This window comes from Bradyrhizobium sp. CSA207 (genome assembly GCF_029051685.1).
In the GTDB taxonomy this organism is placed as follows: domain Bacteria; phylum Pseudomonadota; class Alphaproteobacteria; order Rhizobiales; family Xanthobacteraceae; genus Bradyrhizobium.
Genome location: NZ_JAACFT010000001.1, coordinates 114,132 through 229,474 on the forward strand (window position 1 = coordinate 114,132; position 115,343 = coordinate 229,474).

General features: G+C 63.9%; 104 protein-coding genes and 1 pseudogene (2 of these 105 cut by a window edge). 66 read left to right on the forward strand and 39 right to left on the reverse strand.

The window, feature by feature from the left end; genetic code table 11:
• The 4 genes from GWG65_RS00515 to GWG65_RS00530 all read left to right on the forward strand — a co-directional run.
• Positions 1-425: the end of an FAD-dependent oxidoreductase gene (locus tag GWG65_RS00515; protein WP_275193329.1), read on the forward strand. The gene continues 793 nt to the left of window position 1, outside the view; 425 of the gene's 1,218 nt are visible here — the last part of the coding sequence; its start codon lies off the left edge, out of view; it ends in the stop codon at positions 423-425.
• Between the two features lie 13 nt (positions 426-438).
• A complete protein-coding gene (locus GWG65_RS00520; protein WP_275193330.1) occupies positions 439-3,144 on the forward strand; it encodes a nitrate reductase in 2,706 nt (901 codons plus the stop codon).
• Between the two features lie 263 nt (positions 3,145-3,407).
• On the forward strand, positions 3,408-4,247 hold the full coding sequence (locus GWG65_RS00525; protein ID WP_275193331.1) for an aldo/keto reductase: 840 nt from the start codon (positions 3,408-3,410) through the stop codon (positions 4,245-4,247).
• A 188-nt stretch (positions 4,248-4,435) separates the two neighbouring features.
• Positions 4,436-5,377 carry a DMT family transporter gene (locus tag GWG65_RS00530; protein ID WP_275193332.1) on the forward strand — a complete coding sequence of 314 codons (942 nt, stop codon included), beginning with the start codon at positions 4,436-4,438 and terminating at the stop codon, positions 5,375-5,377.
• Between the two features lie 185 nt (positions 5,378-5,562).
• On the opposite strand, the gene GWG65_RS00535 is transcribed toward GWG65_RS00530, so the two are convergent.
• The gene (locus tag GWG65_RS00535; RefSeq protein WP_275193333.1) at positions 5,563-6,024 is read right to left on the reverse strand and encodes an Lrp/AsnC family transcriptional regulator; all 462 of its coding nucleotides are present in this window, start codon (positions 6,022-6,024) and stop codon (positions 5,563-5,565) included.
• A gap of 133 nt (positions 6,025-6,157) precedes the next feature.
• On the opposite strand from GWG65_RS00535, the gene GWG65_RS00540 reads away from it, so the two are divergent.
• Together GWG65_RS00540 and GWG65_RS00545 are read left to right on the forward strand one after the other, a co-directional pair.
• Positions 6,158-8,521 carry a transketolase gene (locus tag GWG65_RS00540; protein ID WP_275193334.1) on the forward strand — a complete coding sequence of 788 codons (2,364 nt, stop codon included), beginning with the start codon at positions 6,158-6,160 and terminating at the stop codon, positions 8,519-8,521.
• Positions 8,522-8,809: 288 nt separating this feature from the next.
• The gene (locus GWG65_RS00545; protein WP_275193335.1) at positions 8,810-10,240 is read left to right on the forward strand and encodes an aldehyde dehydrogenase family protein; all 1,431 of its coding nucleotides are present in this window, start codon (positions 8,810-8,812) and stop codon (positions 10,238-10,240) included.
• A gap of 157 nt (positions 10,241-10,397) precedes the next feature.
• On the opposite strand, the gene GWG65_RS00550 is transcribed toward GWG65_RS00545, so the two are convergent.
• On the reverse strand, positions 10,398-11,378 hold the full coding sequence (locus GWG65_RS00550; RefSeq protein ID WP_275193336.1) for an SMP-30/gluconolactonase/LRE family protein: 981 nt from the start codon (positions 11,376-11,378) through the stop codon (positions 10,398-10,400).
• A 91-nt stretch (positions 11,379-11,469) separates the two neighbouring features.
• Between GWG65_RS00550 and GWG65_RS00555 the strand changes: the two genes are divergently transcribed.
• Complete coding sequence (locus tag GWG65_RS00555; protein ID WP_275193337.1) at positions 11,470-12,294, forward strand: NAD(P)-dependent oxidoreductase; 825 nt, start codon at positions 11,470-11,472, stop codon at positions 12,292-12,294.
• A gap of 292 nt (positions 12,295-12,586) precedes the next feature.
• Here GWG65_RS00555 and GWG65_RS00560 read toward each other — a convergent pair whose 3' ends face one another.
• Complete coding sequence (locus GWG65_RS00560; RefSeq protein ID WP_275193338.1) at positions 12,587-13,858, reverse strand: MFS transporter; 1,272 nt, start codon at positions 13,856-13,858, stop codon at positions 12,587-12,589.
• 175 nt (positions 13,859-14,033) lie between these two features.
• A complete protein-coding gene (locus GWG65_RS00565) occupies positions 14,034-14,720 on the reverse strand; it encodes a GntR family transcriptional regulator (protein WP_275193339.1) in 687 nt (228 codons plus the stop codon).
• 175 nt (positions 14,721-14,895) lie between these two features.
• On the opposite strand from GWG65_RS00565, the gene GWG65_RS00570 reads away from it, so the two are divergent.
• The 4 genes from GWG65_RS00570 to GWG65_RS00585 all read left to right on the forward strand — a co-directional run bounded on the left by GWG65_RS00570 (position 14,896) and on the right by GWG65_RS00585 (position 19,818).
• On the forward strand, positions 14,896-16,626 hold the full coding sequence (locus tag GWG65_RS00570; protein WP_275193340.1) for an IlvD/Edd family dehydratase: 1,731 nt from the start codon (positions 14,896-14,898) through the stop codon (positions 16,624-16,626).
• A gap of 60 nt (positions 16,627-16,686) precedes the next feature.
• Complete coding sequence (locus tag GWG65_RS00575) at positions 16,687-17,682, forward strand: TRAP transporter substrate-binding protein (protein ID WP_275193341.1); 996 nt, start codon at positions 16,687-16,689, stop codon at positions 17,680-17,682.
• 220 nt (positions 17,683-17,902) lie between these two features.
• Positions 17,903-18,481 (forward strand): TRAP transporter small permease, encoded by a 579-nt coding sequence (locus GWG65_RS00580; RefSeq protein ID WP_275193342.1) that lies wholly within the window; start codon positions 17,903-17,905, stop codon positions 18,479-18,481.
• Entirely contained in the window at positions 18,478-19,818 is a 1,341-nt protein-coding gene (locus tag GWG65_RS00585) for a TRAP transporter large permease (RefSeq protein ID WP_275193343.1), read from the forward strand. Before GWG65_RS00580 ends, GWG65_RS00585 begins: the two co-directional genes overlap by 4 nt.
• A gap of 8 nt (positions 19,819-19,826) precedes the next feature.
• Here the strand turns inward: GWG65_RS00585 and GWG65_RS00590 are convergent, their stop codons facing one another.
• Positions 19,827-20,621, reverse strand: coding sequence for an enoyl-CoA hydratase/isomerase family protein (locus GWG65_RS00590; RefSeq protein WP_275193344.1), 795 nt, complete (start codon positions 20,619-20,621; stop codon positions 19,827-19,829).
• Positions 20,622-20,985: 364 nt separating this feature from the next.
• On the opposite strand from GWG65_RS00590, the gene GWG65_RS00595 reads away from it, so the two are divergent.
• Positions 20,986-22,206 (forward strand): FAD-dependent oxidoreductase, encoded by a 1,221-nt coding sequence (locus GWG65_RS00595; RefSeq protein ID WP_275193345.1) that lies wholly within the window; start codon positions 20,986-20,988, stop codon positions 22,204-22,206.
• On the opposite strand, the gene rbsK is transcribed toward GWG65_RS00595, so the two are convergent.
• Both rbsK and GWG65_RS00605 read right to left on the reverse strand, forming a co-directional pair.
• Positions 22,207-23,124: a ribokinase gene (rbsK, locus tag GWG65_RS00600; RefSeq protein WP_275193346.1), complete on the reverse strand. Its 918-nt coding sequence runs from the start codon at positions 23,122-23,124 to the stop codon at positions 22,207-22,209.
• A gap of 106 nt (positions 23,125-23,230) precedes the next feature.
• Positions 23,231-24,124 (reverse strand): sugar kinase, encoded by an 894-nt coding sequence (locus tag GWG65_RS00605; RefSeq protein WP_275193347.1) that lies wholly within the window; start codon positions 24,122-24,124, stop codon positions 23,231-23,233.
• A 209-nt stretch (positions 24,125-24,333) separates the two neighbouring features.
• On the opposite strand from GWG65_RS00605, the gene GWG65_RS00610 reads away from it, so the two are divergent.
• The 10 genes from GWG65_RS00610 (at position 24,334) to GWG65_RS00655 (ending at position 35,858) form a co-directional block, all read left to right on the forward strand.
• Positions 24,334-25,182: a VOC family protein gene (locus tag GWG65_RS00610; protein ID WP_275193348.1), complete on the forward strand. Its 849-nt coding sequence runs from the start codon at positions 24,334-24,336 to the stop codon at positions 25,180-25,182.
• 201 nt (positions 25,183-25,383) lie between these two features.
• Complete coding sequence (locus GWG65_RS00615) at positions 25,384-26,043, forward strand: TetR/AcrR family transcriptional regulator (protein WP_275193349.1); 660 nt, start codon at positions 25,384-25,386, stop codon at positions 26,041-26,043.
• Positions 26,044-26,471: 428 nt separating this feature from the next.
• Positions 26,472-27,281 (forward strand): ABC transporter permease, encoded by an 810-nt coding sequence (locus tag GWG65_RS00620; protein WP_275193350.1) that lies wholly within the window; start codon positions 26,472-26,474, stop codon positions 27,279-27,281.
• 56 nt (positions 27,282-27,337) lie between these two features.
• The gene (locus tag GWG65_RS00625) at positions 27,338-28,330 is read left to right on the forward strand and encodes an ABC transporter substrate-binding protein (RefSeq protein ID WP_275193351.1); all 993 of its coding nucleotides are present in this window, start codon (positions 27,338-27,340) and stop codon (positions 28,328-28,330) included.
• On the forward strand, positions 28,327-29,175 hold the full coding sequence (locus tag GWG65_RS00630; RefSeq protein ID WP_275193352.1) for an ABC transporter ATP-binding protein: 849 nt from the start codon (positions 28,327-28,329) through the stop codon (positions 29,173-29,175). Before GWG65_RS00625 ends, GWG65_RS00630 begins: the two co-directional genes overlap by 4 nt.
• A 216-nt stretch (positions 29,176-29,391) precedes the next feature.
• Positions 29,392-30,780 (forward strand): hypothetical protein, encoded by a 1,389-nt coding sequence (locus GWG65_RS00635; RefSeq protein ID WP_275193559.1) that lies wholly within the window; start codon positions 29,392-29,394, stop codon positions 30,778-30,780.
• A 5-nt stretch (positions 30,781-30,785) separates the two neighbouring features.
• A complete protein-coding gene (locus tag GWG65_RS00640) occupies positions 30,786-31,937 on the forward strand; it encodes a Gfo/Idh/MocA family oxidoreductase (RefSeq protein WP_275193353.1) in 1,152 nt (383 codons plus the stop codon).
• Between the two features lie 136 nt (positions 31,938-32,073).
• Entirely contained in the window at positions 32,074-33,264 is a 1,191-nt protein-coding gene (locus GWG65_RS00645) for a dihydrodipicolinate synthase family protein (protein ID WP_275193354.1), read from the forward strand.
• Entirely contained in the window at positions 33,264-34,127 is an 864-nt protein-coding gene (locus tag GWG65_RS00650; RefSeq protein ID WP_275193355.1) for a sugar phosphate isomerase/epimerase family protein, read from the forward strand. The genes GWG65_RS00645 and GWG65_RS00650 overlap by 1 nt, the downstream gene beginning before the upstream one ends.
• A 795-nt stretch (positions 34,128-34,922) precedes the next feature.
• Positions 34,923-35,858 carry a dienelactone hydrolase family protein gene (locus GWG65_RS00655; RefSeq protein WP_275193356.1) on the forward strand — a complete coding sequence of 312 codons (936 nt, stop codon included), beginning with the start codon at positions 34,923-34,925 and terminating at the stop codon, positions 35,856-35,858.
• Positions 35,859-36,161: 303 nt separating this feature from the next.
• Here GWG65_RS00655 and GWG65_RS00660 read toward each other — a convergent pair whose 3' ends face one another.
• Positions 36,162-36,650, reverse strand: coding sequence for a hypothetical protein (locus GWG65_RS00660; protein ID WP_275193357.1), 489 nt, complete (start codon positions 36,648-36,650; stop codon positions 36,162-36,164).
• Positions 36,651-36,834: 184 nt separating this feature from the next.
• Between GWG65_RS00660 and GWG65_RS00665 the strand changes: the two genes are divergently transcribed.
• Genes GWG65_RS00665 through GWG65_RS00675 form a run of 3 tightly spaced genes read left to right on the forward strand, consistent with a single transcriptional unit; the run spans position 36,835 to position 40,148 of the window.
• A complete protein-coding gene (locus tag GWG65_RS00665; protein ID WP_275193358.1) occupies positions 36,835-38,214 on the forward strand; it encodes an efflux RND transporter periplasmic adaptor subunit in 1,380 nt (459 codons plus the stop codon).
• Entirely contained in the window at positions 38,215-38,916 is a 702-nt protein-coding gene (locus tag GWG65_RS00670; RefSeq protein WP_275193359.1) for an ABC transporter ATP-binding protein, read from the forward strand.
• The gene (locus GWG65_RS00675; RefSeq protein WP_275193360.1) at positions 38,913-40,148 is read left to right on the forward strand and encodes an ABC transporter permease; all 1,236 of its coding nucleotides are present in this window, start codon (positions 38,913-38,915) and stop codon (positions 40,146-40,148) included. Before GWG65_RS00670 ends, GWG65_RS00675 begins: the two co-directional genes overlap by 4 nt.
• A gap of 14 nt (positions 40,149-40,162) precedes the next feature.
• Here GWG65_RS00675 and GWG65_RS00680 read toward each other — a convergent pair whose 3' ends face one another.
• Complete coding sequence (locus GWG65_RS00680; RefSeq protein WP_275193361.1) at positions 40,163-40,963, reverse strand: response regulator transcription factor; 801 nt, start codon at positions 40,961-40,963, stop codon at positions 40,163-40,165.
• Between the two features lie 2,033 nt (positions 40,964-42,996).
• Here GWG65_RS00680 and GWG65_RS00685 point away from each other — a divergent pair.
• Positions 42,997-43,230 carry a hypothetical protein gene (locus tag GWG65_RS00685; protein WP_275193560.1) on the forward strand — a complete coding sequence of 78 codons (234 nt, stop codon included), beginning with the start codon at positions 42,997-42,999 and terminating at the stop codon, positions 43,228-43,230.
• Between the two features lie 162 nt (positions 43,231-43,392).
• Here the strand turns inward: GWG65_RS00685 and GWG65_RS00690 are convergent, their stop codons facing one another.
• Complete coding sequence (locus GWG65_RS00690; protein WP_275193362.1) at positions 43,393-43,632, reverse strand: Spy/CpxP family protein refolding chaperone; 240 nt, start codon at positions 43,630-43,632, stop codon at positions 43,393-43,395.
• A 159-nt stretch (positions 43,633-43,791) separates the two neighbouring features.
• Here GWG65_RS00690 and GWG65_RS00695 point away from each other — a divergent pair, with 159 nt between their 5' ends.
• Positions 43,792-44,928 carry a YncE family protein gene (locus tag GWG65_RS00695; RefSeq protein WP_275193363.1) on the forward strand — a complete coding sequence of 379 codons (1,137 nt, stop codon included), beginning with the start codon at positions 43,792-43,794 and terminating at the stop codon, positions 44,926-44,928.
• A 241-nt stretch (positions 44,929-45,169) separates the two neighbouring features.
• On the opposite strand, the gene GWG65_RS00700 is transcribed toward GWG65_RS00695, so the two are convergent.
• Entirely contained in the window at positions 45,170-45,607 is a 438-nt protein-coding gene (locus tag GWG65_RS00700; RefSeq protein ID WP_275193364.1) for a helix-turn-helix domain-containing protein, read from the reverse strand.
• A gap of 49 nt (positions 45,608-45,656) precedes the next feature.
• On the opposite strand from GWG65_RS00700, the gene GWG65_RS00705 reads away from it, so the two are divergent.
• The 4 genes and pseudogenes from GWG65_RS00705 to GWG65_RS00720 form a co-directional block, all read left to right on the forward strand.
• Positions 45,657-46,049 (forward strand): mercuric transporter MerT family protein, encoded by a 393-nt coding sequence (locus GWG65_RS00705; RefSeq protein WP_275193365.1) that lies wholly within the window; start codon positions 45,657-45,659, stop codon positions 46,047-46,049.
• 13 nt (positions 46,050-46,062) lie between these two features.
• Positions 46,063-46,347 carry a cation transporter gene (locus GWG65_RS00710; RefSeq protein WP_275193366.1) on the forward strand — a complete coding sequence of 95 codons (285 nt, stop codon included), beginning with the start codon at positions 46,063-46,065 and terminating at the stop codon, positions 46,345-46,347.
• Between the two features lie 4 nt (positions 46,348-46,351).
• Complete coding sequence (locus GWG65_RS00715) at positions 46,352-46,561, forward strand: GDCCVxC domain-containing (seleno)protein (RefSeq protein WP_275193367.1); 210 nt, start codon at positions 46,352-46,354, stop codon at positions 46,559-46,561.
• Positions 46,562-46,797: 236 nt separating this feature from the next.
• Positions 46,798-46,899: pseudogene (locus GWG65_RS00720) on the forward strand (sugar phosphate isomerase/epimerase); the annotation flags it as partial.
• Positions 46,900-46,918: 19 nt separating this feature from the next.
• Here the strand turns inward: GWG65_RS00720 and GWG65_RS00725 are convergent.
• Positions 46,919-48,532 carry a Spy/CpxP family protein refolding chaperone gene (locus GWG65_RS00725; protein ID WP_275193368.1) on the reverse strand — a complete coding sequence of 538 codons (1,614 nt, stop codon included), beginning with the start codon at positions 48,530-48,532 and terminating at the stop codon, positions 46,919-46,921.
• Here GWG65_RS00725 and GWG65_RS00730 point away from each other — a divergent pair.
• Positions 48,526-48,846, forward strand: coding sequence for a hypothetical protein (locus GWG65_RS00730; protein WP_275193369.1), 321 nt, complete (start codon positions 48,526-48,528; stop codon positions 48,844-48,846). The two genes, GWG65_RS00725 and GWG65_RS00730, sit on opposite strands and share 7 nt — an antisense overlap.
• Before the next feature lie 170 nt (positions 48,847-49,016).
• Here the strand turns inward: GWG65_RS00730 and rocD are convergent, their stop codons facing one another.
• Entirely contained in the window at positions 49,017-50,231 is a 1,215-nt protein-coding gene (rocD, locus tag GWG65_RS00735; protein WP_275193370.1) for an ornithine--oxo-acid transaminase, read from the reverse strand.
• Between the two features lie 163 nt (positions 50,232-50,394).
• On the reverse strand, positions 50,395-51,627 hold the full coding sequence (locus GWG65_RS00740; protein ID WP_275193371.1) for a cytochrome P450: 1,233 nt from the start codon (positions 51,625-51,627) through the stop codon (positions 50,395-50,397).
• A 104-nt stretch (positions 51,628-51,731) separates the two neighbouring features.
• Between GWG65_RS00740 and GWG65_RS00745 the strand changes: the two genes are divergently transcribed.
• The 9 genes from GWG65_RS00745 (at position 51,732) to GWG65_RS00785 (ending at position 63,125) form a co-directional block, all read left to right on the forward strand.
• On the forward strand, positions 51,732-52,274 hold the full coding sequence (locus GWG65_RS00745) for a phosphonopyruvate decarboxylase (protein WP_148737380.1): 543 nt from the start codon (positions 51,732-51,734) through the stop codon (positions 52,272-52,274).
• On the forward strand, positions 52,271-52,861 hold the full coding sequence (locus GWG65_RS00750; RefSeq protein WP_275193372.1) for a thiamine pyrophosphate-dependent enzyme: 591 nt from the start codon (positions 52,271-52,273) through the stop codon (positions 52,859-52,861). The genes GWG65_RS00745 and GWG65_RS00750 overlap by 4 nt, the downstream gene beginning before the upstream one ends.
• An 89-nt stretch (positions 52,862-52,950) precedes the next feature.
• The gene (locus GWG65_RS00755) at positions 52,951-53,652 is read left to right on the forward strand and encodes a TetR/AcrR family transcriptional regulator (RefSeq protein ID WP_275193373.1); all 702 of its coding nucleotides are present in this window, start codon (positions 52,951-52,953) and stop codon (positions 53,650-53,652) included.
• Between the two features lies 1 nt (position 53,653).
• Positions 53,654-54,844 carry an efflux RND transporter periplasmic adaptor subunit gene (locus GWG65_RS00760; protein ID WP_275193374.1) on the forward strand — a complete coding sequence of 397 codons (1,191 nt, stop codon included), beginning with the start codon at positions 53,654-53,656 and terminating at the stop codon, positions 54,842-54,844.
• 68 nt (positions 54,845-54,912) lie between these two features.
• Entirely contained in the window at positions 54,913-58,008 is a 3,096-nt protein-coding gene (locus GWG65_RS00765; protein ID WP_275193375.1) for a multidrug efflux RND transporter permease subunit, read from the forward strand.
• Positions 58,009-58,156: 148 nt separating this feature from the next.
• Positions 58,157-60,736: an ATP-binding protein gene (locus tag GWG65_RS00770; protein ID WP_275193376.1), complete on the forward strand. Its 2,580-nt coding sequence runs from the start codon at positions 58,157-58,159 to the stop codon at positions 60,734-60,736.
• On the forward strand, positions 60,733-61,122 hold the full coding sequence (locus GWG65_RS00775; protein ID WP_247984945.1) for a response regulator: 390 nt from the start codon (positions 60,733-60,735) through the stop codon (positions 61,120-61,122). Before GWG65_RS00770 ends, GWG65_RS00775 begins: the two co-directional genes overlap by 4 nt.
• Positions 61,119-62,369: an adenylate/guanylate cyclase domain-containing protein gene (locus GWG65_RS00780; RefSeq protein ID WP_275193377.1), complete on the forward strand. Its 1,251-nt coding sequence runs from the start codon at positions 61,119-61,121 to the stop codon at positions 62,367-62,369. Before GWG65_RS00775 ends, GWG65_RS00780 begins: the two co-directional genes overlap by 4 nt.
• 9 nt (positions 62,370-62,378) lie before the next feature.
• Positions 62,379-63,125 (forward strand): hypothetical protein, encoded by a 747-nt coding sequence (locus GWG65_RS00785; protein ID WP_275193378.1) that lies wholly within the window; start codon positions 62,379-62,381, stop codon positions 63,123-63,125.
• A gap of 131 nt (positions 63,126-63,256) precedes the next feature.
• Here the strand turns inward: GWG65_RS00785 and GWG65_RS00790 are convergent, their stop codons facing one another.
• From GWG65_RS00790 to GWG65_RS00845, 12 genes are all read right to left on the reverse strand, one after another.
• Positions 63,257-64,144, reverse strand: a complete 888-nt coding sequence (locus GWG65_RS00790; protein ID WP_275193379.1) for an ABC transporter permease — start codon at positions 64,142-64,144, stop codon at positions 63,257-63,259.
• A gap of 4 nt (positions 64,145-64,148) precedes the next feature.
• Positions 64,149-65,090 (reverse strand): ABC transporter permease, encoded by a 942-nt coding sequence (locus GWG65_RS00795; RefSeq protein WP_275193380.1) that lies wholly within the window; start codon positions 65,088-65,090, stop codon positions 64,149-64,151.
• A 31-nt stretch (positions 65,091-65,121) separates the two neighbouring features.
• Positions 65,122-66,633, reverse strand: coding sequence for an ABC transporter substrate-binding protein (locus tag GWG65_RS00800; protein ID WP_275193381.1), 1,512 nt, complete (start codon positions 66,631-66,633; stop codon positions 65,122-65,124).
• A gap of 23 nt (positions 66,634-66,656) precedes the next feature.
• Entirely contained in the window at positions 66,657-67,757 is a 1,101-nt protein-coding gene (locus GWG65_RS00805) for a dipeptide ABC transporter ATP-binding protein (RefSeq protein ID WP_275193382.1), read from the reverse strand.
• Positions 67,757-68,746 (reverse strand): ABC transporter ATP-binding protein, encoded by a 990-nt coding sequence (locus GWG65_RS00810; protein ID WP_275193383.1) that lies wholly within the window; start codon positions 68,744-68,746, stop codon positions 67,757-67,759. Before GWG65_RS00810 ends, GWG65_RS00805 begins: the two co-directional genes overlap by 1 nt.
• Complete coding sequence (locus GWG65_RS00815) at positions 68,743-69,453, reverse strand: DUF1028 domain-containing protein (protein WP_275193384.1); 711 nt, start codon at positions 69,451-69,453, stop codon at positions 68,743-68,745. Before GWG65_RS00815 ends, GWG65_RS00810 begins: the two co-directional genes overlap by 4 nt.
• A gap of 13 nt (positions 69,454-69,466) precedes the next feature.
• Positions 69,467-71,272: a gamma-glutamyltransferase family protein gene (locus tag GWG65_RS00820; RefSeq protein WP_275193385.1), complete on the reverse strand. Its 1,806-nt coding sequence runs from the start codon at positions 71,270-71,272 to the stop codon at positions 69,467-69,469.
• Between the two features lie 87 nt (positions 71,273-71,359).
• Entirely contained in the window at positions 71,360-72,349 is a 990-nt protein-coding gene (locus tag GWG65_RS00825; protein ID WP_275193386.1) for an oligopeptide/dipeptide ABC transporter ATP-binding protein, read from the reverse strand.
• Positions 72,346-73,332: an ABC transporter ATP-binding protein gene (locus tag GWG65_RS00830; protein WP_275193387.1), complete on the reverse strand. Its 987-nt coding sequence runs from the start codon at positions 73,330-73,332 to the stop codon at positions 72,346-72,348. The genes GWG65_RS00825 and GWG65_RS00830 overlap by 4 nt, the downstream gene beginning before the upstream one ends.
• A 13-nt stretch (positions 73,333-73,345) precedes the next feature.
• Entirely contained in the window at positions 73,346-74,311 is a 966-nt protein-coding gene (locus tag GWG65_RS00835; RefSeq protein ID WP_275193388.1) for an ABC transporter permease, read from the reverse strand.
• 2 nt (positions 74,312-74,313) lie between these two features.
• Positions 74,314-75,294, reverse strand: a complete 981-nt coding sequence (locus tag GWG65_RS00840) for an ABC transporter permease (protein ID WP_275193389.1) — start codon at positions 75,292-75,294, stop codon at positions 74,314-74,316.
• Positions 75,295-75,395: 101 nt separating this feature from the next.
• A complete protein-coding gene (locus GWG65_RS00845; protein WP_275193390.1) occupies positions 75,396-76,997 on the reverse strand; it encodes an ABC transporter substrate-binding protein in 1,602 nt (533 codons plus the stop codon).
• Between the two features lie 388 nt (positions 76,998-77,385).
• Here GWG65_RS00845 and GWG65_RS00850 point away from each other — a divergent pair, with 388 nt between their 5' ends.
• The 6 genes from GWG65_RS00850 to GWG65_RS00875 all read left to right on the forward strand — a co-directional run bounded on the left by GWG65_RS00850 (position 77,386) and on the right by GWG65_RS00875 (position 85,118).
• The gene (locus GWG65_RS00850) at positions 77,386-77,643 is read left to right on the forward strand and encodes a DUF6489 family protein (protein WP_275193391.1); all 258 of its coding nucleotides are present in this window, start codon (positions 77,386-77,388) and stop codon (positions 77,641-77,643) included.
• A complete protein-coding gene (locus GWG65_RS00855) occupies positions 77,643-78,443 on the forward strand; it encodes an alpha/beta hydrolase (protein WP_275193392.1) in 801 nt (266 codons plus the stop codon). Before GWG65_RS00850 ends, GWG65_RS00855 begins: the two co-directional genes overlap by 1 nt.
• Positions 78,444-78,490: 47 nt before the next feature.
• Complete coding sequence (locus GWG65_RS00860) at positions 78,491-80,041, forward strand: wax ester/triacylglycerol synthase family O-acyltransferase (protein ID WP_275193393.1); 1,551 nt, start codon at positions 78,491-78,493, stop codon at positions 80,039-80,041.
• A 10-nt stretch (positions 80,042-80,051) separates the two neighbouring features.
• A complete protein-coding gene (locus GWG65_RS00865) occupies positions 80,052-81,047 on the forward strand; it encodes an alpha/beta hydrolase (protein ID WP_275193394.1) in 996 nt (331 codons plus the stop codon).
• Positions 81,048-81,176: 129 nt separating this feature from the next.
• Positions 81,177-84,413: a cytochrome P450 gene (locus GWG65_RS00870; protein ID WP_275193395.1), complete on the forward strand. Its 3,237-nt coding sequence runs from the start codon at positions 81,177-81,179 to the stop codon at positions 84,411-84,413.
• 30 nt (positions 84,414-84,443) lie between these two features.
• Positions 84,444-85,118 (forward strand): spermidine synthase, encoded by a 675-nt coding sequence (locus tag GWG65_RS00875; RefSeq protein WP_275193396.1) that lies wholly within the window; start codon positions 84,444-84,446, stop codon positions 85,116-85,118.
• Positions 85,119-85,147: 29 nt separating this feature from the next.
• On the opposite strand, the gene GWG65_RS00880 is transcribed toward GWG65_RS00875, so the two are convergent.
• Both GWG65_RS00880 and GWG65_RS00885 read right to left on the reverse strand, forming a co-directional pair.
• Positions 85,148-85,609: a nuclear transport factor 2 family protein gene (locus GWG65_RS00880; protein WP_275193397.1), complete on the reverse strand. Its 462-nt coding sequence runs from the start codon at positions 85,607-85,609 to the stop codon at positions 85,148-85,150.
• A gap of 129 nt (positions 85,610-85,738) precedes the next feature.
• Positions 85,739-86,659, reverse strand: a complete 921-nt coding sequence (locus tag GWG65_RS00885; RefSeq protein WP_275193398.1) for an alpha/beta hydrolase — start codon at positions 86,657-86,659, stop codon at positions 85,739-85,741.
• Between the two features lie 175 nt (positions 86,660-86,834).
• On the opposite strand from GWG65_RS00885, the gene GWG65_RS00890 reads away from it, so the two are divergent.
• From GWG65_RS00890 to GWG65_RS00965, 16 genes are all read left to right on the forward strand, one after another.
• On the forward strand, positions 86,835-87,218 hold the full coding sequence (locus GWG65_RS00890; RefSeq protein WP_275193399.1) for a hypothetical protein: 384 nt from the start codon (positions 86,835-86,837) through the stop codon (positions 87,216-87,218).
• The gene (locus GWG65_RS00895) at positions 87,215-88,297 is read left to right on the forward strand and encodes an alpha/beta fold hydrolase (protein WP_275193400.1); all 1,083 of its coding nucleotides are present in this window, start codon (positions 87,215-87,217) and stop codon (positions 88,295-88,297) included. The genes GWG65_RS00890 and GWG65_RS00895 overlap by 4 nt, the downstream gene beginning before the upstream one ends.
• On the forward strand, positions 88,294-88,887 hold the full coding sequence (locus GWG65_RS00900; RefSeq protein WP_275193401.1) for a GNAT family N-acetyltransferase: 594 nt from the start codon (positions 88,294-88,296) through the stop codon (positions 88,885-88,887). The genes GWG65_RS00895 and GWG65_RS00900 overlap by 4 nt, the downstream gene beginning before the upstream one ends.
• 199 nt (positions 88,888-89,086) lie before the next feature.
• Complete coding sequence (locus GWG65_RS00905) at positions 89,087-89,542, forward strand: phasin (protein ID WP_275193402.1); 456 nt, start codon at positions 89,087-89,089, stop codon at positions 89,540-89,542.
• A gap of 192 nt (positions 89,543-89,734) precedes the next feature.
• On the forward strand, positions 89,735-91,021 hold the full coding sequence (locus tag GWG65_RS00910) for a DUF445 domain-containing protein (protein ID WP_275193403.1): 1,287 nt from the start codon (positions 89,735-89,737) through the stop codon (positions 91,019-91,021).
• Between the two features lie 187 nt (positions 91,022-91,208).
• On the forward strand, positions 91,209-91,979 hold the full coding sequence (locus tag GWG65_RS00915) for an alpha/beta hydrolase (RefSeq protein WP_275193404.1): 771 nt from the start codon (positions 91,209-91,211) through the stop codon (positions 91,977-91,979).
• Positions 91,980-92,180: 201 nt separating this feature from the next.
• Complete coding sequence (gene paaX / locus GWG65_RS00920) at positions 92,181-93,047, forward strand: phenylacetic acid degradation operon negative regulatory protein PaaX (RefSeq protein WP_275193405.1); 867 nt, start codon at positions 92,181-92,183, stop codon at positions 93,045-93,047.
• A gap of 75 nt (positions 93,048-93,122) precedes the next feature.
• Positions 93,123-94,115, forward strand: a complete 993-nt coding sequence (paaA, locus tag GWG65_RS00925) for a 1,2-phenylacetyl-CoA epoxidase subunit PaaA (protein WP_275193406.1) — start codon at positions 93,123-93,125, stop codon at positions 94,113-94,115.
• 10 nt (positions 94,116-94,125) lie between these two features.
• Positions 94,126-94,413 carry a 1,2-phenylacetyl-CoA epoxidase subunit PaaB gene (paaB, locus tag GWG65_RS00930; RefSeq protein WP_148737304.1) on the forward strand — a complete coding sequence of 96 codons (288 nt, stop codon included), beginning with the start codon at positions 94,126-94,128 and terminating at the stop codon, positions 94,411-94,413.
• Positions 94,413-95,189 (forward strand): 1,2-phenylacetyl-CoA epoxidase subunit PaaC, encoded by a 777-nt coding sequence (gene paaC, locus GWG65_RS00935; protein WP_275193407.1) that lies wholly within the window; start codon positions 94,413-94,415, stop codon positions 95,187-95,189. Before paaB ends, paaC begins: the two co-directional genes overlap by 1 nt.
• Entirely contained in the window at positions 95,183-95,686 is a 504-nt protein-coding gene (gene paaD / locus GWG65_RS00940; RefSeq protein ID WP_275193408.1) for a 1,2-phenylacetyl-CoA epoxidase subunit PaaD, read from the forward strand. Before paaC ends, paaD begins: the two co-directional genes overlap by 7 nt.
• A gap of 138 nt (positions 95,687-95,824) precedes the next feature.
• A complete protein-coding gene (paaE, locus tag GWG65_RS00945; protein WP_275193409.1) occupies positions 95,825-96,907 on the forward strand; it encodes a 1,2-phenylacetyl-CoA epoxidase subunit PaaE in 1,083 nt (360 codons plus the stop codon).
• A gap of 55 nt (positions 96,908-96,962) precedes the next feature.
• Positions 96,963-97,409, forward strand: a complete 447-nt coding sequence (gene paaI / locus GWG65_RS00950) for a hydroxyphenylacetyl-CoA thioesterase PaaI (RefSeq protein WP_275193410.1) — start codon at positions 96,963-96,965, stop codon at positions 97,407-97,409.
• Between the two features lie 40 nt (positions 97,410-97,449).
• A complete protein-coding gene (gene paaK, locus GWG65_RS00955; protein WP_275193411.1) occupies positions 97,450-98,781 on the forward strand; it encodes a phenylacetate--CoA ligase PaaK in 1,332 nt (443 codons plus the stop codon).
• A gap of 50 nt (positions 98,782-98,831) precedes the next feature.
• The gene (locus GWG65_RS00960) at positions 98,832-99,836 is read left to right on the forward strand and encodes a zinc-binding alcohol dehydrogenase family protein (RefSeq protein ID WP_275193412.1); all 1,005 of its coding nucleotides are present in this window, start codon (positions 98,832-98,834) and stop codon (positions 99,834-99,836) included.
• 101 nt (positions 99,837-99,937) lie between these two features.
• The gene (locus GWG65_RS00965) at positions 99,938-101,017 is read left to right on the forward strand and encodes a YeeE/YedE family protein (RefSeq protein ID WP_275193413.1); all 1,080 of its coding nucleotides are present in this window, start codon (positions 99,938-99,940) and stop codon (positions 101,015-101,017) included.
• A gap of 19 nt (positions 101,018-101,036) precedes the next feature.
• Here GWG65_RS00965 and GWG65_RS00970 read toward each other — a convergent pair whose 3' ends face one another.
• From GWG65_RS00970 to GWG65_RS00990, 5 genes are read right to left on the reverse strand one after another with little or no spacing between them, the layout of a single operon-like run.
• A complete protein-coding gene (locus GWG65_RS00970; RefSeq protein ID WP_275193414.1) occupies positions 101,037-102,260 on the reverse strand; it encodes a bifunctional alpha/beta hydrolase/OsmC family protein in 1,224 nt (407 codons plus the stop codon).
• Between the two features lie 24 nt (positions 102,261-102,284).
• Positions 102,285-102,950 (reverse strand): sulfite oxidase-like oxidoreductase, encoded by a 666-nt coding sequence (locus GWG65_RS00975; RefSeq protein WP_275193415.1) that lies wholly within the window; start codon positions 102,948-102,950, stop codon positions 102,285-102,287.
• A gap of 3 nt (positions 102,951-102,953) precedes the next feature.
• Positions 102,954-104,276 carry an MFS transporter gene (locus GWG65_RS00980; RefSeq protein ID WP_275193416.1) on the reverse strand — a complete coding sequence of 441 codons (1,323 nt, stop codon included), beginning with the start codon at positions 104,274-104,276 and terminating at the stop codon, positions 102,954-102,956.
• A 33-nt stretch (positions 104,277-104,309) separates the two neighbouring features.
• Positions 104,310-105,530 (reverse strand): cytochrome P450, encoded by a 1,221-nt coding sequence (locus GWG65_RS00985; protein WP_275193417.1) that lies wholly within the window; start codon positions 105,528-105,530, stop codon positions 104,310-104,312.
• A 58-nt stretch (positions 105,531-105,588) separates the two neighbouring features.
• Positions 105,589-105,798 carry a ferredoxin gene (locus tag GWG65_RS00990; protein WP_275193418.1) on the reverse strand — a complete coding sequence of 70 codons (210 nt, stop codon included), beginning with the start codon at positions 105,796-105,798 and terminating at the stop codon, positions 105,589-105,591.
• A 155-nt stretch (positions 105,799-105,953) separates the two neighbouring features.
• Here GWG65_RS00990 and GWG65_RS00995 point away from each other — a divergent pair, with 155 nt between their 5' ends.
• Positions 105,954-106,601, forward strand: coding sequence for a TetR/AcrR family transcriptional regulator (locus tag GWG65_RS00995; RefSeq protein ID WP_275193419.1), 648 nt, complete (start codon positions 105,954-105,956; stop codon positions 106,599-106,601).
• On the opposite strand, the gene GWG65_RS01000 is transcribed toward GWG65_RS00995, so the two are convergent.
• The 4 genes from GWG65_RS01000 to GWG65_RS01015 form a co-directional block, all read right to left on the reverse strand.
• Positions 106,598-107,248: an aspartate/glutamate racemase family protein gene (locus tag GWG65_RS01000; protein ID WP_275193420.1), complete on the reverse strand. Its 651-nt coding sequence runs from the start codon at positions 107,246-107,248 to the stop codon at positions 106,598-106,600. The genes GWG65_RS00995 and GWG65_RS01000 overlap by 4 nt on opposite strands.
• Before the next feature lie 140 nt (positions 107,249-107,388).
• On the reverse strand, positions 107,389-108,402 hold the full coding sequence (locus GWG65_RS01005; protein ID WP_275193421.1) for an amino acid ABC transporter substrate-binding protein: 1,014 nt from the start codon (positions 108,400-108,402) through the stop codon (positions 107,389-107,391).
• 12 nt (positions 108,403-108,414) lie between these two features.
• Positions 108,415-109,764 (reverse strand): aspartate aminotransferase family protein, encoded by a 1,350-nt coding sequence (locus GWG65_RS01010; protein WP_275193422.1) that lies wholly within the window; start codon positions 109,762-109,764, stop codon positions 108,415-108,417.
• 3 nt (positions 109,765-109,767) lie between these two features.
• Complete coding sequence (locus tag GWG65_RS01015) at positions 109,768-110,640, reverse strand: MurR/RpiR family transcriptional regulator (RefSeq protein WP_275193423.1); 873 nt, start codon at positions 110,638-110,640, stop codon at positions 109,768-109,770.
• Between the two features lie 87 nt (positions 110,641-110,727).
• On the opposite strand from GWG65_RS01015, the gene GWG65_RS01020 reads away from it, so the two are divergent.
• Both GWG65_RS01020 and GWG65_RS01025 read left to right on the forward strand, forming a co-directional pair.
• Positions 110,728-111,915, forward strand: coding sequence for an ABC transporter permease subunit (locus GWG65_RS01020; protein ID WP_275193424.1), 1,188 nt, complete (start codon positions 110,728-110,730; stop codon positions 111,913-111,915).
• A gap of 2 nt (positions 111,916-111,917) precedes the next feature.
• Positions 111,918-113,024: an amino acid ABC transporter permease gene (locus tag GWG65_RS01025; protein WP_275193425.1), complete on the forward strand. Its 1,107-nt coding sequence runs from the start codon at positions 111,918-111,920 to the stop codon at positions 113,022-113,024.
• A 187-nt stretch (positions 113,025-113,211) separates the two neighbouring features.
• Here the strand turns inward: GWG65_RS01025 and GWG65_RS01030 are convergent, their stop codons facing one another.
• Positions 113,212-114,630 carry an amidase family protein gene (locus tag GWG65_RS01030; RefSeq protein ID WP_275193426.1) on the reverse strand — a complete coding sequence of 473 codons (1,419 nt, stop codon included), beginning with the start codon at positions 114,628-114,630 and terminating at the stop codon, positions 113,212-113,214.
• 120 nt (positions 114,631-114,750) lie between these two features.
• Positions 114,751-115,343, reverse strand: partial view of an SDR family oxidoreductase gene (locus GWG65_RS01035; RefSeq protein WP_275193427.1) — the 3' portion only. It continues 184 nt past the right edge of the window; only the last 593 of its 777 coding nucleotides appear in the window; its start codon lies off the right edge, out of view — the gene reads right to left on this strand; the stop codon is at positions 114,751-114,753.

Below are 115,343 nucleotides of genomic sequence, written 5' to 3' on the forward strand. Positions count from 1 at the left end.
AGACGGCCTCGCCCGACATCTACGCGCTCGGCGAATGTGCCGAGCATCGCGGCATCTGCTATGGCCTGGTCGAGCCGGCTTATGAGCAGGCGCGGGTGCTGGCGCGGCATCTCGCCGGCCGGCCTGCTTCCTACCAGGGCAGCGTGGTTTCGACCAATCTGAAGGTCTCGGGCGTCAGCGTGTTTTCCGCCGGCGACTTCATGAGCGGGGAGGGCAGCGAGAGCCTCGTGCTCACCGACCGCAGGCGCGGCACCTACAAGAAGCTCGTCATCGCCGACGGGCGTCTCACCGGCGCCGTGCTGATCGGCGATACCGTCGATGCGCTCTGGTATCTCGAGCTGATCCGCAATCGCGAAAAGGTTGTGGCAATCCGCACCGACATGATGTTCGGCCGCGCGCTGGCGCGTCCTTCCAAGGCAGCTTGACGGGCGGTTTGAGATGACGGTGATTGATCCCACGCTGCGCACGACCAAGACGACCTGCCCTTATTGCGGTGTCGGCTGCGGCGTGCTGGCGACGCCCGACGGCAACGGCGGCGCCGCGATCGCGGGCGATCCCGATCATCCCGCCAATTTCGGCCGGCTCTGCTCGAAAGGCTCGGCGCTCGGCGAGACCGTGGGACTGGAGAGCCGGCTGCTCTATCCGATGATCCGCTGCAAGGGCGTGCTCGAACGCGTCGCCTGGAGCGATGCGCTCGACCATGTCGCCCATCGCATGCGGCACATCGTTGCGCGCGACGGCGCGGACGCGGTCGCGTTTTATCTCAGCGGTCAGCTTCTCACCGAGGACTATTACGTCGCCAACAAGCTGATGAAAGGCTTCGTCGGCACGGCCAATGTCGACACCAATTCGCGGCTCTGCATGTCGTCCTCGGTCGCCGGCCATCGCCGCGCCTTCGGGGCCGACACCGTGCCCGGCTGCTATGAGGATCTCGACGAGGCCGATCTACTGGTCTTCGTCGGCTCGAACGCCGCCTGGTGCCATCCGGTGCTGTTCCAGCGCATGCTGAAGAACCGGCAGGAGCGCGGCGCGCGCATGATCGTGATCGATCCGCGCCGCACCGACACGGCCGGCGACGTCGATCTGTTCCTGGGCCTCAAGCCCGGCACCGATACCGCGCTGTTCTCCGGTCTCTTTGTCCATCTCGCCGACAATGGCGCGCTGGACAAGGACTATATCGCAGAGAACACCTCGGGCTTTGATGACGCGCTGGCCCGTTCGCGTAGCATTGCTGGTAGCGTGACTGCGACCGCGCTTGCCACCGGCCTCACCGAGCAGGATGTTGCAAGTTTCTTCAAGATGTTTCGCGACACGCCGCGCGTCGTCACACTGTATTCGCAAGGCGTCAACCAGTCGGCGCAGGGCACCGACAAGGTCAACGCGATCCTGAACTGCCATCTCGCCACCGGGCGCATCGGCAAGCCGGGCGCTTCGCCGTTCTCGCTCACCGGCCAGCCCAATGCGATGGGCGGCCGCGAGGTCGGCGGCCTTGCCAACCAGCTCGCCGCGCACATGAACTTCACGCCGCCAGACATTGATCGCGTGCGGCGGTTCTGGAAGGCGCCGCGCATCGCCACCCATGAGGGGCTGAAGGCGGTGCAACTGTTCGAAGCCATCGACCGCGGCGAGGTCAAGGCGCTGTGGGTGATGGGCACCAATCCGGCGGTGTCGCTGCCCGATGCGGACTTCGTGCGCGAGGCGCTGAAAAAGCTCGAACTGTTCGTGGTCTCGGAGAACGTGCTCGCCAACGACACCGTCGACGCCGGCCCGCACGTGCTGTTGCCGGCGCTGGCCTGGGGCGAGAAGTCGGGCACCGTGACCAATTCCGAGCGCCGCATCTCGCGCCAGCGCTCGTTCCTGCCGGCTCCGGGCGAGGCGCGGCCGGACTGGTGGATCCTCAGCGAAACCGCCAAGCGTCTCGGCTTCGGCGGCAGCTTTGACTACAAATCCGCCGCGGATATCTTCCGCGAGCATGCGGCGCTCTCGGCCTTCGAGAACGATGGCAGTCGCGATTTCGACATCGGCGCGCTCAGCGCACTGTCCGACGACGCCTTCGACGCGTTGAAGCCTGTGCAGTGGCCCGCGCGCGAAGGCGGGACGCCCGGCGAGCGCCTCTTCGCGAGCGGCGGCTTCTTTACCAATGACGGCAAGGGCCGCTTCATCGCGCCGGACGTGCCGGCGCTGCGCGGCGAGACCGGCGCCTCGCGCCCGCTGCGGCTCAACACCGGGCGCATCCGCGATCAGTGGCACACCATGACGCGCACGGGCCTGAGCCAGCGGCTGGGCGCGCATCTGCCCGAGCCGTTCGTCGAGATTCATCCCGACGATGCCAACAAGTTCGGCGTCGTCCATGATGGTTTTGCCCGCATCACCACCGACTACGGCCAGTGCATCCTGAAGGTCGTCGTCAGCGAGCGGCAGCAGCGCGGCACGCTGTTCGCGCCGATCCACTGGAGTGCAATGAACGCTTCGCACGGCCGCGTCGGCGCGCTGGTGCAGTCGTTCACCGATCCGTTCTCGGGGCAACCGGAGTCCAAAGCGACTCCGGCTGCGATCGCGCCGTATGAATACGTCTTCCGCGGCTTTGCGCTGTCGCGAAAGCAGCTCGAACTGCCGCCGAACCTGTTGTGGACGCGCGTCAGCGTCGCCGGCGGCTTCGGCTATCTCTTCGCGGACAATGCCGATCTCGCGCGTTGGCCGGCCTGGCTCGCCGGCGTCGCCGGTGAGGATGTCGCCGACTACCGCGATTTCGGTGGCGGCGTCTATCGCGCCGCCTCGTTCGCGGGCGATCGCATCGAGACCTGCCTGTTTGTCGGCCCCGCCCACGACGCCGGCGATTGGGAGGTGGTGAAGAGCCTGTTCGTGGCCGATCACGTCACCGACGAGCAGCGCCGCATGCTGTTGTCCGGCAAGTCCGGCGAGGGCGCCGCGTCGACCGGCCCCATCGTCTGCGCATGCTTCGGCGTCGGCCGCGGCACCATCTGCGACACCATCGCCGCCGGCGCGCGCACGGCCGCCGAGATCGGCGCCAAACTCAAGGCCGGCACCAATTGCGGCTCCTGCATACCCGAGCTGAAGCGCCTGATCGCGACGACCGAAGTGGCGCCGGCAAAGCAGGCCAAGCTCGCGGGCGCGGCGGGGTAGGCCCGGCTCTCTCCATCGTCATTGCGAGCGTAGCGAAGCAATCCAGAATCCCTCCGCGGTGACAGTCTGGATTGCTTCGCTGCGCTCGCAATGACGCGTGGATGTAGTTGCGCACGAATTTTTGCGATGACACCCGCCGCAATCGACGGCCGCGCCGCTGTGCCCTATGGTGCCTGCCGTCCAACAGCTTGCTGTCGTCGGTGAACTGAACTCTTGAGCTCCGTCGTAGTTGCTCCGACGAGAAGTCGGCATCAGAGAAGAACATGCAAAAAAATCCCTTCGGCAAGACCGGCGCCAACGTCTCCATCATCGGGCAGGGCACCTGGTACCTTGACCATGGCGACCGTAAGCGCGCGATTGCGGCGCTTCAGCGTGGACTCGATCTCGGCATGAGTCATATCGACACCGCCGAGATGTACGGCGACGCCGAGCTCGTCATTGCGGAAGCGATTGCGGGCCGCCGTGATGAAGTGTTTCTGGTCTCGAAGGTGCTGCCGAGCAACGCCTCGCGCCGCGGCACCATTGCGGCCTGTGAGCGCTCGCTGAAGCGGCTGAAGACGGACCGGCTCGACTGCTATCTCTTGCACTGGCGCGGTTCCTATCCGCTCGAGGACACCGTCGCCGCGTTCGAGGAACTGGTGAAGGCCGGTAAGATCAAATCCTGGGGCGTTTCCAATTTCGATGCCGACGACCTCGACGAGATTCTCGATGTCGCAGGCGAGGGCGGGATCGCCTGCAATCAGGTGCTCTATCATTTGAAAGAACGCGCGATCGAGCATGCGGTGATCCCCTGGTGCGAGCGGTACGGCACGACGGTAGTGGCCTATTCGCCGTTCGGTCATGACGATTTTCCAACGAGCAGCAGCAAGGGCGGCGCGGTGCTTGCGCGCATCGCGGAAGCGCGTGGTGCGACGCCGCGCCAAGTCGCACTGAGCTTCCTCACCCGTGCAACTACGGTGTTTGCGATTCCCAAGGCGTCATCCGCGGAACACGCGGGCGAAAACGCGGGGGCCGGCGATCTCGCGCTGACGAAGGACGAGATTGCAGCGCTGGATGCGGCGTTTCCGCGCGGTCCCAAGCCGCGCGGCCTGCCCATGCTGTAGTGCACAAACGCCCATTATTAACGGGGTATTGACGCGCGCGGCGATCGGCGCATATCGGCATCCTGTTTTCGGAAGTTGTGAAGGCGGCGCATTTGTCGTTTTTTACGACCGCTCCCGATTCGCATTTTTCCAGAGTTCCAGCCGTGACTCCGCCGCCCGCCGCAGCCGCAAGGCTCGACAGTATTTCCATGCCCATGCCCGAAAAGAAGAAGGTCGGCCGCCGCGCACCCGCGCGCGTCGATCATCCCTTCAAGGGCATTGCGCTGGTGCTGTTGTCGACAGTGTTCCTCGGCTGCTCCGACGTCACCGCGAAATATCTGTCGACGAGCCTGCCGTCGATCGAGATCACCTGGATCCGCTTCGTCACGTTCGCGCTGATGTTCACGCCGGTGATGTTTCCGCGCTCGCCGCTCTATGCGATGCATACCGAGCGGCTCGGTTTGCAACTGATGCGCGGCGCCGCGCTGCTCGGCTCCTCGCTGTTCTTCATCACCGGCCTCGGCTTCCTGCCGATCGCGGAAGCCTCCGCCACCGGCTTCGTCTCGCCGCTGTTCGTCACGGCGCTGTCGATCGTCTTTCTCAGCGAGAAGGTCGGCATGCGCCGCTGGATCGCAACGGCGATCGGTTTGATGGGCGTGATGATTATCCTGCGGCCGGGCTCGAGCGCGTTTCACGTTGCCGCGGTGTTCCCGATCATCTCGGCATTCTGCTGGGCCGCCGCGCTGATCCTGACGCGGATGATCAGCGGGCGCGAAGCCGTCGTCACCACGATGGCCTATTCCGCGCTGACCGGTGTTGCGATCCTCACCGCGATGGTGCCGTTCGTCTGGGTGACGCCGAGCTGGACCGCGATCGGGCTTGGCATCGTCATCGGCGTCGCGTCCACGGTGGGCCAGTGGATCGTCGTGCTGGCCTATCGCTATGGCGATGCCTCGGTGCTGGCGCCGTTCTCCTACACGCAGCTGCTCTGGGTCAGCATTTTGGGCTTCTTCATCTTCGGCGAATTGCCCGACGTCTGGACCATCACTGGTGCTGCCTTCATCGTCGCAAGCGGTCTCTACATCGCCCATCGCGAACGCATCCGCCGTGCCCAGCTCCTGATCCTGGAAGAGCGTTCGCCGAACGCCTGACGCCAATCACGAGGCGCACACCAAGATCATCGTGCAGCCGTGGCGATAAAGCACCCGTCATTGCGAGCGTAGCGAAGCAATCCAGGCTGCCGACGCGGAGGGACTCTGGATTGCTTCGCGGAGCCTGTCATCGGGCCGCGCTTTGCGCGGACCCGTTGGCTCGCAATGACGGGGAGTCGGAGGCCCTACACCGGCAGCGCGATCGAATACTTCACCTGGCTCAGCGCAAAGCTCGACTCGATCGAGGCGATGCCGTCGAGCCGGGTCAGCTTGGTCTTGAGGAAGGTCTCGTAGGAGGCGAGGTCGGCGGCGACGACGCGGAGCAGATAGTCGCGGTTGCCGGTCATCAGGTAGCATTCCAGCACCTCGTCCCATTTCGAGATGGCGCGCGCAAAGCGGTTGAGGTCCTCCTCCTTCTGCCGCGCCAGCTTGATCGAGATGAACACGCTGACGTGCAGCCCCAGCGCCTTCTGGTCAACGGTCGCGATGTAGCGGCTGATCACGCCGCGCTCCTCCAGCAGCTTGACGCGGCGATGGCAGGGTGAGACCGAGAGTCCGACCCTGTCGGCGAGTTCCTGCATGGTCAGCCGGCTGTCGTTCTGGAGCAAAGCGAGGATCTTGCGGTCGATGGCGTCGAGCTCGGGCATTGGGATGAAACCTGTGTTCCATGGGCGTCTTCCGGTAAAATATCCCAATACCGGCGGGTATGGCGCGAAAAATTGAGAAATCCGGCGCAGCCGGCAGGCGTATGATCGGGGCCTTATTTGCCGGAGCATCGCCATGCCCGTTGATTCCGCTCGTCTCGAAATCCTGTCCGCCCTTAGCCGCAAGGCGCTGTGGCTGTCGTCCTGGACCATTCATCACGCCAACCATATCCGCACCAACGCGGATGGGTTGAAGGTCGGCGGCCACCAGGCCTCGTCCGCGTCGCTCGCCACCATCATGTCGGCGCTGTATTTTCATGTGTTGCGGCCCGAGGATCGCATCGCGGTGAAGCCGCATGCGAGCCCGGTGTTCCACGCCATCCAGTATCTGTTCGGCCGACAGAGCCGCGAGAAGCTCGAGAACTTTCGCGGCTTCAAGGGCGCGCAGTCCTATCCTTCGCGGACCAAGGATGTCGACGACGTCGATTTCTCGACCGGCTCCGTCGGTCTCGGCGTCGCCCAGACGCTGTTCGCCTCGCTGGTGCAGGACTACGTCAAAGCGCATGGCTGGATGAAGGATCGCCGCGAGGGGCGGATGATTGCGCTGGTCGGCGATGCCGAGATGGACGAGGGCAACATTTTCGAGGCGCTCGCCGAAGGCTGGAAGCACGGCCTGCGCAACACATGGTGGGTCGTCGACTATAACCGCCAGTCGCTCGATGCCGTCGTGCGCGAAGGGCTCTGGGAAAAGTTCGAGACCATGTTCCGCAATTTCGGCTGGGACGTCGTCATCGTGAAGTACGGCCGCCTGATGCGCGAGGCCTTTGCCGAGCCCGGCGGCGAGGCGCTGAAGCGCTGGATCGACAATTGCCCGAACGCGCTCTATGCGGCGCTGTGCTTCCAGGGCGGTGCGGCCTTTCGCAAGCACCTGCACGACGAGATCGGCGACCAGGGTCCGATCACAAAACTGATCGAGCGCCGCAGCGACGACGAACTGCTGGCGCTGATGTCGAATCTCGGCGGCCACGATATGGCGAGCATGCTCGAGGCGTTCGAACAGATCGACCACGATCGCCCGGTCTGCTTCATCGCCTACACCATCAAGGGCGTCGGCCTGCCGTTCCAGGGCCACAAGGACAACCATGCCGGCCTGATGACGGTCGCGCAGATGGAGAAATATCGCGAGAGTCAAAATATCCGTCCGGGCCACGAATGGGACAAATACGAGGGTCTCGCGCAGGACCCCGCCGAGCTCGACGCCTTCCTCGCGCAGGTGCCGTTCAACCAGGATGGCCGCCGGCTCACCGCGCCGGTGGTCGAAGTGCCGTCGCAGCTCGCCTTCAAGCCGTCGCCGCAGATGTCGACCCAGCAGGGCTTTGGCCTCGTGCTCAACGAGATCGCACGCAGCGACAGCGAGCTGGCCAGGCGTATCGTCACGACATCGCCGGACGTTACCGTCTCGACCAATCTCGGCCCGTGGGTGAACCGGCGCGGCCTGTTCGCAAATGCCGAGAAGGCGGACTTATTCCGCAGCGAGAAAATTCCCTCCACGTTCAACTGGGATGCCTCGCCCAAGGGCCAGCATCTCGAGCTCGGCATCGCCGAGATGAACCTGTTCATCATGCTCTCCGCGCTCGGCCTGTCGCACCAGATCAACGGCGAGCGGCTGCTGCCGGTCGGCACGCTCTACGATCCCTTCATCGAGCGCGGTCTCGATGCGCTGAACTATGCCTGCTACCAGGACGCGCGCTTCATGGTGGCGGCGACGCCGTCCGGCATTACGCTCGCGCCCGAAGGCGGCGCGCATCAGTCGATCGCGACCCCGCTGATCGGCATGGCGCAGGATGGGCTCGCCTCGTTCGAGCCCGCCTTCGTCGATGAGCTCGCCGTGATCATGGGCTGGGGGTTCAATCACATGCAGCGCGATCCGGGCGAGGGCGGCTCCGTCTATTTGCGGCTCTCGACGCGCAGCATCGAGCAGGCGCAGCGGATCATGACGGCCGAGCTGGAGCAGGGCATCACCGACGGCGCCTATTGGCTGCGCAAGCCGGGGCCGAATGCCGAGCTCGTGATCGCCTATACCGGGGCGGTTGCGCCCGAAGCGATCGAGGCGACCGGATTCATCGGCGAGAGCCGCCGCGACATCGGCCTGCTCGCGATCACGTCGGCCGATCGCCTGCATTCGGGGTGGACCGCCGCGCGAAAATTGCGGCGCGATCGCCGCGGCGTGCAGCATCTCAGCCACATCGAGAAGCTGCTGGCGCCGTTGCCGCGCGACTGCGGCATCGTCTCCGTGATCGACGGCCATCCGGCGGCGCTCGGCTGGCTCGGCAGCGTCCGCGGCCATCGCGTCGAGGCGCTCGGCGTCGAGCAGTTCGGCCAGACCGGCAGCATCGCCGACCTCTACCGCCATCACGGCATCGACGCCAACGCCATCATCGATGCGGCCGAAAGCCTCACCACCGGCGCTCCCGTGCTTCATCGCAAGATGGCGGTGTGATCGCTCGCATGGGCCCCGGCTCAGCAGCGCACCGCTGAAGTAGCGCTGCGCTGCGTCCGGGGCACGAGTGGTTCGGCTCGGTAAAATCTCGTGTCCCGGACGCAGCGCGGCATGAAATGACGCGACGCTGAGCCGGGACCCAGGCGCTTGCCTCGGCCCAACGCACGTCCCATATTCCGCCCGTCCGCAGCAACGGTGGCCCTGCATATGGCGGGTTCAATTGCCGGCGCTTTCGTGCAAGGATGCCTGCCGAAACGCCCCCTCCAAGCCCCCAAGAAGAGGTTAACGATGGTCAATCGCATGCAATTCTACATCGACGGCGCCTGGGTCGATCCCGCCGTCAAGAAATCCACCGCCGTGGTCAATCCGGCGACGGAAGAGGCGATGTACGAGGTTGCGCTGGGCTCCAAGGCCGACGTCGACAAGGCCGTCGCCGCCGCCAAGCGCGCCTTTGCAACGTTCTCCCAGACCAGCCGCGAGGAGCGCGTCGCGCTGCTCTCGAAAGTCATCGAGGTCTACAAGGGCCGCCTCAAGGAGATCGGCGCCGCCGTCTCCGACGAAATGGGCGCGCCGCTGCCGATGGCGGAGAAGCTCCAGGCCGGCGCCGGCCTCGGTCATCTCATGACCACGCTCGACGTGCTCAAGAACTATCATTTCGAGGAACCGGTCGGCACCGCGATGGTGCTGCGCGAGCCGATCGGCGTGGTCGGCATGATCACGCCCTGGAACTGGCCGCTCAACCAGATCGCCTGCAAGGTCGCGCCCGCGCTCGCCGCCGGTTGCACCATGATCCTGAAGCCGTCCGAGTTCACGCCGACCTCGGCGCTGATCTTCGCGGAAATCCTCCACGAAGCCGGCGTGCCGAAGGGCGTGTTCAACCTCGTCAACGGTCTCGGCCCCGAGGTCGGTGCCGCCATGAGCGAGCACCCCGACATCGACATGATCTCGTTCACCGGCTCGACCCGCGCCGGTATCGACGTGGCCAAGCGCGCGGCTCCCACCGTGAAGCGCGTCAGCCAGGAGCTCGGCGGCAAGTCGCCGAACGTCATCCTCGAAGGCGCCGACCTGCAGAAGGCGGTGACCGGCGGTGTGATGCACATGTTCAACAACTCCGGCCAGTCCTGCAACGCGCCCTCGCGCATGATCGTGCCGCTGTCGAAGATGAAGGAAGTCGCCGCGATCGCGAAGGCCGTCGCCGACAAGACCAAGGCCGGCGATCCCCGCGCCGAAGGCACCACCATCGGCCCCGTGGTCAATCGCGGCCAGTGGGACAAGATCCAGGGGCTGATCAAGAAGGGCATCGACGAGGGCGCAACGCTCGTCGCCGGCGGCCCGGGCCTGCCCGAGGGCGTCAACAAGGGCTTCTATGTCCGCCCGACCATCTTCGCCGACGTCACCCCTGACATGACGATCGCTCGCGAGGAGATCTTCGGACCGGTGCTGACCATCATCGGCGCCAAGGACGAAGCCGATGCCGTGCAGATCGCCAACGACACGCCGTACGGCCTTGCCGGCTATGTCTCGGCCGACACCGTCGAGAGCGCCAAGCGCGTCGCGCGCCGGATCCGCGCCGGCAACGTCAACCTCCAGGGCGTGCCCAACGACCGCTCCGCGCCGTTCGGCGGCTACAAGCAGTCTGGCAACGGCCGCGAGTGGGGCAAGTACGGCCTCGAGGACTTCCTCGAAGTGAAGGCCGTCGCCGGCTTCAACGCGGCGTAATCTCTAGCGCCTGATGAACATAACGCCGGAGCGGGAAACCGCTCCGGCGTTTTTCGTTTCGTCATTGCGAGGAGCTCTTGCGACGAAGCAATCCAGGCTGTCCCCGCGGAAAGATTCTGGATTGCGTCGCTTCGCTCGCAATGACGGAGGAGAGAACCTATCCCCCCACCGCGCCCTGCGTGTTGACATACAGTGCGTAGATCGACTGGCTCGCCGCCATGAACAGGCGGTTGCGCTTGACGCCGCCGAAGCAGAGGTTGGCGCAGCGCTCGGGCAGCGCGATGCGGCCGATCATGACGCCGTCGGGCGCGAACACCACGACGCCGTCGAGCTCGGGATCGCCCATGCCCCAGCCGCACCAGAGATTGCCGTCGATGTCGCAGCGCATGCCGTCCGGCGTGCCTGGACCGGCATCGATGAAGACGCGCTTGTTGGAAATCGTGGTGCCGTCCGCCGAGACGTCATAGGCGAGGATTTTTCGGTTAGGCACGCCGCGCGATTCCACCACGTACAGGATCTTCTCATCAGGTGAGAAACAAAGGCCGTTCGGGCCCAACACGCCTTCGGCGACGATGGTCGCCTTGCCGGTCGCAGGATCGAACCGGTAGACGTTCGGCTCGATCTCGGATTCGGCCTTGTAGCCCTCGTAATTGCCGAGCAGGCCGAAGGTCGGATCGGTGAACCAGATCGAGCCGTCGGACTTCACGACGACGTCGTTCGGCGAGTTCAGTCGCTTGCCGCCAAAGGAATCCATCAGCATCGTGATCGAGCCGTCATACTCGGTGCGGGTGACGCGACGGCCGCCATGCTCGCAGGTGACGAGCCGGCCCTGGCGGTCGCGCGTGTTGCCGTTGGCGAAATTCGAGGGCTTGCGGAACACCGAGACGGCGCCGGTTTCCTCCTCCCATTTGATGATGCGCTGGTTCGGGATGTCGCTGCAGAGCAGATAGCGCCCGTCGCCGAACCACACCGGCCCTTCGGCCCAGCGCAGGCCAGTCGTCAGCCGCTCCACGGCCGAGAGCTTGAGCCAGTATTTTTCGAAGCGTGGGTCGAGTGCACTTATCGCCGGATCGGGGTAATAGGTCGCCGGCCGCCAGCCTTGCGGCCTTTCCTGGAATTGGGACGATGCATCGTTCATGTGCAGGTCTCGTTATTGTGTTCCCTCTGTCCAAGTCTGCTATCATCAGTTATCTACGGCCGCAAATCTGTGGCCAAATACGAGGGAAGACATGCCGCGCATCTTGTTGACGGGAGCTTCGGGTGGAATCGGAACGCGCTTGCGAAAACTACTGCCACCGATCTATCCGGACCTGTTGCTCAGCGACATCCGCCCGCCCGCCGATCTCGGCCCCGGCGAAAAGTTCAAGGCGGCGGACCTGTCCGACATGGCACAGGTCGAGGCGATCTGCGAGGGCGTCGACGGCATCATCCATCTCGGCGGCTATTCGGTCGAAGGCCCCTGGAACGACATCCTCCAGGCCAACATCATCGGCGGCTACAATCTGTTCGAGGCGGCGTACAGGAAGGGCGTCAAGCGCGTGGTGTTCGCCTCGTCGAATCACGCTGTGGGCTTCTATCCGCGCCACCACAGGATCGGCACCGATGTCACGGCGAGGCCCGACGGTCGCTACGGCGTCAGCAAGGTGTTCGGCGAAGCGGTCGGCGCCCTCTACGCCGACAAGCACGGGCTGAAGGTCACTTGTCTCAGGATCGGCAATTTCGGCGACGTGCCGCTCGATCACCGCCGGATCTCGATCTGGCTGAAGCCGGAGGATCTGGTGCAGCTCTGCCAGATCGGGCTCGAGCATCCCGACATCCATTTCGAGATCTTCTACGGCGTATCGTTGAACGAGCGCGCCTGGTGGGACAACCACCGCGCCTACGAGTTCGGCTATCGCCCGACCGGCCGCTCCGAGGATCATGTGCAGCACGCCATGGCCGAGCAGGCCAAGCTGAAGCCCGATCCGATCGGCGACCACTATCAGGGCGGCGCGTTCTGCAGCAACGAGTTCGACGGCGATGCGAGCCGCATCATCGACTGGAATAAGCGGTAGATCGAGCGACGTCGCAATGGCGCAGCGCTCCCTCTCCCCGCAAGCGGCAGGGCTATCGCATACGGCCTTTTGGGCGGCCTGAGCGCGCGCCTCGTCCTTCGAGACGACCGCTCCGCGGTCTCCTCAGGATGAGGCTGAGCGGCATCGGAGCCCGTCGAAACCGCTGCCGCGCATTCCATCCTCATCCTGAGGGCCCGCCCCAAGGCGGGCGTCTCGAAGGATCGGCCACAACAAGATCAGCCCATATGCGATAGCCCTGCCGCAAGCGGGGAGAGGCGAAAGGAAGGTCGCCTCAAACGACGCGCTTGCCGGCCTGGGCCGCGATGGGCCTCTGCACCAGGTACATCAGGATCAGCGATACCACCGCCGTCGTCACGACGACGTATCCGAGCCGGTCGAAATGCCGGAGCGTGCCGTCGGCATCCTGTGCGATCAGCGCGGCGGCGAGTACGGAGCCGAGGCCGCCGGAGAGTTGTTGCAAGGAAGCGCCGACCGCGCTGAAGGAGCCGCGTTGTGCCGGCTCGGGGATTGCGGAGATCAACGCTTGCGATGGGATCATGCGGGAGAAGATGCCGACGAACATCAGGACGTTGACCAGGATCGCGACCGTCAGGTTCACCTCGCCGAGATGCGTGTAGATCAGCACCATGACGATGGACATGGCGCTTCCGAAGACAAAGGTGGGATATTTGCCGAAAGCATCGCTCGCGCGTCCCACCAGCGGCCCGATGAAAATGCTGAACAGGCCGGAGACGAGATAGATCGTCGGCAGGTGAACGATATCGATGCCGAGATTGTGCACGGTGTAGGCGCTGCCGAACGGCATCAGCATGTAGCCGCCGGTGGCCAGCAGCGTCGTCACCGAAAATGCCATCCAATAGCGCGGCTGCGCCACCGTCGCGATCAGATGCTGGAACGGGTTCTTGTCCTGCTTCAGCACGAGATGGCCGTTCACCGGCTTCATCAGGAACAGCACGGCGGCCATCCCGATCACCGACAGGCCGACCAATGCGCCGAACGCGACGTGCCAGCTCCAGTGGTTGGAGAGAAAAAGACCGGCCGGAATGCCAAGCACCTGGCTCGCAGCGAAGGCGGTTTGCACAAAACCCATGACGCGGCCGCGCAATTGCAGCGCAAACAAATCGGTCACGATGGCGAGCACGACCGAGCCGATCACACCGCCGAACAGACCGGTGACGATCCGCCCGAGCAGCAGCACATGGTAGTTGGGAGCGATCGCGCAAAGCGCCGTTCCAAGGGTAAAGCCGACATAGAAAAACAGAAGCAGCCATTTGCGATCGAACCGATCGGCAAACCCGGCTGCCATGATACCGGAAATTCCCGCGCTGAAGGCGTAGGCTGAGACCGCGACGCCGAACTGCGCGGCCGAGATATCGAGCGCCGGCATGATGATGGCGCCGAGCGGCGACATGATCATGAAGTCGATGATGATCGTGAACTGCACCAGCGCCAGCAGTGCAACGAGGATCGACTGGTAGCGCGAAAAGCCGCGGGACAGTTCTTTCCGCTGGTCGATCGGCTCAGTCAGGGTCTGTTCGGTCATGTCATTTCATTCGGGAGGGGGGAAGGGTGAGGACGTGCGATCTGCTGCCCGACGCGGCTCTATCTATTCCGGCTCTGCGTTATTTCGATGGCTTGACAAAAGGTCTTGATGCCTGTCTTGACGCGGTGCGGCGATTCAGGCTGGAGGATATCTCACATTCACGAGTGCGCGCCCCCTACCGCCCAGCTCCCTCGTCCCCAATCCGCGCCAGATAATCCTTCTTGCTGAACTGCATGTGATCGACGCAGAGCTGGGCGAGCGCCCAGCTGTCGCGGCCCTTCAACAGCTCGATCATCAGCTCGTGCTGGCGCCGCGACTGCGCCAGCCCGTCGCGGTCGGCGAGATTTTTTGCGCGCATCGGCAGCGTCAGGTTCATGTAGTCTTGCAGCGAGCGCACCAGATAGGGATTGCCGCAAGCCCCGAACAGCGCGAGGTGGAAGGCGTCGTTGGTCTCGTGAATGCCGCGCAGGTCCTGCGCGTCGGCTTTCGCGCAATACTGTCGTTGCAACGCGATCAATTCGTCGATCAGGCCTTGCGGCGCAGGCAGGGGGATCATCAGCGCGGCCTGCCGGGTCAGCATCTCCCGGACCTCATAGATCTGCCGGACTTCCTCGGCCGAATAGAACCGCACGGTGGCGCCGACATTCTTCTCGCGGCGGACGATGCCGCGCCGCTCCGCGTCCACCAGCGCCTGGCGCACGAAGTGGCGCGAGGTGCCGTAGGCCGACACCAACGCGTCCTCGGTCAGGCGCGCGCCCGGCGCGAGGCGGCCGAAGATGATGTCCTCTTCCAGCCGCGCGACGACGTCGTCCGGATCGTCGCGCCGGACCGTCATGTTATCTGCGGTGTGCGTGTCGGACATTCCTTCTGCCTCCCGGCGTCTGGCCGGTTCTCTCTGTGGAGCAGGGAAGCATTGGATTGTCAATAATCGGAATGGTTTGCGGTGCCATCGTCCGGAAAGACCGGAAAAGTCGCTTGAGTTATTGACAATCAATGGGCAGGCTGTACGACAATGGCAAGGCGGAATGGAGTGGCTGATGAGCAGTGGCTTGCGCAAGGGTCTGACGAGCTATGGCGATGCCGGCTTTTCGCTGTTCCTGCGCAAGGCGTTCATCAAGGCCATGGGCTATTCCGACGACGCGCTGGAGCGCCCGATCGTCGGCATCACCAACACCTATAGCGATTACAATCCCTGCCACGGCAACGTGCCTAAGATCATCGAGGCCGCCAAGCGCGGCGTGATGCTGTCGGGCGCCATGCCGTTCGTGTTCCCGACCATCTCGATCGCCGAGAGCTTTGCGCATCCCACCTCGATGTATCTGCGCAATCTGATGGCAATGGACACCGAGGAGATGATCCGGGCCCAGCCGATGGATTCGGTGATCGTGATTGGCGGCTGCGACAAGACGCTTCCCGCGCAGGTGATGGCCGCGATCAGCGCCGATCTGCCGACCGTGGTCATCCCGGTCGGCCCGATGGTGGTCGGCCACCACAAGGGCGAGGTGCTGGGCGCCTGCACCGACTGCCGCCGTCTCTGGGGCAAGTATCGCGCCGGCGAAATGGATGATGCCGAGATCGAGGCGGTGAACGGCCGTCTCGCGCCATCGGTCGGCACCTGCATGGTGATGGGCACGGCCTCGACCATGGCCTGCATGGTTGAGGCGATGGGCCTGTCGCTGCCGATGAGCGCGACAATTCCGGCGCCACATGCCGAGCGTTTTCGTCTTGCCGAGGCCAGCGGCAAGGTTGCCGCCGAGATGGCCAAGACCAAGGGGCCCAAGCCGAGCGAGTTGCTGACGCCGGCCTCGTTCAAAAATGCGCAGGTGGTGTTGCAAGCCATCGGCGGCTCGACCAACGGCTTGATCCATCTGACGGCGATGGCGCATCGCTCGCCGCACCGGCTCGATCTCGCCGCCTTCGACCAGCTCGGCCGCGAGGTGCCGGTGCTGGTCGATCTCAAGCCGTCGGGCGAGCACTATATGGAGCATTTCCATCACGCCGGCGGCGTGCCGAAATTGCTGGCGCAGCTCGGCGACCTCGTCGATCTCGATGCGAAGACGATCGCGGGCCAGACGCTGCGCGAAATCGTCGCCAATGCGGAAGACGTGCCCGGCCAGGACGCGATCCGTCCGCGCGACAATCCGATCAAGAAGGAGGGCGGACTTGCCGTCCTGCACGGCAACCTCGCGCCGCGCGGCGCGGTGATCAAGCAGTCGGCCGCAAGCCCCAAGCTGTTGCAGCACACCGGGCGTGCGGTGGTGTTCGAATCCGTCGAGGACATGACCTTGCGGGTCGACGATCCCGATCTCGACGTAACCGCCGACGACGTGCTGGTGCTGCGCAATGCGGGGCCGAAGGGCGCGCCCGGCATGCCCGAGGCGGGCTATCTGCCGATCCCGAAGAAGCTGGCGCGCGGCGGAACCAAGGACATGGTGCGCATTTCGGACGCGCGCATGAGCGGCACGGCGTTCGGCACTATCGTGCTGCACATCACGCCGGAATCCGCTGTCGGTGGGCCGCTGGCACTGGTGAAGAACGGCGATATGATCCGGCTGGATGTTGCAAAACGCAGCATCGAGCTGCTGGTCGATGCGGCGGAGCTGGAGCGTCGGCGTGCGACGTTGAAGCCGGCCGCTGCGCCGGACGAGGCGCGGCGCGGTTACGCTTGGTTGTTCAACGAGACCATCATGCAGGCCGACGAGGGCTGCGACTTCGATTTCATGCAGAGGACTGGAAAGCAGACTGAGCAAAAGACCGAAAAAGGGTGACCGATCACCCGGACGAACGCTCAGCCGCTCAAGCGGCGGGCGATACAACAGGGGGAAACGATGATTGCACGATCCATGTGTGGGTTGGTGGCCATGGCCGCCATGCTGTTCGTCACTGGAGCCGGAGCGCAGGAGGTGAAGCATTATCGCTTCGCCTATGACCAGCCGCGCAACACCGGCTATTCGATCGCGGGTGACCTCTTTGCCGACAAGCTCAAGGAATTGAGCAAGGGCACCATGATCATCGACCAGTATCCCGGCGCCCAGCTCGGGCAGGAGCCGCAGGTGCTCCAGCTCGTGAAGGCGGGCGACGTCGAATTCGCGATCATCTCGTCCGCCAACACCGCGACGATCTCGCCGCAGGCCGGCGTGATGTCGCTGCACTTCCTTTTCCGCGACGAGAACCATGTGGTCAAGGGGCTGGCCGATCCAAAAGTGTTCGAAGCGCTCAAGATCATGATCGACGAGACCACGCAGGGCCTGCACGTGATCGCCACGGGCTCACAGGGCGTGCGTCACATGTACTCCAAGAAAGAAATCCATAATGTCGGCGACATCAAGAACCTGAAGATCCGCGTGCAGGCGACCGCAACCGAGGACACCATGTTCCCGGCCTATGGCGCCCAGACCGTGCACATGCCGTTCGGCAGCGTCTACACAAGCTTGCAAACCGGCGTGGTCGACGTCGCCGAGAACAGCATCAACGTCTATCTCGTTAACAAGCACTACGAGGTGGCCCCGGTCCTGAACATCACCGAGCACGAGGCCAACAATGCGCTGGTCTTCGTCTCCGACAAGCTTTGGCAGAGCCTGTCGGCCGAGCAGAAGGGCTGGGTGCAGGCAGCGGCCAATGAGATCAGCACGAAGGAGCCGCAGAAGGCGTTCGACCTCGAGCGCACCGCGGCCGACAAGCTGAAGAAGATGGGCGTCAAGATCGTCGACAACGTCGACAAGAAGAGCTTTACGGCGGTCGCCGATCCCTATCTCGACAAGCTCGCCAAGGAGCTCGGCCCGCATGCCGAGAAGATCAAGAACCTGATCCGGTCGATCAATTAGCCTGCGTTTGCGGTGATCCTTCGAGACGCCCGCCTACGGCGGGCCCTCAGGATGAGGTCGCGTTTTGCGGCGAGAGTTTTAGACCCTCATGGTGAGGAGCCCGCCAAAGCGGGCGTCTCGAACCATGAAGGCCCGTCTGTGGCCTCTCCTTCGAGACGCGGCGAAGACGCCGCTCCTCAGGATGAGGAGTGAGCGCTACCCCTTGGGTTCAGGAACCTCAATGCCCATCGCCGACAAACTCCTCGTTCAGCGCCAGCGTCACCTCAAATGGCGCGCGCTCGACTGGCTCGAGCTCGCGCTGATGATCCTCTGCGGCGTGCTGTGCTTCGGCTTCTCGCTGTCGGTGACCGCCGATATCGTCACGCGCACCATCGGTCATCCCTGGCTGTGGCTCCAGGAGGTCACCTCGACATTGTTCATCTATGCCATCTTCGTCGGCACGGCGGCGGCGACCCGGCGCAACGATCACCTCTATCTCACGGCGATCTCCGAGGCCATGCACGGCACGCCGCGGATCATCGTCGAAGTGATCATCCGCCTCGTCGTGCTCGGCGTCGCCTTCTGCCTGATCTTCTATGGCTATCAGAACTATCTCCGTGGCTTCGGCAGTTTTCGCCTGCCGTCGGGCACGCCGATCGCCTCGCTCTATGCGATCATCCCTTTGTCGGGTGTGCTGATTGGCCTGTTCACGATCGAGCAGCTCGTCAATGGCCTGCGCAACGGCTTTGATCATCCCGAGCCGCCGGACGAGGATACCACGCCTGTCATCACCGACGCACAGATGAGGGCGCAGCTGTGAGCGCGCCCATCGTCCTGGCGTTGATGTCGATCTGCTTCCTGTCGTTCGGGTATCTCGGCGTCCCCGTGCCATTCTCATTGATGGCGGGTGTGTTCATCGGCGCGATCCTGTCGGACGTCTCGCTCGCCGCCATCATCCAGAAGATCTTCGACGGCGTCGATTCCGAGGCGCTGCTGGCGATCCCGTTCTTCCTCCTGGTCGGCGAGCTCATGAGCTCGGCCAACGTGGTGGTGCGGATCGCGAACCTGTCGGTGTCGCTGGTCGGGCATGTCAGGGGCGGACTGTCGCAGGTGGTGGTCGTCTTCAGCATGTTCTTCTCGGAGATGTCCGGCTCGACCACCGCGGACGTCGCGGTCATGAGCCGCGCGCTTGGCGGCCCGATGAAGCGGGAGGGCTACGAGCCTGCCTTCATCGCCGCCATCATCGCATCCGCCTCGACCATTGCGGCGCTGGTGCCGCCGAGCATCACCGCCGTGGTCTATGGCGCGGTCGGCAACGTCTCGATCGCCGGCCTGTTCATGGCGGGCGTGGTGCCGGGGCTGATGATCGGCTTCGGGTTGATGATCTACTGCTATTTCTTCGGCCCCTCCGGCCTGCGCAAGCCGCGCGCGCCGCTGCGGCAGATCGTATTCGCTGGCGGCGATGCCGCCTTGCCGCTGATGATTCCGGTCATCCTGCTCGGCGGCATTCTCACCGGCTGGTTCACGCCAACGGAAGCCGGCGTCGTTGCCGTGGTCTGGATCATCCTCGTCGTGATCCCCGCGCTCAACCGCGGGCATATCAGCAAAATCCCCTACGATTTCTGCCTCGCGGGGCTGATCTTCTCGCTGCCGCTGATCACGATCGGCGCCGCCAACGCCTTCGGCTGGATGCTCGCGTACTTGCGCGGCGCCAGCTACATTGCCGAAATGATCACCTCGATCGCCGGCAACGATCCGCACCTGATCATGTTGCTGATGGTGCTGCTGTTCACCGTGGTCGGCGACTTCATTGAGCCGGTCCCGACCATCATCATCTTCATGCCGCTGGTCAACACGCTGACGGAAGCCGGCGACATCAACGGCGTGCATATGGGCGTGGTGCTGATCGCCACGCTCGCCTTCGGCCTGATCACGCCGCCTTACGGATTGGTGCTACTGATGGCGTCAAAATTCGTCGGCGTCAGTTTTGCCAAGGCGCTGCGTGCGGCGTTGCCGATCTATCTGGTGTTCTTCGCCACCATCGCGTTTGCGATCTACTTCCCGAGCGTGGTGTTGTGGCTGCCGCAGCAGGTGCTGCCGGAATCCGTCGGCTGCTTCAAATCGCCGGCGGGAACCGGTTACATCTGCCCGAAATGAGAGCCTGGCTACTTCCCCTTGCTGGTGAATTTCTTCACGGCGGCGCGAAACTCCTCCGTGTTCATCGCCATGATGATCTTGTGCTCCTCGGCGTCGAGCTGCTGCTTCACTGAGGTTGTGACAGCCTGGTAGACCAGCGACCTGGTGCCGGCGATCGCGGTCGGCGGATTCTGCGCCAGCCGCTCGGCGAGCTGCCGCGTCGCCGCTTTCAGCTCCGTCGCGGGAACGATCTTCGCAACGAGGCCCCATTCATAGGCCTGCTGCGCGGTAAAATTGTCTTCCGACAGGAAGATCTGCAGCGCACGGCGGGACCCGACCGTGCCGACGATGCCGACCGTAGAGCCGCCGTCCGGCGACACGCCGATCTTGGCATAGGCCGGCGTGAATTTGGCGTCATCGGCGGCAATGCAGAGGTCCGTGACGAAGGCGAGCCCCATGCCGGCGCCGGCGGCCGAGCCGTGCACGCTGGACAGCGAAATCTTCGGCATGCGCCGGATGGTTTCGATGAAGGCATGATAGTGCTTGAGCAGTTCGCCGACGACCGGCGTCACCGTATTGGCCTCGGCGGCAGCGCCGATCGTTTGCAGATCGCCGCCGGCCGAGAAGGCGCGGCCTTCGCCTTCGATCACGACGACCCTGATCTCGTCGGCGCCCTCGATATAGGCTGCGAGCTGTTCGAGCTTCTGCGCGATCGCAAGGTTGATCGAGTTGAACGCGGCGGGGCGGTTGAGCGTGATGGTCGCGATCGGGCCGTCGATCCGCAGCAGAGCCGGATCATCGGGTCGGGAGACGGGAGCGGTCATTGGCAAATCCCCGGCAGGAGGTCATTGCTGCAACTAAATCGCAGAAGGCGGGGGGTGACAATCCCCGCTTGGGGCAGGGCAATCGCATGTAGCGCTTGGGATGCCATGAAAGTGCTCGGCCTGCATGGAAGGATCGGCCACAAGGAAACCGCAGACCGACTTCTTCTTCATATGCGATGGTCCTGCCGCTCGGGGCGGCCTGCGATGGTCTTGCGTTGGGCGGAACGATAGGCTCAAATGGTGTTGCCATCGTTTAGGGACGGACACGAGCGCCGGCTCCTCAATCGACGCGGCTAGCAAGCCAAATCAGCAAGAGAGGAGTCGACGTGGGGTACACCTGTGTCCAGAAATTCGGGCTGTTCCAATGACGGATGGACCCGTGATCATCGTCGGCGCCGGCCATGGCGGCTACCAGGCTGCGGCATCGCTGCGGCAGGCGGGTTTTTCCGAGCGCATCTGCCTGATCAATGACGAGGCGCATCTGCCCTATCAGCGGCCGCCTCTGTCCAAGGCCTATATCAAGGGCTCGGCCGGGCCGGAGAGCCTGATGTTCCGGCCGGAGAAATTCTACCAGGACCAGAAGATCGAGCTGATCGCGGGCCGCGCCGCGTCGATCGACCGCGCGGGGCGCACGGTGCACCTCGCCTCGGGCGAGACGCTTGCCTACGGCCACCTGATCCTGGCCACCGGCGCGCGCAACCGTCTGCTCGACCTGCCCAACGCCAATCTGTCCGACGTGAAATACCTGCGCATCCTCGACGAGAGCGAGGCGCTCCGAGCAATCATCCCATCGAAGATCCGGGTGGTGGTGATCGGCGCCGGCTTCATCGGCCTCGAATTTGCGGCCACCGCGCGGATCAAGGGCCTCGAGGTCGACGTGCTCGAGCTCGCTCCGCGCGTGATGGCGCGCGCGGTGACGGCAGAGGTATCGGAGTATTTTCAGGCGCGGCATCGCGAGGCCGGCATCCGCATTCACCTCGGCGTACAGGCAACTTCCATTGAGGCCGAGGGCGGAAAGGTCACCGGAGTCAGCCTCAGCGACGGCCGCCACTTGCCGGCCGACCTCGTCGTGGTCGGCGTCGGCGTGCTGCCGAACATCGAGCTCGCGGCGGAGGCGGGGCTGCCGGTCGCCGCCGGCATCATCGTCGACGAGTATCTTGCAACGGCCGATCCAAACATCTCAGCGATCGGCGACTGCGCGCTGTTCGCAAGCCCGCGCTTCGGCGGATCGCTGCGGCTGGAGTCGGTACAGAACGCGACTGACCATGCGCGTTGTCTGGCGGCACGGCTGACCGGCGACCGCAAGCCTTACGACAGCCATCCCTGGTTCTGGAGTGACCAGGGCGACGACAAGCTCCAGATCGCGGGGCTCACCACCGGCTACGACCGCGTCGCGCTGCGCGGCGATCCCGCAAAGAAGGCGTTCTCGGCGTTCTGCTACAAGGGCGACAGGCTGCTCGGCATCGAGTCGGTCAACCGCGCCGGCGATCACATGTTCGGCCGCAGATTGCAGAGCATGGACCGCTCGATTACGCCAGAGCAGGCCGCCGACGAAAGCTTCGACCTGAAGAGCGCGCTGGCGTGATCAGCTTTCATTGATCACGGCGGCGACTTCGTCCGCCGTCGGCATCGACGGTCCCGCGCCCATCCGCTGCACGCTGATCGCGGCGGCGGCGTTGGCGAAGACGAGGGCGTCGCGCAAGGGGACTTCGTCGGCCAGTTGCGCTGCGAGCGCGCCGACGAAGCAGTCGCCGGCGCCCGTGGTGTCGACGGCCTTCACCACGCGGCCGGGCACGGCAATCTCCTCGCGGCCCGCGAGCGCGAGCACGCCGCGCTTGCCGAGCGTGACGCAGATGGTCTGGTCCTCCCGCGCCTGAAGCCGACGTGCCGCGTCGACGATCCGCGCCGCATCGTCGTCCTCGGACAGCTCGGTGCCGGCGAGGAAGCCGAGCTCGGTCTCGTTCAGCACGAGCACGTCGACGAGCGCCAGCAGCTCGCTGGACATGCTCTGCGCTGGCGCCGGGTTGAGCAGCGTCGTCGCCTCCGCCCTGCGAGCCCGCTGAAAGAACGCGGCAATCGTCGGGAGCGGGATCTCGAACTGGCTGACGGCGACGTCGCCCTTCACCAGCGGTACGACGCAGACGTCATCGGCGCTGAGAAGCGCATTGGCGCCGGGAATGACGACGATGGTATTGTCGGCTGCCGCCACCGTGATGATGGCGGTGCCGGTATGCGCTTCGGCTGTCTTCTGGACATAGCCGAGATCGATGCCTTGATCGCGGAGGAAAACCTTCAGCTCGGCGCCGAAGGAATCCTTGCCCAGCCGGCCGATCAGCGTAGTCCCGGCTCCGAGCCGCGATGCCGCGACGGCCTGGTTCGCGCCTTTGCCGCCCGGAAAATACAGCACCTGTTTGCCGGCAACGGTCTCACCGATCCTTGGGTGGCGATCGGCCGTCGCCACCACATCCATGTTGATGCTGCCGGCAACGAAGACGCGTCCCATGCGGCACTCCCTAGAGCATGATCCGGACCCGGAGGGCCGCGTTAGCGCAAAGTGTGCTGCGGTTTTCCGAAAAGATCATGCTCAAACAAAAACTCAAACAAAAAGTCTAGACCCTGACTTCGAACTCGTGCCTGACTTTGGCGATATCGACGAGAGTGGGCAGGCCGGCCTCGTTGCCAAGGCGCTGGATCTTGTAAGTCGAAGCGGCGCGGGCGAAGTCGAAATGCTCGCGCCAACTTTTGCCGGGATGGGCCAGGTACGAATAGACATAGGCGCCGTGGAAGACGTCGCCGGCGCCGTTGGTGTCGATCACGCGCTCGCGCGGGATCGGCATTGCTGGCATGATGTCGACCGCGCCGGTCTCGTTGTACCAGAGCAGGCCCTTCTCACCCATGGTGATGCCGCCGATCTTGCAGCCGCGGCTCTTGAGATAGTCGAGCATCTTCTCCGGCGTCAGATCCATCTGCTCGCACAGCCGCTCGGCAACGATTGCGACGTCGATGTATTCGAGAAGTTCGTGCGTGTTGGTGCGCAGGCCGCCGCCGTCGAGCGAGGTCAGGATGCCGGCCTCGCGACAGACCTTTGCGTAATGGATCGCGGCATCGGGCTGGTGGCCGTCGACATGTAGCGCGCGGCAGCCGCCGAGATTGAGCATCGGGAACGGATGGATGTGCTCGTCATCGCGGCAGCGGACGATGGCGCGCTTGCCGTCCTTGGGCATGATGAAGGACAGCGACGACTGGTTCACCTTCCGCCCATGCAGCGAGATCGCGTATTTCGCGCACATGTCCTGGAACATGCGCCCCAACCAGTCATTGGCGACGGTAGCGATCAGGTCGGGCACGATGCCGAGCTTGGCGCAGCAGAACGCCGCCGTGACCGCGTTGCCGCCGAAGGAGACCGCGTAGTCCGAGGCCACGTGCTTCTCGTCGCCGGTCGGCATGTGGTCGGTGATGAAGACGACGTCGATATAGGTCTGTCCGATAAAGAGAGCCTGCATTGCTTGTCCGTGATGCGCTTTGTGGTCCCGGCCGGCGGGCTTTACTCTAGCACCGGTTCCGCTGATGGGACGCTGAAATTATTCGCAAAACCGCCCGTAGCGCTTGAGGTCAGCCTGGGGCCGGAATACGACCATCATCGGGCAATGCCAAGCCCGGACAAGTGCCGTCATTCGGACCGATGTTCCCGGTCGACAAATAAGGGGGGAAGATGATCACTGGCCTCGATCACGTCGTTGTTCTGGTCAGGGATATCGGTGCCGCCAAGGCGGCCTATCAGACGCTGCTGGGACGTGCGCCGGCCTGGCAGAATTCCGGCGAGGGCGCCGACCGCGTGCTGTTCACACTCGCCAACATGACGGTCGAGCTGATGGCGCCGAGCGGCTTCAGCGTGGCGGCGGACCGGATGCGCGCGCTGCTGGACGACCGCGAAGGCGTGCTCGCCAGCCTGTGCTTTCGTGTCGCAGACATGGGCAGGATGCACCGGCGGCTGGACCGGGTGGCATTGAGTCCGGATCCCGTCGCCGAGGTCGAAAGCAGCGACGCCGAAACCGACGCCGTCCTGCACTGGAAGCGCACGCGTGCCGCGACCGAGCTTACGCGGGGCGTGCGCATGTTCTTCCTCGAGCTGGCCGAGGAGCGCCCGCGCTCGGCTGCGACCGACATCGCGCCGATCGATGCGCTCGACCATGTCGTGATCACGACGGAGGACTCGGAGCGTGCCGCCGCACTTTACGGCGCGCGGCTCGGGCTCGACCTGGCGCTCGATCGCTCGCATCAAGATTGGGGCCAGCTGATGTTCTTCCGCTGCGGCGACCTCATCGTCGAGGTCGTGCGCCGCCCGGTCGCGGGCGGCGATTCCCTGCATGACCGTCTGTGGGGGCTGAGCTGGCGGGTGGCCGACATCGAGGCCACACGCGCCCGCCTGATCGCCGCCGGCCTCGACGTGACCGAAGTGCGCAACGGCCGCAAGCCCGGCACGCGGATCATGACGGTCCGGACCGGCACCTGCGACATCCAGACCGTCCTGCTGGAGCGTTCGCCAAAACCGGTGGATTAGCCGCCGTTCTCTCCACTCGTCATTGCGAGCGAAGCGAAGCAATCCAGACTGTTTCCGCGGTGGGATTCTGGATTGCTTCGTCGCAAGGGCTCCTCGCAATGACGGCGCCCGCGTGTTACATGCGTGTTAACAGCACCTCAGCGAGCAACCGGTTTGGCGAAGGCAAAGCGAAATCTGAGATGGCAGCGCGACCCTGAGGGCATGCGGCTGCGCATCCTCGAAGCCGCCAAGCAGGAGTTCTCGGCCCACGGCCTTGCCGGCGCGCGCGTCGACCGCATCGCGGCCCAGGCCGGCGCCAACAAGCGCATGCTCTACTATCACGTCGGCAACAAGGACGATCTCTACCTCGCGGTGCTCGAAGGCGCCTATGACAAGATCCGCAGCGAGGAGCGGGGGCTCGATCTCGAACATCTCGACCCGCCCGAGGCGATCCGGCGCCTGATCGAATTCACCTGGAACTATTTCCTGCGCAATCCCGAATTCCTGTCGCTGCTCCAGACCGAGAACCTCGCGCGCGCAAAGCATCTGAAGCGCTCGGCCAAGGTCAAGTCGATGCACTCGCCCTTCGTCGAGATGATCCGCACCGTGGTGCGCCGCGGCGTCGAGAGCGGCGACTTCCCGGTCGCGGTCGATCCCGTCCAGCTCTACATCTCGATCGCGGCGCTCTGCTTCTTCTATCTGTCGAACTCGGCGACGCTGAGCGTGATCTTCGGCCGCGACCTGCTTGCCAAGGACGCCAAGGCCGAGCGGCTGGCGCACATGGTCGGCCTCGTGCTCGCCGCGCTGACGGGGCAGTCGGCCGCACTGTTCGATGTGGTGAGGCCGCCGAAGAAGGGCGCGGCGGTGGCGCAGACGGTGTAGCGGCGGCTTCGGCGCTCGATGGGTACTCTCCCGTTTCCCCAATCTCCGTCGTCATCGCCCGCCTTGTGCGCACTTGCGCACTGGGGCGGGCGATCCAGTATTCCAGAGGCGGTGAAGGGATACGGAGAGGCCGCGGCGTACTGGATTCCCCGCCTTCGCGTGGAATGACACCGAGGGTGGGGCGGTCCCGTGCCCCGGACGCAGCGCAGCGCTTGTTCAGCGGTGCGCTGCCGAGCCGGGGCCCATGCAACTGTGGAACACGCGGCCCCTGGGTCCCGGCTCTGCGCAGCAGCGCAAGAGCGCTGCAGCGCGTCCGGGACACGAGAGAAGTGAGACCCCCGCGCAAAACGTCACAGGGAAAGCTCTGGACAGTATTTATCCAACGGGTTAATTTCTCCCCGAACGAACAAGAATACCGGGAGTGAGACGTGGCTGAGTTGAAGCCGCAGAGTGCGGTGTCCAAGATGCTGAATGCGGCCTGGATTCGGCCGTTTCTGTTCCTGGTGTTCATCGTCGTGGCCTGGGATCTCGCGATCCGGCTGTTCAAGATCCCCGCCTACCAGATCCCGTCGCCGGGCGATGTCATTGCGGTGCTGCGCACCGATTGGCCGGAACTGTTGCGCCAGTCCTGGCCGACAACGTATGCGACGGTCTGCGGCTTCCTGCTGTCAGCGCTGTTCGGCATTCCCGTCGCGATGCTGATCGCAGGATCGAAAACGGTCGAAAGCTACGTTTATCCGCTGCTGGTGTTCTCGCAATCGGTGCCGAAGATCGCGATCGCGCCGCTGTTCGTGGTCTGGTTCGGCTTTGGCATCATTCCAAAAGTGATCTCGGCCTTCCTGCTCGGCTTCTTTCCGGTGGTGGTGTCCGCGGTGCAGGGCTTTAAATCGGTCGACCCTGACATGGTCGATCTTGCCCGCGCCATGCAGGGCAGCCGGTTCCAGGTGTTCTGCGCGGTGAACCTGCCGCATGCGCTGCCGGCGATTTTCTCCGGTCTGAAAGTGTCGGTGACGCTCGCCGTGGTCGGCGCCGTCGTCGGCGAGTTCGTCGGCTCCAATTCCGGCATCGGCTATGTGATGCAGCGCTCGATCGGAACCTTCGACCTGCCGACCATGTTCGCAGCCCTCGTGATCCTCGCACTGCTCGGCGTCGTGCTGTTCTGGATCGTCGACAGGATCGAGAAACTGATCATTCCCTGGCACGTCAGCCAGCGCGAGGACGTGATTTTCGCTTCTTAAAACAGGGCAAACAACGGCCACCAACGGCCGGGCAACAACGACAAGGGAGAGTGACGATGAAGCGGTGGATAGGAGCTGCATCAGTGGCGCTGATGGTGTTCGCGGCCATGCCGGCGCAAGCGGCCGACAAGGTCGCGCTGATGCTGAACTGGTACGTCTATGGCGAGCACGCGCCGTTCTATTACGGCAAGGCCAAGGGTATCTATGCGGCCGCGGGCATCGACCTCGAGATCCAGGAAGGCCGCGGCTCGGCTGCGACCACGCAGGCCGTCGCCGCCAAGACCGCCGACTTCGGCTATGTCGACGTTCCCACCATGATGCGCGCCGCGATCAAGGGCGCGCCGGTGATCGCGACCGGCGTGCTGCTCCAGACCAGCCCGATGTCTGCCATGGGTTTCGCCGATAAGAACATCAGGAAGCCCGAGGACATCAAGGGCAAGACGGTGGCGATCACGCCGGCGGACTCCATGACCCAGATCTGGCCGCTGTTCCTGAAGAAGACCGGCCTGAAGGAGAGCGACTTCCAGACCGTTGCCGGCGACGGTCAGACCAAGCTCAACGCCGTCATCAACGGCCAGGCCGATCTGTTGCTCGGCTACGTCATGGACCAGTCGATGAAGATCAAGGACGCCACCGGCAAGGACGTCTATCCGATCAAGTTCGCCGACTACGGCATCAACATGGTCTCGTCCGGCATCATCGCCAACTCCGACTATGTCAAGGCCAATGCCGACCTCGTCCGCCGCTTCATGGCGGCGACGACCAAGGCGGTCGAAGCCGCGGAGAAGGAGCCCAAGGCAGCGGCGCAGTCGATCCTCGATGCCAACCCCAAGGGCGGCAAGATCGAGACGCTGACGCAAGGATTTGAGCTGACCATTCCGCTCTACCGGACGTCCGAGACCAAGAGCAAGCGGCCGTTCCAGGTCACCGACCAGAACATGACCGACAGCGTCAACCTGATGGTCGAATATGGCGGGCTCGATGCCAAGGCCAAGGGGAACCCGAAGGCCTTCTATACCAACGACTATCTGCCGAAGGGCGATTCGTGAAACCAGCGATCGTATCGAGTGACGCCGTGCAACCGGCCGCGCATCTGAGACTGGTGAGCGACCGGGCCGCGAGCGGCGCGTCGGGCATCACACTTTCCGGCGTGTCCAAGACCTATCGGACGCGCGATGGCGACGTGCCGTCGCTGCGGCCGCTCGACTTCCACATCAATGACGGCGAGTTCTTCGTCGTGGTCGGCCCAAGCGGCTGTGGCAAGTCCACGCTGCTCAAGCTGATCTCGGGATTGCTGCCGCCGACATCAGGCGAGATCCTGGTCGAGGGCGAGAAGGTGACGAAGCCGCACGGCAATGTCGGCATCGTCTTCCAGAATGCGCTGCTGCTGCCGTGGCGCAACATTCTCTCCAATGTGATGCTGCCGATCGACATGAAGCGGCTGCCGCGGCAAACATATCTCGATCGCGCCAAGGCGCTGTTGAAGCTGGTCGGGCTGGAAGGCTTCGAGAAGAAACTGCCCTGGCAGCTTTCCGGCGGCATGCAGCAGCGCGCCTCGATCTGCCGCGCGCTGGTGCACGATCCCAGGATCATGCTGATGGACGAGCCGTTCGGCGCGCTCGATGCGCTCACGCGCGAGCGCATGAACGTAGAACTGATGCGTATCCAGCGCGAGACCAGGAAGACGGTGCTCCTGATCACGCATTCGATTCCCGAGGCCGTGTTCCTCGCCGATCGCGTGCTGGTCATGACCGAGCGGCCCGGTGCGGTCGCCGCAATCTACGACGTGCCGCTGCCGCGCCCGCGTTCGCTGGACGTGATGGCCGACCCTGTCTTCACCGAGCTCGTGCAGCGCATCCGCAAGCATTTCTTCTCGCAGGGTTCGCTGGACTAGGTTTGATGAGATTCCCAGTGACCACAACCGCACGAACGGTGCGCTCCCTCCCCCGCCCGCGGGGGAGGGCTGGGGAGAGGGTATCTCCGCTGGCAAGACTCCCCAAGAGGATAGAACCCTCACCCGGCGCTACGCGCCGACCTCTCCCGCAAGCGGGAGAGGTGCACCGTGCCCGCGGCCTTATCGGCTTCCAACAACCTCATCCTCGGTAATACCATGCCTGTGCGCCTGAAGCTGCGAGATATCGCCTTCTTCGAACGTCCCGTGCATTTCGCGCGGCCGTTCCGCTTTGGCGCGATCACGATCAACGGGACGCCGCAGCTGTTCGTGCGCGTGGAGATCGAGGTCGAGGGCAGGGGAAGCGCGGTCGGCGCCAGCGCCGAGCTGCTGGTGCCGAAATGGTTCGACAAGCGGCCGGAGCTGTCACCGGCGCAGACGGTCGACGGGCTGCGAAGATCGCTTCAGATCGCACGCGAGCTTTATCTGGCGCGGACTGGATTTCTGACGGCGTTCGATCTGCATGCTTCCTGCATCGGTGCTCAGGTAGCGACTTGTGCGAAAAGGAATATTCCGGCGCTTGCTGCGGCTTATGGCCCTGCGGAAATCGACAAAGCGATCCTCGATGGGCTGCTTCGCGCCGTCAAGACCAACTTTTTTGACGGCATGACCGGCAACATTGCCGGCATTGATGCGCGGCTTTCGCCTGACCTGAAGGAAACAGACTTCTCGACGTTTCTCTCCGGCCGAAAGCCGCTGCCGCGCGTTGCAATCAGGCATACCGTCGGTCTCGACGACGCAGTTGAAGGCGAGGGCGGCGTCGCCGATGTCCGCGACAACGCCGATGCGCGCTATTTCAAGCTGAAGCTCTCCGGCGATCCTGCGGCCGATGCGGCGCGGCTAGCGCGTATCGGCAAGGAACTCGATACGCTCGGGTATGAGTACAAAGTGACCCTCGATGCGAACGAGCAATATGCCGATCTCGCGGCGTTGCGTACGCTGGTCGATCGGCTTGATTGTGAGGCCACGCTGCGGTCGATCTCGTCACGTCTGCTTTATATCGAGCAACCGATGCCGCGCGACGTCACGCGGCAGTCGCCGCTCGGCTCGCTCGCGGGGCGCGGCTTCATCATCGATGAGGCCGATGATTCCTACGACGCGTTCCCATCCGCGCGTGCGCTCGGCTATCACGGCATCTCCTCGAAGTCCTGCAAGGGGCTCTACAAGTCCATCGTCAACGCGACCCGCGCGGCGAAATGGAGCGCGGACGGCGAAAAATTCTTTGTGACCGGCGAAGATCTGACCTGCCAGCCCGGTCTCGCCCTGCAACAGGATCTGGCACTCGGCGCGCTGCTCTGCCTCGAACACGCCGAGCGCAACGGCCATCACTACGTCGACGGCTTCGGCGATGCGCCCGCCACGGAAGCCCAAGCCTTCGCGGCCGCGCATCCCGATCTCTATGCCGACACCGGCCAAGGCATCCGGCTCAACATTCACCACGGCGATCTCCTGACGGGATCGCTTCACGCAACGGGCTTTGCGACGTCGGTCCATCCGGACTGGTCGGCGCTGGCCCCGCTCGAACAGCCAAAGTCACCTTGGGAGTAATTGGCATGACCACCCAACGCCTCGGCCTCATCATGAACGGCATCACCGGCCGCATGGGGCTCAACCAGCATCTGATCCGCTCCATCGTCGCGATCCGCGACCAGGGCGGCGTCCGGCTCAAGAACGGCGATCGCGTGATGCCCGATCCGATCCTGGTCGGCCGCAGTGCCGACAAGGTCGAGCGGCTCGCCAAGCAGTTCAACATCACCCGCTGGACCACCGATCTTGATGCGGCGCTCGCCGACAAGAACGACACCATGTTCTTCGACGCCGCGACCACGCAGGCGCGGCCCGGCCTGCTGACGCAGGCCATCAATGCCGGCAAGCACGTCTATTGCGAGAAGCCGATTGCGACGAATTTTGAGGAAGCCCTGGAGGTCGTCAAGCTCGCCAACGCCAAGGGCGTCAAGCACGGCACGGTGCAGGACAAGCTGTTCCTGCCGGGCCTGAAGAAGATCGCCTTCCTGCGCGACTCCGGCTTCTTCGGCCGCATCCTCTCGGTGCGCGGCGAGTTCGGCTATTGGGTGTTCGAGGGCGGCTGGCAGGAGGCGCAGCGGCCGTCCTGGAATTATCGCAGCGAAGACGGCGGCGGCATCATTCTGGATATGGTCTGCCATTGGCGCTACGTGCTCGACAATCTCTTCGGCGAGGTCGAGAGCGTGATGTGCATCGGCAACACCGACATTCCCGAGCGCTATGACGAGCAGGGCCGGAAGTACAAGGCGACCGCCGACGATTCCGCCTATGCCACGTTCCAGCTCAAGGGCGGAATCATCGCCCATATCAACATGTCCTGGGTCACGCGGGTCTATCGCGACGACCTCGTCACCTTCCAGGTCGACGGCACGCTCGGCTCTGCGGTCGCGGGCCTCTCCGACTGCGTGATCCAGGCGCGGCAGGCGACGCCCCGGCCGGTGTGGAATCCGGACGAGAAACGGCTGCACGATTTCTACGGCGACTGGCAGAAGCTGCCCGACAACGTCACCTACGACAACGGCTTCAAGGAGCAGTGGGAGATGTTCATCCGTCACGTCTATGAGGACGCGCCCTACAAGTTCACGCTGCTCGAAGGTGCCAAGGGCGTGCAGCTCGCCGAATCCGCACTGAAGAGCTGGAAGGAGCGGCGCTGGATCGACGTCGCGCCGATCAAGATCTGAGATCTATTGGATAAGTCTCGATGTTTGTTGAGTCGTCATTGCGAGCGAAGCGAAGCAATCCAGAATGCCTCCACGAAGAAAGTCTGGATTGCTTCGTCGCTTCACTCCTCGCAATGACGGGGAGAGGCCCGAAATCATGAACAAGCCCGTCCTGCCGATGTCGTCCCTGTCGTTGAAGCTGCCAAAGGCCGACCGCTCGATCGAGGTCTACCGGCTCGCGGCGTCACGAACCTTTCCCGCCAAGCTCGAGGGCACGCTGAACCGCATCGCGTTCTCGGCCGTGCATACGGTCGTCGATCCCTTCGCCGACAACGATCCCTGGCTGTCGGTCGCCGTCGACTGGGACAAGACCATCGCCTTCCGGGAGCACGTCTGGGACCTCGGCCTTGGCGTTGCCGAGGCCATGGATACCGCGCAGCGCGGCATGGGGCTGGACTGGCCGACGTCGCTGGAGCTGATCACCCGTTCAGTCGCTGCCGCTAGGCGGCGCAACGCGCTGGTATTCTCCGGCGCCGGCACCGATCACCTTGTGGTGGAGGATGCCAAGAGCCTCGACGACGTGATCCGCGCCTATGAGGAGCAGATCTCGGCGGTCGAGAAAGTCGGCGGCCGCATCATCCTGATGGCGTCGCGCGCGCTGGCGAAGCTCGGCCGCAACGCCGACGATTATGCGAAGATCTATGACCGCGTGCTGTCGCAAGTCCGCGAGCCCGTGATCATCCACTGGCTCGGCGACATGTTCGATCCGGCGCTGACAGGATATTGGGGCACGAAAGATCTCGACAAGGCGATGGACACCGCGGTTGCCATCATCAACGGCAACGCCGCCAAGATCGACGGCGTAAAAGTCTCGCTGCTCGACAAGCAGCGCGAGATCGACATGCGCCGTCGCCTGGACAAGCGCATCAAGATGTACACCGGCGACGACTTCAACTATGCGGAGCTGATCGCTGGCGATAGCCAAGGCTTCTCGCACGCGCTGCTCGGCATCTTCGATGCGATCGCGCCGGCGGCGTCCTATGCGCTGTCGCGGCTTGCGGCCGGCGATGAAGCCGGCTTCCACGACGTGCTGGGGCCGACCGTGCCGCTGTCGCGGCACATCTTCAAGGCGCCGACGCGCTTTTACAAGACCGGCGTGGTGTTCATGGCCTACCTCAACGGCCACCAGGATCATTTCACCATGGCCGGCGGCCAGGAGAGCACGCGCTCGATGCTGCATCTGGCCGAGCTGTTCCGTCTGGCCGACAAGGCCGGCCTGCTCGCCAATCCGGAGCTGGCGACGCGGCGGATGAAGACGGTGCTGGCTTCGCACGGGATCGAACCCTGATGCGCGATTTTTCGTCCGACCATCGCTGGCTGTCGCTGAACACGGCGACGGTCCGCAAGCAGGGTGACCTCGTCGAGATCATCGACGCCTGCGCGCGTCAGGGCATCCGCGCCATCGATCCCTGGCGCGACCAGGTCGCGGCAGTCGGCTTAGAACGCGCCGTGCGTGCGGTGCGCGAGGCCGGCCTCGAGCTTTCGGGCTATTGCCGCGGCGGCATGTTCACGTCCGACGCCGCGCGCCGAGGCGAGGTGCGCGACGACAATCGCCGCTGCGTCGATGAAGCCAAGGCGCTCGGCGCGCCCTGCATCGTGCTGGTCGTCGGCGGCTTGCCGCAATATTCGCGGCCGGGCAGCGAGACATCGAAGGACATCGCCGGCGCGCGAACCCAGGTCGAAGAGGCGCTGGCCGACATGCTCGATTACGCCAGACAGGCAAAGCTGCCACTCGCGATCGAGCCGCTGCATCCGGCTTACGCCGCGGACCGGGCCTGCGTGAACACGACGAAGCAGGCGCTCGACATCTGCGACCGTCTCGATCCTGATCGCACCGGCATGCTCGGCGTCGCCCTCGACGTCTATCACATCTGGTGGGACCCGGAGCTGATGGGCCAGATCACGCGCGCCGGCAAGGATCGGCTGCTCGCCTTCCATGTCTGTGACTGGCTGGTCCCGACCAGGGACATCCTCAACGACCGCGGCATGATGGGCGACGGCGTCATCGACATCAAATCCGTGCGCGCCGCGGTCGAGGCGCAGGGCTTTGCCGGCTATTCGGAGATCGAGATCTTCTCCAACGATTGGTGGGGCAAGCCGATGGACGAGGTGCTGCGGATCTGCATCGCGCGGCACAAAACGGTGGTGTAGAACGTGGTGAAATCAGCTTCGATCGGCTGTCCGGGCTCGCCGCAGGGCAATCGCATAGGACCCTTTGGGCGGCCTCAGCACGCGCCTCGTCCTTCGAGACGACCGCTCCGCGGTCTCCTCAGGATGAGGCTAAGCGGCAGCGCCGCCCGTCGAAACTGTTGCCGCGCACTTCATCCTCATCCTGAGGAGCCCGCCAAAGCGGGCGTTTAGGAACCTGCGCGGCGGGGCTACTGTCCGTATCCGTCCGAGGCGGGCGACCAAAATCTGAGCCGTCCGCCATTTGAATGAGGTTCGCGCAGGAACCTTGCCCCAGCCTGGGATGTTGGAAAGCGATACAATAACTCAGGAGGAAACTCTCATGAGAACGCTTTTACTGACGGGTGTGCTGGCGGTTGCTGGCTTCGCTATCGCCACGCCGATCTCCAGTGTACCCGCGTCGGCTCAAGTTGCCGTTGATACTCCGCTCGGCGGCGTAAGAGTAGGCCCGGAGCCTCGTTACTACCGAGACTATGATCGACCCGCTTATCGCGCCTACGGATATGATCGCGGATATCGCGGATGCCGCACCGTCACGATCGAGCGTGACGACGGTTCGGTCCGCAGGGTCCGCCGTTGCGACTAGCGGTACCGGACTAGAAGATCGAGCCTCACAAGAGCGTCGAGCCGGTTCTCGCGATCAAGGAACTGGGACTCACCACTAGGGCCGCGTCAGTTGGCGGCCTCATTGTGGCTTGTTGACCGAAGGGCGGCATCAGTATCATCGCTCGCACAACGAGGACCAACCGCGATGTCGGCATGCTCGGCCTCAAGCTGGACGCACGAGCACTTGAAAGATTGGGCGAAGCCTGCGCGTGCACCGGCACCGCTTTCAAAGCCTGGCGCGGGAATCGCTGGTATGCCAATTTAGGGTTGTGCCAAACCCGCGGGAGGTCAAGCATGCGAACGAACATAGTGGGAGCACTTTGCGCCATCGCAATGGTTGCGAGCGCACACGCAGCGGTCAGGGAAGAGCCGGTCACCTACACGGATGGCGAGACCACGATGAAAGGCTTCGTTGTCTACGACGACGCGACCCAGGCCAAGCGGCCCGGCATCGTGATGGTGCACGAATGGTGGGGCATCACCAAGCATATCCACAACGCGGCGCGGAAGTTCGCGGAGCAGGGCTACACAGCCTTCATTGCGGATATGTATGGCGACGGCAAGACCGCCGACAATCCAAAGGACGCTGGCGCGCTCTCGGGGTCGGTGATGAAGGACCCGAAGGTGATGGAGCAGCGCTTCAACGCCGCGCGGCAGCAGCTCGCCAAGCAGGCCTCGGTGAATCCCCAACGGATCGGCGCCGTTGGTTACTGCTTCGGCGGCGCGGTGGTGCTGAACATGGCGCGCGCCGGCGCTGATCTCGCCGCCGCTGCGGGCTTTCACGCATTGCTCGGTCTCAACACTCCCGCACCGGCGCCGGGAACCGTCAAAGCGAAAATCCTCATTCTGAACGGCGCGGACGACCCGTTCGTGAAGCGCGAGCAGTACGATGCGCTCAAGAAGGACTTTGACGCCGCGAAGGCGGATTACCGGATCATCGAGTACCCCGGCGCCGTGCACGCGTTCACGAACCCCGAAGCCACCGAACTCGGCAAGAAGTTCAACTTACCGCTCAGATACGACGCCAAGGCGGATCAGGAAGCGAAGGCCGAAGCAGCCAAGCTCTTCGCCGCAAACCTTCAAAAATAAGCAGAGGGGCCACCCGTAAGGCGGCCCCTTCCATCTGTGGCCGGTTTAGCCGCAGCGGGCTTAGGCGACGGGGAGAATTCGTTAAGGGCGCGTCGAGCGACGACTTGCAGCGGTGCTGGCGCCTGATGTCGCCGGGCACTCGCAGCTGTTGGGGCGGACGAGATCGGCACTCTGGATCCGTATCGTTTGATTACTATCGAATGATTACTATCGAATAACCGACTTAGTTCTATCCAAAGGTGACTTGCTCGCGACGCGTGATCCCGCGAGAATATTGACGGTGACGTGCAATCCAACTCTCGCTCAAAGGAGCAATCCAATGGCACTGAGAAATCTGACGGTTGCAACAACCTTGGCCGCGCTGACCGCTGTCGGCTTGTTCTCATTCTCGCCGGCCGCCTTCGCAGACAAAGTGAAGGACTGCGGGACCACGACAACCGCCGTGACGAACCCGCCTAGTGAAAATGCGGGTTTCACGCAGACGACAACGACCACCCAGACCTCCGCCTGCGGTAGCAGCAGCGACACAGGCCAGCAGATCACGACCACCCCAACCACGAATAAGGGCGGTGGAACTCCCAAGGGCCATTGATGGTCTCCACCGAGGATTGAATAGGAGCGCAACATGCTCAAAACACTTGGATTGGCATTGACGTTGACCGCTGTTGTGTTGTCGTCGGCGGCCCACGCAGACAAAGTAAAGGACTGCGGGACGACGACTACCACGACCTCTGTGACGGACCCGCCCAATGAAAATGCGGGTTTTACGTCGACAACATCGACATCGACCACCCAGACCTCCGCTTGCAATAGCAGCAGCGACACAGGTCAGCAGACCACGACCACGACCACCCCAACCACCAACAAGGGCGGTGGAACTCCGCAGGGCCATTAGAGCGAGCTACGCGCGCTCTAATAGACCAAGTGGCCGGGCGGCTCCTTGGGAGCCGCCCCTCCTCTCGCAAGATGGTCTCTGATGAAGCTGCTGCTCGGATCTCTGCTCGCTGTCGGATTGGGGATGGCGGCATACAATCGGGCGCTTCTCCCCGAGAGCGCGTGGGATTTCACTTGGACTCAAGCGGCACAGTACGTCCCCGAATTATGGATGAATGCCCCTCCTGAAGCTCCTAAATACCTCCTTGCGCCGGTGCGCCGGGGAGACATCACCACGACCGTGACGGCGAGTGGCGCGTTGTCGGCAATCACGACCGTCCTCGTCAGTTCACAAGTGTCCGGGCAAATGCTCCGGATCCTCGCGGACTACAACGCTGAGGTGCGTCGGGGCGACGTGATCGCTCAGATCGATCCTCTCAGCTTCCAGATCGCTTTGGAGCAAGCCCAAAGCGAATTGAGAGTCGCCGAAGCGGCCGTGGTGATTCAGGAGCGTGTTCAGGAAAAGGCGGCCGCCGATCTCGCCAGTGCCGCCGCCGCAACGGAAAGGGCTCACTTCGCAACCGAGCGCGAGCGCATCGTCCTCACTGAAGCCCAGCGCGACCTGGAGCGCAAGCGTACCTTGGCCAAGGGGGACAACGTCTCGCAGGTTGACTTATCCAGAACTCAGGCTGCCTCCGACATGGCGGTTCAAAACTACAAATCAGCTGAGGCCGACGAGCGCACCAAGATCGCACTCGCGCAAGCGGCCGAGTCGGCGCGCCGCTCGGCCGAGGCGCAGATCACTCATGCCAACGCGGTCGTGCAGCAAAGGCGGGCGGCCTTAAAGGCTGCGCAGACCGAGCTGGAGCGTACCAAGATCCGCTCGCCCGTCGATGGAGTAGTGATCGGGCGCACCATCGAGGAAGGCCAGCAGGTCACTGTCACCCTGCAGACCCAAACGCTGTTCACGGTCGCTCAGGACCTCCGCGAGATGCAGATTAAGATTTCAGTCGATGAGGCCGACATCGGCAGGGTTCGAGAGGGGCAGCCGGTCATCTACACGGTGGACAGCTTCCCCGGCCGCGAGTTCCGGGCCGAGGTGAAGCAGATCCGTAAGGACTCCCAGGAGAAGCAGAATGTGATCACCTACGTAGTGGTCGCCAACGCGCCGAACCCGGACAAGATGCTGATGCCCGGAATGACGGCTAACGCCCGCATTGTCATCGACGTCCACACGAACGTGCATAAGGTGCCCGTCGCCGCATTGCGCTTTGCCCCATCCGGAGAGCGCGGACCAGAAGCTTCACACCTCTGGACCTTGGATGAGGATCAACGGCCGAGGCCGCTTCCCGTTCGAGTGGGGCTGTCGGACGGCAGCATGGTCGAGGTCTCCATCGCCGAGCCAGTCGAGCAGGTCATCGTCGGGGTCGATCAGAGAGAGCCGTCGCCCACCATCGCGCGGCGGATCATCGGGAGCATGTAGATGCCGCTGGTGACCGTCTCAGATCTGACAAAAACCTACGTTGTGGGCGAGACGGCGGTGCCTGCGCTCCGGGGTGTGTCGCTCGCCATCGATAGCGGTGAATTTGTAGCTATCATGGGCTCCTCGGGCTCCGGCAAGTCCACATTGATGAACCTCCTCGGCTGCCTCGATACCCCCAGCAGCGGCACTTATCACCTCGCCGGACGGGATGTGCTGCGCCTGTCGAGCAACAAGCTGGCGGAGCTCCGCAATACGAGCATCGGATTCGTGTTCCAGCAGTTCAATTTGCTGGCGCGAGCAACGGCGCTGGAAAACGTCGAGCTTCCGATGATTTATGCCGGTCTTTGGCGACGCGAACGCAAACGCCGGGCGCGCAAGGCCATGGCGGAGGTGGGCCTCTCCGAACGCGAGCACCATCGGCCGTCGCAGTTGTCGGGCGGGCAGCAGCAACGGGTCGCGATAGCCCGCGCGCTGGTGAACCAGCCGCTTCTTCTGCTCGCCGACGAACCCACTGGTGCGCTCGACTCTGTCACTTCCGAGGAGATCATGGCCGGCCTGGTCCGCCTCAACGAGGGCGGGCTCACGGTGATCGTCGTGACTCACGACGCCGAGGTCGCCCGCTATGCACGGCGGATCATCCACTTCAAGGATGGCAGAGTAATATCCGATGACCTCAACCAAGGTATGCAGGCTGCGGCGTGAAACTCGTCAACAGCACCCTCGCGGCGTTGCGCGCCGTTCGCGTCAACAAGCTGCGCAGCGGCCTGACCATGCTCGGCATCGTTCTTGGAGTATCATCGGTGACCGTGATGATGGCGGTCGGGGGCGGGGCGAGCCAGCGCATCCAGACCGAAATGCGCAATCTCGGGGCCAACACGATCGTGTTGAACTCGGGGGCGCTGAAGAGCAGCGGCGTGTCCAAGGGACAGGGGTCGCGACCGAGCGTGACGCTCGCCGACGCGCAGGCCATCGCGAACGAAGTCGCTGCTGTGGTCGCCGCCTCGCCACAGCACAACTTCGCGGGGATGCAACTCATCTATGGCAATGCGAACTGGTCCACCCTGGTCGCCGGTACGACGCCCGAGTATCTCACTATCCGCAACTGGGCCGTAAACCGGGGCCGCGCTATCGACCGTGAGGACGTGCTTCAGGGCAGCAAGGTGGTCTTGCTCGGGCGGACCGTGGCCGAAAAACTGTTTGGCAATCAGAGCCCGGTGGGGCAGGAAATCCGTATCAATCGCATTCCGATGACGGTGATCGGCGAACTGGCCGCCAAGGGGCAAAGCTTGGCTGGGCTCGATACCGACGATACCGCCGTCATCCCGATCTCGACCGCGTTCAATCGGGTCATCGGGCGAAATCCGGCCAATCCTCGGGCGATCTCCGGCGTGATTATCAAAGTTCGCGACGGCGCCAACATGGCTTCGGCCTTCGCCGAGATTCGTCAGGTCGTGCGCGAGCGCCACGGTCTCCTGCCGGCTCAGGAGGACGATTTTCACCTGATCAACCTCACAGAGGTGATGCGGGCGAAGGAGGACTCGGCACGGGCGCTCGGGATTCTGCTTGCCGCTATCGCGTCCGTGTCGCTTCTGGTTGGTGGGATCGGCATCATGAACATAATGCTCGTCTCGGTCACCGAGCGGATCCGCGAAATCGGGCTGCGGCTTGCGGTTGGAGCCCGGAGAAGCGACATCTTGGGCCAATTCTTGGTCGAGGCGACGATACTTTCCCTGATCGGTGGCATCGCTGGGGTCACCCTGGGCTTGGGCGGCGCCGTGGCCGTCGAGCACTACGCGAATCTGCGCGTGGTGCTCAACGGACAGCTGAGCCTTATCGCCATGACCCTCGCGGCTGGAGTGGGCATTTTCTTCGGCTTCTACCCGGCCTGGAAGGCGTCACTGCTGCAACCCGTCGAAGCCCTGCGCTCGGACTGAAGTGCATCTGCGGGCTAGTTCTTTCGCTGGAGCCTTGCTGCAGCCGCAGGATCCGAAATGGTCGGCTCCCCTTCGCGGCGCGCTTCATTGCCCGATTCCGGCATCCCTGCGCGTGCACCAGCCATGGACATCGCCAACTGCGTTCTGCCGCCGACGCGAAGTTTCCCGTAAATGTGATGCAAATGCATCTTCACGGTGCCTTCTGACAAACGGAGCTTGCTAGCGATCTCCTTGTTGCGCAAGCCTCGCAAGATGAGGTGCACGATATCGGCTTCGCGCAACGTCAGGTTGCTTGTTTTTAGTGAGGACCGTTCAGCTGTTGCTAGGTGGTGCAACAGGTCAGGGTCGAGCCATTTTCGGCCGCGGGACACGCTCTGGACACAATCGATCAAAATGCTGGCGCGGGCCCCGCTCAATAGAATTCCGTCCACGTCAAGCTCCAGCAGATCCGCGGCCATTATCGTGCCGCGCTCCTCGAGCAGAAAAATGATTGAACGGGAAGTGCTGTGGGCTCGGAGTTCCGAAACCATTTTCGCGGCCTCGTGCTGGACGACGCTTTCTGCGAGCAGAACAATATCCGGATGATAGGTGTTCAAGGAGCGCAGGAGCTCATCTTCGCAAAGGCAGCGCGCCACTACCTTATGGCCGCTCGGCTGCAAAAGGGCCTCGATTCCGGCTCCTGCGATATCATCGTGAGTGGCGATCACCAGCGTGGCCAATTCGCCGGTCGGGAGCACTTGGGAGCCACAGTCGCTATCTCCCTCAAACGACACAACGGGCTTGATGAAATGAGAGCGGTCAAATTTCGCACGCATGACGTATTCCTACTAACACCGAAATTTGTTGTAATTCGAACAGCTGCCCGACCCCCGGGGCTCGTTGCATTTTCTGCGTAGACGATGATCAAAACGAGGTAGATTGCGTTGGCGTTAATTCGTTGAAAACTACCGATGTCGGTCTCATCAAGAAACGGAGTACCCGCGTTGTCGCGCCACAGTGGCTCCGGTGCTTTTCCTGAAACCATTGAGGCAAGAGCGGCGCTGCTCTGACCGCGAGGTCCAGGACAGCAGCAACTTGTCCATTTAAAGTATCGAATGCTGGCCGGTTGCCTCAAAGGCACCGGTCGGCTGCGAGACATTATCGGGTGCGGTCACGGCGTTACTCCTTTTGCTAACGCAAGGAGGATTGCGGAAACGCGTTTAGGCTTGGGAATGCATTATTTTTAGACTCTACCGACGACATTCGCAATTGCCCTGGCAGCGTTATGGCAGCTCTGCTTGGCATTTCCGGCCAGATCGAAAATTTACATCGGCAATTTACGCATGATCCTGTCTGCGCTTGCGAGGCAGCCACGCGAGTAGACGCTGGACCAATGGCTACACAGGAAGTGAAGCAGTAAATTTGCTCTTTTTCAACTTGTCATTCCCCGAAGGGCGAAACGTCGCGGGTGTAGATCTGGTTCCATGAGGGAACACAGCTGCTGAAGCGGCTTCGAGAGGATTTGTCTTCTGTCGGCCAAGCGAAATGTTGTTTGCATGAGTCCACTCTGAAGAGATTTTGTCCTTCAAATCAGTCGATTTTTTCGCCTCTGTCAAAGTCAGTTTCGCAGGTCGACGCTCGAAAGTCGGCTTATGGCCCATCGCGACATTGCTGCGATTGCACAAAGCCGGTCGGTATCGGAGCGAAGCGGACATCGCCGAAGATTGAAGATTTATGAGTACGTGCCCTAGTCGTGAAAAGCGGTGCGGCGCGACATCGACGCGGCCACCAAGATCCGCGAGCGTCTTTCGGCTTAGATCGTTGAGTTCGAGCAAGCGATCAGCCGTCACGCGGCTGGTGCGAAGCAAGCCGCTTTGACCGGCGATGACGCCGGCCTTGACCGAGCGGAGGCGGCAGTTGGCTCGCGAGCGAACGAAGAAGGTTTAGATTGCGTGGGGCGGCGGTTCGGTGTGCTGACGCGATGATTGCCATTCTCGGCGAACAGGAGGCTACGTCGTATACGGCGCCGAAGCGGCCAGCTCGTGTGAATCAGCGAGCTGGTTAGAGTACCACCAATGATGACGTGGACAGCCATCAGCTTTCAGGCAGAATGTCATCACCCCGATGCCGCAGCCTCGCCACAGTGTGCGCCAGATCGGATGCGGTAATCAGTGGCACAACGATCAGCAGGCACGGCGGATGTACCCATGCCTGGTGATCTTGAATGGCCCCGACGTGTAATCGTCGGGGCCATTGTTGTGATCGGCGTGTCAAGGCTAGCGACTTTTGCCGAGGCCCCGGCGTGGTCCGGCCCCGGACCTGTCTTACTGCGGCGAAAAAGAAAGACCGCCCGAAGGCGGTCTTGCAGTCCAATGCGCCGGGCCAAAATAGTTTCGGGATCAAACTTTGTCCGGCCCAGGCTGATCGGAAGCTAACCACTATGCAGGGACGGGCCGCTCACAATTAAAATTTCAGTCCTGAAATGGAACACCTGCGACTTAGGAACCCGCCGTCAGATGCGAGCTTTGTTGCATGCCTGCGTACAGCGCAGACCGAAGGGCCGCCGCGCTGAGAACTCGACAATGCCCCAGGGCTGGAGCTGCCCACCTCGAATAAAGGTAATGCTTCGACGCTAGGACTGGAGCCGTTACCTTTCCAACGAGCGCTTCTGACGTGGGAGCCTCTGGGCTCTGGACGCGCGGTCATTCTGCACAGCGCCTTTACTATTCGCTGAAAAGTCAGACGATTGCGCTATCACCGATACACCGTCAAACACCGGACTATCACTCGTCAATTCAGTCTGCGAAGTTGCGACAACACAAATGCGCTGTAGGCAAACAAGCGCGAAGGGAGGTTCGCAGTGGAGGCAGTGGAGAAGGTACGACGCTTGCGTGCGATGGGTTCGCTGTGCCGCCAACAGGCCGCGTACAACAGCATGAACAAATGGAAGCTGCTCGCAGAAGCAGAATACTGGGATCACCTAGCCCATCTTGAGCTGTCTTCTTATTTCCAGCAATGCAACGCCATTAGCTCGAATGAGAGAGAGCAGCCTCAAGCGATCACAAACACGAATGACGCTCAACGGGCGATTTCCGCCGCGTGAGGACGTAACGAGCCTGTCGCTTGCACTCCGTACCACCGCACTTCTCACAGGGAGCCGCGGCCCGGACACGGATATTCTCGTCGAGCTTTGAGGCTGGGCGATTACGTGACCCACGTCGTTCGGCCGCTGCGCAATTGCAACGAGAGAGTGCGACGCTGCCGCTCATGGGCCTGCGACCTGTTGCAGCGTGTTGAAGCGCGCCTTCTGCTCGCTGCTCAGCGTGGCATAGAACTCGTCCAGGGCGGGTTCGACCAGCTTGGCGGCCTGAAGCATGCCCCTTTGAATTGACTTCCGCGTTTGGCGGCAGAACGGGCATTGGTCGGAGTTACTGCTGGCAGGCCCGGTCGCGAATGAGCCGAAGCGGTCGTCACCCGGCTGGGCGGCGCGCTGCTCGGATATCAATGGTTCACCCGACGCTGGCGAGGTCCCGGCGCCCGTCAGCGCGGTAAACGGTTGCCAGCACTAAAGGCTGCGAAGTACGGTGGAGGGACAGGCTCATCTAGAAATGGGTCGGGACGGGGAGAAAAACGCATCATGACTTTACGCAGTTCTCTTTGCATCATGTGCCTGGCCGGCATCGTCGGCAGCGGCCTGGCGCAGGCCGGAACCAGCGATATCCTGATCGGCCTCGACAGCAAGATCACCTATGGTCCCGAAGGGCAGATGAACGGCGCTCCGGGTAATGACGCTGTGCTGGTCCTGGATATCTCCGACCCCGCCAAACCCAAGATCCGCGCCAGCCTGCCGCTGGCGAATTCCCTGCTGGGCCCGCCAACCAACCTGCAGATCACACCAGACGGCAAGCTGGGCCTGGTCGCCAATTCCGTGGTTCACGTGCAGGACGGGAACTCCTGGAAGCCGGTCCCGGATGACAAACTGTACGTTATTGACCTCACTGCCGACCCGCCGAAATTGATCGACACGATTACCGTGGGGCGGCAGCCGTCCGGTCTGTCGATCTCCAGGAAGGGCGACCTCGCGTTGATCGCCAATCGAGACGGCAAGAGTGTCTCCGTTGTCTCGATCCAGGGCTTGACGGTCAAAACCGTAGGCGAGGTACCGCTGGAGCAACAGGCTGCCGCCGTTGTCTTCGCACCCGACGGCAAGCGCGCCTTTGTCTGCCTGAACCTTGCGAACAAGATCGGAGTGTTGGCGATCGACGGACAAAACGTGACCTACGACAAGTCGATGGACATTCCATCGGCATTCAATCCTTACAACATCGACATCACACCAGACGGCAAATACGTCATCGCCTCGAACACGGGCGCACAAAAGAACAACGCAGACGCCGAGGTGATCATCGAAGCGACCGGCCCACATCCCCACGTGGTCGACGTGATGACCCCTGGTATCGGACCGGAAGGCTTCGCCATCGCGCCGGATGGGAAGACCGCAGCCACCCCGCTGCTGCTCGGCACCGCGGCCAAGGACAGCGACTGGTTCAAGACCAAGGCCGGCGAACTCGTTCTGATGTCGATCGGCACCGATGGCAAGCTGACGGTGACTGCGCGTGCGCCGCTCGGCGGCCTGCCGGAGGGTATCGCTTACAGTCCGAACAGCGACTACCTGTATGTGGCCAACTATTTCGAGAAGGACTTGCAGGTGTTTCAGCTCGTCAGCGGCAAGCTGACCGAGTTAGGGCCCAGGCTGAAGCTGCCAGGCCAGCCGGCATCGATGCGTGCGCCAGCGCGGTAGGCATGCGTGCCCTTTCCGCGGACTCGGTCCGCGGAAAGGGACTGCCGCCAAGCGGACCCCACACCTTCCGATCCCAGGAGGGCCGCACTCATGGGCTTGCGATCTGTTGCAGCGTGTTGAAGCGCACCTTCTGCTCGCTGCTCAGCGTGGCATAGAACTCGTCCAGGGCGGGTTCGACCAGCTTGGCGGCCTGACGAATGACCCATTTCAGACCTCCCTTGCGTGATGATGTTTAAGTCCATCAGGAACGTCTGATATCGAGAATGTCCAAGACCGGGCAATCTGGCACCCTGTTTCCGGAACATTGTGCGATCGTCGTTGCGAGCAGTTTTTCGAGCTTCCTCAGATCGGCGATCTTGGTGCGGATGTCATCAAGATGGTGTGCCGCGATCTTGCGCACATCTGCGCATGACGCCTTGCCCGGTCCCCCCAAGGCGAGCAGCGCGCGGATTTCTTCGAGACCGAAACCAAGTTCCCGACCGCGTCGGATGAAGGCGAGAACACGAGCATCGGTTAGACCATAGATGCGGCGGCCGCCTTCAGTACGAGGGGGCGGTTGCAGCATCTTTATCTTCTCGTAATAGCGGATGGTCTCGATATTGACGCCGGTCAATCGCGACAATTCGCCGATAGGTACTCCGTCACGTCGGCCCGCTCGCGAAGCTGTGATTTGAGGCATGATCGAAGTTCCTTGCTCCTGTAGTCGCTACAGGATGCATCGTCAGTACATGACGATCAAGGAACAAAATGATGCTCTTGAAGCTCGCCTGTGGCGCGGCCAGGAGCTTATGGCCGCCGGCGGTATCCTTGGCGCGCTGGCTGCCTCGTCATGCTGCATCCTGCCACTGCTGTTCTTCTCGCTTGGTGTCAGTGGAGCATGGATCGGCAACTTCACTCAGCTTGCGCCGTATCAGCCCTATTTCGTCGCGGTGACACTGCTGTGCTTGGGGTGCGGCTATTTGTCGGTTTATCGATCCGGAACGCGCGCATGTGCAGACGGTGGGGTCTGCACGCGGCCTGTGCCAAATCGCATCGTCAGGGCAAGCCTCATCCTTTCAACGATCCTCGTCGCCGCCGCGCTTGGCCTCGATTCCATCGCTCCCCTTTTTCTCAACTCGTGATCGGAAAATGCCCGTGAACAAGGTTCTCGCCTATGTCGCCTTCGTCGTCACCATTGTCGCTGCGCCAACAGCGATGGCCGCAGAGAGAACGATAACGTTGTCGGTGAAGAATATGTATTGCGCGGCATGCCCGTCCATCGTCAAAGGAAGCCTGGAAGCGGTTCCTGGTGTGGACAAGGTTGCAGTATCCTACAAGGACAAGACGGCAACGGTCGTCTATGACGATGCCAAGGCCGATGTAAACCAACTGACCTCGGCCACCACTAAGGCCGGGTATCCGTCCGCGCCCAAGAGCTGATCTGATGCTTCTGCAATCGACCATCACCTGTCCGCACTGCGGCGCTGCCAAGACGGAGACCATGCCGACCGATGCCTGTCAGTTCTTTTATCAATGCGGCGGTTGCGGCACTAGGTTGAAGCCCAAAGCCGGCGACTGTTGCGTGTTTTGCTCCTACGGCAGCGTGCCGTGTCCGCCCATTCAAGAAAATGGCAAGAGCGCGTGCTGCGGCTAGGACCATCTCCATAAAGCTGGGAGAGCGTCGCCTTTTGGCCCATCGCGTCGATTCGACGCGGTGCGGTATCTCATCGCCACCAGGGCAAAACGGACATTGGCAAGCCTGCACCAATCAAGCTCGATTCGTGAGTATGCGCCCTATAGATCGCCAACAACTTTCAGCGCACAGGTGGCGGACCGGTTCGTTGTTGGGCGCGGCCGGCGATCTTCCGACGCAGGCAGCCTCAAGAGAAATCCGGCTATTCCGGGGTCGAGATCTTCTCCAACGACTGGAGGCGCAGATCGATGAACGACGTGCTGCGCTCCTGCATCGCGCGGCACAGGACGGTGGTGTAGGTCCCACGAGCGCTGCCGCTCATGGGCCTGCGACCTGTTGCAGCGTGTTGAAGCGCGCCTTCTGCTCGCTGCTCAGCGTGGCATAGAACTCGTCCAGAGCAGGTTCGACCAGCTTGGCTGCCGTCAGCATGGCCTCGAGCCGGTGCTGCATCGCCTCCAGCCGTCCGACCGGCGTCAGCGGCACATCGTTCGGACAAGCCTTTTGTAGGTCCTCAACGCCCTTCGCCGTCGCTTCGCTGAGGCGGTCGAGTGCCTCCTTCTGCTTGCCTGCGGGGTGGAGCACAGCCTCGATCCGTTGGATCGGGAACTGGGTGAGACCGGACTTCGGCTCGCCGCAACCGTCGGCACTGGCTTCCTGCTGCTGAGGCGAACGCTCGCCGACATTGGGCCCGAGCGCGTTGAAGCGGGCCTGCTGCTCGTCATTGAGCGAATTGTAGAAGTTCTCCAGTGCCGGTCGCACGATCTTGACGGCTTCCAGCGTTGCGCTGATGCGGTTCATCATCGTCCGCAAGCGGCCAGGCGGAGTCATTGCATAAGTCTCCGCGCAGGAATCCTTGAACACCGCGGCAGCGTTGGCCGCCGCGGTCTTCAACTCGTCGAGCAGCGCGCGTTGCTCCGGCGTCGGTCGCACCGCCTGCGCGATATCGGCAAGCGGCCAGGCGGTGACGCCCTTGTCCGGCGTGCCGCACAATTGCTGTAGCGTTTGCGGGCTCACGCTGGCGCGCTGGCGCGCGCGGGAGCCGCGGCCGGCTTGCGGATAGTCATATGGATTGGTGCTGGCATAAGCGGAATACGGGCTGTCACCGCCCCAGAACACGGTGTCGACGAAATCGTCATACGCGTACGCCCAATAGCCGGGTTCGTAAGCATAGGACCAGAACGTGTAGTCAAAAATGTCGGAATAGGCGTAGGGCCAGAACACCGGCCCGAGCCACGCCACGAACACCGCGGGATGGCGGTGTCGCCAGGCTTGCCGGGGAGTCCAGCCGCTTTGGCGGGCGACGAGGGCGGCTTGGGTTTGTGCAGTGGCTGCAGTGGCCTGCTCGCGGAAGCGCGCGGCAAACCGCCCGCGCTCGGCGGCCTGCACGGCGGCCGCCGCTGCAGCCGTTGCAGCGGGAGCCTGTCCCAGCCTTTGCTGGCGCGCCAGGTCGCCTTGCTGCACGCGTTGCTCGCGCTGTAGCAGGCGATTCTGCGATTGCAGCATGCGTTCCTGCGCACGTTGCGCCCGCGCGCCTTCCGGCTTTTGCGACTGCAATTGCTGCACGCGCTGCTGCAGCCGATCGATGCGGGTCTGACGCTCGGCGGTCTGGCGCGACAGCATCTCGCGCTGCCGCTGCTGCACCATCTGCTGGCGCTCGTCGACGTGCTGCTCGCGCTGTTGGACACGTTGCTCGCGCTCAAGCAGGCGGCTCTGCGACTGCAGCAATCGCTGCTGCTGGTGTTGCGCCCTTGCGCCTTCTGGCTTTTGCGACTGCAATTGCTGCACGCGCTGCTGCAAGCGGTCGATGCGGCCTTGGCGTTCCGCGGATTGGCGCGAAAGCATCTCGCGCGGCCGTTCCGGCCGCGCGCTCGCGGCCGACGGTGCGCTTGGGCGCGAGGGGGCGGCGATATGCGGCGTCGGCCGCGGTGCCATGGCCGGTCGTTGCGGCGCTGCCGGCGCCCGGTGGAATTCAGGCCGCGGCGATGCCACGTGCGGGGCAGCCCGCGGCGGCGCAGCGAAATGTGGGCTCGGACGCGGCGGCGGTGAGGCGATGTGCGGTGCCGGATGCGGCGCCATGGCCGGGCGCTGCGGCATGGCCGGGGGATGGAATGCGGGGGCGGCGGGACGCGCCATGGCCGGTGGCGCCGCCGGACGAGCCATGGCAGGTGGTGCGGCTGGCCGAGCGGCCCGCGCTGCGGCCGGCCCCGGTGGTCCACCCCTTCCGTGTCCTTGGGCGGACGCGCTGACGCTCGCCGCCAGCATCGAGACACCTACCAAAAAACCCGTCAGGCAAACGCCACGCGGCAGCATGATCGCCGCTCCCAGCTCGAAATCGCCCACAATATTCAACGCACAGGTGGCGGAATCGTTCGTTAATGGCCGCGACCGGCATTGCGATCTTCCGACGCAGGCAGCCTCAAGAGAAATCCTGCGTCAGGGTCGTGGCGAATTGCTCCAGCGCCCAGTCGACCTGATCGCTGGTGATCACCAGCGGCGGGGCGATGCGGATCGTGTGCTCATGGGTATCCTTGGCGAGGATGCCCTTGCCCTGGAGCGCCTCGCAGTAGCGGCGCGCGCGGCCGGCCTCCGGATGCAGCTCGACCGCGAGCATCAAGCCGCGCCCGCGCACCTCGCGGATCGTGTTGGCTCGGATGTCTTTCAAGCCTTCGAGAAAGCGCGCGCCCTGCCTGGCCGCGTTCTCGATCATGCCTTCCTCGACAAGTACCCGCATCGCCGCGCGCGCCACCGCGCAGGCAAGCGGGTTGCCGCCGAAGGTCGAACCGTGCTGCCCGGGTCTCAAGGTCCCGAGCACGTCGTTGTTCGAGAGCACGGCTGAGACCGGATAGAAGCCGCCGGACAAGGCCTTGCCGAGCAACGTCACGTCCGCCTCGATTGCCTCGTGCTGTTCGGCGAGCAGCTTGCCGGTGCGGCCGAGCCCGGTCTGGATCTCATCGAGCACCAGCATGACGTTGTTGGCCGTGCAGAGCTCCCGCACCTTGGTGAAATAGCCGGCCGGAGGAATGATGACGCCGGCTTCGCCCTGGATCGGCTCGACCAGAAAAGCGACGGTGTTTTGCGTGATCGCCTCTTCCAGCGCCGCCGTGTCCCCGAACCGGATGATCTTGAAGCCAGGCGCGAACGGCCCGAAGTGGGTGCGTGTCTCAGGGTCGGTTGAAAAGCCGACGATGCCCAGCGTGCGTCCATGGAAATTGTTGGCGCAGGCGATGATCTCGGCCTGGCCGTCCGGCACGCCTTTCACCTCATAGCCCCATTTGCGCACCGACTTGATCGCGCTTTCGACCGCCTCGGCGCCGCTGTTCATCGGCAGCACCTTGTGGGAGCCTGTCAGCGCCGCGATCTCTTGGTAGAACGGGGCGAGCTGGTCGTTGTGAAAGGCGCGCGAGGTGAGCGTCAGCCTGTGGGCCTGTTCCACCATCGCCGCCAGGATCTTGGGGTGGCAGTGGCCCTGGTTGACCGCCGAATAGGCCGAGAGGCAATCGAGGTAACGGTTGCCTTCGGTGTCCCACACCCAGACACCTTCGCCGCGCGACAGGACGACCCCGATCGGCTCGTAATTGCGGGCGCCAAAGCGTGCTTCGGTTGCGAGGAAATCAATGACCGACGAGTTCATCTTCGTCACTCCATTGCTGCTCCGGCACTGGCCATTGGCGAGGCGTGCGATCCCGCCGATTTGCCTCCCCTTGTCAAATGGTTATGGGAATCCACAAGGCAATCTTCCGCCGGCCACCCGCTACTGTGCATGGGGTTGTTTTCGACTTTTTTGTTTCGAGGCCTCAGCCGGTTGAGCAGGGCACGCTCAAAAAGCCACGGAACCGCACCCGTCCGCCGCGCACCGGCCGGCCGCTGACGGTATAGTTCGGGAAGCGCGCCAGGAAACGCGAGATCGCGATGGCGCCTTCGAGTCGCGCCAGCGCCATGCCGGCGCATTGATGCGCACCGGTGGCGAAGGCGAGATGCCGGTTCGGCGTGCGCGCGACGTCGAAGCGTTCGGGGTCTGGAAACTGCGCGGGATCGCGGTTGGCCGCGCCAATGCACAGCGTGATCGAAGTGCCGGCATCGAGCATGACGCCGCCGAGCTCGACCCGTTCGGTGGTCATGCGGTTGCCAAGCTGGTTCGAGCTCTCGTACCGCAGCATCTCTTCCACGGCGGTCTTGATCAGCTCGGGGTTGTCGATCAGCCGCTGCTTCTGGTCCGGATTTCGGTCGAGCGTCACGAGGCCGTTGCCGATCAGGTTGGTGGTGGTCTCGTGTCCGGCATTGAGCAGGAAGATGCAGTTGTGCAGCAGCTCCTTCTCAGTCAGCCGCTCGCCGTTGTCCTCTCCGTTGTCCTCTCCTTGGATCAGGCGCGTCAGCACGTCGCGCTCGGGGTTGCCGGGCTTTTGGCGCCGGCGCGCGACCAGCGTCGAGAGATAGGCGAGGAAGTCTTCCACCGCCTTGTTGCCGCGCGTGGCCGCTTCGCTCGACACCACCGGCTCGAGTGCCCCCAGGATCGCCAGCGACCAGTCCCGCAGCGGCTCGCGCTCGTCATGGGGTACGTCGAGAAGGTTGCCGATCACCTCGATGGGAATCGAAGCGGCGAAGTCCTCGATCAGCTCGCAGCTGCCCTTGGCGGCGATGGCATCGAGCAGACCATCGATCAGCTTGATCAGGTCGCCCTCCATGCCGGCGATCGCACGCGGCGACAGCGCGCCCATGATCAGGCGCCGCACCCTTGTATGTGCCGGCGGATCGTTGAAGACGAGGCTCGTCGTGTGGTGCTCGTAGAGCGGGGTGTCGCCGTATTTCGGCGCAAACTCGCGCTTCTTGTCCGAGCTGAACGACTTCGTGTTCTTGTAGGTGGTGACGAGGTCGTCGTAGCGGGTCAGGAACACGGTGCCGTTCGGCAGGCGCTTGACCGGCTCATTCTCCCGCAGTGCACGATAAGTCGGGTAGGGGTTGTCGTAGAATTGCGGCGTCAGCTTCTCAAGGTCGAAGCTTGCCGCCAACGCCTTCGCATCTGCGTTCATCCCGTTATACTCGCCGGTTAATCCCGATATGCCGCTTTTGTTGTTCGATCGAGGCGTGCGTCCGTCTACAGTCATGCCGTGATTTGTAGCCGACGGACAGGAAAATGCACGCCCGCGCTGACGCAGCCGACACGGCCCCGAACTGGCCCGACGACATTTTCGCGACCTTGCAACGCTACGACGTCCGGCAGGTGCCTTACGTGCCCGATGCCGGCCATTCGACGCTGATCCAGCGCGTGCTGGCATCGTCAACGATGCGCGGCATTCCGCTGACGACGGAGGAGGAGGGCGTGGCGCTCCTGGCCGGCGCCTGGACCGGCGGGCAACGCGGCGTGCTGCTGATGCAGTCGAGCGGGGTCGGCAATTGCATCAACATGCTATCGCTGATCCCGATCCTGCGCTTTCCGTTCCTCACCCTCGTGACCATGCGAGGCGAGTGGGGCGAGTTCAATCCGTGGCAGGTGCCAATGGGATCGACCACGCAGGGCGTGTTCGAGCTCTCCGGCATCAAGGTGCTGCGCGCCTCCAATGCGGCCGAGGTGCCGGCGGTGTTAGAGGCGGCCGCAGCGCAGGCCTATAACGCGCTGACGCCAACCGCCGTCCTGTTGTCGCAGCGCCTGATCGGCGCCAAGGTTTTCACCAAATGAGCAAGGCCAATCTCCTCGACCGCCGTCAGGTGGTGTCAACGCTGCTCGCGGGCCGCAAGGACGTAGTTGCGATCGGTGGCCTCGGTGCCTCCACCAACGACATCACCGCCGTCGGCGACCATCCGCGCAACTTCTATCTCTGGGGCGGCATGGGCGGCGCCGCAATGATCGGGCTGGGGCTTGCGCTGGCGCAGCCAAGACTGCCGGTGCTGGTCATCACCGGCGACGGCGAGATGCTGATGGGCATGGGCAGCCTCGCCACTATTGGCCTGCAAAAGCCGCCCAACCTCTCGATCGTCGTGCTCGACAACGAGTGCTACGGCGAGACCGGCGGCCAGATCAGCCACACCTCGGCCACCGCCGACCTCGTCGGTGTCGCCAAGGCCTGCGGCATCGCGAACGCCTGCGCAATCTCGACCATGGCCGAGGTCGAGACCTTCGCCAAAGCCGTCCACGAGGTCTCGGTGGGGCCGAGATTTGCCAATGTGAAGATCGCCAACGCCAATTTGGACCGGATTTTGCCAAGCCGGGACGGGACTTACATCGTCAACCGGATCCGCGGCGACCTCGGCTTCCAGCCGATTTAGAACCAATAGATACCTTTTGGAGATTTCCTCGTAGGTTGCATCGCACCATTTAGCTTGACTTTTGCGTGGGTGAGTGCTTACTCACTCGCATGAGCTCACTGCGAATGACGAGCGACCTGAGGCGTCAATTGATCCTCGGCGCCGCAAAGCGCTGCTTTGCCCGACACGGTTATACCGGCACCACGACCAAGAGCGTGGCGGCCGCCGCTGCTATTTCCGAGGCATTGCTGTTCAAGCACTTCCCGTCCAAGGCGGCGCTCTACGCTGAAATTCTCAGCGATGAGTGCGAGGCCGATCCGGCGCTGATGGAGCTGCTGGAACGGGAGCCCTCGACTGCCACCCTGGTCGAACTGATCCGCGGCATGGTCCAGCATTTCCTTCATATCGCCGACGGCCCCGATCAGGAAGAGGCCCAGCGCCTGCGATTGATGGCTACGAGCCATTTGGATGATGGCGAGTTCGCGCGTTTGCTATATGCGAAGATCGAAATGCTGATCGGCGCGGTCTTCGTCGCTTCGCTCGAGCGCGCGGTCGCCGCCGGCGACGCACGGCCGTGCATCGGCGAGCCGCTCAATCTGTTCTGGTTTGCGCATCATTCGGTGATGACGGCTGCGCTGACCAGGCTGCCGGCCACGCCCTGCCTCGACTACGGTAAGGCGAACGATCTGGAGCGCCAGCTCTGTGAGTTTCTCCTGAGGGGTATCGGACTTAACGACGCCGCAATTGCTTCGCATCTGGACCGCGCTTTGGCGCCGGGTGTGGGCAAGAAGGCGATTGCAGAAAGCGCATGACATGAACATCGTAACCGAACACAAGATTTCGGGCGAACCGATCGACAAGGCTCCCAAGCGTCCGGTTCGGCCGGTGCTGTGGTTCATCATCGTGGGCACGCTGCTGAGCGTGCTCGTCGGTGGTCTCGTCTGGTTCAATTATTTCCGCGGCCAGATGATCAAGCAGTTCTTCGCCAACAACAAGCCGCCGCCGGTTGCCGTCAGCGCCGCCGAGGCGAAGTCCGAGGTCATACCGAACCTGCTGACCGCGGTCGGCGGTCTCGCCGCCGTGCACCAGGTCGACGTCAGCGCCGACGTCAACGGCCGCGTCACCGAGATCAAGTTCGAGCCGGGCACGCATGTCGAGGCCGGCACGCCGCTGGTGCAGTTGTTCGACACGCCGGAGCAGGGCGATCTCGCCAATTATAAGGCGCAGGCGACCGTCGCGCAGCTGTCGCTGGATCGCGCCAAGCAGCTGGCGTCGCGCCAGTTTGGTCCACAGGCGACCGTGGACCAGGCACAGGCCGCCCATGACCAGGCGCAGGCCGGCATCGCCAAGACCGAGGCGCTGATCTCGCAGAAGCTGGTCCGCGCGCCGTTCTCCGGCGATCTCGGCATGCGCAAGGTCGAGGTCGGGCAGTATCTGACGGCCGGCACGGCCATCGTATCGCTGACCGACCTGTCGGAGCTGTGGGCCAACTTCACGGTGACGGAAAAGGACTCGGGCAGCCTCAAGGTCGGCCAATCGGTTCGGCTGAAGGTCGACGCCTATCCGGGCCGCACCTTCGACGCCAAGATCACCACGATCGAGCCGCAGATTTCGGCCGACACCCGCAACATCCGCGTGCAGGCCACCGTCGCCAATCCGGAGAAGATCCTGAAGCCGGGCATGTTCGTGACCACCACTGTGGTGCTGCCGGATAAGCCGGCCGTGATCACCGTGCCGGAGACGGCGGTCGACTACACGCTGTACGGCGACTCCGTGTTCGTGATCACCGAGAAGAAGGAAGAAGACGGCAAGACCAGCCTGAGCGCGGTGCGCACTTTCGTGCAGACCGGCAGCCGGGTCGAGGGTCGCGTTGAAATCCTCAAAGGTGTGAAGCCGGGCGACAAGGTCGTCGCCGTCGGCCAGCTCAAGCTGCAGTCGGGCGCGCCGGTGTCGATTTCCACCGACCCGGCCCCGCAGATCCCGGCGCAACCGCCGCGCTATTAACCAGACAATTGCGTGATCCGGCCCGGCCGGATCACGCTTCTTGAGACATAGAAATCGAGATCGCCGCGATGGCCCTTACCGATATTTTCATCAAGCGTCCGGTCCTGTCGGTCGTCGTCAGCCTGCTGATCCTGCTGATCGGCCTGCGCGCTGCGATGGTGCTGCCGATCCGGCAATATCCGAAGCTTTCGAACACGGTCATCAACATCACGACCGTCTATCCCGGCGCGTCGGCCGACCTGATCCAGGGCTTCATCACCACGCCGATCGAGCAGGCGGTCGCTTCCGCCGAGGGTGTCGACTACATCACCTCGTCCTCCGTGCTCGGCACCTCGACGATCCAGGTCTACATCAAGCTGAACTTCGATCCGAACCAGGCGCTCACCGAGGTGCTGGCCAAGACGAACTCGGTCAAATATCTGATCCCGAAGGAATCCAACGACCCGATCGTCACCAAGACCACGGGTCAAACCACGGCCGTGATGTATCTCGGCTTCTCCTCGGAGGAGCTGTCGGGCTCGGCGATCTCCGACTATCTGACGCGCGTGGTGCAGCCGGTGCTGTCGACCGTCGACGGCGTCGCCTCGGCCGACATCCTCGGCGGCCAGACCTTTGCGATGCGGCTGTGGCTCGACCCGACGAAGATGGCCGGTCGCAACGTATCGCCGGCCGACGTCTCGGCCGCGATCGCCGCCAACAACTTCCAGTCCGCCGCGGGGCAGACCAAGGGCTACCTCATCGTCTCGAACATCTCGACGAACACTGGTCTTACCGACGTCAACCAGTTCAAGAAGTTGATCGTCAAAGCCAAGGACGGCGGCTTCGTGCGGATGGAGGACATCGCCACCGTCGAGCTTGCCGCCCAAAGCACGGATGCGAGCGTTGCCTTCAACGGCGAGCACGCGATCTTCATCGGCGTGCAGGCGACACCGCAGGGCAACCCGCTGACGCTGGTCAAGGGCGTGCGCGCGCTATTCCCCGAACTCGAGCGCAATTTGCCGCCGTCGATGAAGATGAAGGTCGCTTACGATTCCACCAAGTTCATCCAATCGTCGATCGACGAGGTGGAGAAGACGCTGGGCGAGGCCGTGATCATCGTGATCGTGGTGATCTTCCTGTTCCTGGCGTCGTTCCGTTCGGTCATCATTCCCGTCGTCACCATCCCGTTGTCGATGATCGGCGTCTGCACGCTGATGCTGGCGCTGGGCTTCAGTTTCAACCTGCTGACCCTGCTCGCCATGGTGCTCGCGATCGGTCTCGTCGTCGACGACGCCATCGTCGTGGTGGAGAACATCCATCGGCATCTGGAAGAGGGCAAGACGCCGGTCCAGGCATCGCTGCAGGGCGCGCGCGAAATCGTCGGTCCCGTCATTTCGATGACGATTACGCTGGCCGCCGTGTATGCCCCGATCGGCTTCCTCGGCGGCCTCACCGGCTCGCTGTTCCGCGAATTCGCGTTCACGCTCGCGGGTTCGGTGATCGTGTCCGGCGTGATCGCGCTGACGCTGTCCCCGATGATGTGCTCGGTGCTGCTGAAGAACACCGAGGAGGGCCGGTTCGCCAAGCTCGTCAATAAAGTGTTCGGCGCGCTGACGCGCTGGTACGGCCGCAGGCTCGACCGCTCGCTCGACTACAAGGCCATCACCGGTTTGTTCGCGGTGACGATCCTCGGGCTGGTTGGATTCCTCTACATGCACACCTCGAAGGAGCTGGCGCCGGAGGAAGACCAGGGCATCGTGTTCGCGGTGACCAAGGCGCCGAAATACGCCAACATCGACTATGTCGATTTCTACGGCGAGAAGCTCGACGAGAAATTCCAGAAGTTTCCCGAGACCGATCTGCGCTTCGTGCTGAACGGCATCAACGGCCCCCAGGGCGGCATCGCCGGCATGCTGCTGAAGCCGTGGGAGGAGCGCAAGCGTTCGTCGATCCAGTTGAAGCCGCTGGTGCAGGCCGAGCTCTCCAAGATCGAGGGCGTGCAGGCCTTCGCGTTCAACCTGCCGCCGCTGCCGGGCGGACCGGGCGGCCTGCCGGTGCAGATGGTGATCAATTCCACCGCGGGATTCCAGACGGTCTATGAGCAGATGGAGAAGCTGAAGGACGCGGCGCGCAAGAGCGGCATGTTCATCGTCTCCGACAGCGATCTTGCCTACAATCAGCCGACGGTGACGGTGAAGATCGACCGCACCAAGGCCCAGGACCTCGGTATCAACATGCAGAACGTCGGCAGTGCGCTTGCGGTGCTGCTCGGCGGAAACTACGTCAACCGCTTCAACCTCGAGGGGCGTTCCTACCAGGTCATCCCGCAGGTGCCGCGCGGCAAGCGGCTCTCGCCGGACTCGCTCGGCGGCTACTACGTGACGACCAACACCGGTCAGCAGCTTCCGCTCTCGACGGTGGTGTCGATCGATACCAGGACCGACCCGAACTCGCTGACGCACTACAATCAGCTCAATTCGGCGACCTTCTCGGCGGTGCCGATGCCCGGGGTGACCGTCGGTGCGGCGGTCGACTTCCTCGAAGGCGAGGCCAAGAAGCTGCCGCAAGGCTTCAGCCACGCCTATCTCGCCGACAGCAGGCAGTATGTTCAGGAAGGCAATCAGCTCGCGGTCACCTTCGGCTTTGCGCTGGTTATCATCTTCCTGGTGCTGGCGGCGCAGTTCGAGAGCTTGCGCGACCCGCTCGTGATCATGATCTCGGTGCCGATGGCGATCGTGGGTGCACTGATCCCGCTGTTCTTCGGCATGGCGACGATGAACATCTATACCCAGGTCGGTCTGCTGACCCTGGTGGGCCTGATTACCAAGCACGGCATCCTGATGGTGGAGTTCGCCAACGAGCTCCAGGTCAACGAACGGCTCGACCGCCGCTCGGCCATCGAGATGTCCGCACGCATCCGCCTGCGGCCGATCCTGATGACCACGGCGGCGATGGTGACGGGCCTGATCCCGCTCCTGACCGCGACCGGTGCGGGCGCGGCCAGCCGCTTCTCGATCGGCCTCGTGGTCGTCGCCGGCATGTCGATCGGCACGCTGTTCACGCTGTTCGTGCTGCCCGCGGTCTACGTGGTGCTGGCGACCGACCATCGCGCGGTAGCCGATTCCGAGCGGAACAAGCAGGTCGCCGATCTCGACCTCGGCTCCAAGGCCCTGCGGCCGACCTGAAGCCTTAGGGCACCTGAATAAGAGGGCGGCAGCGGCCAATCCGTTGCCGCCCTCTTTGTCTTGTTGGCCCCGGCTACCGGTCATGCTCCCGCGCTCTTCGCCTTGCTTGCGAGAGACAAGGTCCGGCCTTCTTGCTAGGCTTGGCGGGATGAGCCTTTCCCTCCATCCCGACACCCCGCAAGCCAGGACGCTGCCGAGCGCCGCGGCGGAGGGCGTCGTGTCCGGTGTGGCGGGCCCAGGGATCAGGACCCGGCTGTTCACCAAATATGTCGCCCTGTTCGTGGCGGTGGTCGCGGTCGCGCTGCTGGCCAATGGCCTGTTCGAGGTGCTTTTTTACTATCGCGAGCACAAGGCGTCGCTGATCAGGGTCCAGCACGAGCAGGCCGAGGCGGCCGCGGCCAAGATCGGCCAGTTCGTCAAGGAGATCGAGAGCCAGCTCGGCTGGACCACACAGCTACCCTGGTCAGCGGGCTCGATCGAGCAGCGCCGGTTCGACGCGCTGCGGCTGCTGCGCCAGGTGCCTGCCATCACGGAGCTCGCCGAGGTGGACGCGACCGGCAAGGAGCGCCTGCGCGTCTCGCGCCTGGCCATGGATGCGATCGAGAGCGGCATCGACCTGTCGGGTGATCCGAAGTTCACCGAAACCGTCGCGCACAAGGTCTATTACGGGCCGGTCTATTTCCGCCGGGAGTCCGAGCCCTACATGACGCTGGCGCTGGCCGGCACGCGCAAGGATGCCGGCGTCAGCATTGCGGAGGTGAACCTCAAGCTGATCTGGGACGTGGTCTCCCAGATCAAGGTCGGCGAGCACGGCCACGCCTATGTGGTGGGATCGCAGGGCCGCCTGATCGCGCACCCCGACATCAGTCTCGTGCTGCGCAACACTGACATGTCCGGACTCGAGCAGGTGCGAGGGGCTCGGGCCGGTGGCGGCACGATGCCGGACGCATTGCAGGAGGCGACCAATATCCAGGGCCGGAAGGTTCTGACGGCCTCCGCGCCGATCGCGCCGCTTGGCTGGACCATGTTCGTGGAATTGCCGGTCGAGGAGGCCTACGCCTCGCTCTATGCTTCGTTGCAGCGGCTCGCGATCGTGCTGCTCGCAGCGTCGATCTTCGCGGTGCTCGCGGGGATCTTCCTGGCGCGCCGCATGGTCGGTCCGATCCAGGCGCTGCGCACGGGCGCCGAGCGGATCGGCGGCGGCGATTTCTCGCAGCGCATCTCGATTCATACCGGCGACGAGCTCGAAGGGCTCGCCAATCAGTTCAACGACATGGGCGCGCGGCTGCAGGAATCCTACGCAGACCTGGAAAACAAGGTCGAGCGACGTACCGCGGAACTGAGTGAATCCCTTCAACAGCAGACCGCAACGGCAGAGGTGCTGAAAGTCATCAGTCGCTCGGCCTTCGACCTACAGACCGTCCTGGACACTCTCGTCGAATCAGCGGCCCGATTGTGTGACGCGGACGAAGGGACGATCTTCCGTCCGATGGATGACGGCTATCGCCTGGCTGCAAGCCATGGACTCGGAGACGTGCAGAAAACCCACCTCGCGACATTCACGAGTGTGCCTGAGAGAGGAAGCGTGGTCGGACGTACCCTGCTGGAGGCCAGGACGATCCACGTCCCCGACGTGCAGGCGGATCCCGACTATGCCCCCTCCGCGGCCCGAAGAACTTCCAACGTGCGGACCATGCTCGGCGTGCCGCTGTTGCGCGATGGTGTACCGATAGGTGTATTCGTATTGACACGCCACATGGTGCGCCCGTTCAGTACCAAGCAGATCGAACTTGCGACGACATTCGCCGACCAGGCTCTGATCGCGATCGAGAACGTGCGGCTATTTGACGAAGTCCAGGAGCGCACCAAGGAATTGTCGCAATCTCTCGACGAATTGCGCACCGCGCAGGATCGCCTGGTCCAGACCGAGAAGCTCGCCTCGCTCGGCCAACTCACGGCCGGCGTCGCCCACGAGATCAAGAACCCGCTCAACTTCATCAACAATTTCTCATCAGTCTCGACAGAGTTGATCGACGAGCTCAATGAGGTCCTGGGATCGGCGAACCTCGACGACAAGACGAAGGAAGAGGTCGGCGAGCTCACCCACATGCTCAAGGGCAACCTCGAAAAGGTGGTGCAGCACGGCAAACGCGCCGACTCCATCGTCAAGAACATGCTGTTGCATTCGCGCGAAGGCTCCGGCGAGCATCGGCCTGCGGACATCAATGCCATCGTTGAGGAAAGCCTCAACCTGGCCTATCACGGCGCGCGCGCCGAAAGGCCCGGCTTCAACGTCACGCTGAAGCGCGATTTCGATCCGACCGCCGGCATGCTCGACATCTATCTGCAGGAGATCACGCGGGTGTTGCTCAACCTGATCTCGAACGGCTTCTACGCCACGTCCAAGCGCAAGGAGGCCGAGAGTGACGGCTTCGAGCCGGCGCTGAGCGCGTCGACGAAGAATCTCGGCAATAGGGTCGAGATCAGAATACGCGACAACGGCACCGGAATCCCGCCGGAGGTGAAGGAGAAGATGTTCAATCCCTTCTTCACCACCAAGCCGGCGGGCGAGGGAACGGGGCTCGGTCTTTCCATGAGCCACGACATCGTCGTGAAACAGCATGGCGGAACGATCGACGTGAAAACCGAGCCGGGTGTATTCACCGAATTCATCATCACGCTGCCACGCACGCTGGCGGCGCGAGGCACTACTGGAGGCAGGACTTGAACGTTTACATTCTTGTCGTCGACGACGAGCCCGACGTTGAGGCGCTATTTCGCCAGCAGTTCCGGCGCGATCTGCGATCGGGACGCTTCCAGATGGAGTTTGCGCTTTCGGCGCCCGTCGCGCTCGAGCGCGCCGCCAATGTTCGCGACCCATCGTTGATTCTGATCCTGTCGGACGTCAACATGCCCGGCATGAGCGGGCTCGACATGCTGCCGAAGGTGCGCGCCGAGCGGCCGGACGTTCCCGTCATCATGATCACGGCCTACGGCGACGCCGAAACGCGCCGGAAGGCGATCGAGCGCGGCGCCGTCGGGCTCCTGACCAAACCGATCGACTTTGCGCAATTGCGCCAGGAGATCGATACGAGGCTCGAGCAGGCGGCATGACCCCGACCATCCTCTTCGTCGATGACGAGCCGGACCTCGAGGCGCTGATCCTGCAAAAATTCCGCCGGCAGCTTCGCGAAGGGTTGGTCAACTTCATGTTCGCGCGCGACGGCCTCGAGGCACTGGAGTCGATCGAGCGTCATCCGCATGTCGACATGGTGGTCGCCGACATCAATATGCCGCGGATGGATGGGCTGTCGCTGTTGCAGAAGCTCCAGGAGGCCGAGGAAAAGAAGTCGACCATCATCGTCTCGGCCTACGGCGACATGAGCAACATCCGCACCGCCATGAACCGCGGCGCGTTCGATTTTCTGACCAAGCCGATCGACTTCGCCGATCTGGAGACCACGATCCAGAAGACCATCCGCCATGTCGAGGTGCTGCGCGAAGCGCGGCGCCGCCAGATGGAGGCCGAACGCGCGCACGCTTCGCTGTCGCGCTACTTCTCGCCGGAGATTGCGAGGCGGCTGGCGGCGGATGTCGATGGCGACGGCATGGAGGTGCAGTGGCGCGACGTTGCCACCATCTTCACCGACATCACCGGATTCACGTCGCTGGTGGAGAGCGTGGCGCCCGAGACGCTCGGCGAGCTCCTCAATGAATATGTCGGCGGCATGACCGAGATCGTCTTCGCGCATGAGGGAACGGTTGCAAAGATCATCGGCGATGCGATCCAGGTGCTCTTCAATGCGCCCGGCGACCAGCCGGACTATGCGACGCGTGCCGTGGCCTGTGCCCACGATCTCGACGCCTGGGCGGAGGAGTTTTGCGCGCGCTGGAAGGCCAGGGGCGTGAATTTCGGGATCACCCGCATCGGCGTCCATGCCGGACCGGCGCTGGTCGGGAATTTCGGCGGCAACCGCTTCTTCGACTACACCGCCTATGGCGATACCATCAACATCGCTGCGCGGCTGGAGGCCGCTAACAAGCATCTGGGCACCCGCATCTGCGTCAGTGCGAGCGTCGCTGAGGGAGCCGCGAATTTCCAGGGCCGCCCCGTGGGCGAGCTGATGTTGCGCGGGCGCAGCGAACCTTTGCGCGCGTTCGAGCCGCTGCCGCCGGCGAAATTCGAAGCGCCGGCCACAGCGCGGTACTCCGAAGCCTTCGCCAAGATGGCGGCCGGCGACGCGGCCGCCATGCCCGCTTTTGCGGCCCTGATCGGGATGCACGCCGACGATGCGCTGGCCGGCTTTCACCTCAAGCGCCTGCTCAACGGCGCCAAGGGCATTCGCATGCAACTGGACTAGGAGTTCGTCATGATCCGTGAATTCTCTCTCGGCAATTATCGCTTCATTCCGTCCGTGTTCCAGTATTCGGCCGGCGCGGCTGCGGATCATGGCTACGAGATCGAGCGCGTCCGATTCGACCGTCTCGTGCCGCTCGCCGAGGGTTTTGCGCTCGCGGCGAAGTTCATCCAGGACGCGGGGAGGCCTTTGACTGCCTTCTGTGCCTGTGAGCTGCGCTCGCCAGCGGCCTTCAGCGAGGAAGGTTTTCGCGCGTTCAACCTGCATTATGTGAAGACGCTGTCTGAATGGGACATCTTCGACGGCGTAACGAATCCGGTGGCTCGCAGCAATGTCTGTCCCGAGATCGATCCGCCGTCCGAACCGTCGTTCTATGCGTTCTCCTTCACCCGCCCGACGGGGTCGAAGGCGCCAAGCTTCGTGATCTCTGGCGGTGCGGAGGCGCGCGAAGGCAGCGGTACCTATGTCGAGCGTACGGTGCGTTACCGCGATCTCAGCCCGGAGGGTTTGCGCGAGAAGGTGCGGTTCACAACGACCTCGCAGATGGAAAACCGGATGAGGGCGTTCGGCTTCGGTTGGAAGGACACGACCGGTGTGCAGGCCTATTCCGTGCACGACTTCCACCACGCGCTTGCCGACGAGTTGGTCCGCCGCGGCGCGCTGCGCTCCGGCCTCACCTGGCATTTCGCGCGGCCGCCGGTGGTCGATCTCGAATACGAGATGGACTGCCGGCGCGTCATGCGCGAAGTGATCATTTGAGCTCCTCATCCTGAGAAGCGGCCATCAGGCCGCGTCTCGAAGGATGGCCACGGGCTCTCATGGTTCTCCCGGCGATGCGAAGCGTCGTCCGGAGACGCGCGCAAGAGCGCGCTCCTCACCATGAGGGACGCCTAGCGCTGCCGCGGGTCTAGCGCGTCGCGCAGGCCGTCGCCGAGCAGGTTCAGGGACAGCACGACCAGGAAGATCGCGAGCCCCGGCCAGACCGCCATCCAGGGCGCCTGGGTCAGGAAGCGTTGCGCTGCGTTGAGCATGCTGCCCCACGAGGGCGCGGGCGGCTGCTGGCCGAGGCCGAGGAAGGACAGCGCCGCTTCGGCGATGATCGCAGCGGCGATCGACAGCGTAGCCTGCACCAGCAGCGCGGGCAGGATGTTCGGCAGGATATGCGAGAACGCGATCCGCCACGGCGGATTGCCGAGCGCCCGCGCCGCCTCGACATAGTCCTCAGCCTTGACGCTCAGCACCTGCCCGCGGGTCAGGCGAATGAAGATCGGGGTTGCCGAGATGCCGATCGCGATCATGGCATTGGTCAGGCTCGGACCGAGGAATGCCGCCAGCGCGATCGCCAGGATCAGGAACGGGCAGGCCAGCATCGCATCCGTGATCCGGCTGATCAGCGCATCGACAAAGCCGCCGCGATAGCCTGCGAGCAGGCCGAGCGGCACGCCGATGCCGAGCGCGATCGCGACCGAGATGAAGCCTGCGAGCAGAGACGCCCGCGCGCCGTAAACCACGCGGCTCAGGATGTCGCGGCCGAGCTCGTCGGTGCCGAGCCAGTGCGCTGCGGTGGGCGGCTTGCGCACCAGGCTCCAACTCGTCGCAATGGGATCGTAGGGCACGATCAGCGGGGCGAGCAGCGCCAGGCCGATGAACATCGTGATCACGACGAGGCCGAATACCGCCGCCTTGCGTTTGAACAGCCGTCGTCGGGCGCGGCGCGCCGGGCTGTCCAGCTCGTAAGCTTGCGCGACGGGAACGGCGGGCAGGGCGGCGTCGGTCATGAATCTAACCCCGCAGCCGCGGATTGACGAGAATGTAGGCGACATCGGCAATCAGGTTGAGCGTGATATAGACCGTCGCCGTCACCAGCACGACGCCCTGCACGACCGCATAGTCGCGGTTGAAGACGGCGTCCACGATCAGCTTGCCGAAACCGGGAATGGAGAAGATCTGTTCGGTCAGCACGGCGCCCGACAGCAGCGTGCCGAGCTCGAGCGCGCCGAGCGTGATCACCGGCGTCAGCGCGTTGCGCAGGGCATGCTTGAGGATCACCGAGCGCTCCGACAAGCCCTTGGCGCGCGCGGTGCGGACATAGTCGCTTTCCAGCACCTGAAGCATGGCGCTGCGCGTATGCCGCATCAGGACCGCGGAAATCGCATTGCCGAGCACGAAGGCCGGCATGATGGTGGCAGCTAAGCTCGCGCGCCAGTTCTCGGTGAGGGGTACATAGCCCGAGGCGGGCAGCCAGCCGAGCTCGATCGAGAACAGGAAGATCATGAGAATCCCGAGCCAGAAATTCGGTGTCGAGATGCCCCACAACGCGAACAAATTGGCGCCGTAGTCCCAGGCGGTCCCCTTCTTCACGGCTGAGACGATGCCGGCGGGAATGCCAATGAGGAACGCGATCAACATTGCCATCGAGCCGAGCTGGAGCGTCACCGGCAGCTTCTGTGCGATCAGCTCGCGCACAGGCATCTTGTTGCGCAGCGATTCGCCGAAATTGCCGGTGAGGACACCCTTGAGCCAATAGGCGTACTGAACGGGGATCGGCTGATCGAGCTGGTATTGCTGGCGGATCTGCTCGATCACGGCCGGATCGCGTTCCTCGCCGGCCATCACCAGTGCCGGATCGCCCGGCAGCAATTGCTGGAGCGAGAAGATCAGCACCGACACGAAGAACAGCGTCGGCACGATGTGCACGATGCGGCGGGCGAGGAAGTTCAGCATGGTTCGGCTCGCGTCAGAGGCGTAGCCCCGATCACTTGAACTTCAGCCCGACCACGCGCACCAGCCCGTCAGGCATCTGCCGGTAGCCCTCGAGCTTGGTCGTGTGTGCGATCAGGAGCTTGCGGTGATAGATATAGATGATCGGCAAATCATTGAGCACGATCTTGGCCAGCTTTTCGTAGATCGCCTTGCGCTCATTGGCGTCTGAGGTCAGCCTGCCATCTTCCATCAGCTTGTCGGCTTCCGGGTTCGAATACCCGCCGTCGTTCTGCGGAGCCTTGCTGCGCATGAAGATATAAGAGTTGCCGTCCGGATCGATGCGGCCGCTCCAGTTGATCTGGAAGACCTGGAATTCGCCGGCCTGGGCCTGCTTGAAGGTCGTCGCGAATTCGACAGCGCGGATCTTGATGTCGAAGCCGGCTTCCGCGGCCATGGACTGGATGACCTGGGCCACGGCTTCGTTCTCCGCGCCCTTGGGAATCATGTAGTCGACGGTCACCGGCGAGGTGATGCCCGCTTCCTTCAGAAGCGCCTTCGCCTTCGCAATGTCGCGGCCACGGACCGGAAACGCCCTCTGGTAATAGGGGTGCGCGGGGCTGACCCATTGATTGCCGGGGGTGAACTCGCCGTTGAAGACGACCTGGTTGATGGCCTCGCGATCGATCGACAGATCGAGCGCCTGACGTACTTTCGCCGACTGGCTCAGCGGCCCCTTCGCCTTGTCGTTGCCGATATTGACGGTCAGGCCGTAATAGCCGAGCTCGGGCGCCGTCGACAGCACGAGCTTGGGATCGGCGCGGACGTCCTTGATGTCGGTGGCCAGCACGCGCTCGATCAAATCGAGCCCGCCGGACTTCAGATTGGCGAGCCGCACCGTTGCATCGACGATCGGCAGGAATACGACGCGATCGATATGGATGTTGTCCTTGTTCCAGTAGTTGGCGAATTTCTCGAAGACCATGCGGTCCTGCTGGATGCGCTCGACGAATTTGTACGGACCCGCGCAGACCGGATGCAGGCCGAACTTGTCGCCGGCCTCCTTCGCCGCCTTCGGCGAGACCATCATACCGGAGCGGTCGGTGAGCTGGGCGATCAGGGGCGAGTAGGGGGTTTTGAGCACCAGCTTGATGGTGAGGGGGTCAACCACCTCGACGTGATCGACGCTGCCGAGCTCGGACTTCCGGAACGAAGTCGGCAGTGTCATGTGCCGCTCGATCGAGAATTTTGCGGCTTCAGCATCCAGCGGTTCGCCGTCGTGGAATTTGACGTTGGGCCGGAGCTTGATCGTCATCTCCTTGCCGTCAGGCGACGTCTCATGCGACAGCGCGAGCTGCGGCACGATGTTGAGCTTCTCGTCGATGTCGAACAGCTTGTCGCAGAACGCGGAGAACACGATGCGCCCGACATAGGTGCGGCCGATGCTGGGGTCGAGGATATCAGGATCTTCGGCGATGCCGATGCGAAGCGTGGTCTGGGCATGGGCTGCGCCTACCAGCGATGTCAGCAGTGCCGACGCCAGGATTGCCAAACGCATAGGACTCATCGCTCTCAACCTCTGTTTTACGGTTATGCCGGGTCCGTTCCCAATGAACTAACCCCGCCGCCGCGGACTGCTTCCGTACCGCCGCTGAAGGCAGCGACCAATTTTTCAAGAACCGGCGAGAAGCCGCCATCCGCTGGGACGATTGCCTCGGACGACGGTAGTTCCGACATTCGGTGGCAGGCCGTTGCATGTCCGATGCCATCCGGCACAAGTTTCGGCATGTCGCTGCGGCAGCGTTCGACCACGTAGGGGCAGCGGGTGTGAAAGCGGCATCCGGGTGGCGGGTCGAGCGCGCTGGGGATCTCCCCCTGGAGCACAATCCGGCTGCTTTTTGCCCGCGGTTTGGGCACGGGGATCGCGGACAGCAGCGCCCGGCTATAGGGATGGCGAGGCGCAGCGAACAGCGCATCCGCCTCCGCCGTCTCGACGATCTGGCCGAGATTCATCACCGCGACGTGGTCGGCGATGTGCTTGACCACGGCCAGATCATGCGAGACGAAAATGTAGGCAAGGCCGAGCCGGTCCTGCAGTTCGCGCAGGAGATTGAGGATCTGCGAACGGATCGAGACGTCCAGCGCCGAGACCGGCTCGTCGCAGATGATCAGCTTCGGCTCGACCGCGAGCGCGCGGGCGATGGCGATGCGCTGGCGCTGGCCACCGGAGAACTCGTGCGGATAACGCCGCGCGAGCCGTGGCTCGAGCCCCACCAGCCGCAGCAGCTCCTCGACGCGTTCGCGCCGCTGCGCCGGCGGCATCAGATTATGCAGTGCCAGCGGCTCGGTCAGGATCTGACCGACAGTCATGCGCGGGTTGAGCGAGGCGTAGGGATCCTGGAAGATGATCTGCGCCTCGCGGCGGAAGGCGCGTAGCGCGCCCGCGTCGAGCGAGAGTAGATCGCGGCCGTCGAAGCGAACGCTGCCCGCATCCGGTTCGATCAGACGCAGCACCAGGCGGCTGACGGTGGACTTGCCGCAACCGGATTCGCCGACCAGTGCCAGCGTCTTGCCGGCGTCGAGCGCGAAGGAAACGCCATCGACCGCTTTGACATGCGCCAATGCACGGCCGAACAGCGAGCGCTCGGCGACGAAATGCTTGACCAGTCCTTTGACCTCGAGCAGCGCCATCACGACACCAAAAGTTCGAGCGGCGCGCGAATGCAGCGCGAGAGGTGGCCGGGGCTGATTTCCATCAGTGGAGGCGGCGCCCTGGTGCAGGCGTCCAGTACGAACGGGCAGCGTGCGGCGAAGCGGCAACCGGCAGGCGGCTGCGCCATGTTCGGAACCATGCCTTCGATGGTCGCCAGCTGATCGGCGCGGTGATCGAGCCGCGGAATCGAGCCGAGCAGGCCGACCGTATACGGGTGTTGCGGCGTGGAGAACAGCTCGTCGACCGGTGCACGCTCGACGATCTCGCCGGCATACATCACCGCGACCTCGTCGCAGACTTCGGCGACCACGCCGAGATCGTGGGTGATCAGGATGATGGCGGCGCCGCTCGCCGCCTTCAACTCGCGCATCAGCTCCAGGATCTGCGCCTGCAGGGTGACGTCGAGCGCGGTGGTCGGCTCGTCCGCGACCAGGAGCCGCGGATCGCAGGCGAGCGCCATCGCGATCATCACGCGCTGGCGCATGCCGCCGGACAGCTTGTGCGGATATTCGTCGATCCGCCGCTCGGGCGAAGGAATGTGGACGCGGCGCAGCAGCTCGATTGCCCGCTCGCGCGCGCTGCGGCGCGCACCGCCGCGATGGCGCAGGATCGTCTCGATGATCTGCTCGCCGATGGTCAGGCTCGGATTGAGCGAGGTCATCGGCTCCTGAAAGATCATCGCAAGCCGGTTGCCGCGCAGATCGCGCAGAGTCTGGTCCGAAGTCTTCAGCAGGTCAAACCCGTCGAAGCGGATCGCGCCTGATATCTCCGCGCTTTGCTTCGGCAGCAGGCCCATGATCGCGAGCGACGTCACGCTCTTGCCGCAGCCGGATTCTCCAACGAGGCCGAGCGTGGCGCCATGGGCGACACTCAGATCAACGCTGTCGACCGCATGGGTCACGCGGCCGTCGTCGCCGTGGAAACGGATGCGGAGATCCTTGATGTCGATGAGAGGGGCCGCGCTCATGATCGCCTTGCATGCGCTGCGGCGATACTGGCATCGATGACGCTGCGATCGGTGTTGCCGGCCGGGTTCCGCCGCGTTGGCAGCGAGTCGCGAAAGTGCACCCAAAGCTCGTGGCTGACTTGTTCGAGCCGCTCGAGTTCGCCGAGCGGATCTGGATGATCGTCGGCGCGCAGATCGAGCGCCGGCCATTCCTCCTCGCCGTGGATCAGGAGCGCGGCCGATTGCTTGCCGCGCTTGTCGCCGCCGGCGGCCTCGCCCGCCCGCATGGCCGCGAGCAGGCGGCGTGGAAAGGGCAGGCTGTCATTGGCGATATAGGTCCTTGCCGTCTCGTCGAGCACGTCGCCGCCCGCGAGCATATTGCCGGCAATGGAAAAGCCGCTGCCGGCGATATGGCCGCACCAGTCGACGCAGTCGCGGCCCGTGTGAGCTGCGATCTCGCCGCTGGCGTCCATGATGTGGATCTGGCGGCTCTCGCGGCCGTCATCGGTCGCGAGCAGGGTGGCCAGCACATCATGCGCGTTGAGGCCCTCGCGCAACAGCTTGACGCCGTCGATGCCGTAATAGGGATTGACGAAGGCCTGCGTCGCGATGGCGCCGAGGCCGGCGGCGATGAAGGGAACACGCGCGCCGACCGCAAAGAAGCGTGTCGCGACGGCAATGCCGAACTGGCCGGTGGCAGGATCGCGCGCGATGATCGACCAGGTCATATGTTGCCCATCATCAGCGCCCTGCGGCGTAGCCCTGCATGCCGCGCGGGTTGGCGGCGGCGCGGCGGCGCGGGCCGACTCGCGAGGCTGCGGTGAGGCGGCCTTCCGACCAGTCGGGGCCGACCTCCACGATATGCCCGCGCTCGCGCAAATTCTCGATCGTCGCCTTCGGCACGCGGTGCTCGACCACGAGCACGCCGGGACGCGCGGTCCGCGGCCAGAACGAGATCGGGAAATGCTCGGAGTGCCAGGCCGGCGCGTCGATCGCCTCCTGGAGATTCAGGTTGCAATGGACGTGCCGTAGGAAGAACTGCGTGATCCACTGGTCCTGCTGGTCGCCGCCGGGCGAGCCCCAGGCCAGATACGGCTCGCCGTCGCGCAGCGCCATGGTCGGCGACAGCGTGGTCCGGGGCCGCTTGCCCGGCGCGAGCGAGGCAGGGTGGTTTTCCTCCAGCCAGAACATCTGGGCGCGACTGCCGAGGCAGAAGCCGAGCTCCGGGATCACGGGCGAAGATTGCAGCCAGCCGCCAGACGGCGTCGAGGACACCATGTTGCCGGTCTTGTCGATGATGTCGAAATGCACGGTGTCGCCGCGTACCTCGCCGAAGCGCCCCACGGCCGGCTCGCCGGCGCCGAGCGCGCCGACCGCCTCGCGCTGTCCCTCGGCGCGGCGCAGTTTCACGACGCCGCCAAACCCTTCGACCGAGCCGGGCCGGAAGTCGAGCGAGGCCTTGTCGGTGACCAGCTTGCGGCGCTCGTCGTTATAGGCATCCGACAACAATGTCGCGATCGGGATCTCGTTGAACTTGGGATCGCCGTAGAACTTCTCGCGGTCCGCGAATGCGAGCTTGGCACATTCGATCTGGAGATGGATGAATTCCGGCCCGGTCGGGTCGAGCCCGTCGAGGGCAAATCCCTTCAGCAATGCGAGCTGTTGCAGCGTCACCGGACCCTGGCTCCAGACGCCGGCCTTGCAGACGGTGTAGCGGCCATAGTCGTAAGTGAGGGGAGCCTCGACCGTCGGTTGCCAGCGCGCCATATCGTCGGCCGAGAGCACGCCGCGATGGGGTGAGCCGCTGACGTCCATCACCTCCTGCGTCCGGCAGAACTTGTCGACGGCCTCCGCGACAAAGCCCTGCGACCAGGCCTTTCGTGCGCGCGCGATCTCCGCATCGCGGTCGCCGCCGCCGCTTTCGGCCTCGCTGAGAATGCGGGTGTAGGTTGCCGCGAGCGTCTTGTTGGTGAAGAGCGTGCCGGGCTTCGGCACCTCGCCATTCGGCAGGTAGACCGCGGCCGAGGTCGGCCAGTGCTGGCGGAACAATTGCTCGACGGTCTGGATCGTGGCGCAGGCGCGCTCGACCAGCGGATAGCCGTCGCGCGCGTAGGAGATGGCGGGCTCCAGCACGTCGCGCAGCCGCAGCGTGCCGTAATCGCGCAGCAGCATCATCCAGGATTCGAACGTGCCGGGGACGCAGGCCGCGAGCAGGCCGGTGCCGGGCACCATGTCGAGGCCTTCGCTCTTGTAAAGCGCAATGGTCGCGCGCGCGGGTGCCGGGCCCTGGCCGCAGATCACCTCGGTGTGGCCGCGTTTGACGTCGTGCACGATGATCGGCACGTCGCCGCCGGGACCGTTCAGATGCGGCTCGACCACCTGGAGCGTGAAGGCGGTGGCGACGCCGGCGTCGAAGGCATTGCCGCCCTTTTCCAGAATGGCCATGCCGACGGCGGTCGCAATCCAGTGCGTGCTGGTAACGACCCCGAAAGTGCCCTCGATCTCGGGCCTCGTCGTGAAGGGATCGGGATTGACGATGCTGGCCATTGGACTTCAGGACCTCATTTGCGGCGCGCGCAATTGATCACAGGCTATGCCGTGCCGCCAATGCGCAGGCCGCATGGCACGCGCGCGTCACGCCGGTACCGGCGCGGCGTTGACCGCATGGCAGGCGACGCCGTCGATCAGTTCCGGGGCTTGCTTGCGGCAGAGATCGAATGCCAGCGGGCAGCGCGGATTGAAGGCGCAGCCGGGGGGCGGGTTGATCGGGTTCGGGATCTCGCCCTTGACCGGAATACGCTGACGGCCGCTCATCGCAAGATCGGGCACGGCGCCCAGCAGCATCTTGGTGTAGGGCATGCGCGGGCGAGCGAACAATTCCTTGCCCTCGGCGATCTCGACGATGCGGCCGAGATACATCACGCCGACGCGGCTCGCCATGTGGCGGACGACTGCGAGGTTGTGGCTGATGAACATGTAGGTCAGGCCGAATTTGTCCTGGAGGTCGCGCATCAGGTTCAGGATCTGCGCCTGAACGGAGACGTCGAGCGCCGAGGTCGGCTCGTCGCAGACGATGAACTCCGCTTCCGAGGCAAGCGCGCGCGCGATCGCGATACGCTGACGTTGGCCACCCGAAAACTCGTGCGGATATTTCAGCCGGTCGTCCGGATGCAGGCCGACGAGGCTGAGCAGCTCGCCGACGCGTCCCTGGATGTCACGCTCGCCTTGAATGAGGTCGAAGGCGCGGATCGGCTCGGAGATGATGGCGTCGACCCTGAAGCGCGGGTTCAGGCTCGCATAGGGATCCTGAAAGATCATCTGGATGCGGCGGCGCAGCTTTCGCCGTGCCGGCGCCTGCCGCGGGTCGGTCATCGAGACGCCGTCGATCAAGACGTTGCCGGAGCTCGGCGGCAGCAGGCCGACGACCATCCGCGCCGCCGTGGTCTTGCCCGAGCCGGACTCGCCGACCAGCGCAAAGGTCTCGCCTTTCCTGATGTCGAAGGTGACGCCATCGACGGCCTTGAGATATTCGAGGTGGCCGCCTTCCAGCACGCGATTGAGCCACGGTTTCGAGACATCGAACACGCGGCGCAGATTTTTCGCTTCGACGAAGGGGACGCTCATGCCGCGCTCTCCGCCGGTACGCTGTCGTAGAGATGGCAGGCGACGGATTGCGCGCCGCGCGGCAGTGGCTCCGGCCGCTCGACACGGCAGCGATCGAACGCGAAGGCGCAGCGCGGATTGAAGGAGCAACCGCGCGGGATCGCCGACAGCCGCGGCATCGAGCCGGGAATCTGCACCAGGCGCTTGTCGTCGCCCGCGAGCGTCGGGATCGCGCCCATCAGACCTTTGGCATAGGGATGCAGCGGATTCCTGACGACATCCTGCACGGGCCCGATCTCGGCGACGCGGCCGGCATACATGACCGCGACACGGTCAGAGGTTTCCGCAATGACGCCCATGTCGTGGGTCACCAGCATCACGGCGGTGCCGTGGTCGCGCCCAAGCCGTTTGATCAGCGAGATGATTTGCGCCTGTACCGAGACGTCGAGGGCGGTGGTCGGCTCGTCCGCGATGATCAGTTCCGGCTCGGCACAGATCGCCAGCGCAATCACCACGCGCTGGCGCATGCCGCCGGAGAATTCGTGCGGATAGCCGTCGATGCGTTTTTCCGGTGCGGGAATGCCGACTTCGGCCAGCAGGTCGATGGCACGGCGGCGTGCGGCCGTCTCAGACAGGTTCAGATGTGTTCTGATCGTCTCGATGATCTGCTCGCCGACCCGGTAGAGCGGATTGAGCGAGGTGAGGGGATCCTGGAAGATCATGCCGATGCGCTTGCCGCGGACGCGGCGCATCTCCTCCGGCGGCAGATTGTCGATGCGCAGGCCCGACAGGCGGATCTCGCCGCCCGCGATGCGGCCGGGCGGATCGATCAGGCCGATCACGGAAAGGCCGGTCACGGATTTGCCGGCGCCGGATTCGCCGACCACGCCCAGCACCTCGCCCTTGGCGATATCGAAGGAGACGCCGTCGATGGCGCGCAGCGTGCCGCGGCGGGAGGCGAACTCCACCTGGAGATTGCGGACGGAGAGGACGGGTTCGGTCATGAGCGAGGCATGGTCATCGGAGCTTTGGATTGAGCGCGTCGCGCAGCCAGTCGCCGAGCAGGTTGATGGACAGGATCAGCGCCGCGAGCGCAAGCCCCGGGAAGGCGACGATCCACCATTCACCCGCGAAGAGATAGTTGTTGCCGATGCGGATCAGCGTGCCTAGCGACGGCATGGTCTCGGGCATGCCCGAGCCGAGGAAGGACAGCGTCGCCTCGGTGATGATGGCGAGCGCCAGGTTGATGGTGGCGATCACGAGAATCGGCCCCATCGTGTTCGGCAGCACGTGGCGCAGCATGATCACCGGGGCGGGCAGGCCAATGAGCTGGGCGGCGGCGACATAGTCCTTGTTCTTCTCGACCATGACGGAGCCGCGCACCGTGCGGGCATATTGCACCCAAAAACTCAACCCGATCGCGAAGACCAGGACGGCCAGCATGCTCATCTCGTCGAGCTTGTTGCCGAAAACCGATTTGGCGATGCCGTTGATCAGGAGCGCGATCAGGATCGCCGGGAAGGAGAGCTGCACGTCGGCGATGCGCATGATCAGCCCGTCGACGGCACCGCCGAAATAGCCGGCCGTCAGCCCGAGCAGGATGCCGATCGCGCCGGAGAAGACGACGCCGAGCACGCCGACGAGGAGCGAGATGCGCATTCCATAGAGGATCGCCGACAGCACGTCGCGGCCCTGCTCGTCGGTGCCGAGCAGGAACGGGCTCTGACCGTCGGCAGTCCATAGCGGCGAGATGCGCGAGTTCATCAACTGGAGCTGCGCCGGATCGAAGGGATTTTGGACCGACAGCACCGATGCGAGGATCGCGAGCAGGAAGAACAGCAGCGTCACCGCCGCTGCGACCATGGTGATTTTGGAGCGGCGGAATGAGTAGAACAGGTCGCTGTCGAGCGCGCGTTTGAACCAGGGCGGCGCGGCGTGCGAGCCGCGCCCTTCGACTTTGTGCGGAACGACGGCGTCGCTCATCTCTAGTGCGCCCGGCTGACCGTCGAGCGCAGACGCGGATCGACGATGGTGTAGAGGATATCAACCACGAGATTGATGGTGACGAAGATCAGGGACACCATCATCAGATAGGCGGCCATGATCGGGATATCGACGTTCTGAACGGCCTGCACGAACAGGAGCCCCATGCCCGGCCACTGGAACACGGTCTCGGTGATGATCGCAAATGCAATTACCGAGCCAAATTGCAGGCCGGCCACGGTGATCACGGGAACCAGCGTGTTGCGGAGCGCGTGCCCGAAATGGATGGCGCGGGTGGACAGGCCACGTGCCCGGGCGAAGCGGATGTAGTCGGTCCGCATCACCTCGAGCATCTCGGCGCGGACGAGGCGCATGATCAAGGTCATCTGGAACAGGCCGAGCGTGATCGAGGGCATGATCAGGGCTTTCAATCCCGACAGCGTCAATAGCCCCGTCGTCCACCAGCCGATACGCACGACATCGCCACGGCCGAAGGAGGGCAGCCAGCCGAGCGTCACCGAGAACAGGTAGATCAGGAGAATGCCGATCAGGAAAGTCGGTAGCGAAATTCCGATCAGCGAAATCGCCTGGAATAAATGGGCGAGCCAGGTGTCGCGGCGAAGCGCCGAATAGACCCCCATCAGGATGCCACTGAGCATCGCGAAGATGGTGGCGCAGATCGCGAGTTCCAGCGTTGCCGGCATCCGCTCCATCAGCAGGTTGCTGACGGGCAGTCGGAACTGGTAGGACACGCCGAACTTGAACTGCGCGGCATTGCCGACATAGCGGCCGAACTGCACGATGACGGGATCGTCGAGGCCGAGCGACTTGCGGATCGCGGCGCGTTCGGCGCCCGAGGTATCCATCCCGACCATCTGGTTCACGGGGTCGCCGGCAAAGCGGAACATCGAGAACGCGATGATCCCGACGGCGATCATGACGCCGACGGCCTGGATGGCCCGGCGTAGTGTGAAAGCGAGCATCTGTTCCTTTCACATCTCTTCAGGGGCGCGCATCATCGCGTTAGCCCGAAACAGCAAGTCCCGGAAGCCAGGGCTTCCGGGACTTCACAACTTGTCGACACCTACTCGTCCTGTTTAGTCGCCCAGTAGAGCAGGACCTGGTTGTCTGCGCGCTGGGTCAGTTTCACCTTCTTCGACACGCCCCATGCGAGCGCCTGCTGATGCAGCGGAACGTAGGCGTAGTCCTTGATCGCGAGCTCGTAGGCCTGCTTGATCAGGAGATCGCGCTTGGTCGTATCGGGCTCCAGGAGAACCTTGTCCGCGAGCTCGTCGAACTGCTTGTTGCAATAGCCGGCGAGATTGGCTTCGCCGCGGTTGGGATCCTTGGGATCGTCGCGGCACCCCATGATGTCGTGCATCACGTTGTGGGAGTCCAGCGTGTCGGGGGTCCAGCCCAGCATGAAGAACGAGGTCTTGTAGCCGCCGGGCTTCAGCACCTTGGCGAAGTATTGCGCCTTGGGCTGCGCCAGCAGGTTCACCTTGATGCCGATACGGGCGAGCATGCCGACGACCGCCTGGCAGATCGCTGCGTCATTGACGTAGCGATCGTTCGGGCAGTCCATCGTTACTTCGAAACCGTCGGCATAGCCGGCGTCCGCCAGCAGCTTTTTGGCGCCGTCGGGATCGAGCTTCGGCCGGGTGAAGTCCTTCGACAGCGCATAGAGCTCCGGTGCGATCATCAGCGCGGACGGCGTCGAGAGGCCGCGCATGACGCGGTTCTTGATCAGGTCGACGTCGATCGCCTTGTAGACGGCTTCGCGGACGCGAATGTCCTTGAATGGGTTCTTGCCCTTGATGTTCGAGTATAGCAGCTCGTCGCGCGATTGGTCCATGCCGACGAAGATGGTGCGGAGTTCAGGCCCCGTCAGCACGGTAGCGTTGGGGCTTGAATTGACGCGCTGGATGTCCTGGACCGGAACCGGTTCGATCACGTCGACCTCGCCCGACAGCAGTGCCGCGACGCGCGTGGCCTCGGATGCGATCGGCGTGAAGATGATCTCCTTCAGATTATGTTCCGGCTTGCGCCACCAGTTCGGATTGACCTTGAACACGGTCTTCACGCCCGGCTGATGGCTCTCGATCATGAAGGGGCCGGTGCCGTTTTCATGAAGCGAGGCGTAGCTCGGCGTCGTGGCGGCTGCCGGCGTCGGCGCCGCCGCATCGTTCGCCTCTGCCCATTTCTTGTCCATAATGTACCAGGTCGCCCACAGCGCCGTCAGGATGGGATTGGGCGCGGTAAGGATGAAATCGACGGTATAATCGTCGATCTTGACGACCTTCGCGTCGGCGGGGAGGCGGCTGAGGAAGTTCGAGCCTTTCGCCCGCACGCGCTCAGCCGAGAACACCACATCGTCCGCGGTGAAGGGGTCGCCATTGTGGAATTTCACGCCCTTGCGCAGGTGAAAGCGCCAGCGTGTCGGTTCCGGCGTCTCCCAGCTTTCGGCCAGCGCCGGGATGATCTTCAAATTCTTGTCGCGGGCGACCAGGCCCTCATAGACATGGCCGAGGTGCGCACTGGTCGTCGACTCGTTCAGCGTGTAGGGGTCGAGCGATTTCAGCTCACCCTGGTTGGCATAGCGCAGCGTCTGGCTCGACGCCGGCGAGACCGCCAACGCAAGCATACCGGCGAGCGTCGCCGCAAACAGACTTCGTCCGACTGACATTCTTGACCCTCTCCACTCGCCCGCACCGTCATTTTTGATTGTTCGGCGGGGCTGATCGATCCATGTTGCCCAGAGTTCTCGACCCGTGCAAGCGCCATTCCAGCAAGGAACGCGCCAAGTTGCACCGCTGTGCAGCAATGCTGACCGGCAATTTGGGGGCGAAAGGTCGGCGGACGATATTCGACTTTTCGACCTGTGAAGTCCCCGGGGGGCAAGGCGGTAACGCCCATGCCGGCCTCGGGCGAGCGCTTTCGCGGCGAAGCGATTTGATTGACCATACCTGCCGATTGCGGGAGCCGGCGCCCGTCGCCCGGATCAGGTCGCTTGCGTTGCGCACCGTGTCGCGGCGATACTCCGACAGGCCGCTCGAATCTTATCCGGAGGGGACATGAAAGTTAATATCGAAATCGACTGCACCCCCCTCGAGGCCCGCCAGTTCTTCGGATTGCCGGATGTCTCGCCGATGCAAATTGCCGTCATGGACAAGCTGCAGCAGCAGGTCTTGAGCAACATCGACAAGATCTCACCGGAATCGCTGATCCAGAGCTGGTTCACCTTCGATCCGAAGATCGCCGAGCGGTTTCAGGACATGTTCGTCACGATGGCCGGCCTTGGCGGCACGCGCAGCGGCGACAAGAAAAAATAATGTCGGGTGCAAAGCACGGGCCACGGGCGTCGGGTCGGCTTCGTCCGCCGGGCCTTGGCCTCCTGCTTGCCGAAGCCCGCGGCCTGTTAGAATTCAACGCCAGCCTGTTGCTGTCGCCCGTCTTGATGCGTGCGCCGAGGGGCGACGGACATCCGGTGCTGGCGCTGCCCGGTTTTCTCGCCAGCGACCTCTCGATGGCGCCGATGCGGCGCTATTTGAGCGAGCTCGGCTACGATACGCACGCCTGGCGGATGGGACGCAATCTGGGAGGCCTGGGGCGGATGCGGGAGGCGTTGCGCACCCGCCTCGCCGAAATCCATGCTGCAAGCGGACGGAAGGTCAGCCTGGTCGGATGGAGTCTAGGCGGCGTCTATGCCCGCGATCTGGCGCTTCAGGCGCCCGAGATGGTTCGCTACGTCGTCACGCTCGGCAGCCCCTTTGCCAACGACGTGCGGGCGACCAATGCGACGCGGCTCTACGAGGCGCTGTCCGGCGAACGGGTTGAGGATTTTGCGGAAGCGCGCGAAGCGATCGCCGGCGACCTGCCGGTGCCGACCAGCTCGATCTACTCGCGCGCCGACGGCGTTGTGAACTGGCGGACCTGCCTGCTGCGTCCGTCCGAGCGTGCCGAGAACATCGAGGTGCACCTGGCGAGCCATATCGGGCTCGGGGTAAACCCCGCGGCGTTGTGGGCCGTCGCCGATCGTCTGGCGCAACCGGAAGGGGAGTTCTGGCCATTTGACCGGGCAGGGCCGTTTGCCATTGCATATGCCCCGCCGGAACGGGCAGTATCGGCCTGACGAGAAGCGCCGCCCAAGGCGCCCGTCAAGACGCTCGGGAGGGAACCATGGCTGACGGTAAGAAGCTGTCGTCGCTGGATGCGTCGTTTCTCTATCTGGAAACGCCGGAAATGCCGATGCATGTCGGGAGCATGGCGATCTTCCGCCTGCCGGACGACTACAAGGGCGACTTCTTCGAAGACTTCAAGGCGATGATCGTCTCGCGCCTGCATATCGCGCCGATCCTGAAAGCTCGGCTGGAGAAGGCGCCGCTCGACATCGACCATCCCTCCTGGGTCGAGGACGACCAGTTCGACATCGACCGCCACATCTTCCGCGCCAGCCTGCCCGCGCCGCGCGACCGCGCCACGCTCGAGCGCATCGTCGGCTGGATGCATGCCAAGCTCTTGAACCGCGCCCGCCCGCTCTGGGAGTTTTACGTGTTCGAGGGCATGAAGGACAACGAGGTCGGGCTCTATTCCAAGATGCACCATGCCGCCATCGACGGCGGCGCCGGCGCGGCATTGACCAACATGATCTACGACATCTCGCCGATACCACGAAAGGTCGATCCACCGACCAGTGGTGCCAAGTCCGGACAGGAGCCGCGCGACATCGCGGCGAACCTGCTCGATTCCTATCAGCAGCTCTTCAGCCAGCCGCTCGATGCCTCTTCCGCCGCCAAGAACCTGCAACTGCCGCGCACCGGCAAGAGCGACATCGGCTCGATCCTGTTCGACAATGCGATGTACCAGATCGAGAGCGCGGTGCGTTTTGCCGGAAACATCCCGACCATGGTCAAGAGCGTCTCCGACGTGCTCGGCAAGATCTCCGATCCGAGGTCGCGCGAGAGCCTCGCCAGCATGGTGTCGCCGCCGACCATGCTGAACAAGACGATCTCGTCCGAGCGCAGTTTTGCCGGTGTCTCGATCCCTTTGTCGCGGGCCAAGGCGCTCGCCAAGCAAGCCGGCGGCAAGCTCAACGACGTGGTGCTGGCGCTCGCCTCCGGCGTGGTCCGGCGCTACCTCAAGGAGTACAGCACCCTTCCTGCGAAATCGCTGACCGCAGCGGTGCCGATCTCGCTGCGCGAGGAGGGCAACACCGAGGCCAACAACCAGGTGTTCGGCATGATCTGCTCGATCGCGACCAACATCGACGATCCCAAGGCGCGGCTGGAGGCGATCATCGCGCAGTCGACCAAATCCAAGGAGATGTCGCATCCGCTGCGCGCGCTGATGCCGCAGGTCTCCAACATCTCGATGCTGGGCGCGCCGATGATGGTGCAGATCCTGGCCTTGCTCTACAGCCGGTCGAACCTGTCCGATGTGCTGCCGCCGGCCGCCAACATCACCGTCTCCAACGTGCCGGGGCCGCGGCAGACGCTCTATGCCGCCGGCGCCGAGCTGCTGCACATCTTCCCGGTGTCGATCTCGACGCACGGCCAGGCGCTCAACATCACCGTGCAGAGCTATCGCGACCAGCTCGATTTCGGCTTTATCGTCGGCGCCAACATCATTCCGCACGTGCAAGTGATGTGCGACATGCTGCCGGACGAGTTTGCCGCGCTGGAGGCGGCCTACGCGCCGCCGGCGGCCGACATCAAGAGTGCCGCTGAGTAGGAATGCTGAGATGATTGAAATGCCACCGCTCAAGTTCGTACAGACGAACGGAATCCGCATGGGCTATTACGAGGCGGGCCCGGTCACCGACAAGCCGCCGATGGTGCTGTGCCACGGCTGGCCGGAGCTCGCCTTCTCCTGGCGTTACCAGATCAAGGCGCTGAGCGAGGCCGGGATTCGGGTGATCGCGCCGGACCAGCGCGGCTACGGGGCGACCGACCAGCCCGAGCCGGTCGAGGACTACGACATCGAACATCTGACCGGAGACCTCGTCGGGCTGCTCGATCATCTCCAGATCGACAAGGCGGTCTTCGTCGGACACGACTGGGGCGGCTTCGTCGTCTGGCAGATGCCGTTGCGGCATATCGACCGGGTTGCCGGGGTGGTCGGTATCAACACGCCTCATACCAATCGTGCATGGGCCGATCCGATCGAGCTGCTGCGCGCCCGCTTCGGCGACAAGATGTACATCGTGCAATTCCAGGATCCGGCGCGCGAACCCGACAGGATCTTTGGCAGCCGCGTCGAGCAAACATTCGATGCGTTCATGCGCAAGCCGGCGCCGCGTCCGCCCGACGCACCGGCCGAGGAGGTGGTTGCTGGCGTCGGCGCTTCGCCGCGGGTCAATCTGGCGTTTCCGCAGATGATCGCCGGCTATGACGCCAAGCATGATCCGCGTACGCCGATCCTGTCGCCGGAAGAGAAGAAGGTGTTCGTCGACAACTTTACCCGGACCGGCTTTACCGGCGGCATCAACTGGTACCGCAACATGTCGCGCAACTGGATGCGCTCCGAAGGGCTCGACCATACGGTGCTCGTGCCGTCGCTGATGATCATGGCCGAGAACGACGCGGTGCTGCCGCCGTCTTCCGCCGACGGCATGGACAAGCTGATACCCGATCTCGAAAAATACCTGGTCCGCGACAGCGGCCATTGGACGCAGCAGGAGAAGCCGGAAGAGGTCAGCGCCAAGCTGATCGAATGGCGTAGAAGGCGGTTCGGTTAGCTCGTCATTGCGACTCGCCATTGCGAGGAGTGAAGCCACGAAGCAATCCAGACTGCCTCCGCAGATATATTTCTGGATTGCTTCGCTTCGCTCGCAATGACGACATTGGTGCAGGGGGACTACATTTCAATGTCAGCCAAGAACCGACTGGACCCGATTCCGCAGCCGCCGACCAAGCCGGTGGTCGGCAACATGCTGTCGCTGGATTCGGCCGCGCCGGTGCAGCACCTGACGCGGCTTGCCAAGGAGCTCGGGCCGATCTTCTGGCTCGACATGATGGGCTCGCCGATCGTCGTCGTCTCCGGTCACGATCTCGTCGACGAGCTCTCCGACGAGAAGCGTTTCGACAAGGCGGTGCGCGGCGCGCTGCGGCGCGTCCGCGCGGTCGGGGGTGACGGCCTGTTCACCGCCGATACCAACGAGCCGAACTGGACCAAGGCGCACAACATCCTGCTCCAGCCCTTCGGCAACCGTGCCATGCAGTCCTATCACCCGAGCATGGTCGATATCGCCGAGCAGCTTGTCAAGAAATGGGAACGACTCAACGCCGACGAAGAGATCGACGTCGTCCACGACATGACTGCGCTGACGCTGGATACGATCGGCCTGTGCGGCTTCGACTACCGTTTCAACTCATTCTACCGGCGCGACTACCATCCCTTCGTCGAGTCGCTGGTGCGCTCGCTCGAAACCATCATGATGACCCGCGGTTTGCCGTTCGAGCAGATCTGGATGCAGAAGCGCCGCAAGACCATGGCCGAAGACGTCGCCTTCATGAATGGGATGGTCGACGAGATCATCGCCGAACGGCGCAAGGGCGCAGAGGCGATCGACGACAAGAAGGACATGCTCGCGGCAATGATGACCGGCGTCGACCGCGCCACCGGCGAGCAGCTCGACGACGTTAACATCCGCTATCAGATCAACACCTTCCTGATCGCGGGCCACGAGACAACCAGTGGCCTGCTGTCCTGCACGCTCTATGCGCTGCTCAAGCATCCGGACATTCTGAAGAAGGCCTATGACGAGGTCGACCGCGTCTTCGGCCCCGACGTCGACGCCAAGCCGACCTATCAGCAGGTGACGCAGCTCACCTACATCACGCAGATCCTCAAAGAGGCGCTGCGGCTGTGGCCGCCGGCGCCGGCCTATGGCATCTCGCCCCTCAAGGATGAGACCATCGGCGGCGGCAAATACAAGCTCGGGAAGGGCACCTTCACCACGATCCTGGTGACGGCACTGCATCGCGATTCCTCGGTCTGGGGGCCGAACCCGGATGCTTTCGACCCCGAGAATTTCAGCCGCGAGGCGGAGGCCAAGCGTCCGGTCAACGCGTGGAAGCCGTTCGGCAACGGCCAACGCGCCTGCATCGGCCGCGGCTTTGCCATGCACGAAGCCGCGCTCGCGCTGGGCATGATCCTCCAGCGCTTCAGGCTGGTCGACCATCAGCGCTACCAGATGCACCTGAAGGAGACCCTGACGATGAAGCCGGAGGGCTTCAAGATCAAGGTTCGTCCGCGCGCGGATCGTGAGCGCGGCGCCTATGGCGGGCCTGCGGCGGCGGCGACAATTGCGGGCACAACTGCGCCGCGTGCGACGACTCGGCCCGGACACAATACGCCGCTGCTGGTGCTCTACGGTTCCAACCTTGGCACGGCGGAGGAACTCGCAACCCGCGTCGCCGATCTCGCCGAGGTCAACGGCTTTGCGAGCAGCCTCGGGCCGCTCGACGACTATGCCGGAAAACTGCCGGAGGAGGGCGGCGTGCTGATCTTCTGCGCGTCCTACAACGGCGCGCCGCCGGACAACGCCACCCGATTCATCAAATGGTTGCACGGGGATACGTCGAAGGATGCGCTGTCGAAGGTGCGTTACGCCGTGTTCGGCTGCGGCAACAGCGACTGGGCTGCGACCTATCAATCAGTACCCCGGTTCATCGACGAGCAGCTTGCAGCCCGTGGTGCGCGCAGTCTCTATGCGCGCGGCGAGGGCGATGCCAGGAGCGATCTCGACGGCCAGTTCGAAAAATGGTTCGCCGCCGCCGCGCCTGCGGCCATGAAAGAGTGGGGGCTCACCGCGGACTTCAGCCGTAGCACCGACGACGAACCGCTCTACAGGGTCGAGCCGGTCGCGCCCGGGGCGGTCAACGCGGTCGCGGCCCTCGGCGGCGCTGTGGCGATGAAAGTGCTCGTCAACGACGAGCTCCAGAACAAGAGCGGCCCCAATCCGTCCGAGCGCTCGACGCGGCATATCGAGGTGCAGTTGCCGCGGGGCGCGAACTACCGCGTCGGCGACCATCTCAGCGTGGTGCCGCGCAACGATCCGGCATTGGTCGATGCCGTCGCCCGCCGCTTCGGCTTCCTCCCGGCGGACCAGATCAGGCTGCGGGTCGCCGAGGGGCGCCGCGCGCAACTGCCGGTCGGCGACAGCGTCTCGGTCGGCCAGCTGCTGACCGATTTCGTCGAGCTTCAGCAGGTCGCGACGCGAAAGCAGATCCAGATCATGTCGGAGCATACACGCTGCCCGGTGACCAAGCCGAAACTGCTCGGCCTCGTCGGCGACGAGGCCGAGGCTAGCGAGCGCTACCGCGCCGAGATCCTGGCCAAGCGCAAATCGGTGTTCGATCTTCTCAGCGAGTATCCAGCCTGCGAGCTACCGTTCCACGCTTACCTCGAAATGCTCTCGCTGCTTGCGCCGCGCTATTATTCGATCTCGTCCTCGCCATCGGTCGATCTCGCCCGTTGCAGCATCACCGTTGGCGTGGTCGGCGGCCCGGCGGCGTCCGGGCGCGGCCTCTACAAGGGCATCTGCTCGAACTATCTGCGTGATCGCCGCGCGGGCGATACGGTCTACGCGGCGGTGCGGGAAACCAAGGCTGGCTTCCGCCTGCCGGACGATTCAACGGTGCCGATCATCATGATCGGCCCGGGTACGGGGCTGGCGCCGTTCCGCGGATTCCTCCAGGAGCGCGCCGCCCGGAAGGCGAAGGGCGCCACCCTCGGCCCGGCGATGCTGTTCTTCGGCTGCCGTCATCCCGACCAGGACTATCTCTATGCGGATGAACTGAAGGGGTTGGCGGCCAGCGGCATCGCCGAACTCTTCACAGCGTTCTCGCGCGCGGGCGGGCCGAAGACCTACGTGCAGCACTTGCTTGCCGCGCAGACGGACAAGGTCTGGCCCCTGATCGAGCAGGGCGCCATCATCTATGTCTGCGGCGATGGCGGCAAGATGGAGCCCGATGTGAAGGCGGCGCTGGTTGCGATCTCGCGCGAGAAGAGCGGCGGGGATGCGGCAGCAGCCGCGCGCTGGATCGAGGAGCTGGGTGCCAAGAACCGGTATGTGCTGGATGTCTGGGCAGGAGGGTGACCGTCGGCCCGATCGTGCTAAACCTTACCCATGATTCCCTGGGAAAAAATCGATACCGGCCGGATTCCCGGTTCGGACGGCGAGCTGCGCCTGATGCGCCGTGGCAAGGAGTTCTCCATCATGCTCGGCACCAACGAGCTGATGAACAGCCGCCTGTCGGGCTCGGAGGCGGCCCTCGCGACGCTCGCGGCGAAGAAGATCGAGACGGTCGCCAAGCCGCATGTGCTCATCGGGGGGCTCGGGATGGGCTTTACGTTGCGTGCGGCACTTGCGGTGCTCGGGAGCCAGGCGAGGATCGTGGTGTCCGAGCTCGTTCCCGCGGTGGTCGCGTGGGCGCGAGGTCCAATGGCACAAGTCTTTGGCGATAGCCTCGAGGACCCGCGAGCAATCATCCGTGAAACCGATGTCGCCCAAATCATCCGGGAGCACTGGTCGGCGTTCGACGCCATTCTCCTTGATGTCGACAACGGACCGGAGGGGCTGACCCGGAAGGGCAATGATGCACTCTATAGTTCCACCGGGTTGAAAGCGGCGAGGACCGCGCTGCGGCCGGGGGGCGTGCTGGCGGTCTGGTCATCGGGGCCCAACCCGGCATTCGCCAAGCGCCTCGGCAGCGCGGGTTTCGACGTCAACGAAGTCAATATCCGCGCCACCGGCAGAGGCGGTGGATCGCGCCATGTGATCTGGATCGCGACGAAGAATTAGCCCGTTTTCCGAGCCTCACGTTCTGTCCGTCAGAACATCGTATTGTTATTCGCGGGAGTTTCGGGAATGGGCTGGACGACGTCCCAGTGCTCGACGATCTTGCCGTTCTCCAGCTTGAAGATATCGACGATGGCGTTGCCCCTTGTGCCGGGTTCGCGAACCGCGTGAACGTGGAGAATGACGTAGTCGCCGTCGACGAAGGATCGCTTGATCTCGCTGTGCGAGTTCGGAAACTTTTCACGCAGGAAGCCGATGAATTTGCGAAAGCCTTCGGGACCATCTGCGGCGTTCGGATTGTGCTGGACATAGCGGTCCCCGACATAGGCGAGCGCGGCGTCAGCGTCCTTTTGATTGAGACCTTTCTCGTAGAAGGCAAGCACGGCCTTGCGGTTCGCCTCCTGCGCGTCGCCTGCACTTGCGCTGACGTGAGCGGAGAGCACAAAAAGAGCCAAGGCGGCGATCGTTGCGGCTGACCGGAAGATGAGATGCATGATAACTCCGAGAGGCCGTAGCCTTCTTCTCCTGTAATGGGGAGCGCTGGTATAGCGTCCGCGCCAGACGGCCGTAAGATGGTATCTGGCAGCTCACATGGTCACCGCGAGGAGACCGGCTGCGTCAGGCTACGCCGCCTTCGCCGCCGCGCCATGCGCATGGCTGTCGATGGCATCGATGAGTTGTGGCCAGAATCGCATCGGCAAAGCGTGGCCCATGCCCTCGATCATCAACATTCTTGCTCCGGGAATCGATGCCGCCGTGTCCTTGCCGCCGTCCGGATGCACCAGAGGATCGACGGTGCCGTGGATCACCAGCGTCGGCGTCTTGACGTCTTGCAGGCGTTCCTTGCGGCTGCCGGAGGCAAGCACGGCGCGGAGCTGCCGGCCGACGCCGGCCGGATTGAGCCCGCGCGCGAAGACGCGCTCGGCGCGGCCGGGATCGAGCGCCTCTTCCTCCGGAAAGGAGCCCGCGCGCAAGATCTTCCAGGTCTGGCCGTAGCGAACGATGAATTCCTCCTTGCTGCGCGGCGGCGGCGCCATCAGCATCGCGGCGGCCTCGCGCGTCGGCGGCGGCACGCGTGGATTGCCGGTGGTCGACATGATCGAGGTCAGCGAGCGCACGCGCTCTGGAAACGACAACGCCACTTCCTGCGCGATCATGCCGCCCATTGAGGCGCCGACCAGATGTGCGGACTTGATGCCGAGCACGTCCATCAGGCCGATCGTATCCTTGGCCATGTCGATCAGCTTGTAGGTTGCGGCAACCGGCATCCTGAGAAAGCGCAATTTTAGGAGTTCGAGCGGCGTGAGGCGCTTGCCGCCTGTCAGATGGCTCGACTTGCCAATGTCGCGATTGTCGAACCGGATAACGCGAAAGCCGCGCAAAGCGAGCTGTTCGCAGAAGGCGTCGTCCCAATGGATCATCTGGGCGCCTAACCCCATGATCAGCAGCAGCGGCTCGGCATTGTCGTTGCCAAAAATCTCGTAACAGATGTCGATGCCGTTGGCGCTGACGATCTGGGGCGGCTGATGGGCGGAGGCGTTCACTGACCGCTCCTCGGAGTGGGTTGCACGATGTTCGTTCTATCGCATGGTTTGCCGCGGCAAAGAAGCCTGCGGCGCGACGCCAGGGCCGCGTCTCGCAGGTTGACCGGCTCGCGACAACGGTGTGGTATGGCGAGAAAAGAAGGGCGCCAAAAGCCCTCGCGAGGTGGAGGACGCGATGACGGACAAGATCAACGACCCCGTTGCCATGTGGCAGAAGATGGTTGGTGAGATGGAGAAGGGATTCAACTCCTTCGCCAATCAAGCCATGGCGTCCCCCGAGTTTTCGCAAGCGATGAACCGGGCCGGCGGCGTTGCTGCAGGTGCTCAGAAGCAGCTCGGCGAGCTGATGGAGAAATATCTGGTGTCGATGAACCTGCCGAGCCGCGAGCAGGTCACCGGCCTTGCCGAACGGCTGCAAGCGATCGAAGGTCAGATCGGCGAGATCAAGTCGATGCTGAGCCAGATGGCGGCGGGTTCCGACGTGTCTCAGGGCTCCGATACCGCATTGCGACCGCCGCGCACCAAGCGCCCGCCGTCTGAGGGCGGAGAGGAGACGTGAACGCACCCACCGGCTTGGATCTCGCATCGATCCCGGAACGCATCCAGTCCGAGGTGCAGCGCGCAATCCAGCGCAGCATCAAGGGTGTCGAGTATTTCTCGACCTCGGGCCCCACACTGGGGGCGACTCCGAAGGACGTGCTGCACTCGCGCGGCACGATGAGCCTCTATCACTACCGGCCGATGTCCGATGAGATCTACCGCGTGCCGGTGCTGATCGTGATGGCGACGACAAACCGCGGCTACATCCTCGATCTCGTGCCTGGCCAGAGCTTCATCGAGTTCCTGCTCAAGCGCGGCTACGACGTCTACATGCTCGACTGGAGCGCGCCGCGTCCGGAGGAGAAGAGCCTGCGGATGGAGGACTATGTCCTCGGCTTCATCCCGGATTGCGTGCGCCGCGTGCAGCAGGATTCCGGCGAGCAGGACGTTTCGGTCATCGGCTATTGCTTCGGCGGCGTGCTGTCGCTGCTCTACGGCTCGATCTTCCCGGATGGGCCGATGAAGAATTTGATCTGCTTCACCACGCCGATCGATTTCCGCGAGATGAAGCTATTTTCCAATTTTTCCGACCGTCGCTATTTCGACGTTGACCGTCTGGTCGACAGCGTCGGCAACGTGCCTCCGGAGATGATCCTGTCCTCGTTCGAGATGCTGCGGCCGGCCTCGCGCACGGTGAGCCAGATCCAGCTCTGGGAAAACATCTGGAACGACGAGTTCGTGAAGTCGTACCGGATGTTCGACCGCTGGGCGACCGACACGCTGCCGTTGGCGGGCGAATACTTCCGCACCATCACCAAGGATCTGATGTGGGACAACAAACTGTTCAACGACACCATGTCGGTCGGCGGCCGTGCGGCGAAACTCGAAAACATCAAGGTGCCGTTCCTGCACGCGGTCGCGGAGCACGACCACATCGTGCCCTATGACGCCGCAAAACATCTGATCGTCAAGATCGGATCCGAGGACAAGGAAGAGGTGATGCTCAAAGGCGGTCACGTCTCGCTGGTCGCAGGCGCCAACGCGGTCAAGCGGCTGTGGCCGAAACTGGACTCCTGGCTGGGAAAGAGATCGACATGAACGAGCAGCGTTCCTATCCGTGTCGGGTCAAGACCGAGGCGGGCGATATCGAGATCCGCCTGATGGCGCCGGCGGACGAGGCCGCGGTGCTCGCCTTCGGCAAGGGCCTGCCGACCCACGACCTGCTGTTCCTGCCGCGCAACATCAGCGAGCCGAAGGTGCTCTCGGCCTGGATCAAGGAGATCGGTCGCGGCGCGATCACGAGCCTGCTCGCAGTGACGGACGGCAAGGTCGTCGGCTGCGGCACGCTGGTGCGCGATCCCCACTCCTGGTCGCCTCATGTCGGCGAGATCCGCATGGTGGTTTCGCCCGATGTCCGCGGGAAGGGGGTCGGGAAGGCGCTGTCGCAGGAGACCTTTGCGCTTGCGCTCGGCGCCGGCCTCGAAAAGCTTTCGGTCCAGATGACGGTGGATCAGCGGGCGGCGATCGCCCTGTTCGAAAGCCTCGGCTTCAAGGCCGAGGCGCTGCTGCGGGATCATGTCCGGGACGTCGATGGCAAGACCCACGACATCGTCGTGCTCGGTCACAACATCGCGCAGGTCCAGGTCCAGATGGAGGCCTATGGACTCCCCGGCGCCGTCCAGCACTAAGCCCATCGCGCCCCGGATTGGAACTGATCGATCAGGAAGGCAGCATGATGCCAGTTTCTAAGGCCGATCACGTTTTCGTGATATCGCACCGCAATATCGATATTGCACTGCACAATTAACTATGCCATATAGGCCGTGCCCCGGGCCAAATCGGACGGGGTGAGCCCATAGCTCAAATCAATGAGGATGGAGAGACCCAATGACAACCGAAACCAACACCGCTTTCGAGGGCTTCAAGGACGCGTTCAAGAACATCCAGAACATGGAAGTTCCTGAGGCTGCCCGCGAGTTCGTCAAGAAGTCCGCCAACACCGCCAAGGATCGTGCTGCCGAGGTTTTCGCCGGCTCCGAGCGCGTGACCGCGGTCATCGAGAATGCCGTGACCGAATCCGTCACCGAGGCCGGCAAGATCAGCCGCAACATCCAGCAGGCGATCTACGAGGACGCCGAGGCGTTCTTCGCAGGCATCGACAAGCTCGCGTCGGCCAAGTCGATCAACGAAGCCGTCCAGATCCAGTCGGACCTGCTCCGTGCACGTGGCGAAGCGTTCGTCTCGCGCGCCAAGGCGACCACCGATTATCTCGGCAAGCTCGCCGCCAACGGCGCGAAGTCCGCTCAGGACAATTTCGCCAAGGCCTACACCAAGACCGCCTGATTGCGCGTCTGAATCGATAAACTGAATTTGAGGCCCGCTTCGGCGGGCCTTGTTTTTATCTGAAGCCAGTATACCGCTGCCCCTCATGGTGAGGAGGCGCCTAGCGCCGTCTCGAACCATGAGGCCCAGGCGTGGCTTCATCCTTCGAGACGCCGCTTACGCGGCTCCTCAGGATGAGGACCGAAGGCCATCATGACCGCGCAAGCCACCTTCTCTTTCGATACCCCCGGCGACACCGAGCGCGCAGCCGAACTGCGGCGCGTCAAAGCGTTGGCCACGTTGGTGCTGGCCTCGACGCTCGGGCTGTTCGTCGTCGCGAAATGGCTCCTGCCCGTGCATCCAGTATTCGGCTTCATCGCCGCCTTCGCGGAAGCCGCGACCATCGGAGGTATTGCGGACTGGTATGCGGTGGTCGCGCTGTTCAAGCGGCCCCTCGGCCTGCCGATCCCGCACACCGCGATCATCCAGAGCAACCAGGCCCGCATCGCCGACAAGCTGGGCGAATTCATCCAGGTGCATTTTCTCGAGGCCGGTCCGGTCGAGGCCAAGTTGAAGGAGATCGACTTCGGCTCCTTTGTTGCCGACTGGCTGCGCGACCGCAAGCGCAGCGACGATCTCGCGCGCTTCGCGCTCCGCCTGTTGCCGGAGGCATTCTCGGCGACGGAAAGTTCCGGCCTGATGACCTTCATCGTCCGCCGCATGTCCTCGCAGCTGCAGGCGATCGATCTTGCGCCGCTCGCCGCCGGCACGCTGCGCGGCTTCGTCGCGGAAGGACGGCACCAGATCCTGTTCGACGATCTCCTGCGCGTGATGCACGACACGCTGCATCAGAAGGAGACGATGGCGATGATCCGCGACAAGGTCCGCGCGGAATTGCCGACCCTGCTCAGGCTCTACCGCGCCGACAAGTTTCTGGTGAACAAGATCGTGGCGTCGGCGACGGCCTTCTTCGACGAAGTGCGGGCCGATCCGAAGCACCCGTTCCGCGGCGAGTTCGACCGCATGGTGCTGACCTTCGTCGACCGGCTCGGCACCGATCGGGCCTATATCGATCGCATCGACGGCCTGAAGCGCGATCTGCTGGCGCGCCCCGAGCTTGCCGATCTGGCCCGCACCGTCTGGGCCAACACGCGTTCCTTCATCGAGCGCAGCGCATCGGGCGAGACGCAGGTGTTGCAGCATCATCTCGCCGGCGTGTTCGTCTCCGCCGGTGAAGCCCTGGCTGGCGATGCCGAGCTGCGCGGCGAGATCAACAAGGGGCTGGTGACGGTGCTGCGCAGCGTCGTCGCCGACCAGAAAAGCGGCGTCTCGACTTTCATCTCCGACCAGGTCAAGTCGTGGAATATGACGCAGCTGATTTCGCTGATTGAAATCAACATAGGGCGCGACCTGCAATACATCCGATTCAACGGCTCGCTGATCGGTGGACTCGCCGGCCTTGCCCTTTACTCCGTAGAATTCCTGCTTCGATTGCTGTGACTTTTGCATCACGGCGGCTGGCATTAACGTGCAGGCCTATTGTCGCCCCACGCGCCACCGGCTTGAATGTGGGGAACCGGCCGCCTAGCTGATTCATGTTGCGTTGCGGAACGTTCGAGACGCCGGCGTATTGGAATTCATGTCCATTTTCCGGCATCGCGGCCGGAGCCTTTTCAGAGGAAAATTGATGACCGCTGCTGCCCAGACGCTGCATCCGCCGTCCCGCACCCTGATGTTTCTAGAGGGGCGCGCGATCCACGAACTCGGCGCATTCCTCGGCGCGTTGCCGCTGCTCAGCCTCGCCCCACGTGGCGACGGGCACCCGGTTCTGGTGCTGCCCGGTCTCGTGGCCTCCGACACGTCCACGCGCCCGCTGCGTTCGTTCCTGACGAGCAAAGGCTATGTGGCGGCTGGATGGCGTCAGGGTCGCAATTACGGCCTGCGCCCTGGCGTGCAAAATGCGATGGTCGATCTGGTCCAGGAGCTGAGCAACACCCATGGCCGCAAGATCAGCCTGGTCGGCTGGAGCCTCGGCGGCCTCTATGCGCGCCAACTCGCCAAGATGATGCCGGAGCGCGTGCGCCAGGTGATCACGCTCGGCAGCCCCTTTGCGGGCGATCCCAAATCGACCAATGCCTGGCGCGTCTACGAATGGGCCAGCGGACAACGCGCCGATCAGGTCGATCCGCGCTTTGGCGGCGAACTCGCCGTTCCGCCGCCGGTGCCGACCACGGCGATCTTCAGCCGCACCGACGGTGTCTGCGCCTGGCAGGGCTGCATGGAGAAGACTGGCGCCGAGACCGAGAGCATCGAGGTCGAGAGCAGTCATTGCGGCATGGGCCACCATCCGGCTGCGGTTTATGCTGTCGCCGACCGCCTCGCGCAGAAGGAAGGCACGTGGCGGCCGTTCGACCGTAGCGGCTGGCGCAGCATGGTTTATCCCGATCCGCACAGGTGAGCGGGCCTGATGGTTCGAGACGCGCGGGTTTGCGGCGCTCCTCACCATGAGGATTGAGAGCAAGTGACGCCGCGCGAAAGCAATTGGACCTCATCCTGAGGAGGCGCGAAGCGCCGTCTCGAAGGATCGAAGCCCGGCTCTCGCCTCCATCGTTGCACCCATCCATTGTCCCGCCCGCACCAAACGCGCTATGGCATCCCGATGGCGCATCCGCTTTCCCGCATCATCGACCAGCTCAAGCGCGAGCCGTCGCGCACCGGCTCCATTGTCATCACCATGTTCGGCGATGCCATCGTGCCGCGTGGCGGCTCGGTGTGGCTCGGCACGCTGCTTGAGTTCTTCGAGGGCCTCGCGATCGACGGCGGCGTGGTGCGCACCGCGATGTCGCGCCTCGCGGCCGACGGCTGGCTGACGCGCGAAAAGGTCGGCCGCAACAGTTTTTATCGTCTCGCTGAAAAGGGCCGTCAGACCTTTGAAGCTGCCACGCGCCACATCTACGATCCGCCGCCGTCGGACTGGACCGGCCGCTTCGAGCTCCTGCTGATCGGCAACGGCGAGGAACGCGACGCCTCGCGCGAAGCGCTGCGCAACGCCGGCTTCGGCAGTCCGCTGCCGGGCGTATGGGTCGCGCCGTCAGGCGTCCCTGTGCCGACAGAGGCTGCCGGCGCCATCCGTCTTGAAGTCTCTGCCGAGGACGACAGCGGGCGCCGGCTGCTCAGGGCGAGCTGGCCGCTGGACCGCACTGCGGACGCGTATCTGAAGTTCGTGACAATGTTCGAGCCGCTGCGCGCCGCAATCGGGCGCGGCACGGAGCTGTCCGATGTCGACGCTTTCACCGCGCGTATCCTGCTGATCCACTACTACCGCCGCGTCGTGCTGCGCGATCCGTTGCTGCCGGATAGCCTGTTGCCGGCGGATTGGCCGGGCAGGGCCGCTCGCGAGCTCTGCGGCGAGATCTATCGCGCACTGCTTGCCCCATCGGAGCAATGGCTTGACGGCCACGGAACCAACGAGAAAGGGCCATTGCCGCCGGCGCGAAAGCTCCTGGAACGGAGGTTTGGCGCCTGATTTTATATTACAGAAATATCTTGCATGATCTAATTTATGTTATATATTATCTCCCAATAATTCGGGAGGATGCGCATGTATACCCAGGCGCTGAATACGGCTGAGGCCGACGACCGCCATGTCGAGGACGCGGCGCGTGCTGCGCAGTTCCAGGCCCGCATCGATGCCGAGGAACGCATCGAGCCGAATGACTGGATGCCGGCGGCTTACCGCAAGACGCTCACACGCCAGATCTCCCAGCACGCCCATTCCGAGATCGTCGGCATGCTCCCCGAAGGCAACTGGATTACGCGTGCGCCGAGCTTGCGCCGCAAGGCCGCGTTGCTGGCCAAAGTGCAGGATGAGTGCGGCCACGGGCTCTATCTCTACGCCGCCGCCGAGACGCTCGGCACCTCGCGCGAGGAACTGGTCGACGCCATGCTCGCCGGCAAGGCCAAATATTCTTCGATCTTCAACTACCCGACGCTGACCTGGGCCGACATCGGCACCATCGGCTGGCTGGTCGACGGCGCCGCGATCATGAACCAGATCCCGCTGTGCCGCTGCTCGTACGGGCCATACGCACGCGCGATGATCCGCGTCTGCAAGGAAGAGTCCTTTCATCAGCGCCAGGGCTACGAGATCATGCTGACGCTGTGCCGCGGCTCGACCGAACAGAAGGCGATGGCGCAGGATGCTCTGAATAGGTGGTGGTGGCCGGTGCTGATGATGTTCGGCCCACCCGATGCCACCAGCCAGCACAGCGACACCTCGACGAAGTGGAAGATCAAGCGCTTCTCCAACGACGAGCTGCGCCAGAAGTTCGTCGACGCCACCGTGCCGCAGGCGCAATATCTCGGCCTTGCCATTCCCGACCCCGGCATGACGCAGGATGCCGACGGGCATTGGCGCTACAGCGAGATCGATTGGGCCGAGTTCAAGCAGGTGCTTGCCGGCAACGGCCCCTGCAACCGCGACCGCATGGCCGCACGCCGCAAGGCGCACGAGGACGGCGCCTGGGTGCGCGAGGCGGCCGCCGCGTATGCCGCGAAGCGCCAGCATCGTCAGACTGCGCAAGCCGCCGAATAGGGAGATCGCGATGGCCACGCCGAACACGCCGCTGTGGGAAGTCTTCATTCGCAGCCGCAACGGGCTCGCGCACAAGCATGTCGGCTCGCTGCATGCGAGCGACGCCACGATGGCGCTCCAGGCCGCCCGTGATATCTACACCCGCCGCGGCGAGGGCCTCTCGATCTGGGTGGTGCCGTCGACCGCGATCACCGCGAGCGATCCCGCCGAGAAGGGCATGATGTTCGAGCCGGCGGAGACGAAGATCTACCGGCACCCGACGTTCTACGAGGTGCCGGACGAAGTGGGGCACATGTGATGCCCGTCGCCAACGTTCAGGTCTCCGAAACGCCGCAGGTGCTCTACGCGTTGCGCCGCGCCGACGATGCGCTGATCCTCGGCCATCGGCTGTCGGAATGGTGCGGGCATGCGCCGATGCTGGAAGAGGACATGGCGCTCTCCAACATCGCGCTCGACCTCATCGGTCAGGCGCGCGAGTTCTACACTTACGCCGCCAAGATCGAAGGCAAGGACAACGACGAGGACAAGCTCGCATACTTGCGCGACGTGCGCCAGTATCGCAACCTGCTGCTGGTCGAGCAGCCGAACGGTGATTTTGCCCAGACCCTGGTGCGGCAGTTCTTCTATTCCGCCTTCGCCGATCTCTACTGGCGCGCGATGATGAACTCGCGCGATGCGACGCTTGCCGCCATTGCCGCGAAATCCGAGAAGGAGAGCGCCTATCACCTTCGCCATGCCTCGGAATGGATCATCCGGCTCGGCGACGGCACGGAAGAGAGCCACGTCCGCGCGCAAGCCGCGATCGATCATCTCTGGGCTTTCACCGGCGAGATGTTTGCCGTCGATGCCGGCGAGCGCGACCTGATCCGTGCCGGCATCGCAATCGACCCCGAGGGCCTGCGCGGTCGCTGGCTGAACACTGTCTCAGGCGTGATCGGCGAAGCTACGCTCACGTTTCCGCAAAACGACTGGATGCAGCAGGGCGGCCGTGTCGGCCGGCACAGCGAACATCTCGGCCATCTCCTCAGCGAGCTGCAATCGATGCAGCGCATATTCCCGGGGCTGACATGGTGACCGTGCTGAACAGGAATGCCGAGCTGCGTCAGCGCGCCTGGGACGCCGCGGCGAGCGTGGTCGATCCCGAGATTCCGGTGCTGACCATTGCCGATCTCGGCGTGTTGCGCGACGTCGTTGTCGACGAAGATCATGTCGAGGTCGCGATCACCCCAACCTACTCGGGCTGTCCGGCCATGAACATGATCGCGCTCGAAATCGAGATCGCATTGGAGCGCGCTGGCTTTCGTCGCCCAAGCGTGCGTACCGTATTGTCGCCGGCCTGGACCACGGACTGGATGAGCGAGGAGGGACGCCAGAAGCTGCGCGCGTACGGCATTGCGCCGCCCCAAGCCTCGAACTCGCGCCGCGCGCTGTTCGGCGAGCAGGCGGTCGAATGCCCGCAATGCGGGTCGGGCAACACCGAGCTGCTGTCCGAGTTCGGCTCGACCTCCTGCAAGGCGCTCTGGCGCTGCAAGGCCTGCCGCGAGCCGTTCGACTATTTCAAGTGCCATTGAGAAATATGCGATGCCAACCCAGTCGTCATTGCGAGCGAAGCGAAGCAATCCAGGCCGCCTCCGCGGCGACAGTCTGGATTGCTTCGTCGCAAGGGCTCCTCGCAATGACGGTTGTGGCTTAAATTTAGAATGCCCGTGATGTCAGCAACCGCACCGCGCTTCCATCGTCTGGCCGTCAACGATCTCCGCCGCGAGGCGGCGGACGCCGTGTCGATGACCTTCGCCATTCCATCGGAGCTGAAGAGCGACTACGCCTTCAAGCCCGGCCAATACCTCACGCTCCGCGCTACCTTCGACGGCGAGGAGGTGCGCCGCTCCTATTCCATCTGCTCCGGCCCCGACGACGGCGAAATCCGCATCGCGGTGAAGAAGGTCGATGGCGGTGCGTTTTCGAGCTGGGCGGCGGACGAGCTGAAATGCGGCGACGAACTCGACGTGATGACGCCGACCGGTCGTTTCGGTGCGATCCCGCCGGCCGACACCGCGCGCGTCCATGTCGGCTTTGCCGCAGGCTCCGGCATTACGCCGATCCTGTCGATCGTCAAGGGGGTGCTGGCGCGCGAGCCGGACAGCCGCTTCTTCCTGTTCTATGGCAATCGCACGACCGACAACATCATGTTCCTCGAAGCGCTCGAGGAATTGAAGGATCGCTTCATCGATCGCATCTCGATCTTCCACGTCATCTCGGGCGAGGAACAGGACGTCCCGATCCTGCATGGCCGGCTCGACCGGGAAAAGGTGAGGGTACTGCTGCGCTCGCTGGTGCCGGCAGCGAGCGTCGATCATGTCTTCGTGTGCGGGCCGCCAGGGATGAGCGAGGAGGTCGAGGCAACCTGCCGCGAGCTCGGTATTGCCGGGGACCGCATCCATGTCGAACGGTTCGTCTCCGAGTTCGGCGGCAAGCCGCGGCCGAAGAAGATTGTTGCTCCGGATGCGCCCCCGAAGGCGATCGCATCCCTCATCATCGACGGCAAGCGCCGCGAGGTTCCCGTCGCCGAGGACGAAGCGATCCTCGACGCTGCACTGCGCGCCGGCATCGATCTGCCGTTCGCTTGCAAGGGCGGCATGTGCTCGACCTGCCGCGCAAAGCTGGTCGAGGGCGAGGCGCCGATGGATATCAACTATTCCTTGGAGCCCTGGGAGCTGAAGGCCGGATTTGTGCTCACCTGCCAGGCCAAGCCTTCGTCGAAGCGAGTGGTGGTGGACTACGATCACGTTTGACAGCCCTCGGCAACCGGCAGAACATCATGGGAAAACATCCAGCCTGGAGGAGCGAGTGAACGTCAAAGCCGGTCTGTCGCCCGAGGATATTGCCCGCGCCTGCGCCGAGGCGATGTGGACGGAGGACGACGCCTCAAAGGGCCTCGGCATGGAGATAGTCGAGATCGGTCCTGGCTTTGCGACGCTGGCAATGAATGTGCGGCCGGACATGGTCAACGGCCAGCGTATCGCGCATGGCGGCTTCATCTTCACGCTCGCCGATTCCGCCTTTGCGTTCGCCTGCAATTCGCACAATGAGCGCGTGGTCGCGGCGCAAGGGCAGATCACCTTCATCAAGCCGGGCAAGCTCGGCGATCGCCTTGTTGCGAAGGCGCGGGAGATTACCCGCGGTGGTCGCTCCGGCATCTATGACGTGCAGGTCGCCGCCGGCGACACTGTCATAGCCGAATTCCGCGGGCATTCGCGTGTCATTCCCGGCACGTGGCTGCCGGCTCAAGACTGAGACAAGACCAACAACGAACCAATGGCGTGGGGAAACCAGGATGGCTCTGACCGGGCTCAAGGAAGGTGGCAACACCTATCGTGCCGAGATGGACGCGCATGAGCGCGCGTCGCGCGACGAGATCGTGGCGCTCCAAACGCAGCGCCTGGCATGGTCGCTGAAGCACGCCTGCGACAACGTCGCGCATTATCGCAAAGCCTTCGACAAGGCGGGCGTGCACCCGTCCGGCTTTCGCGAGCTGTCCGACCTCGCGAAATTCCCGTTCACGGTGAAGACTGATCTGCGCGACAACTATCCCTTCAACATGTTCGCGGTGCCTCGCGAAAGACTGGTGCGCGTGCACGCCTCCTCCGGCACGACGGGCAAGCCGATCGTGGTCGGCTACACGCAAGCCGACATCGACACCTGGTCGGAGGTGATGGCACGCTCGATTCGCGCCGCCGGCGGCCGCACCGGCATGATCATCCACAATGCCTATGGCTATGGCCTGTTCACCGGTGGGCTCGGCGTGCACTACGGTGCCGAGAAGCTCGGCTGCACGGTGGTGCCGATCTCCGGCGGCATGACCGAGCGGCAGGTGCAGCTCATCAACGATTTCCGCCCCGATATCATCACGGTGACGCCGAGTTACATGCTGGCGATCCTGGACGAGTTCAAGCGCCAGAAGCTCGATCCGCGTCAATGCTCGCTGAAGGTCGGCATCTTCGGCGCCGAGCCCTGGACCAATGCGATGCGCGGCGAGATCGAGGAAGCCTTCGACATGGATGCGACCGACATCTATGGCCTCTCCGAAGTGATCGGCCCCGGCGTGGCTCAGGAGTGCATTGAGAGCAAGGACGGCCTGCACATCTGGGAGGATCATTTCTATCCCGAGGTGATCGACCCCGAGACTGGTGCGGTGCTGCCGGATGGCGAGAAGGGCGAACTGGTCTTTACCTCGCTGACCAAGGAAGCCTTCCCGGTGATCCGCTATCGAACCCGCGACCTCACGCGGCTGCTGCCGGGGACGGCGCGGCCGGGCATGCGGCGGATGGAGAAGGTGACGGGCCGCTCGGACGACATGATCATCCTGCGCGGCGTCAATTTGTTCCCGACCCAGATCGAGGAAATCCTGCTCGCGACCGACTGGTGCGGCGGCCACTTCATCCTCGAGCTGACCCGCGAGGGCCGCATGGACGAGCTGACCATCATTGCCGAGGCGCGGCCCGAAAGCTGGGATGGCCGTGGGCTGGTCGATCATGCCGACCGGATCTCAACCCACATCAAGAATACCATCGGCGTCACCGCCAAGGTGCTGGCGGTTGCTCCGGCCACGCTGGAGCGTTCGCTCGGCAAGGCCAAGCGCCTCTATGACAAGCGGCCGAAGGATTGACTTGACCATCCGCAAAGGCGACAAGGCCCGCGACAAATCGCGGGTCTTCGATGTCAGGAACCGATACCAAAGCCGTTGAAGCACGCTGCGTGCGCCTCAATGCCAAGTCCGAAAACGCGGCCGCGCTCGCACCTCGCGTCGAGCTTCACGCGCTCGCCCGCAGTGCCAACGACTTCCTGATCGAGCTCAAGGCGGCCGCCGTCAATCCGTCCGATGTCAAGGCTGCGACCGGGCTGATGCCCTATGCCGTGTTCCCGCGCACGCCCGGCCGCGACTACGCCGGTGTGGTGATCGATGGGCCGGCCGGCACGGTCGGCCGCGAGGTGTTCGGCTCCTCCGGCGATCTCGGCATCCGGCGCGACGGCACCCATGCCACGCATCTCGTCGTCGAAGCCGATGCAGTGGTGGAGAAGCCGAAGAACGTGTCCTGGGAAGAGGCCGCCGGCATCGGCGTTCCCTTTGTCACCGCCATGGAAGGCTTTCGCCGCGCCGGCTTGCCCAAGCAAAGCGAGACCGTGCTGGTGATGGGCGTCAACGGCAAGGTCGGCCAGGCAGCGGTGCAGATCGCGACCTGGCAGGGCGCGCGCGTCATCGGGGTGGTGCGCAAGGCGGAAGCCTATGAGGGCCACGCCAATGCGCCTGTCGAGGTGATCGATGCGTCCGCTGCGGACGTCGCCGCGCGTGTGCGCGAAATGACCGGCGGCAAGGGCGTCGATATCGTTTTCAACACGGTGGGCGATCCCTATTTCCAGGCCGCGCACAAATCGCTTGCGCTTCGCGGCCGCCAGATCCTGATCGCCGCGATCGACCGCATCGTGCAGTTCAACATCCTCGAATTCTATCGGGGACAGCACACCTATGTCGGCATCGACACGCTTGGCTTGTCCTCAACGGCGACGGGTGCGGTGCTGCGCGACCTCGCGCCGGGCTTTGCAAATGGGCACCTGAAACCGTTTCCAATCAAGGCAGGTGCCATCTATCCGCTCGATCGTGCCAAGGAGGCCTATGTTGCGGTCGCCGGCTCCTCGCGCGATCGGGTGATCCTGAAGCCGTGAAACTCGTCATTGCGAGCCCAGAAATGTATCCGTGGAGACAGCCTGGATTGCTTCGCTGCGCTCGCAATGACGGAGAATGGCGAGACGTCTGAGAACAATCGATGGAATCCACACAACTCGTCATCATCGCCGGCTTCGCCATCGGTCTCGTCTACGGCGTCGTCGGCCTGCTCAGCGGCTTCTGCCTGATGAGCAGCATGCGCGGCTTTCTCGCCAAGGGTGACGCCCGGCTGGTGCGGACCTACGCGCTGGCGATGGCGGTTGCGATCACGGCGAGTCAGTTCCTCGCCGGCAGCGGCACGGTCGACCTCGGCAAATCGATCTACCTGCAACAGACGTTTTCGGCGCCGGTGCTGTTCCTTGGGGGCCTGCTGTTCGGCTACGGCATGGTGCTGTCGAACGGTTGCGGCTCGCGCGCGCTGGTGCTGCTCGGCCGCGGCAATCTCCGCTCCTTCGTCGTCGTGATCGTGCTCGCCATCGCCGCGCAGATGACGCTCAAGGGCCTGTTCGCACCGGCCCGCATCGCGCTGGTTCAGGCCTCACAAACCACGGTCAATGCGAACTCGCTGCCCTCCTTGCTGGCCGTGCTTGGCCTTGGCGAAGCCGTCTCGCGTGCGCTGGCTTCTGCCGCAATCCTCGTCGCCTTGGTCCTCTTTGCCTTCGCCCATCCGGCATATCGCCGCTCGCCGGGCCAGATCGCGGCCGGGATCATCGTCGGCCTCCTCGTCGCTGGCGGCTGGTTCGTCACCGGCTATCTCGGTGCCGATGATTTCAATCCGGTCCCGGTGACCTCACTCACTTTCATCGCGCCGATCGCGGATGCGCTGCAATACGCCATGCTCTCGACCGGCCTGACGCTGAACTTCGGCATCGCGACGGTTGCGGGCGTCTTCGCCGGAAGTCTAGTCACGGCACTCGCAACGGGCCGCTTCCGCCTCGAAGGCTATTCCTCGCCTCGACACATGCTGCGTTCGGCCGGCGGCGCCGCGCTGATGGGCATCGGCGGCGTGATGGCGTTTGGCTGCTCGATCGGGCAGGGGCTTACTGGCCTCTCCACGCTTGCGCTTGCGTCCTTCGTCGCGGTCGCCGGCATCCTGCTCGGCACGGCGGCAGGCCTGCGCGGCGCGCTACGTGTTCAGCCGCTCAAGATTGCGGAAGTGGGCTCAGACCAGCCGAGGTGACAAGCGAAGCAGGAAGAGCCTAATCCACGGCCTTCGTGACGATGCGGATCTCGGAGGTCAACGTCCGGTGCACCGGACATTTGTCGGCGATCTCCATCAGCTTCTTGCGCTGCTCGGCATCGAGCGTACCCTCGATCGCGATATCGCGCTCGATCTGGTCGAGCATGCCATCGCGCGTCTCGCACTCCTGGCAATCCTTGGCGTAGATCTTGGAGTGCTTCAACGTGACGGTGACGCGGTCGAGCGGCAGCGCCTTGCGGTCGGCATAGAGGCGCATGGTCATGGAGGTGCAGGCGCCGAGACCGGCGAGCAGGAAATCGTAAGGGCCGGGGCCGGCATCCTCGCCGCCGGCGGCAACCGGCTCGTCCGCCACCAGGCGATGCGGGCCGACGCTAACGATCTGGTTGAACTTGCTCTTGCGGGTTTCCTGGACCACGACCTGACGCGGCGCTTCGGGGAGATCCATCGCTTTCGTAGGTTTTGCTGTGTCGACGTATCGGCTGGCCCAGGCCGCGATCACGTCTGCCGCATAGAGCGCATCGGCCGGCCTGGTCAGGAGATGATCGGCGTGGTCGAGCGAGACGAAGCTCTTGGGATGCTTGGCCGAAACGAAGATCTTGGTCGCGTTGTCGATTCCGACGGTGTCGTCGACCGGTGAATGCATCACCAGCAGCGCCTTGTGCAGGCTGGTGACGTCCTTCATCAGCTCATGCTCGACGATGTCGTCGAGGAACTCGCGCTTGATCTTGAACGGGCGGCCCGCCAGCGAGACCTCGACTTCCCCGTGCGTGCGGATGTTGTCGATGTGCTCGCTGAACAGGCCGGTGACGTAGACGGGATCGGACGGCGCCGCGATGGTCGCAACCGCCTTCGCCTCGGGAATTCCTCCGGCCGCGGCGAGGATCGCGGCGCCGCCGAGGCTGTGGCCGATCAGGATCGACGGCGCCTTGCGCGTCGCACGCAGATGATCGGCGGCGTGAACGAGATCGGCGACGTTGGAGGAGAAAGTCGAATTGGCAAATTCGCCTTCACTGGAGCCGAGACCGGTGAAGTCGAAGCGCAGCACCGCGATGCCCTTGCTGGCAAGCGCGACCGAGATGCGCTTGGCCGCCAGCGTGTCCTTGCCACAGGTGAAGCAGTGCGCGAAGAGCGCATAGGCCACAGGCTCGCCGTCTGGCAGTTCCAACGCGGCCGCGAGCTTGTGGCCGTCTTCGCCCGTAAATTGAAAGCGTTCCGTCGGCATGGGCTCCCCCGTTTTCGCCTGAAGCTAATCGCCTGAGTAGCGCTGTTCGGCCCAGGGATCGCCGCGGTTATGGTAGCCGCGGACTTCCCAGAAGCCCGGCGCGTCCTCGGTCAGGAATTCGATCGCCTGGAGCCATTTGGCGCTCTTCCAGAAATACAGGTGCGGAACGACCAGTCGCACCGGGCCGCCGTGCTCGTCCGACAGCGGCTGACCCGACCAGCTATGGGCGAGCAGGGCATCTTTGGCGGCAAAGTCTTCCAGGGCAAGGTTGCTGGTATAGCCGTCATGGGAATGCAGCACGACGAAGCGGGCGTCGTCACGCGGCTGGCAGGCCGCGAGCAGCTCGCGCGTTGCAAGCCCGTCCCACTGATTGTCGTAGCGCGACCAGGTGGTAACGCAGTGGATGTCGGAGGTGAATTGCACCTGCTTTTGCGCGGTGAACTCGGCAAAGCTCCAGAACACGGGGTTCTCAATCGCGCCATAGACGTCGAGCCGCCAGCGCTCCCGCGCGATCGGTGGCACGACACCGAGATCGAGCACCGGCCAGTCCTTGGTGAGGTGCTGGCCGGGCGGCAACCGCTGGTCTTCCGGCCGCGTGATCCGTCCCGTGAGGAACTGGCCGTCGCGCGCCCATTCTTGCTTGGTGCGCGTCAGTTTGCTGTCGGGTGGCAGCTCGTTGTCGTCGGCCATGGCCTACTCGTGGCGGTGCATCGCGGAGGCATGCTTGGTGTCGCGCATCGTAGCATAGATGATCAGCGACAGGCAGATCACGCCGGCGAGATAGTAGTAGAACCATTCCTCGTGCCCGATGCTCTTGAAGTAGAGAGCGATCGCCGGTGCGGTGCCGCCGAAGACCGAGACCGTGATTGCATAGGGCAGGCCGACGCCGAGCGCGCGGACATTGGTCGGGAATAGCTCGGCCTTCACCACGGCATTGATCGAGGTGTAGCCAGCGACGAACAGCCAGGCGCAGCAGATCAGGATGAATGCCATGAACGGCGACTTGGTCTCCTTCAGCGTCATCAGCAGCGGCACGGTCGCGAGGGTGCCGGCGACGCCGAAGAAGATCAGCAGCGGCTTGCGCCCGATCTTGTCGGAGATCGCGCCGTAGATCGGTTGCAGGATGGTGGCGAAGATCAGCGTGCCGAAGATCACGAAGGTGGTCTGGTCCTCGGTCAGCCCGACCGAGAGTTTTACGAAGGTCTGCATGTAGGTGGTGAAGGTGTAGAACGCCGCGGTGCCGCCGGCGGTCAGGCCGACCACCAGCAACAGCTCCCGCGGATACTTCAGCAGATTCGTGATCGAGCCGGTCGGCTTCACCACCTTCCTGGCTTCCTCGAACGCCTCGGTCTCGTGCAAGCCGCGCCGCATCACCGCGGCAAAGATAGCGAGCATCGCACCGATCGCGAATGGGATTCGCCAGCCCCACGCTCTCAATTCTTCGGGCGTGAGGAAGACTTTTTGCAGGAGCAGCAGCACGAGGATCGCGGTGAGCTGGCCGCCGATCAGCGTGACGTATTGGAAGCTCGAATAGAAGCCACGGTGCTTGGGGTCGGCGACCTCGCTGAGATAGGTCGCGCTGGCGCCATACTCACCGCCGAGGCTCAGGCCTTCGATGACGCGGGCCAGCGCCAGGATCACCGGCGCGGCGAAGCCGATCGTGGCATAGGTCGGCGTCAGCGCGATGATCAGCGAGCCGAAGCACATGAAGACGACCGACAGCGTCAGGGAAATGCGCCGCCCGAAATGATCGGCGATATAGCCGAACAACCAGCCGCCCAACGGGCGCATCAGGAACGTCGCCGCGAACACGACGGCGACGTTCAATTGCTGCACGACGGGGTCGTTGCCGGGAAAGAAGGCCGGAGCGAAATAGAGCGCGAACGCCGTATAGGCGTAAAAATCGTACCATTCGACGAGGTTGCCGATCGAGCCGATGAAGATCGCCTTGATCCGCCGCTCGGCGTCGGCGACGTCAAAATGCTCGGAGGCCGGTTGGGTTGCTTGCTCAGTCACGTCCGGCCTCTCACTCCGCTGGTTGTGGGAGGCCTACATCGCCTTTCCAAACAGAAATGGCAACTGGCGCGGGCCCCTGACGGTTCCCTGAGACCAGGTCACGGTGCCGGCCGGATCGAGGCGGAAATCCGGAATCCGCTTCAGCCATTCCTCCAGCGCAACCTGCATCTCCATCCGCGCCAGGTTGGAGCCGACGCAGCGGTGAATGCCGAGGCCGAACGCGGCGTGACGATTCTCCCGGCGGTCGATCACGACCTTGTCAGCATCTGGAAACATTTTGGGGTCGCGGTTGGCAGCCGGGAAGGATAGCAGCACCATGTTGCCCGGCTTCACCGGACAGCCGGAGATCGTGGTCTCCCCGACCACCTCGCGGGCCATCGTCACCGGTGAGTAGGCGCGCAGCAGCTCCTCCACCGCAGTCGGAATCAGGCCGGGCTCGGCGATCAGGCGCTCGCGGTCGGCCGGTGTCCGGGCGAGGTGCCACAGCGAGGAACCGATCGCGCTCCAGGTGGTGTCGATGCCGGCGATCAGGAGCAGCCGCAGCGAGCCCAGCACGTGGGAATCCTCCAGCGGCTGTCCCTCCTTGTCGCGGGCGTTCATCAGATAGGAGATGAGGTCGTCGGTCGGCTTTTTCTTGCGCGTCTCGATGTGGGCGCTGAAGTAAGCGCTCATCTCGTGCACGGCCTGGAGCAGCATGTTCTCGTCCTTGATGCCGAGCTCCAGGATCATGTGGATCCAGTTGATGAAGAGGTCGCTGTCGCTCTCGGGAATGCCGAGCATGTGGGCGATCGCCTGAACCGGAATGTACTTGCTGTAGCGCGCCGCGGCATCAACCCGGCCGTCGGCGATAAAGCCGTCGATCAGCTCGTTGCAGATGGCGCGGACCCGTGGTTCGAGTTTCTTCATTGCGTCCGGTGTGAAGGGCGGCAGCAGCAATTGCTTGGCCGGCTTGTGCACGGGAGGATCGGACGTGATCGGCGGGGCGGCGTTCCTGGCAGGCTCGGGCCGCGCGTCACGCACGATGATGCGGCGCGAGGAGAAATGTTCGGTGTCGTTGGCGATCTCGCGCACCGCTTCGTAAGTCGTGGGCAGGTAGCAGCCGAGGAAGCGCTCGGTGTGCACGATCGGGCTTGCGGCCCGCAGTTCGTCCCAGATCGGAAAGGGATCTTCCGTCCATTGCGGATCGGTGTGGTCGAAATCGTTGACCCAGTCGGTCACGGGCGGATGGGCGGCGGGTTGGCTGACGTCGGACATCTCGGGAATCCCTCGGGGCTCGTGGTCTCTGCAGGCACGCAAGCGGACGAAAGCCGCGCTACTCCTCGATCACATCGATTGCGATTTCCGGGCAATTGGCCTTGGCAAGCCAGGCCTTGTCTTCGAGGCCCGGCGGAACCATGCCGTCGCCGGCCTCGTGGGCGTTGCCGTATTCGTCGAGCTCGAACAGCTCCGGCGCGAGCGCCTTGCAGCGCGCGTGGCCCTGGCATTTGTCGGGATCGACGTGAACCCTCAGTCGCTCTGTCATCGCGGCTTCCCTGGTCGTGTGCGCGCCGCGCCCGAAGGCGTGCGCGTTCCTCATGTCAATTTTATCCGCGGCATTCGCCGCAGCTTTAAGTTATAGCATATTACATTGGCGACGGGCTTCCCCTGTCAAGCGCAAACTTATAGGCTCGGCGCATCATGCGTTCACAACTTGCCCGCAAGCCAGAGAACACCTACCACCACGGCGATCTCCGCGACGCCTTGATCAAGGCTGCGCTGCGCGAGGCCGAGCAGGGCGGGGCGGAAGCGGTCAGCATCAAGGCGCTCGCAAAGCGGCTCGGCGTCTCGCAGCCCGCGCCATACCGGCATTTTGCCGATCGCGAGGCGCTGCTTGCGGCGGTGACGGCGGAGGCGTTCCGGCAGCTCAGCGCGATTTTGCGGACGGCGATGGCAAAGCCCTCGAAGCAGTCGAAGCTGTCGCGGCTGGCCCAGGCCACGCTGGATTTCGGCCTGCGCCGCAACGGCATCTACCGCTTGATGTTTGCCTCGCGCACGGTGTCGTGCGCAGCCAAGGGCAGCGAGCTGCACGAGGCGACGCGCGAGACTTTTGCGCTGGTGATCGAAGCCCTCGAAGCGCCCGCGGTTGATTATTTGCGCGAGCGGCAAGCTCTCAAGATCTGGGCGGCGCTACACGGCGTGGTGATGCTGGCCGAGCAGGGCCTGTTCACCGGCGAGGCGGCCCATGCCACCCGCGAGGACCTGGTCGAGGACTTCGTGAACGAGACCAAGACGGCGCTCGCGGCTGCGATCAAGGACGCTCGCCGCAGGGCGAAGGCGGGCGTTTAAGCTTTCGCCGCAAGGAGCTTCTTCAGCTTGTGGACGGCGCTGTCCGGCGTGGTCACGACGGGTCGGCCGGTGGCCTCCGCGACCAGCGGTGCAGTTGCCGCGATGCTGAACTGCGCCAGCGCGACGACGTCGCAATCCCGTAGATCGCGTGAGGCTTCCACGATCAGCCTGTCGTGCTCGGCACGGTCGCCGCGATCGAGCGCGGCCAGCGCGCCTTCGGCAAGCTTCGGCACGAGCTCGACGGAGGCGGGAAATTCCGGTGGCATCGAGACCAGCGTCGGCGGGAAGGTCGAGAGCAGGCCGATGCGCTTGCCCATCGTCACCGCCTGCTCGATCATGGCCTCGTTCGGCTTCAGCACCGGCTTCGGCGCATGCGCTTGGGCGACCGCCTCGATGCAGGGGCCGAACGCCGAGCAGGTGAACAGGATCGCGTCGGCCCCCGTCGCCGCCGCATAATCGCCGAGCGCAAGGAAGCGCTCGGTCATGGCATCGTTGAGCGTGCCGTCATGGGCCAGGTCCGCGGACAGGCTGTCATCGAGCAGGTTCATCAGCCGCGCCTGCGGCCACGCCTTCGCGAATGCCGCCTCGATCGGGGCGATGGAATGCTTGAGGGCATGGATCAGGGCGATGCGAGGAGGCGTCGTCATTGGATGTGATTACCTGGTCTCGTGCCCCGGACGCAGCGCAATGCGCAGTATTGCGCTGTCGAGCCGGGGCCCATCTTGGCCGCTGGTCCCGGCTCAGCGCAGCGGCGTTACATGCTGCGGCGCGTCCGGGACACGCGTACTTACTTGAACGGCACCGCGTACATCAAGCCGCCCTTGCTCCAGAGCCCGTTGAGGCCGCGCTCGAGCTTGAGCGGGCTGGCCTTGCCGACATTGCGCTCGTAGATCTCGCCGTAATTACCGCCTGCCTTGATCGCCGTGGCCAGCCATTTGTTGTCCAGCCCGAGCCGCGAGCCGAGATCGCCGGAGGTGCCGAGCAGGCGCTGCACCGCGGGCGTCTGCGACTTCGCCATCTCGTCGACATTGCCTTGCGTGACGCCGAGCTCCTCGGCTTCGATCAGCCCATAGTGCAACCAGGCGATGATGTCGCTCCAGACCTCGTCGCCGTTGCGGGTGAAGGGTCCGAGCGGTTCCTTGCTGATCGTCTGGGGCAGCACGACGTAGTCGGCCGGATTGGGGGCTGCGGTCGTCACGGCGCCGGCGAGGGCGGAAGCGTCCTGGGTCATGGCATCGCAACGCCCGCCGAAGAAAGTCTGGTACATGGTGTCGACGCGGTCGAACACCAGCGGCTTCCAGTCGATGCCGTTGGCGCGGCCGTAATCGCCGAGCGTGACCTCATGCGTGGTGCCCTGCGCGACGCAGACGGTGGCGCCCTTGAGGTCCTTGATCTCCTTCACGCCGAGGTCCTTCTTCACGACAAAGCCCTGGCCGTCGTAGAAGTTGATTGGGCCCTGCCGCAGGCCCAGCGTGACGCCGCGCAGATAAGTCTGCGTCGAGTTGCGGTAGAGCACGTCGATCTCGCCCGATTGCAGAGCGGTGAAACGGTTCTGCGCGGTCAGCGAGACGTAGCGCACCTTGCTCGGATCGCCGAGCACGGCGGCCGCGAGCGCGCGGCAATAGTCGACGTCAAGGCCCTTGTAGTTGCCTTGCGAGTCGGGCGCGGAGAAACCGGCAAAGCCGGCACTGACGCCGCACACCAACGTGCCGCGGCTTTTCACCGTGTCGAGCGTCGCGGCCGACGCGACAACCGTCGATGCCGCGAGCAGGCCTGCCGCGATAACCATTTTCCTCATCATGCTAGTCTCCCCTCAGTGATTGACACTACGCAATACGTTGTCGACGGCCGTGCCGAGCTTGTCGACGATCAGGTCGATCTCCTCAGCCGAAGCGATATAGGGCGGCGCCAGCAGCACGTGGTCGCCGCGGACCCCGTCCACTGTGCCGCCGCCGGGATAGCAGCCGAGCCCGTTGGCAAAGGCTTCTGCCTTGATCTTCTGGTTGAGCTTGAGCGCCGGATCGAATGATGTGCGACCGGCGCGATCGGCGACGAGCTCGATCGCCCAGAACAGGCCGCGTCCCCTGATGTCGCCGACATGGCGGTGATTGCCGAAGCGTTCGACGAGGCGCTGCTCGAGCTGCTTGCCGCGCTCCTTGACGCGATCGAGCAGCCGATCCTCGCGGATCACATCCTGCACCGCGAGCGCGGCCGCGCAGGCGAGGGGGTGCGCCAGATAAGTATGGCCGTGCTGGAACGCGCCCGAAGCGGCGCGGATGGTGTCGATGATCCTGCCGCTCGCGAGCATCGCGCCGATCGGCTGATAGCCGCCGCCGAGCCCCTTTGCGATGGCCTGGATGTCCGGCGCGACGCCTTCCTGCTCCCAGGCGTGTGTCGTGCCGGTGCGGCCCATGCCGCACATGACCTCGTCGAGGATGAGCAGCGCGCCGTGGCGGTCGCAAATCTCGCGGACCGCCTTGAAGTAGCCGTCCGGCGCGGTCACGGCGCCGGCGGTGGCGCCGACGACGGGCTCGGCCAGGAATGCTGCAACGGTATTGGGACCTAGCCGTTGAAACTCGGCTTCGAGCTCGGCTGCGAGCCGCGCCACGAACTGCGCATCCGACTCGCCGTCGTGCTTCTCATGATAGGCAAAGGCGGGCGTGACATGGCTGAAGGCGGGCGACAGCAGCGGCGCATAGGGCGCGCGGCGCCAGGCGTTGCCGCCGGCGGCGAGTGCGCCCAGCGTGTTGCCGTGGTAGCTCTGCCGCCGCGCGATGAAGTGCTGCCGCTGCGGCTCGCCGCGCTCGATGAAATATTGTCGCGCGAGCTTGATGCTGGCTTCGATCGCCTCCGATCCGCCGCTGACGAAATAGGCGTAGGCGAGACCGCCCGGCTCGTGCCCGACCAGCGTTTCGGCCAGCCCCTCCGCCGGCTCGGACGAGAAGAAGGCGGTGTGGGCATAGGCCAGCGTCGAGGCCTGCTTCGCTATTGCTGCGATCACGCGCGGGTGCTGGTGGCCGAGGCAGGAGACCGCTGCGCCGCCGGAGGCGTCGATCACGCGGCGCCCGTCCTCGGCGAAGAGGTAGACGCCTTCGCCGCCGATCGCCTTGGGCGGCGTCTCGCGCAACGAGCGATGTAGCACGCGGCTGATTCGAGCGGCCATGGATCAACCTTTCTCTGAAACGTAGGTGGAGGCCGCGGCCAGCCGCACCTCGGTATCCTGAAGGCGCTTCTTCGCCGCCGTGCCGCCGAGCGAGAACGTCACCGCGGCCAGCGACTGCGCAATCGCGATTGCGCCGGTGAGGCTCGGGAAGAAGCCGGGCGAGGATGCCGCTTCGAACAGCAGCACGTGGTCGGCGCCTTCGGCCATCGGTGCCGCCACGCTGTCCGCGATCGCGATCAGCGTCGCACCGGCGCGATAGGCAGCCTGCGCGACCCGAACGCTCGCATGCGTATAGGGCAGAAAGCCGATGACGATGACGGCTTGGCCGGGGCGAAAGGCGCCGAGGTCGAGATCGTCAGGACCGGACCCGCCGACGATCTGCACCTGATCGGGACGGAACAGCCGCAGCTCGTAGTTCAGCAACTCCGCGACGCTGCGGCAGCTTCGATAGCCGGTGATCCAGATCCGCTTTGCGACGTGCAGTGCACGCGCCGCCTCCGCAATCGGCTGCGCTGGGATGCGCAGAAGGCCGGCAGACTCGGCGTCGAACTTGTCGGTCACGAGTGCGACATCGGCGTTGGGACCGTGGCGGCGGCTTTTCGCGCGCACGGAAAAGGGCGCCAGCTGCGACGGTCGCCGCGCTTCCGTCAGCGCGGCGCGCAATTCGTCCCAGCCGGAATAGCCGATCGCTTTCGCAAGCCGCGTGAACGCGGCGGGATCGGCGCCGGCAACCGCTGCAAGATCGCGCATCGAGCGGGTGGTGGCGTCGTAATCGTTGGCCGCAACGAAGCGTCCGACCTCCTGCAGCCGCATCGGGAGCGATGGCAATGCAATGCGCAGTTCGCTCAGGGGCGAGAATTTCGCGGGCTCGGCCATGAAACATTTGTTGCACGAACTGAAGTTTGGTGCAACAGTTGACGTGCGCCGCCGGAAATCGCTGCTTTCGATGAGGATTTTTGTGCTGTGACCACCGATGATCCCAGGCCTCCGCCACGTCGCCGTTTGTCTGTCGCGCTCGGAAGCCGCGAGCTGAAGGGCCTGTTCTGGCAAATTCTGGTGGTCGGGATTGCGGTTGCCGTGATCGCCTTTCTCTGGTCCAACACCGTCACCAACCTGTCGGCCCGCCGCATCACCACCGGCTTTGCCTTCCTCGGCCGCGAGGCCGGCATGCCCATCGCCGATAGTCTTGTCGCCTACAATCCGAGAGATACCTACCTCTGGGCCTTCGTCGTCGGCGTCGCCAACACCTTGCGCGTCGCCGTGATCGGTATCGTGCTCGCGACGATGTTGGGCACGCTGATCGGGATCTCGCGGCTGTCGGCCAACTGGCTGCTCTCCCACCTTGCCGCCGTCTATGTCGAGGTGCTGCGCGACATCCCGCTGCTGCTCCAGCTGTTGTTCTGGTACGTCCTGATGCAGGCGCTGCCGGCCGCGCGCGCGGCGTTTCGGCCGATCGATGGCGTGTTCCTCTCCAACCGCGGCCTGATCCTGCCGGCGATCCCGATCGGGACGCCGCAACTTTGGGTGTTCTGCACGGCCGTGCTGGGCGTGGCCGTGTTCTATGGCGTCCGGCGATGGCTGATCGCGCGGCAGATGCGCGACGGCAAGCCACGGCCGGCCTGGCCTTTTGCGCTTGGTCTGATCGTCGCGCTTCCGGCGCTCGTGTCCGTGCTGCTCGGCGTGCCCTGGACGATCGAATGGCCCGAATTGCGCGGCTTCAACTTCGTCGGCGGGTTGACGCTCGCGCCGGAATATTTTGCGCTTCTGATCGCGCTCGTTACTTACACTTCCGCCTTCATCGCCGAGATCGTGCGCAGCGGTATCCAGTCGGTGCCGCGTGGCCAGTGGGATGCCGCCAATGCGCTAGGCCTCCGTCGCAGCTTCATGCTGCGGCAGATCATCTTGCCGCAGGCCATGCGGGTGATCGTGCCGCCGATGACCAGCCAGTATCTCAACTTGACCAAAAACTCCTCGCTCGCGGTGGCGATCGGCTACCAGGACGTCGTCTCGATCGCCAACACTACGCTGAACCAGACCGGACAGGCGATCGAGGCGATCGCGCTGATCATGGCGGTGTTCCTGACCATCAGCCTCGGCATCAGCTTCTTCATGAACTGGTACAATGCGCGCATCGCGCTGGTGGAGCGCTGAGCATGACGGCCATTACCGACATGCCGGACGCGCCGCGCGCAGCTCGCCGCCCGCAAATGGGAAATCCGGTGCTGCGCTGGCTACGCATCAACCTGTTCTCGTCGATCCCGAACGGCATCCTCTCGGTCGTGCTCCTGGCGGTGCTCGCGAAGGGCGTCACCGGCTTCGTGCAATGGGGCATCGCCAATGCGGTCTGGCTCACGCCGGCCAACGACTCCAGCGCCTGCCGTGCCGCGCGCGGTCTTGGCGCTTGTTGGGCGGTCATCCCCGAAAAGTACCGCTTCATCCTGTTCGGCACCTATCCGTTCGACGAGCAGTGGCGGCCGGCGCTGTCGGTCCTGCTGTTCATCGCGCTGTTCTATCTGTCCTCCCGCCGCACCTTGTGGCGCCGCGAACTGGTCTATCTCTGGATCGTCGTGCTTGGCCTGATCAGCGTGCTGATGTGGGGCGGCGTGCTCGGCTTGTCGTTCGTTTCGCAGGATCGTTGGGGCGGTTTGCCGGTGACGCTGATCCTCGCCACCTTCGGCCTCGCCTTCGGCTTTCCGCTTGGCATCCTCGTCGCGCTCGGCCGGCGCTCGAATCTGCCGGCGATCCGTTCGCTCTCGGTGGTCTATGTCGAGCTGATTCGCGGCGTGCCGCTCGTGAGCCTGCTGTTCATGGCGAGCGTGATGTTTCCGCTGTTCATGCCCAGCGGCTTCAACATCGACAAGCTCCTGCGCGCGCAGATCGCGATCATCCTGTTCGCGGGCGCGTACCTTGCCGAAGTCATTCGCGGCGGTCTTCAGGCGGTGCCGCGCGGGCAATATGAGGCGGCTGACGCGCTCGGCCTGTCCTATTGGCGGAAGAACCGGCTGATCGTCCTGCCGCAGGCGATCCGCCACGTCATCCCGCCACTGGTCAACACCTTCATCGCGTTCTTCAAGGACACCAGCCTCGTCCTGATCATCGGCATCTTCGACCTGCTGACCACAGCCAAGACCGCGATCATCGATCCCGCCTGGCAGCAGTTTTCGGTCGAGGTCTACATCTTCGTGGCCGCGATCTATTTTGTCTTCTGCTTCGCGATGTCGCGCTACAGCCGGAGTCTGGAGGCAACGCGCGGGAGGTGAGGGTCTCTTCCTTCTCCCCTTGTGGGAGAAGGTGGCGCGAAGCGCCGGATGAGGGGTTCTATCGTCGAATTCGGACGGTGAGATTGCCCCTCGCGGAGAGATACCCCTCACCCGTCTCGCCGCTATGCGGCGAGCCACCCTCTCCCACAAGGGGAGAGGGTGCTACCGAGCTCGCGCTTTGAAACGATTACTTCCTCACCCTAGGATCGATCGGCGTGGTCCCGCGCAGGCCCAGAATATCCTCCAGCACCTTTGCGCCCGCGATGACCTGCGCGTCTGCGCGCGGCGCGCCGACCACCTGCACGCCGACCGGCAGGCCCGATGCCGTGAAGCCGCAGGGCAGCGACAGCGCGGGGCAGCAGGCGAGCGTGATCGCATAGACGATGCCGAGCCATTCAATGTAATTGTCGAACCTCTTGCCGGCGCATTCGGCGACATAGCGGTTCTCGATCGGGAAGGGCGGCACGATCGTCGTCGGCACGAGAAGCAGATCGTAGGTTTGGAAGAACTCGACCGCGCGCGCGGTCATTCCGACGCGCTGCGCCTCGGCGCGTTCGAGCTTTTCGACCGTGAGCTTGAGCCCTTCCTCGATATTCCAGATCACCTCGGGCTTGAGCAGGTCGCGCTTGGTCCGCAGCAATTGCGCCTTGCTGATTGCGAAGTCGAACGCGCGCAGCACGTGGAAGCATTCGTGCGCTTCACGCCAGTCGGGATGCGCTTCCTCGACGGTGGCGCCAGCCTCAGTGAAGCGCTCCGCCGCTTTGCGCGTGATCGCCTTGACTTCGGGATCGACCGGCGTGATGCCGAGATCGGGCGAATAGGCGATGCGCAGCGGTTTCGTGCCCGATCGCGCCGCCGACAGGAACGAGGTCGAAGGCGCCGGCAGCGACAGCGGATCGGCCGCATAGTCACCGCTCATGGCATCGAGCAGCAGGGCGAGATCCTCGACGTTGCGGGCCATCGGGCCCTGGACACCGAGATTGCGGTCGATGCCCGCTTTTGGCGTATGTGCGACACGGCCGATGCTCGGCCGCATGCCGACGATGCCGCAGAAGCTCGCCGGGCTTCGCAGGCTGCCGCCCATGTCGGAGCCTTGCGCGAGCCAGGCCATGCCGGTTGCAAGCGCCGCGGCGGCGCCGCCTGAAGAGCCGGCCGCAGATTTGGTCGTGTCCCAGGGATTGAGGGTTGCACCGAACACTTCGTTGAATGTGTTGGCGCCGGCGCCGAACTCCGGCGTGTTGGATTTGGCGTAGACGACTGCGCCGTTACCTTCGAGATTCTCGACCATGAGGTCGGACTGTTTAGGCACATTGTCCCTGAAGATCGGCGAGCCCTGCGTGTTCAGCACGCCGGCGACGTCGGTCAGGTCCTTGATCGGCACCGGTAAGCCCGCGAGCAGCCCGCGCGCGCCGGCCGGCTTCTGCATCAGCGCCTTGGCGTTGGTCCGTGCGCGGTCGAAGCACAGCGTGGGCAGCGCATTGACCTTGCCGTCAACCTCGGCGATGCGCTTCTCCAGCACATCCAGAAGTTCGAGCGGGGAGATATCGCCGGAACGCAGCTTGTCGACGACGGTGCAGGCCGTTTCGCGGATCAGGTCTTGAGACAATTAGTTTACTCCTGTGCTTATTCTAGGCTCCGTCATTGCGAGCGAAGCGAAGCAATCCAGAAATATACCTGCGGTGGCAGTCTGGATTGCTTCGCGTCGCTCGCAATGACGAGGATAGCGTTAACCCCATCCCGCGCTGATGCCGCCATCCACCGTATAGATGACGCCTGACGTATAGCCGGCGCGATCCGACGCCAGAAACGCCATGAGGTCGCCGATCTCGCGCGCATGCGCAGGCCTGCCGAGCGGCAGGCTCTTCTGGAATTCCTTGTAGCGGGTCTCGTCGCCGAACTGGTGCTTTGCCCGCGTCTTCAGCAGTGTCACGTGGCGGTCGGTGCCGACCGGCCCAGGATTGATGCCGACCACGCGGATGTTGTCGGCAAGGCTCTTGCCTCCGAGCGCACGCGTGAAAGCCATCAGTGCGGCATTGCCGGCGCTGCCGCAGATATAGTTGGCGTCGAATTTCTCGCCGGCTGCGCCGATGTCGTTGACGATCACGCCGCCGCCCTTGGCCTTCATCTGCGCATAGATCATACGGGTGAGGTTGATGTAGCCGAACACTTTCAAGTCCCAGGCGTGCCGCCAGGTCGCCTCGTCGATCTTGTCGATGGAGCCGCCGGGAATGTCGCCGGCATTGTTGACGAGCACGTCGATGTCCGCGGCTTCTTTCGCCAGCCGCGCCATGTCCTCGCTCTTGCGCAGATCCACGATGC

Coding starts and splice junctions, on each gene's coding strand:
- GWG65_RS00520 (WP_275193330.1), top strand. CDS start 439: ATGACGGTGATTGATCCCACGCTGCGCACGACCAAGACGACCTGCCCT.
- GWG65_RS00525 (WP_275193331.1), top strand. CDS start 3,408: ATGCAAAAAAATCCCTTCGGCAAGACCGGCGCCAACGTCTCCATCATC.
- GWG65_RS00530 (WP_275193332.1), top strand. CDS start 4,436: ATGCCCATGCCCGAAAAGAAGAAGGTCGGCCGCCGCGCACCCGCGCGC.
- GWG65_RS00535 (WP_275193333.1), bottom strand. CDS start 6,024: ATGCCCGAGCTCGACGCCATCGACCGCAAGATCCTCGCTTTGCTCCAG.
- GWG65_RS00540 (WP_275193334.1), top strand. CDS start 6,158: ATGCCCGTTGATTCCGCTCGTCTCGAAATCCTGTCCGCCCTTAGCCGC.
- GWG65_RS00545 (WP_275193335.1), top strand. CDS start 8,810: ATGGTCAATCGCATGCAATTCTACATCGACGGCGCCTGGGTCGATCCC.
- GWG65_RS00550 (WP_275193336.1), bottom strand. CDS start 11,378: ATGAACGATGCATCGTCCCAATTCCAGGAAAGGCCGCAAGGCTGGCGG.
- GWG65_RS00555 (WP_275193337.1), top strand. CDS start 11,470: ATGCCGCGCATCTTGTTGACGGGAGCTTCGGGTGGAATCGGAACGCGC.
- GWG65_RS00560 (WP_275193338.1), bottom strand. CDS start 13,858: ATGACCGAACAGACCCTGACTGAGCCGATCGACCAGCGGAAAGAACTG.
- GWG65_RS00565 (WP_275193339.1), bottom strand. CDS start 14,720: ATGTCCGACACGCACACCGCAGATAACATGACGGTCCGGCGCGACGAT.
- GWG65_RS00570 (WP_275193340.1), top strand. CDS start 14,896: ATGAGCAGTGGCTTGCGCAAGGGTCTGACGAGCTATGGCGATGCCGGC.
- GWG65_RS00575 (WP_275193341.1), top strand. CDS start 16,687: ATGATTGCACGATCCATGTGTGGGTTGGTGGCCATGGCCGCCATGCTG.
- GWG65_RS00580 (WP_275193342.1), top strand. CDS start 17,903: ATGCCCATCGCCGACAAACTCCTCGTTCAGCGCCAGCGTCACCTCAAA.
- GWG65_RS00590 (WP_275193344.1), bottom strand. CDS start 20,621: ATGACCGCTCCCGTCTCCCGACCCGATGATCCGGCTCTGCTGCGGATC.
- GWG65_RS00595 (WP_275193345.1), top strand. CDS start 20,986: ATGACGGATGGACCCGTGATCATCGTCGGCGCCGGCCATGGCGGCTAC.
- rbsK (WP_275193346.1), bottom strand. CDS start 23,124: ATGGGACGCGTCTTCGTTGCCGGCAGCATCAACATGGATGTGGTGGCG.
- GWG65_RS00605 (WP_275193347.1), bottom strand. CDS start 24,124: ATGCAGGCTCTCTTTATCGGACAGACCTATATCGACGTCGTCTTCATC.
- GWG65_RS00610 (WP_275193348.1), top strand. CDS start 24,334: ATGATCACTGGCCTCGATCACGTCGTTGTTCTGGTCAGGGATATCGGT.
- GWG65_RS00615 (WP_275193349.1), top strand. CDS start 25,384: ATGCGGCTGCGCATCCTCGAAGCCGCCAAGCAGGAGTTCTCGGCCCAC.
- GWG65_RS00625 (WP_275193351.1), top strand. CDS start 27,338: ATGAAGCGGTGGATAGGAGCTGCATCAGTGGCGCTGATGGTGTTCGCG.
- GWG65_RS00635 (WP_275193559.1), top strand. CDS start 29,392: ATGCCTGTGCGCCTGAAGCTGCGAGATATCGCCTTCTTCGAACGTCCC.
- GWG65_RS00640 (WP_275193353.1), top strand. CDS start 30,786: ATGACCACCCAACGCCTCGGCCTCATCATGAACGGCATCACCGGCCGC.
- GWG65_RS00645 (WP_275193354.1), top strand. CDS start 32,074: ATGAACAAGCCCGTCCTGCCGATGTCGTCCCTGTCGTTGAAGCTGCCA.
- GWG65_RS00650 (WP_275193355.1), top strand. CDS start 33,264: ATGCGCGATTTTTCGTCCGACCATCGCTGGCTGTCGCTGAACACGGCG.
- GWG65_RS00655 (WP_275193356.1), top strand. CDS start 34,923: ATGCTCGGCCTCAAGCTGGACGCACGAGCACTTGAAAGATTGGGCGAA.
- GWG65_RS00665 (WP_275193358.1), top strand. CDS start 36,835: ATGAAGCTGCTGCTCGGATCTCTGCTCGCTGTCGGATTGGGGATGGCG.
- GWG65_RS00670 (WP_275193359.1), top strand. CDS start 38,215: ATGCCGCTGGTGACCGTCTCAGATCTGACAAAAACCTACGTTGTGGGC.
- GWG65_RS00680 (WP_275193361.1), bottom strand. CDS start 40,963: ATGCGTGCGAAATTTGACCGCTCTCATTTCATCAAGCCCGTTGTGTCG.
- GWG65_RS00695 (WP_275193363.1), top strand. CDS start 43,792: ATGTGCCTGGCCGGCATCGTCGGCAGCGGCCTGGCGCAGGCCGGAACC.
- GWG65_RS00700 (WP_275193364.1), bottom strand. CDS start 45,607: ATGCCTCAAATCACAGCTTCGCGAGCGGGCCGACGTGACGGAGTACCT.
- GWG65_RS00705 (WP_275193365.1), top strand. CDS start 45,657: ATGACGATCAAGGAACAAAATGATGCTCTTGAAGCTCGCCTGTGGCGC.
- GWG65_RS00715 (WP_275193367.1), top strand. CDS start 46,352: ATGCTTCTGCAATCGACCATCACCTGTCCGCACTGCGGCGCTGCCAAG.
- GWG65_RS00725 (WP_275193368.1), bottom strand. CDS start 48,532: ATGGCACCGCGGCCGACGCCGCATATCGCCGCCCCCTCGCGCCCAAGC.
- rocD (WP_275193370.1), bottom strand. CDS start 50,231: ATGAACTCGTCGGTCATTGATTTCCTCGCAACCGAAGCACGCTTTGGC.
- GWG65_RS00740 (WP_275193371.1), bottom strand. CDS start 51,627: ATGAACGCAGATGCGAAGGCGTTGGCGGCAAGCTTCGACCTTGAGAAG.
- GWG65_RS00745 (WP_148737380.1), top strand. CDS start 51,732: ATGCACGCCCGCGCTGACGCAGCCGACACGGCCCCGAACTGGCCCGAC.
- GWG65_RS00750 (WP_275193372.1), top strand. CDS start 52,271: ATGAGCAAGGCCAATCTCCTCGACCGCCGTCAGGTGGTGTCAACGCTG.
- GWG65_RS00755 (WP_275193373.1), top strand. CDS start 52,951: ATGAGCTCACTGCGAATGACGAGCGACCTGAGGCGTCAATTGATCCTC.
- GWG65_RS00760 (WP_275193374.1), top strand. CDS start 53,654: ATGAACATCGTAACCGAACACAAGATTTCGGGCGAACCGATCGACAAG.
- GWG65_RS00765 (WP_275193375.1), top strand. CDS start 54,913: ATGGCCCTTACCGATATTTTCATCAAGCGTCCGGTCCTGTCGGTCGTC.
- GWG65_RS00770 (WP_275193376.1), top strand. CDS start 58,157: ATGAGCCTTTCCCTCCATCCCGACACCCCGCAAGCCAGGACGCTGCCG.
- GWG65_RS00780 (WP_275193377.1), top strand. CDS start 61,119: ATGACCCCGACCATCCTCTTCGTCGATGACGAGCCGGACCTCGAGGCG.
- GWG65_RS00785 (WP_275193378.1), top strand. CDS start 62,379: ATGATCCGTGAATTCTCTCTCGGCAATTATCGCTTCATTCCGTCCGTG.
- GWG65_RS00790 (WP_275193379.1), bottom strand. CDS start 64,144: ATGACCGACGCCGCCCTGCCCGCCGTTCCCGTCGCGCAAGCTTACGAG.
- GWG65_RS00795 (WP_275193380.1), bottom strand. CDS start 65,090: ATGCTGAACTTCCTCGCCCGCCGCATCGTGCACATCGTGCCGACGCTG.
- GWG65_RS00800 (WP_275193381.1), bottom strand. CDS start 66,633: ATGAGTCCTATGCGTTTGGCAATCCTGGCGTCGGCACTGCTGACATCG.
- GWG65_RS00805 (WP_275193382.1), bottom strand. CDS start 67,757: ATGGCGCTGCTCGAGGTCAAAGGACTGGTCAAGCATTTCGTCGCCGAG.
- GWG65_RS00810 (WP_275193383.1), bottom strand. CDS start 68,746: ATGAGCGCGGCCCCTCTCATCGACATCAAGGATCTCCGCATCCGTTTC.
- GWG65_RS00815 (WP_275193384.1), bottom strand. CDS start 69,453: ATGACCTGGTCGATCATCGCGCGCGATCCTGCCACCGGCCAGTTCGGC.
- GWG65_RS00820 (WP_275193385.1), bottom strand. CDS start 71,272: ATGGCCAGCATCGTCAATCCCGATCCCTTCACGACGAGGCCCGAGATC.
- GWG65_RS00825 (WP_275193386.1), bottom strand. CDS start 72,349: ATGAGCGTCCCCTTCGTCGAAGCGAAAAATCTGCGCCGCGTGTTCGAT.
- GWG65_RS00830 (WP_275193387.1), bottom strand. CDS start 73,332: ATGACCGAACCCGTCCTCTCCGTCCGCAATCTCCAGGTGGAGTTCGCC.
- GWG65_RS00835 (WP_275193388.1), bottom strand. CDS start 74,311: ATGAGCGACGCCGTCGTTCCGCACAAAGTCGAAGGGCGCGGCTCGCAC.
- GWG65_RS00840 (WP_275193389.1), bottom strand. CDS start 75,294: ATGCTCGCTTTCACACTACGCCGGGCCATCCAGGCCGTCGGCGTCATG.
- GWG65_RS00845 (WP_275193390.1), bottom strand. CDS start 76,997: ATGTCAGTCGGACGAAGTCTGTTTGCGGCGACGCTCGCCGGTATGCTT.
- GWG65_RS00850 (WP_275193391.1), top strand. CDS start 77,386: ATGAAAGTTAATATCGAAATCGACTGCACCCCCCTCGAGGCCCGCCAG.
- GWG65_RS00855 (WP_275193392.1), top strand. CDS start 77,643: ATGTCGGGTGCAAAGCACGGGCCACGGGCGTCGGGTCGGCTTCGTCCG.
- GWG65_RS00860 (WP_275193393.1), top strand. CDS start 78,491: ATGGCTGACGGTAAGAAGCTGTCGTCGCTGGATGCGTCGTTTCTCTAT.
- GWG65_RS00865 (WP_275193394.1), top strand. CDS start 80,052: ATGATTGAAATGCCACCGCTCAAGTTCGTACAGACGAACGGAATCCGC.
- GWG65_RS00870 (WP_275193395.1), top strand. CDS start 81,177: ATGTCAGCCAAGAACCGACTGGACCCGATTCCGCAGCCGCCGACCAAG.
- GWG65_RS00875 (WP_275193396.1), top strand. CDS start 84,444: ATGATTCCCTGGGAAAAAATCGATACCGGCCGGATTCCCGGTTCGGAC.
- GWG65_RS00880 (WP_275193397.1), bottom strand. CDS start 85,609: ATGCATCTCATCTTCCGGTCAGCCGCAACGATCGCCGCCTTGGCTCTT.
- GWG65_RS00890 (WP_275193399.1), top strand. CDS start 86,835: ATGACGGACAAGATCAACGACCCCGTTGCCATGTGGCAGAAGATGGTT.
- GWG65_RS00900 (WP_275193401.1), top strand. CDS start 88,294: ATGAACGAGCAGCGTTCCTATCCGTGTCGGGTCAAGACCGAGGCGGGC.
- GWG65_RS00905 (WP_275193402.1), top strand. CDS start 89,087: ATGACAACCGAAACCAACACCGCTTTCGAGGGCTTCAAGGACGCGTTC.
- GWG65_RS00910 (WP_275193403.1), top strand. CDS start 89,735: ATGACCGCGCAAGCCACCTTCTCTTTCGATACCCCCGGCGACACCGAG.
- GWG65_RS00915 (WP_275193404.1), top strand. CDS start 91,209: ATGACCGCTGCTGCCCAGACGCTGCATCCGCCGTCCCGCACCCTGATG.
- paaX (WP_275193405.1), top strand. CDS start 92,181: ATGGCGCATCCGCTTTCCCGCATCATCGACCAGCTCAAGCGCGAGCCG.
- paaA (WP_275193406.1), top strand. CDS start 93,123: ATGTATACCCAGGCGCTGAATACGGCTGAGGCCGACGACCGCCATGTC.
- paaB (WP_148737304.1), top strand. CDS start 94,126: ATGGCCACGCCGAACACGCCGCTGTGGGAAGTCTTCATTCGCAGCCGC.
- paaC (WP_275193407.1), top strand. CDS start 94,413: ATGCCCGTCGCCAACGTTCAGGTCTCCGAAACGCCGCAGGTGCTCTAC.
- paaD (WP_275193408.1), top strand. CDS start 95,183: ATGGTGACCGTGCTGAACAGGAATGCCGAGCTGCGTCAGCGCGCCTGG.
- paaE (WP_275193409.1), top strand. CDS start 95,825: ATGTCAGCAACCGCACCGCGCTTCCATCGTCTGGCCGTCAACGATCTC.
- paaK (WP_275193411.1), top strand. CDS start 97,450: ATGGCTCTGACCGGGCTCAAGGAAGGTGGCAACACCTATCGTGCCGAG.
- GWG65_RS00960 (WP_275193412.1), top strand. CDS start 98,832: ATGTCAGGAACCGATACCAAAGCCGTTGAAGCACGCTGCGTGCGCCTC.
- GWG65_RS00965 (WP_275193413.1), top strand. CDS start 99,938: ATGGAATCCACACAACTCGTCATCATCGCCGGCTTCGCCATCGGTCTC.
- GWG65_RS00970 (WP_275193414.1), bottom strand. CDS start 102,260: ATGCCGACGGAACGCTTTCAATTTACGGGCGAAGACGGCCACAAGCTC.
- GWG65_RS00975 (WP_275193415.1), bottom strand. CDS start 102,950: ATGGCCGACGACAACGAGCTGCCACCCGACAGCAAACTGACGCGCACC.
- GWG65_RS00985 (WP_275193417.1), bottom strand. CDS start 105,530: ATGTCCGACGTCAGCCAACCCGCCGCCCATCCGCCCGTGACCGACTGG.
- GWG65_RS00990 (WP_275193418.1), bottom strand. CDS start 105,798: ATGACAGAGCGACTGAGGGTTCACGTCGATCCCGACAAATGCCAGGGC.
- GWG65_RS00995 (WP_275193419.1), top strand. CDS start 105,954: ATGCGTTCACAACTTGCCCGCAAGCCAGAGAACACCTACCACCACGGC.
- GWG65_RS01000 (WP_275193420.1), bottom strand. CDS start 107,248: ATGACGACGCCTCCTCGCATCGCCCTGATCCATGCCCTCAAGCATTCC.
- GWG65_RS01005 (WP_275193421.1), bottom strand. CDS start 108,402: ATGATGAGGAAAATGGTTATCGCGGCAGGCCTGCTCGCGGCATCGACG.
- GWG65_RS01010 (WP_275193422.1), bottom strand. CDS start 109,764: ATGGCCGCTCGAATCAGCCGCGTGCTACATCGCTCGTTGCGCGAGACG.
- GWG65_RS01015 (WP_275193423.1), bottom strand. CDS start 110,640: ATGGCCGAGCCCGCGAAATTCTCGCCCCTGAGCGAACTGCGCATTGCA.
- GWG65_RS01025 (WP_275193425.1), top strand. CDS start 111,918: ATGACGGCCATTACCGACATGCCGGACGCGCCGCGCGCAGCTCGCCGC.